Genomic DNA, 114,179 nt, shown 5'->3' with positions numbered 1-114,179 from the left:
CTGTTCCTGGTGGTCCTGCTGGCGTCCAGGGGCCTGACCGGCACCGACCATGTGGATGGCCGGGAGCCCAAGGAATGAACCTGATGCCGCACCTGATCGTCGCGCCCATCCTGCTGCCGCTGCTGACCGCCGCGGTGATGCTGATGCTCGGCGAGAAACATCGCCCGCTCAAAGCCAGGATCAACCTGTTCTCCAGCATGCTCGGCCTGGGCATCTCCGTGCTGTTGCTGGGCTGGACCCAGCAGACCGGCGTGCCCGGTTCCGTCGGCGTGTACCTGCCGGGCAACTGGCAGGTGCCGTTCGGCATCGTGCTGGTGGTCGATCGCCTGTCGGCGCTGATGCTGGTGCTCACCGGGATCATCGGCGTCAGCGCCCTGCTGTTCGCCATGGCTCGCTGGGACCGCGCCGGGGCCAGTTTCCACGCGTTGTTCCAGATCCAGCTGATGGGCCTGTACGGTGCCTTCCTGACCGCCGACCTGTTCAACCTGTTCGTGTTCTTCGAAGTGCTGCTGGCCGCCTCCTACGGCCTGATGCTGCACGGCTCGGGGCGGGCGCGGGTGTCCGCCGGCCTGCACTATGTGGCGATCAACCTGCTGGCCTCGTCGCTGTTCCTGATCGGCGCGGCGCTGATCTACGGCGTCACCGGCACCCTGAACATGGCCGACCTGGCGCTGAAGATCCCGCTGGTGCCGGAAGCCGACCGGGGCCTGCTGCACGCCGGCGCGGCGATCCTCGCCACCGCGTTCCTGGCCAAGGCCGGCATCTGGCCGCTGAACTTCTGGCTGGTGCCGGCCTACTCCTCGGCCAGCGCGCCGGTAGCGGCGATGTTCGCGATCATGACCAAGGTCGGGGTCTACACCCTGCTGCGCCTGTGGACCCTGCTGTTCTCCGGCCAGGCCGGGGCCTCGGCTTACTTCGGCGGCGACTGGCTGATCTACGGCGGCATGGCGACCATCGTCGGCGCGGCCCTGGCGATCCTCGCCGCGCAACGCCTGGAACGCATGGCCAGCCTGAGCATCCTGGTCTCGGCCGGGATCCTCCTGGCGGCGATCGGTTTCGCCCAGCCCAGGCTGATTGCCGGCGCGCTGTTCTACCTGGTCAGCTCGACCCTGGCCCTGAGCGCGCTGTTTTTGCTGGCCGAGCTGATCGAGCGTTCGCGTTCGGCCAACGAGATCCCCCTGGAGGATGAAGTCGAAACCCTGCCCCGGCCCCAGGAGTCGCTGCAACCGCCACCGGGCACCAACCTCGACGACGAGCGCAAAGCCGTGGTCGGCCAGGTGATTCCCTGGACCATGGCCTTCCTCGGCCTGAGTTTCATCGCCTGCGCGCTGCTGATCATCGGCATGCCGCCGCTGTCGGGTTTCATCGGCAAGCTGAGCCTGATCGGCGCCCTGCTCAACCCGCTGGGGCTAGGCCAGGGCACGGATGCGCCGCTGTCCGGCGCCGCCTGGGGCCTGCTGGCCTTGCTGATCCTCTCCGGCCTGGCGTCGCTGATCGCCTTTTCGCGCCTGGGCATCCGGCGCTTCTGGGCCCCGGAAGAACGGCCCTCGCCGCTGCTGCGGCGCTTCGAGTGCGTACCGATCATCGCCCTGCTCGGGCTGTGCATGCTGCTGACCGTCAAGGCCGAGCCGCTGCTGCGCTTTACCCAGGCCGCCGCCGACAGCCTCAACGATCCGCAGCAGTATGTGATGGCCGTGCTCGGCACCCGGGCGGTCCCCAGCCCCGAGGCCCAGGCGGCGTTGCAGGAGGTACAGCCATGAAGCGCCTGTTCCCCGCTCCCTGGTTGTCGCTGGCGCTGTGGCTGCTGTGGCTGGTGCTGAACCTGTCCGTCAGCCCCGGCAACCTGCTGCTCGGCGCGCTGCTGGGGTTCTGCGCGCCCTTGATGATGCGGCCGTTGCGCCCGCTGCCGATCTGCATCCGCCGCCCCGCGACCATCCTGCGCCTGTTGCTGGTGGTCGGTCGCGACGTGCTGCTGTCGAACCTGGCCGTGGCCTGGGGCGTACTCAACGCCAGGCGCCGTCCGCCGCGCTCGCGCTTCGTCAAGATCCCCCTGGAGCTGCGCGATGCCAACGGCCTGGCCGCGCTCTCGACCATCACCACGGTGGTGCCGGGCACGGTGTGGTCCGAGCTGTCCCTGGACCGCAGCATCCTGCTGCTGCATGTGTTCGACCTGGACGACGAAGCGGCTTTCATCCAGCACTTCAAGACGACCTACGAGCGTCCGTTGATGGAGATCTTCGAATGAGTGCCTTGCTCACGAATGCGATCCTGTTCAGCCTGTTCCTGTTTTCCGTGGCCATGGTCCTGACCCTGGTCCGGCTGTTCAAGGGCCCCTCGGCCCAGGACCGGGTCCTGGCCCTGGACTACCTGTACATCCTGGCGATGCTGATGATGCTGGTGCTGGGCATCCGCTACGCCAGCGACACCTACTTCGAGGCGGCGCTGCTGATCGCCCTGTTCGGCTTCGTCGGCTCCTTCGCCCTGGCCAAATTCCTCCTGCGTGGCGAGGTGATCGAATGAATGCCGTCAGTGAACTGTCGTGGTGGATCGAGATACCGGTGGCGATCCTGCTGGTGCTCAGCAGCAGCTTCGCGCTGATCGGCGCCCTGGGCATGCTGCGCATGAAGGATTACTTCCAGCGCATGCACCCGCCGGCCCTGGCCTCGACCCTGGGCGCCTGGTGCGTGGCCCTGGCGTCGATCCTGTATTTCTCGGGGATGAAGTCGGGGCCGGTGCTGCACGCCTGGCTGATCCCGATCCTGCTGTCGATCACCGTGCCGGTGACCACCCTGCTGCTGGCGCGGGCCGCGCTGTTCCGCAAGCGCATGGCCGGCGACGATGTACCGGCGGAGGTCAGCAGCCGACGCAGTGAAAGCGGCAGTTGATCCACTGCCAGATCGCAATACATCTGTAGGAGCCAGCTTGCTGGCGATGCAGGCCCTGCGGAGTGTCAGGGGCGCCGCTATCGCGAGCAATCGAGCATCGACCGGCTGCTCCTACAGGGTACTCAGTTCCAGGCCACCACCAACAACCCCGCCCCCAGCACCACGCACAGCGGCGAATAGAACAGCGTGTCCAGCCGGGCGAACCTGGACCCGCTGGCCTCCTTGAAGAACCCCACCAGGTTCGAATCGCCGATGGCCCGGGCGAACATCAGCAAGGCCATCGCGCTGATCACCCATTGCAGCGCCGGGTGGCTCACCGTCGGCAGGTACAGGCCCACCCGCAGGCACACCAGCATCGCGATCAGCAGCAGGCCCACCGCCACCAGCAAGGTGGCGAATCCCGAGGGCTTGAACGCCGGCTCCAGCTTGCCCGGCGTCCTGCCCGGCACCTGGGGGATCACCGCGTCGCTGCCGCGCTTGCCGCCGGCGGCCCAGTACAGGTGGATCAGGCTGATCAGCAGGAAGGCTCCGGCCATCCCTTGCGCGATCAAAACATTCATATGCAAACGTCCATGGCAAAAAATGTCGCTGAAGAATGGACCCACCCGCACGTTTTTGTAAGTACGTTCGTCGCCTGCAATGGTAAAGTGCCGCCCCATGAAACTCGCCCGAACCGATCGCTCGCTCGTTGCCTGGATGCTCTATTGCTGCGTCCTGTTCAACGTGTTCGCCTGCAGCATCGGCCACGGGCAAATGGTCGGCCAGCAGCTCAACGGGATCGGCGGCCAGTTCTGTACGGTGGATCCGCGCACCCAGGCGCCGGCCTCCTCCAACCCGGTCGACGAATCGCTGCCGACCCTGTCCAAGGCTTTCGGTTGCCCGCTGTGCTCCACCGGCGGCATGGGCCCGGCGTTCAACTCCAGCCTGACCCTGGCGATCCTGCCGCAGCACCACAGCCCGCCGCTGGCGCCGCGCGCCACCGCCGACGTCCCCACCCGCTTCACCTGGCCCGCGGCCCACCCGCGCGCGCCGCCCGCCTTCGCCTGAGTCTTTCGCCCTTGTCATCAGCCCGCCCCGTGCCTTAACCCACGGTGTTTGTTCGTGGGCTGCTTCCTAGCCAAGCATTCAGGATCTACCGATGAAACACATTCCCCTGCTGGCCAGCCTGTGCGGCTGCCTGTCCGTCAGCGCCTGGGCGCAATCCAGCGTCGACCTGGCGCCGATCACCATCGACGGCGAGCAACCCGCCGAACCCGGCCTGGCCCTCGACCAGTCCAGCGGCATGGCCTCGCGCCTGGGCCTGAGCGTCCGCGAAACCCCGGCCTCGGTGGCCGTGGCCAACCGCAACGATATCGAGCGGCGCGGCGCGCAGAACTTCCAGGACGCCGCCAACACCCTGCCCGGGGTCAATGCCAGCGCCCCGCCGGGGTTCGGTGGTTTTGTCTCCTACCGTGGTTTCAGCAATAGCCAGATCACCCAGATGTTCAACGGCATCAACGTGTCCAGCGGTCTGGCGCGACCGGTGGACGCCTGGATCTATGACCGGGTCGAACTGCTCGGCGGCCCCTCCTCGCTGGTCAACGGTGCAGGCTCCGTGGGTGGTTCGCTGAACTACGTGACCAAGCTGGCCGACCGCCAGGAGCGGGCCATCGAGGGCCGGGTCAGCTACGGCAGCTACGACACCACGCAAACCGCCTTCGGCCTCAACCACGCCCTCAGCGAGGCCGGCGACGAGGTGCAGCACTACGCCCGCCTCGACGTCAGCCATAACACCGGCAACGGCTACATAGACCGCCAGCAGCGGGATGCCTGGAGCCTGGCGTTTTCCCTGCTCAGCGACCTGACGCCGAACCTGTCCCACACCCTGGCCGTGGAATACCAGGACGAACACGAGGACAGCCCGTACTGGGGCACCCCGGTGCTCAACCCCAAGGCCGGCGAGTTGAAGATCGACAAGCACAACCGTTTCAACAACTACAACGTCGAGGACGGCCGCTACGAGCAGCGCACGATCTGGGTGCGCTCGATCGTCGACTACCGGATCAACGACAGCACCCGCCTGCGCAACACCCTCTATCACCTGGACAGCCAGCGCGATTACCGCAACCTGGAAACCTACCAGTACAACGCCGACAACAGCGCGGTGAACCGCTCCACGGCCTATCAGGTGCGGCACCAGGGCGAGCAGAACGGCAACCAGTTCGAACTGCGCCACGACAGCTCGCTCTTCGGCCTCGACACAACCTGGTCCGGCGGCTTCGAGTACAAGGTCAACCGCACCACCAACTCGCCGCTGAACGTCAAGGCGGCCAACAGCGTCGACCCGAACAACTACCAGCCGGGGCATTTCTACGACCTGCCGGGCACCCGCCAGGGCTTTGTCGCCGACAAGACCAATGAGGTCACCACCCAGGCGCTGTTCGTCGAGAATCGCCTGGCCCTGACCGACCGGCTGACCCTGCTCAGCGGCCTGCGCTACGACCACATCGACCTGGACGTGACCAACCATCGCCAGGTGACGGCGAGCAACCCGCGGCACCTCAAGCGCAGCTGGGAGCCGGTCACCGGCCGGGTCGGCCTGACCTACCAGTTCCTGCCCGGCGCCAACGTCTACGTGCAATACAGCACTGCCGCCGAACAGCCCAACAACAGCACCCAGGACTTCGATGTCTCCACGGGCAAGCAATGGGAAGTGGGCAGCAAGTTCGATTACCTGGACGGCCGCGGCTCGGCGACCCTGGCGGCCTACCGCATCGAGCGCAAGGACTTCGCGGTGACCGACCCGCTGGACCCGACCCTGAGCATCCCGGTGGGCCAGCAGACCTCCAAGGGCATCGAAGTGGCCAGCTCGCTGCGGGTCACCCCGAAGCTGCTGCTCGAGGGCAACTTCGCCTGGGTCGATGCGCAGTACGATGCATTCACCGAGAAGAACGCCGCGGGCGTGGTGGTGTCTCGCAAGGGCAATACCCCGACCAACGTGCCGGACCGGGTCGGCAACCTGTGGCTGACCTATGACCTGGCGCCGCAGTGGCAGACCGGGGTCGATGCGCATTATGTGGCCTCGGTGTACGCCGACACGGCCAACACCCTGACTGTGCCCTCCTACACCCTGTACGGCACCTTCCTGACCTACCAGCTCGACAGCCACACCTCAATCACCGGGCGGGTGCGCAACCTGACCAACGAGGTCTACGCCGAGTTCGCCCATGTGTCGCCGGCTTACTACCTGGGCACGCCGCGGACCTTCGAGCTGGCGGTGCAGAGCCGCTTCTAAAGGCATCGCGAGCCAGCTTGCTCCTACAGTTCGCGTAACCCTGTAGGAGCGAGCTTGCTCGCGATAGCGATCTCCCCAGCCCCTCAATCCAGGCTGGCACTCACCTTGTCCGCCACATCCCCGGGCAACCAAGCCCGCCACACGTCCGGATGCGCCTTGAGGAATGCCCGCGCCGCCTCCCGGGGCGGCGTGTGCTTCTCGCTCATCTCGGCCAGGGCCTTGTTCAGCGCTTCGATCGGCAAATCGACCTTGCCGAAGAACTCGGCGATCTGCGGGTACTGCTTCTGGAACGGCGTGGACACGCCAATCGACAGCTTCGAGGCCAGCGAGCGCGTGGGGCGTGGGTTGGGGTGCTCGGCATCGGTCAGGGTTTTCCAGGCCTCGGCATCGAACGGCGGCTCTTCCAGCTGGATCAGCTTGAAACGGCCGAGCAACGGGGTCGGCGACCAGTAGTAGAACAGGACCGGCTGGCCGCGACGGATCGATGAAGTGATCTCGGCGTCCAGCGCCGCGCCGGAACCGCTGCGGAAATTCACATAGCTGTCGGTCAGGCCATAGGCCTTGAGCTTCTGCTTGTTCACCACTTCCGAGGTCCAGCCGATGGGGCTGTTGAGAAAGCGCCCCTTGCCCGGGCTTTCCGGGTCCTTGAACACGTCCTTGTAGCGTTTGAGGTCCGTGACGCTGCGCAGGCCCGGCGCCAGCGGCTTGATGCCCTTGGCCGGGTCGCCCTTGACCACGTATTCCGGCACCCACCAGCCTTCGGTCGCGCCCTTCACGGTGTCGCCCAGGGCCGCCACCTTGCCCTCGGCCTCGGCCTTGACCCACACCGGGCTGCGTCCGGCCCACTCTTCGCCGATGACCTGGATATCGTTATTGGCCAGCGCGGTTTCCAGGGTGATGGTGGTGCCCGGCAAGGTGTCGGTCGGCAGGCCGTAACCCTTCTCGACGATGGTGCGCAGGATATCGGTGATCAGGCTGCCGCTTTCCCAGTTCAGGTCGGCGAAGTGGATCGGCGCCTGTGCCGGCTGTACCGACGGTGCCGCCGAGGCGCCGGCGGGCGCCAGCAAAATACCCAAGCCAAGCAGCGCGCCGCCCAGCAGTGTCCGCAGTCCTTTCATGCCTGTGCCCCTTTGGCTGTTCACAGCGTTGCAGGATGGTCTCGCGGTTTGGGACCGCAAGCCTCTGACTAATTGAGTCATCTGACTGTAGTAGAGGTTCCTGCTTTCGACGGGGACTTCAGTTTTCGCCCTGCTCCTGCAGGCGCTGCAACTCGCGGCGCACCATGCTGGCGTATGCCGCCGGCTGCAGGACATACAGCTGCGAGGCCACCCAGGCCAGCCAGGCGCCTTGCAGCACGGCCTTGCGTTCGAACAGGCACTGGGCCTCGGCGCGGGCGCGCGCAAGATGCTGCTGGTGGAATTCGGCGCGGCTCACTCGCTGGCCTTGAAGCTCACCAGTTCACCCTTGCGCCATTTGGCGGCCTTGCCGGTCACGGCTTTCAGGGTCTTGGTCAGGCCTTCCTGCAACTGCTGGTTGGCGGCGAATACCGTCACCACGCTGTGGCCTTCCTTGAACAGGATGGCGTGGCCGTCGGCGGTGCTGACAAAGGCGTACTCGCCCAGGCCGTAGACGGCCAGCTTGATCTCGCGAAACCGGATTTCGAATTTGCCGCCCTCACGGCTGGGCAGGACCGCGGCGCGGAAATGGTCGCCGACCTTGAGTTCCAGGCGCGGCTTGTCGTCCACGACCAGCGCCGTCTCGGTGTCGATTTCGGCGACGTAAATGCCTTCCGGCGTCTGTTCGGTGATGTAGACGAAACGGGACTGGAACTGTTTGACCAACTTTGCGCGCAAGTCGCCCAGGACGAACAACGCGTGCATATCAAGATTACTTACTGCCAAGGAAAGATCCCCGAAACTGAAAATGACTCTGCCCGCGTAAACGACGGACAGCAGAAAAAGGCGGCCGAACCGGCGCCGTGACTCCACATGAAAACAATCCGAAAAAGCACCACTCGCCAACGCGTAGGCGCAAACACCGGAGCGCCCCTCCCCAGAAAAACCGGAAGGACTACCGGACCGTTTGGCCCGCATCAAGCGCAGAAGAAGTGGTTCCAGCCCGCCGAGAAAGCTGCGCACTCACTGTCGATCGGAAAACCTCACGATCCTTTCGTCACCCTTAATGGGACGGGAGTGCTGCAGGTAAACATCAATCTCTGACTGCCGGGGCAATTCTAGAGCAACTTTATGTATTCAGAGCAACCCATGCGTTAGCAAATCGCTGAAAAAACCTCTTTCACCCTGCCGGTCAGCCACTTGCGTGACTTAACTCAGCCATCGACCGGCAACAACTGCCATACTGCCGCGACCTTGAAGCCGGCCACCGGCCAGGCTTCACCAGCATAATTTCCAGGGGAAAGTCGGACGTGACGGAATTCGATATAGGCGAGTTTTTCATCCATGGCGAGGCCCGGGATGTCGAGGGCGAGTTCCAGGCCGTGATCGTGATGCGCGCCAAGCCACCGCTGCGCACCGTGCGCTGCCACCAGGTGGAAAAGGACCGCTGGTTCAAGACCGCGGAACTGGCCGAAGCCGCCGCCAAGGACGCCGCCCGCGCCCTCAAGCAGGCCGTCGACCAGGGTGCCCTGAACCTCTGACGCTGCGGGCGCGGTAAAGGAACGCCCCGCACGACCGATACCTTGGTGAGCCTTCATTTCAAGAGCACCATGATGATCGACCTCAACCCACCGGCCCGCCTGCCTTCCCTGGGCGAGTTCGCCCTGCCCGGCGCGGCGGCCAGCGAAAGCCCGGCGAGCGATCCGTTTGACTTGCGCACGGCGATCACCCGGGCGACCAATGCCGCGCCCGACGGCGTGCTCGAAGCGAAAAGGAAACGCATCAAGCTGCTGCGCAAACAGATCGAACAACTGCAGCAACGGCTGCGCAAGGCCAACGAGCGCCTGGCAATGGTGCAAAGCGCCGCCCGACATCGCACAACCGACGCGCACATGCAGGCATTGTCCGCCGCCCGGGCCCAGGCGCAGGCCGCCAGCAGCGCCTTGTCGATGGCCCAGGTGGCACTGTTCCAGGCCGAAAGCGCGGTGATCGGCAGCGAGGTCTGAAGGCGCGGGTGCCTGCGCCGTCAGGCCGAACGACTGAACAGCGGGTGTCCGACCCTGTCCCGCGCCAGCTGGGCCAGCCAGGACGCCTGGCACTCCACGGCCTCTTCCCGGCTGGCGAACGGCGCGCCGCGGCGCTCGCCATTGACCAGCACGACCCAGCACACATTCAGCCCGACCGCGCGAAAGGTGGCCGGTACACCGCTACCAATCATCACTGCGACATCGACTTTGCTTTGCATGAGGACTTCTCCTGGTAACTAGTTAGCTAGCTAACAATGTCGCTCATACTAATGAGTTCCAATGCTGGGAAAAAGCCATCCCTGGCACAGCTCCGTTGCAGGGCCGGTAACAATGGCCGGCCCCTGTCCAGGCTCAGCCACGCGCGGCCGCGGCGGTCTGCTCCGGTTTGTAGCCCAGGCGCAGGCCGCCCCAATGCCGGCCCTTGATCCTGATCGGCACCGACAAATCGTGCATCAGCTCGCCGGTATCGCGGGTGTAGGTTTGCAGCAACAGCGGCTGCTGGTGGCTGCCGCAGCGGATGCCGGTGCGGTCCTCGAACTTGCGCTTGGTGCGGTTGTGCAGGGTATCCACCTGCGGGTCGCCGGTCAGCGGCCGGGAAAACGCCTGGTTGTGGGTCGGCACATAGCCCTGGGGCGTGCAGGCGATGGCGAACACCAGGCCTTCGTGACGCGCCAGCAACGGTTCCTGGATCGCCGGCAGCACCTGATCGGCGTAACGGTCGAAGCGGGTCTGGTATTTCACCGGCTGGGTATTGGCGATCGGCTGGTAGCTGCGGTCGAACAGGTCGTCGAGGCTGATGCGGTTGGCCGCAAGATCCGCCTCGAACTGCTCGGCGATGCGCCGGGCGCCTTCCTGGGCCAGGTCGTAGATGCGCTGGTGGTAGTCATCCAGGCCGACCTCGGCCAGGCGTTCGCTGATGATCTCCGCCTGCCCTTCCATCTGCGCCGCCGCCTCAGCCAGGCGGCGGGTCTGCTGGTCGCTCACCGCCAGGTCGCCGCGCACCTGCTCGACGGCATGGAACAGGCTGTCCAGTTGCTGGCGGTTGGTCTCGGCGCCGCGGGCGATCTCGCCGACCTGGCTTTCCACCCCGGCCGCCAGCCGGGCGATGTTCTGCAGGTGCTGGCCGGTGGACTCGACCTGCTCGACCCCGGTGTTCAGGTCGCTGGACAGCTGACGGATCTGCTCCACCACCTGGGCCGTGCGCTGCTGGATATCGCCGACCATCACCCCGACCTCGTCGGTGGCGGTGGCCGTGCGCCCGGCCAGGCCGCGCACTTCATCGGCCACCACGGCGAACCCGCGGCCATGTTCACCGGCCCGCGCCGCCTCGATGGCGGCATTCAACGCCAGCAGGTTGGTCTGGCTGGCGATCGACTGGATCACCAGCGCCACCCGCTGGATGTCTTCGCTGCGCTGGCTCAGGGCTTCGATCAGTTGCCGGCTGTCGTTGGCGCTTTGGCTGAGGCGGTGCATGCGGGTGATGGATTCACCCAGCACTGTGCTGCCTTCGGCGCTGCTGCGGTGGGCTTCGCTGGCGGCGCTCAGGGCCTGCTGGCTGAGTTGCGCGGCCAGTTGCTCGGTGTGGATCATCGCCTCGGCGCTGCTGACGATGCGCGCCGCCGAGTCCAGCTGCGACTGCACCCGCCCGGCCAGTTGCCGGACCGAATAGGCCACGCCGGCGGCCGACAGCGCGTTATGGCTGGTGCTGCAGGACAGGTCGCGCGTCAGCGCGGCGATCTCGCTGTTATCGACGCTGCTCGCCGGCGCTGCTGCCTTGGACCTGCGCAAGAGCGGTAGCCAGACGATCAGCAGCATCAGCGGCACGGCGAGGTAGAAAGAAAGCAGCCCCTGGGACAGGACGTACAGCACTAGCAGCAAGGCGCTGCTTTGCAGGGTTGGAACCTGACTTTGGACTACTGACAGCGGTTGCGCCATGGCAGTCGGCGAAGATCCGTCTTGCGTCATCTGGATTACCCCACGCTTTTCTAATTATTTGGCCTGCATTGAACGCCACTAAAAAGCCATTATCCATGGTCCATTAGTCGCAGCTTTGCAGCAGATCAATAGAAATGCGCGGGCTTTAAAGACGCCCACAAACGACTCGCGGGCAAGCCTCCGATCCCAGGCGTCTCGACGACCTTGGGATGGGGCTTGCCCGCGAGGGGAGAAGTCTTGGCGATCAGGCCTGACGCTGGTGCTTGTCGATCTGCTCGTGACGTTCCTGAGCTTCGATGCAGTACTTGGTGGTCGGGCTGATCAGCAGGCGTTTCAGGCCGATCGGCTCGCCGCTGTCGTCGCACCAGCCGAAGCTGTCGTCGCCGATACGGCCCAGGGCCTGCTCCAGCTGCGGCAGCATGCGCTGGTCGCGGTCGATAGCGTTGACCAGCCAGGTCCGCTCTTCCTCTACGGAAGCCGCGTCGGCAGGGTCGGCCGGGGTGTCCAGGCTCTCAATGGCGATTCGGTTCTGTTCGATGCGCTCGTGGGTTTCGACCTTCATGGCCTGCAACAGCTCAGTGAAAAAAGCCAGCTGCTCGGCGTTCATGTAGTCATCCGCCGGCATGGCCAGCAACTTTTCCTTTGTCATTGATTTCTCTATAAAAAATACGTGCATTAAGGCGAATTAAAGCTGTTTTCCGTGCCCCCTTTCGGGGCATCGGAAAGGCGCCATACATTCCAAGCGCCACCCGGCACTCAATTTACGAGGGGCGGCAGTCTAAGGCCGGTTCGAGGCGTCAGCAACTGAAATGACATCAGATTTGTCTGATAAGCCCTGAAAGCCCGCCAGGGCTGGCTTTGGCGGCGGTTATCGGAGTGCGTTTATAACAAGAAATTCCATCGCCCGGGGTCTTTTAGAAGACAAACGGCAGCGGCAGGCCCGAAAAAGGCCTGCTGCTGCCGTGGAGTATGGCTCTTCTGTAGGAGCGAAGTCAGCGCTTGAGCTTGCGCTTGTTGCGGTACTGGTCGATGACCACCGCCACCACGATGATCAGGCCCTTGATGATGTCCTGGATATAGGCATCGACGCCGACGAAGGTGAACCCGCTGGCCATCACCCCTAGGATCAGCGCGCCGATCACGGTGCCGGTGATGCGCCCCACGCCGCCGGCCAGGCTGGTGCCGCCGATCACCGCCGCGGCGATGGCGTCCAGTTCATAGGACATGCCCATGCCCGCCTGCCCGGTCGCCGCCCGCGCCGAGGCCACCACCCCGGCCAGCCCCGCCAGCAGCCCGGCGATGCTGTAGACGATCACCAGGTGGCGCTTGACGTTGATCCCCGAGGTCCGCGCCGCCTGCATGTTGCCGCCGATGGCGTAGGTGTACTTGCCGTACTTGGTGTAGCGCAGGGCGATATGGAAGATCACCGCCACCACCAGGAAGATGATCACCGGCATCGCGCCGTGGCCGATGGCCGTGTAGGAGTCCGAGAGCATGCTGATCGGCTGGCCTTCGGTGTAATAACGTGCCAGGCCACGCGCCGAGACCATCATGCCGAGGGTGGCGATAAAGGGCGGGATGCCGGTGATGGCGATAATGCTGCCGTTGATCGCCCCCGCCAGCAGCCCTACCCCCAACCCGGCCACCACCGGGATCCACACCGGCAGGTCGGTCAGCGACGGGAACACCGCGCGGGTGAAGTCCGAGGTCTGCGCCAGGCTGGCGGCGATCATCGCCGACAGCGCCAGCACCGAGCCGGACGACAGGTCGATGCCGGTGGTGATGATCACCTGGGTCACGCCGATGGCCAGCAGGCCGATGATCGACACCTGCAGGATCATCAGCACCAGGCGCTGGGAGTTCATCAGGAAGCTCTGGTCGCGCACTATCCAGCCGAACAGTTCGAACACCAGGCCGATGCCGATCAGCACCAGGAAGATGCTCAGCTCGGTGGGCAGGCGCCGGCGCGTTCTGGCTGGCGCCGCCGCGGGTTTGTTTTCCAGTATCGCGTTCATAAGCCTTCACCTTCTTCTTGTATGGCCGGCGGCGAACACACCTCGCCGATGGCCTTGATACGTTTACCGGCTAGTGGACCAGGGACATCCCCGAAGCCAGTTGCATGACCTTCTCCTGGGTCGCTTCGCCGCGGTCGAGGGTGCCCATCAGCTCGCCCTCGTGCATGACCATCACCCGGTCGCTCATGCCCAGCACTTCCGGCAGTTCCGAAGAAATCATGATCACCGCCATGCCTTCGCCGGCGAGGTAGGCGATCAGCCGGTAGATCTCGGCCTTGGCGCCGACGTCGATGCCGCGGGTCGGTTCGTCGAGGATCAGCACCCGCGGGTTGGTCATCAGCCAGCGCGCGAGCAAGGCCTTCTGCTGGTTGCCGCCGGACAGGGTGTCGATGCACTGCTCCAGGGACGGGGTCTTGACCCGCAGCTTCTTGCACATGTCCTCGCACAGGGCGCGCAGGGCTTTCTGCTGGATGAAACCGTTGCCGGCATAGTGCGGCAGCACCGCCATCTCCATGTTTTCCAGGACCGACAGGCAGGGAAACAGGCCGCTGAGCTTGCGGTCCTCGGTCAACAGGGCAAACCCCTTCTCGATCGCCATGTGCGGATCGCTGATGCGCACCGGCTGGCCGTCGAGGCGGATCTCGCCGCCGTCGCTGGGGGTGATGCCGAAAATCGTCTCGGCCACATTGGTGCGGCCCGAGCCCATCAGCCCGGCGATGCCAAGGATCTCCCCGGCGTGCAGGTCGAAGGACACGCCCTCGAACACCCCGTCCAGGCGCAGGTCGCGCACCGACATCAGCAGATTGCCTATGGGTTTCTCGCGCACCGGGAACAATTGGCTCAGTTCGCGGCCGACCATCATCGAGATCAGGCTGTCGCCGTCCATGCTGTCGGCCCGTTGCAGGCCGATGTAGGCGCCGTCGCGGAACACCGCCACTTCATCGGCGATGGCGAACACTTCGTTCATCTTGTGGGTGATATAGATGATGCCCTTACCCTGGGCCTTGAGGTCGGCGATGATCGAGAACAGGTGCGCCACCTCTTTCTCGGTAATGGCCGAGGTCGGCTCGTCCATGATCAGGATGTCGGAGTCGTAGGACACCGCCTTGGCGATCTCCACCATCTGCCGCTCGGCGATGCTCAGGTTGCCCACCTGCTCCTCGGGGTCGAGGTTGATCCGCAGGCGCTCCAGCAGCAGCGCGGTGCAGCGGTGCATCTCGCGGTGATCGACCATGTGCAGGCCGTTGAGCTGCTCGCGGCCGATCCAGATGTTCTCGGCGATGCTCATGTGCGGCATCAGGTTGAGTTCCTGGTGGATCATCGCGATCCCCGCCTGCAAGGCCGCCAGCGGCGTCTCGAAACTCACCCGCTGGCCTTTGAGGCGCAGCTCGCCGGCGTCAGGCTGGTAGATCCCGGCGATGATTTTCATCAGGGTCGACTTGCCCGCGCCGTTCTCCCCCATCAGCGCCAGCACCGTGCCAGGGCGCACCCGCAGTTGCACATCGGACAGGGCGACAACCCCGGGAAAACCCTTGCTGACGTTGATGACTTCCAGCAGGTAAGGCTGCTGCTCGGACACAGACTGGGCAGACTGAGCGGCGGGCTGCATAGCCGCCGTCGGGATGCTCGAAGCAGTCGCTGAAGCGAACATGATCAGGTACTCCATCCGCGGGGCAGCTGGGCCACCCCGCCGGCTTATGGTTGTTGATGGAACGGACGGGCTGTTTGAACCGGGCTTATTTGAACTGGGCGACGTTTTCCGGGGTGATCAGGCGATACGGCACCCACACTGCCTGCTCCACCGGCTCGTGCTTGGCCATCTTCACCGCGGTGTCGATCGAGCCGTCGGCCTGGCCCTTGGCATCCTGGAACACCGAGACCGCCAGGTCGCCCTTCTGCACCGCGCGCAGGCCATCGGGCGTGCCGTCGACCCCGGCGATCAGCACGCTGCCCTTCTCCACCCCGGCCTGTTTCAGCGCCATGGCGGCGCCGATGGCCATTTCATCGTTGTTGGCCACCACCGCATCGAACTGGCGGCCCTGGGTCAGCCAGTCGTTGACCAGGGTCATGGCCTTGTCCCGCAGCCAGATCCCGGTCTGTTCCTGCTCGACCTTGATCCCCGGGTACTTGGCCAGCACTTCCTTGACGCCCTTGGTGCGGTTGGTGGTGGAGTTGTTCGCCAGGTCACCCAGCAGGATCACCACCTCGCCCTTGCCGCCCATCTTGTCGGCCAGGTACTGCATCTGCATCTGCCCGGCTTCCAGGTCGTTGGAGGCCACGGTGACCACGCCCTTGGGCAGGTTCAGGTCGTCCGGCCGGCGGTTGACGTAGACCAGGGGAATCCCGGCCTTGACCGCCGCCTCGGTGATCTTGCGGGTCGCCGCGGTGTCCACCGGGTTGACCACGATGGCGTCGACCTTCTGGCTGATAAAGCTTTCCACCTGGCTCAGCTGCTTGACCACATCGGCCCGGGCATCCTCGAACTGCAGCGTGACGCCGTCCGGCAGCGACTTGGCTTTGTGGTCCATGGATTCACGCAGGTAGGTCAGCCAGGTGTCGTCGAACTGCGACATGCTCACGCCGATCTTCAGGTCGGCGAACGCCGTGCCGCTGCCCAGCAGCAGGGACAGGGCAAGCGTGGCGAAACGGGTCTTGGTCTTCATGAAAGGTCTTTCTCCACATTCTTGTAGGTTTTATGGATAAGGCGCAGAAACCACTCAGTGAGGCAGACGCACGATCGGCGCGCCGGGCATGCAGCACACCAGCGCGCCCTTGCGTTCGACGCAAAGCAGGCGGACCAGGGACTGGACGACAAAGGCATGCCGGGATGTTTGGCGAGGTGTTCGACTGGACAATGGATGGCGGCGCGGCAATGCGCGGCGAAGCAGGTGCACAACGGAACTGAAGGTTTTCATCGACGGTACCTGTTTTGTTTTTGTTGGCGGGTTTCACTCGGTTCAAGGCGGATCTGAAATCGGCCTGTGACGCTGGCGAAACCCTGCTAGTCGGCAACCTGGAAATGACTTTATTGGAAAATAATTTCTATATCAACTCATTTTAGAATTTTATTCCAAATTCATTCTGCAGCCGGAAATCGGCCATTTCCACCACCTGGCGCTGGCGCCAGCTCAGGCGCGCGGCGTCCAGCACGCGGGTGGTGGCCAGGGCCTCGGCCGCTGTCACCGGCAGCAGCCCCTGCCCTTGCAGCGCCGCTTGCCACTGTTTATAGAACTGCAACCAGTCGCCCCGCTCGGAAGCCACCCGCTCGCGGATCTCGCCCTGCTCGAACCAGCCCCAGCGCCGGTGTTCCTCGACGCCCCAGCGCTCGCCCTCGGTCTGCGGCGACAGGCCGGCGACCAGCGCCTGCTCCTGGCCGTCCAGGCCCTCGACCGTATAACTGCCGGCCGAACCGCTGACCCGGAACCGTGGCCCCTGGCAATTCTGCAGACAACTACCGGACACGTGTGAAACCACGCCACTGGCGTGGCTCAGGGCGAGGAAAAAACCGTGGTCGCAGGTCGGCGCCTGGGGGGTGTACTGCAATTCGGCGTAGACCCGGGTCACCGGGCCGAACAGCTGCAAGGCCTGGTCCACCAGATGGCTGCCGAGGTCGCGCAGGAAACCGCCACCGCTGGTATTGCCCACGGCCTGCGGCACATAACGCTCGACCCGCGACTCGAAGCGGCTGACGCTGCCCAGGGCGCCGCTGGCGATCAGCTTGCGCAGGGTGAGGAAGTCCGAGTCCCAGCGCCGGTTCATGTACACACTCAGCGGCACCCGACGGGTTTGCGCGGCCTCGATCAGCGCCTTGGCCTGTTCGAGGTCGCTGGCGAAGGGTTTGTCGCTGACCACCGGGATACCGCGCTCGATGGCTTCCAGCACCAGCGCCGCACGGCCCTCCAGCGGGGTGGAAATCACCAGCCCGTCGATCCCGGCCGCGACCAGTTGCTCGATGCTGTCGAAGGCCCGCACCCCGGGGTGCTCCGCCGCCAGCAGCTGCCGGCGCTCGGCCGACAGGGTGACCACGCCGACGAAGGTCGCGCCGGGCAGGCTGGCAATCAGCGGCGCGTGAAAATGTCGGCCACCATGGCCGTAACCCACCAAACCAATGCGCATCGCAAAGCCCTCCTTATATAGAACCCGATGTAGCCCTGTAGCCCTGTAGCCCTGTAGCCCTGTAGCCCTGTAGCCCTGTAGCCCTGTAGCCCTGTAGCCGCTGGCGCAGCCTGCGCTCGACCACGCAGTGGTCGCAACCACGGCGCATGCGGTCTTTCAGTTCGATCCGTGCCGCCAGGTTTTGCGAGGACGTCGTCCTCGATCGCAGGCTGCGCCAGCGGCTACAGGCGGCTGCGTTTGTGTCAACGGCACAGCTCGCTGCTGACCCGCTCCAGCATCATCCGGTTGGATTCGTCCGGGCGGTCTTCCCAGGCGAACACCGAGACCGTGGCGATGCCGTCGAACTGGATCTCGCGCAGGGTATCGAAGAACGCCGTCCAGTCCACCTCGCCCTGGCCAATGTCCAGGTGCTGGTGCACGGTGGCGGTGACGCCCGGCGGGTTGACGATATAGCGCAGGCTCGACGACGCCTTGTGGTTGTAGGTGTCGGCGATGATCAGGTGGCTGAGCTTGCTGCCCGCATACTTGAGCATCGAAGCGATGTCGCCCTTGCCGTCGTCGTAGAAGAAGGTGTGCGGCGCCGCGTACAGGTAGTTGATCCAGTCCCGGTCAAAGCCGCGGATGATGTCCACCGACTCGTTGTTGCGCTCGCAGAAATCATAGGGGTGGGCCTGGATATCCAGCTTGATGCCCTCGCGCTCGAACTCCGGGATCAACTCGTCCATGGAGCGCATGAACTGGTTCTCGCACACCAGCGGGTTGTCCGACTGGCCGGTGAACTCGCTGTTGACCAGCTCGCAGTCCATTTCCACGGCAATCTGGATCGCCCGCTTCCAGTTGCGCACCGCCGCCACGCGCAAGCCTTCGTCGGCGGCGGCCCAGTGGTACATCGGCAACAGAGAAGAGAGCTGCACGCCGCTGTCGCCGAGGGCCTTGCGAAATTCCTTGATCCGCGCCCGGTCGACCCGTGGCGCCTTGTAGAACGGCAGGAAATCCTCGCGCGGCGACAGCTCGATGTACTGATAACCCAGTTCGGCGGCCTTGTCGGTCATCTGGCCCAGCGGCAGGTGGCGGTACATGTAGGGGTCCAGTGCGATGCGCATTTTAGTGTTCTCCCCGAATCTGAAGTGGTGACCTGTAGCCGCTGCCGCAGGCTGCGATCGCGACCGAAGGGCGCGTAGGACCTCAAGATCGCTGAAGGCCTGCGGCCTTATCGCAGCCTTCGGCAGCGGCTACAAAGTTGCTGTGTACCTTGTAGGAGCGAAGCTTGCTCGCGATGGAGTCGGATGCGCCGCGTTGTTCCAGACAGACCGCGTCATCGTTAACGTCCATCGCGGGCAACCGGCCGCTCCTACAGAATCAGCCATAGAACGCCGGGCGCGGCGGTTGTTCGACCTTGACGATCTGCCCGCTGTTCTGCGCCTCGATGCAGGCATCGGCGGCCACCGCCGCGGCATAGCCGTCCCAGGCCGAAGGGCCACCGACCTGCCCGGCCCGCACTCCGTCGATAAAGGCCTGCAGCTCGACGTCATAGGCGGCGATAAAGCGGTCCTTCCAGTCCATCAGGATCGTGTTGGACAGCTTGGCCTCGCTGCGCAGCTGCACCTGGGACGGCTCCGGCAACCTGGCGATGCCGGTTTCGCCCACCACTTCGCACTGGATGTCGTAGCCGTACTGGCAGTTGACGAACACCTCGACGTCGATGCGCGTGCCCTTGGCGGTTTCCAGCAGCACCACCTGCGGGTCGCGCAGGTGCGCCAACGCCTTGCTCGACTTGCGCGGGAACACCACCTGCACCGACACATAGTCGTCGGCCAGCAGCCAGCGCAGCACGTCCAGTTCATGAATCAGGGTGTCGGTGATCGCCATGTCGGTCTTGTAGTTCTCGCCGACCCGCGGGTTGCGGTGGGCGCAGTGCAGCATCAGCGGTTCGCCGATCCGGCCGCTGTCGATCACCGCCTTCAGCGCGCGGTAGCCAGAATCGTAGGGACGCATGAAGCCCACCTGGACCAGGCGCTTGCCGTGGGTCATCTCGGCCTCGACGATCTTGCGGCAGCCGGCGGCGGTCACCGCCAGCGGCTTCTCGCAGAACACCGGCTTGCCAGCGGCGATGGCGGCCAGCACGAACTCTTCATGGCTCGGCCCCCAGGAGGTAACCAGCACCGCCTCGACTTCCGGCGCCTTGATCAGCGCATGCCCGTCGGGATACACCTCGGCGGCGATCTTCAGCTCGGCCACCACCTTCGCCGCCTGCGCAAGATTGATATCGGTGACCGCCACCACCTGGCTGCCCAGCAGGGTCTGGCTGCAACGACGGATATGGTCCTGGCCGATGGCCCCGGTACCGATGACGCCCAGTTTCAAAGACATGAATGCACTCCTGTTTTTTGTTCGAGCAATAGGTTGTTCGAGCCTGTTGTTATTCGAGCGATCAGTACTGCCGGGCCTTGGCCAGGCGTTCGTTGAGTTGTTTGGCCACCGCGTCGGTACGGGCGCTGGTGGACACCTGCGCCACCCCGACCCGCCACCAGGACAGGTACTTGTGGATCATGGTCTTGGGCAGGACCTTGATATCGATCAGGGTCGACACCGTCTGGGTCCGCGCATCGGCCAGGGCCGCCTGCAGCTCTGCCACGGTCTTGACCTTGTAGGTCTTGCAGCCATAGGCCGCCGCGCTCATGGCGAAGTCCACCGGCACGAAGCCGCCGTCGAGCTTGCCAGTCTCGGGGTTTCGGAAACGGAACTCGGTGCCGAAGCTGTCCATGCCGTGTTCCATCTGCAGGTTGTTGATGCAGCCGAAGGTCATGTTGTCCAGCAGCACCACGTTGATCTTGCGCCGCTCCTGGATCGAGGTGGCCAGCTCCGAATGCAGCATCAGGTAGGAGCCGTCGCCCACCAGGGCGTAGACCTCGCGCTGGGGTTCGGCGAGCTTGACCCCCAGGGCCGCGTTGACCTCGTAGCCCATGCAGGAATAGCCGTACTCGACGTGGTAGGTATTGACCCCCTTGCTGCGCCAGCTGCGTTGCAGGTCGCCGGGCAGGCTGCCCGCGGCGGCGACTATCACCGCGTCGTCGGCCAGGGTCTGGTTGAGCACCCCCAGCACCCGGCTCTGGGTCAGGCAGGAACCGGTCAGCTCGATGAATTCGCGCAGCACCGCCGGGTCCATATGGTCGTTAATCTCCGGGACAAAGTCGTCAGCGTGGTATTCGACCTGATAGACCCGGTCCACCTCCGCGTCCAGCTGCGCCCGCGCCTGGCCGATCTGTTCGCCCCAGGCGGCCTGGTAGTCGCTGCGCGCCAGGGCTTCGGCCAACCCGTTCAGGCCTTCCCGGGCATCCGCCAGCAACTGCACGCCGTCGAGCTTCAGCGCATCGCAGGGGCTGATATTGAGGTTGAGAAACTGCGCATCGGCGCGGAACAGCGACTTCGAGGCGGTGGTGAAATCGCTGTAGCGGGTGCCGATGCCGATGATCAAGTCCGCCTCTTTCGCCAGCAGGTTGGCCGCCAGACAACCGGTCTCGCCGATGCCGCCGACATTCAGCGGGTGGCTGGAGACCACCGCGCTCTTGCCGGCCTGGGTTTCGGCGAAGGGAATGCCGAAGCTTTCGGCAAACGCCAGCAGCGCCTCGTTGGCGCCGGAGTATTTGACCCCGCCGCCACAGATGATCAGCGGCTTGCGCTTGCCGGCAAAGGCCGCCACGGCATCCTCGAGCATGGCCGTGGTGGCCGGCCGGCGCTCGATGCGGTGCACGCGTTTCTGCAGGAAGTAATCCGGGTAATCGTAGGCCTCGGCCTGCACATCCTGGGGCAAGGCCAGGGTCACCGCGCCGGTTTCCGCCGGGTCGGTGAGCACACGCATGGCGTGGATCGCCGCGGTCATCAACTGCTCGGGACGGTTGATGCGGTCCCAGTATTTGCTCACCGCCTTGAAGGCATCGTTGGTGCTGATGCTCAGGTCGTGGAACTGCTCGATCTGTTGCAGCACCGGGTCGGGCTGGCGGCTGGCGTAGACATCGCCGGGCAGCAGCAACAAGGGAATGCGGTTGGCGGTGGCGGTCGCCGCGGCAGTCAGCATGTTCGCCGCCCCCGGGCCCACCGACGAGGTGCAGGCGTAGATCTTGCGCCGCAGGTGCTGCTTGGCGAAACCGATGGCGGCGTGGGCCATGCCCTGCTCGTTGCGGCCCTGATGCACCAGCAGCTCGCCGCTGTCCTGCTCCAGGGCCTGGCCCAGGCCGAGCACGTTGCCGTGGCCGAAAATGGTGAAGATCCCGGCGACGAACTTGCTCTGCACCCCATCGATCTCGACGTACTGGTTGTCGAGGAATTTCACCAGGGCCTGGGCCATGGTCAGTCGTGTCGTAGTCATATCTGCACCTTTGAATAGGGTGAAGGTTGCTGCTCTGTAGCCGCTGCCGCAGGCTGCGATCGCGACCGAAGGGCGCGCAAGGCCTCAAGATCGCTGAAGGCCTGCGGCCTTATCGCAGCCCGCGGCAGCGGCTACAGGGAACGGTGTTATGCCAGGGCCTGCTTGAGGTGGTCGATGCTCGCGCCGATCGCCCGCTGGATATCCGCCAGCCCATGCACGCTGTCGGCGAACGGCTCGAACGACAGGTGGCCGCTGTAGCCGCGCTCGAGCAGGGCCTCGATCTGCGCCGCGTTGCCGAGGATATCGCCCTCGCCCACCAGCACCCGGTGGCCGTCGCGGATGCTCGCCAGGGGCGCCTCGCGGTCCTCGACCCCGGAGATATGCACCAGCCCGGTCAGCTCAGGGAAGAACTCCTGCTCGCCGGCCAGGTGATGGTGAAAGGTGTCGTGCACCAGGCGAAACACATCCAGCCCGCCGATGGCGCGGATCGCCTCCACCGCGGTGCGCTTGCGCCGCAGGGAGCACTCCTCGAAACCCAGGGGCTCGATAAAACCGAGAATCCCATGCTCGCGCAGGATCGGCGCCAACTCCGTCAAGGCGGTGCGCAAACCAGCGCCGCGCGAGGCTTCGCTGCGCGCATCGGCGCGGTCGTTCAGCGGGCACATCACCAGGCCGCGGGCGCCGCAGTCGCGGGCATAGGCGGCAAGCTTCAGGGCCTGGGCGCGACGCTCGGCGTTCCAGACATCGAAGGGGTACAGCGCATTGATCGACAGCACCTGGATGCCGTGGGCCGCGCACAACTGGCGCACCTGCTGCGGCGGCGTGCCATCTTCGATTTCCACGCCCGCAAGGTCATTGCGGATCTCGATGGCATCGGCTTTCAGGGTCACCGCCAGCTCGATGAACGCCGGCAGGCTCAAACGTGGGGCAACCATACGATTCAGGGCGAAACGCAGGGGCTGGCTCATTATTCTTATTCTCCAGAGCAACGGGTTGAATGGGGTTACTTGGCAGTCGGCATGCTGAACTCGGGGCCCTTGGCGATGCTGTCCGGCCAGCGCTGCATCACGCTCTTGTAGCGGCTGTAGAAGCGCAGGCCTTCCTCGCCGTAGGCATGGTGGTCGCCGAACAGCGAGCGCTTCCAGCCGCCGAAGGAATGCCAGGCCATGGGCACCGGAATCGGCACGTTGATGCCGACCATGCCGACCTTGATGCTGCGGGCGAAGGCCCGGGCCACGCCGCCGTCGCGGGTGAAGCAGGACACGCCGTTGCCGAACTCATGGGCGTTGATCAGCGCCACCGCGCTGGCGAAATCCGCCACCCGGACGATGCCCAGCACCGGGCCGAAAATTTCCTCCTGATAGATGTTCATCTCTGTGGTCACGCCGTCGAACAGGGTGGCACCGACAAAAAAGCCCTGCTCCGCCCCCGGCACCTTGAAGCCGCGGCCGTCCACCAGCAGTTGCGCGCCCTGGGCCACGCCCTGGTCGATGAAACCTTCGACCTTGGCCTTGTGCTCGGCGGTCACCAGCGGCCCCATGTCGCTGTCGCCCTGCATACCGTTGCCGATCTTCAGCTGGTCGATGCGCGGCCGCAGTTTCTCGATCAACCGGTCGCCCACCTCGCCCACCGCCACGGCGATGGAGATCGCCATGCAGCGCTCGCCGGCCGAGCCGTAGGCCGCGCCGATCAGCGCATCGGCGGCCTGGTCCAGATCGGCATCGGGCATCACGATCATATGGTTCTTCGCCCCGCCCAGGGCCTGCACGCGCTTGCCGCGGGACGTCGCCTGGCGGTGGATGTACTCGGCGATCGGCGTCGAGCCGACAAAGGAAATCGCTTCGATGTCCGGGTGCTGCAACAGCCCGTCCACCGCCGCCTTGTCGCCCTGGACCACGTTGAACACGCCATCGGGCAGCCCGGCTTGCGTCAGCAGGCGCGCCATCAGCAGGCTGGCGGACGGGTCGCGCTCCGACGGCTTGAGGATGAAGCAGTTACCGCTGACCAGGGCCAGCGGGATCATCCACAGCGGCACCATCACCGGGAAGTTGAACGGGGTGACCCCGGCGCACACGCCCAGGGGCTGGCGCAGGTTCCAGTTGTCGATGCCGCCGCCGATGTTGTCGCTGAAGTCGGTTTTCAGCAGGCTCGGCGCGCCACAGGCGAACTCGACGATCTCGATGCCGCGGGTCACTTCGCCATGGGCGTCGGACAGCACCTTGCCGTGCTCGCGGGTGATGATCTCGGCCAGCTCGTTGTGGTGTTGGTCCAGCAGTTCCTTGAACTTGAACATCACCCGCGAACGGCGCAGCGCCGACTGCTCGGACCAGGCCGGGAAGGCCTTCATCGCCGAAGCGACGGCCTCGTCCACGGTCTTCTGGCTGGCCAGGGCGACCTGGGCCTGCACGCGGCCGGTGGCCGGGTTGAACACGTTGGCGAAGCGCTCGCCGCTGTCCTGCACCTGACCGTCGATGTAATGGCCGATTACCGGGGCGTCACTCATTGTTCTTGTTCTCCGTTCGAATGTTGGAATTCAGAGGCTGGAAATCACAGATCCAGCAGCCAGCTGTGCCGCGGATCGTTATGGAACTGCCAGACCCGCTTGGGCCCGGCCATGACGTTCAGGTAATAGGACTCGTAGCCATAGGGCACGCTGACCGGGTGGTAACCCCTGGGCACCACCACCAGGTCGCCGTGCTCCACGGCCATGGCCTCGTCGAGGCTGCGGTCGTCGGTGTAGACCCGCTGGAACACGAAACCCTGGGGCGGGTTGACCTGGTGGTAATAGGTCTCTTCGAGAAAGCTCTGGTGCGGCAGGTCGTCGGTGTCGTGCTTGTGCGGCGGGTAGCTGGAGGAGTGCCCGGACGGCGTGCGCACCTCCACCACCAGCAGCGAATGGGCCGGCTCGCTGTCCGGCAGGATGTCGCAGACATAGCGGGTGTTGGCGCCCTTGCCACGCACGCTGCGCTTCATGCTCTCGGGAAGGATCAGCCGGGGGCCGAGGCCGTTGGAGCTTTTTGCAGTAGCGCCGGGCGCGGCGCAGACGGCGATCTGCACATCGCTCAGGGCCGTGACCTGGGCCTGGCTGCCGGGCGGCAGGTAGACGGCGAAGGGCGACTTGTCCTCGAACACCGATTGCCGGTCGCCGAGGTTGTCCCAGCCGAACGCGCCCTGCCCCGGCGCCTCGCCCTGGATGCCGATACGCCCGCTGAGCAGTACCAGGCACAACTCCCGGTCGCCGGCATTGACCGGCAGGCTTTCGCCGAGGCTCAGGCGGTAGGCGGCGAACCCGACGTACTGCAACCGGCCCTCGGCCAACTGCACCATGGTCCGGCCCTTGGCCGCGCTTTTTACCAGCAGGCTCATTGTCCCGTCCTCTCATTAAGCAGCGCGCGCAAGGTGTCATAACCCTTCTTCGCGTAGACATAACTCGGCGCCACCGCCGGGTCCTGCTCGGCCTCCACCACCAGCCAGCCCTGGTAATCGGCGGTCAGCAGCTCGTCCAGCAGCGAGGCGAAATCGATGTCGCCATCCCCCGGCACGGTGAAGGTGCCGTTGATGATGCAGTCGGGAAAACTCCACAGGTGGTTGCGCGCCAGCTGCACCACCGGCTTGCGCACATCCTTGAAGTGCACGTGGCAGATGCGTCCGATGTGCTTGCGCAGCACTTGCAGTGGTTCGCCGCCGCCCATGTAGCAGTGGCCCGAGTCGAACAGCAGGCCGACTTCGCTGCCGGTCAGGCTCATCAACTGGTCGATGTCCGCCGGCGATTCGACGTAGGCGCCCATATGGTGGTGGTACGCCAGGCGTACGCCCTGGGACAGGGTGAAACGCGCAAGCTCGGTGAGCTTGTCGGCGTATTCCTGCCAGGCCTGCTGGCTGTGAAAACGCGGACGCTCCACCAAGGGAATGCGCTGGCCCTGGATCGAGTCGGCGACCTCGCCGTAGACCAGCACCGTGGCGCCGTTCTGCGCCAGCAACTGCACATGGCTGGCGATGGCGTCGATCTCCTCGGCCACCGAGCGTCGGGCCAGGCGGCTGGAATACCAGCCCGAGACCAGCGCCAGGTCATAAGGCCGCAGCACATCGCCGACGCCCTTGGCATCCTTGGGGAACTTGCCGTTGAGCTCGAAACCTTCGTAGCCGATCTCCTTGCCTTCGCTCAGCGCGGTGCTCAACGGCGTTTCGCCGCCAAGGGACGGCAGGTCGTCGTTGCTCCAGGAAATCGGGTTGATGCCAATTCGGATTGCGGGCATGGCTGCACCTTTTATTGTTTTCTAAAGCAGTTCTGAAAAATCCCACCCGTAGCCGCTGTAGCCGCTGCCGAGCCTGCGAGGCTGCGATCGAGCTGGGCGGCATCCCGACGCAGCGCTCGCAAAACCTGACAACGCGTAGTGTCAGGTACAACGCTTGCGGTGGCTGCGCCACCGATCGCAGCCTCGCTACGCTCGGCAGCGGCTACAGGGATTTGTGCCAGGTTTACGTTCGGGTTTGCGTTTGGGGTCGGGCCGTGCGCCAGGCGTCGATCAGCTCGACGAAGGTCGCCTGCACTCGGCGGATCAGGGTTTCGTCGTCGATCTCGCTGGCCAGCCAGGCCCGGCTCGGTTCATGGAAAATCGTCCGGCCCACGGCGAAGCCGCGGCAGGTGCGGCTGTTGCCAGCCTGACGGAAACCCTCGGCCAGGGTCGCCGCCGGGGCGTTGAGGCCCAGCAGCACCACGCCACGGCAATAGGGATCGCGCTCCTCGATCAACTCATCGAGCCGGGTCCAGTCTTCGGCGCTCTGCGCCTCGATCTTCCACCAGGCCGGGAAAATGCCCAGGTTGTACAGGCGCTTGAGGGCGCGGTAGAGCACGTCCGGGTGAGTCGAGGGATGGTCCTTGGGCGGAATGATTTCCAGCAGCAGCTCATGGCCGCTGACCTGGGACGCCTGGTACAGGCCCTTGATCTGCGCTTCCTGCTCCAGGCGCAGCAACGGCTCGTCGTCCGGGTGGTATTGCACCAGGCACTTGATGATCTGCTCCTGGGGCCAGGCGATCAGGTTGCTGCCGATCGAACGCCCGTGTTCGAAAGCCAGCGGCCGCGAGCCCTGGACTTCCACCGGCCGCGCCACCCACCAGCCTCGGCCGGTGGCGGCGTTCAGCGAATCCTGGCCGAAACGCTGGTCCGCCAGCAGGCCGACATCGGCTTCGACGCCCTGCTTGCGCAAGTCGGCCTCGACCCGCTCCACAGCCTGGATAAACAGCTGCTTGAGCTGACCGATGGCCTTGAGCTCGCGCCCGCCCTTCTGCGCCAGTTCCACCAACTGCCCGCGATGGTCGAAGGCAAAGATGAACAGCTGCTTCCAGGCCTTGCGCGGCACGCTGACCTGATGCAGGCGCTGCAGGGTGCTGTCCTGGTCCGGCCGGGTGATGGGCACCGGGCTGTTGAACAGGTAATCCAGCTCGGCGCGGGTCGGCATCGCCGGCGCGCAGGCGTGGCGCGACACCACCAGCCCGCCGCAGGCATTGGCCAGCTGGCAGCAGCGCTCGTCGCTGGCGTCCTCCAGCCAGCCACTGAGGAAGCCGGACATAAAGGCATCGCCCGCCCCCAGCACATTGAGCACTTCGACCCGCACCCCGGGGTAGATCGCGCCGTCTTCCAGGCGCGCCGGGATCGCCCCGTGGATCACCGTGCAGCCCTGGGGACCGAGCTTGACCACCAGGGTCGCGGCGGTCAGCGAACGCACGGTGCGCAAGGCGTCGAGCAGGTCGTCGCTGCCGCCGGCGATGAGGAACTCTTCTTCGGTGCCAACGATCAGGTCGAAGCGCGGCAGGATCTTCTGCACATGGGCGCTGACATTCTGGTCGGCGACAAACCGGGTCTCGCCGTCGGCCTTGCCCGCCAGGCCCCAGAGCACCGGGCGGTAGTCGATGTCGAGCACGCGCTTGACGTCGTGCCGCTCGGCGTACTCCAGAGCCTGGAGGCTGGCCTGGTACACGCCGTCGGTGGAGAAATGGGTGCCGGTGATCAGCAAGGCCTTGCTGGAGGCGATAAAGGCTTCATTGATGTCCTCGGCGCGCAGGGCCATGTCGGCGCAGTTCTCGCGGTAGAACACCAGGGGGAAGGTTTCGCGGTCCTTGAGCCCGAGCAGGACCAGGGCGGTCAGGCGCTGCGGGTCGACCTTGATCGCGCTGACGTCGCAGCCTTCGCGGGCCAGGGATTCCACCAGGAAGCGCCCCATGTGATCGTCGCCGACCCGGCTCAGCATCGCCGAGCGCAAGCCCAGGCGCGCGGTGCCGAAGGCGATGTTGGCGGAGGAGCCGCCGAGGTATTTGGCGAAGCTTGTGACATCCTCCAGCCGGGCCCCAACCTGCTGTGCGTAAAGGTCGACGCCCAGGCGTCCGAGGCAGATCAGATCCAATTGACGCCCACTGGCAAAACGAGTCTGGCCCATGCTGGCTCCTGTTATTTTTATCAGCCTGCGCGTGGCACCGAGGAAGGCGCCGAACGCTCTTGGTGGATGCAGACTAAAACGTTCACCGGCACCAATCAATATTTTTTCTATAAATTTTTTACGTGGAATATTTTTTCCAATAAACTTTTTCAAGGCCGCTCCAGGCAGCCTGCATCGTTTCAGCAAGCGCCCCGTGGCCGCGCGGCTCAAGATTTTCCCCGCGCCGACCCTGTAGACTGCGCACAGCCCACCTATTGTCAGGGAGTGGATCAACCAGCCCGCTCCCATTAAGTACAAGCCAGTAAGCACAGAAGGATTGCCTATGTCCCGCACCGATCAGCCGGCCACGACCGAGAGCCCGCAAGACAGCGACCTCGCCAGCCCCCCGATCAATGCCGAGCGCCTGCTGCAGCTGATCACCCAGGAATACGAAAGCCTGCCGCGCCAGCTCAAGCGCATCGCCAGCTACATGAGCCAGCAGAGCGACCGGATCATGGTCGACCGCATCAGCGACATCGCCGGCGAATGCGAGGTGCACCCCTCGGCCATCGTGCGCTTCTCCCAGCGCTTCGGCTTCAGCGGCTTCAGCGAAATGCAGGCGCTGTTTCGCGAGGCCTACACCCACAAGACCACCCCGGTACAGAACTACCAGCAGCGCATCCGCAGCATGATCGCCAACAAGTCGCAGAAGGCCAGCGGCGGCGACCTGGCGCGCGAGTGCATCAACGCCACCCTGTCGGGCATCGAGCGCCTGGGCCTGGAGCTGGACGACGCGGCCTTCGACAAGGCCGTGGACCTGGTGGTCAACGCTGACAACATCTACGTGGTCGGGGTGCGCCGCTCCTTCGCCGTGGCCGATTACCTGGTGTACAACCTGCAGCACACCAACAAGCGCATTCACCTGGTGTCGGGCCTGGGCGGCAGCTACCGCGAACAGATGCGCAGCATCCGCCCCAACGACCTGGTGATCGCCATCAGCTTCACCCCGTATGCCAAGGAAACCCAGCACTGCCTGCGCATCGCCCAGCACCACCAGGCCAAGACCCTGATCATCACCGACAGCAACCTGTCGCCCCTGGCCAAGCGCGCCAACACCGTGCTGCTGGTCAACGAAGGCAGCTCCTTCGCCTTCCGCTCCCTGAGCGCGACCTTGTGCCTGTGCCAGGCGCTGTTCATCGCCGTGGCCTACCGCCTGGAACTGAAGGTCGACGAGATTCACGAGCAGGCGGGGTTCGAGGACTGAGCCTCACCCCGCCGCGTGCGTATGCGCCCGCAACGCCCCCGGCACACCGGTACGCAGCAGGCCACCTTCTTCGACCCAGGCCAGGGTCTGCTGGTGGGCCCGTTGCAGCAGTTGCTCGGTCTGGCTGAAGTCGAACACCGAAATACCCAGCGGGCACAAGGGCGCGACCACATGGATCGCCGCCTGTGGCGAATACAGCTCAATGTCACGCACCAGCTGGCGCATGCTCATCAGGTTCAGGGTGTGCAAGGCCAGGGCGATCAACCCGCTCGGCGGCCGTGGGCAGGCGCAGCCAAATCCCGTCGGCACCACGATGACCCGGGTCGCGCCCAGCGACACCGCCGCGGCGATCGGGGTGTTGCTGGCGACACCACCGTCGACCAGCAGCTTGTCGCCGATCTGCACCCAGGGAAACACCAGCGGAATCGCGGCACTGGCCAGCAGGGCCTGCTCGACGCTGCCGCTGGACAACAGCTCCTCGGCGCCCGTGAGCAGGTTGGTGGTGACGATATGCAGGGGCAGTTCGGTGTCTTCGATCCGGGTCACCGGCAGCGCCCGGCGCACCAGGCTCGCCAGCGCCGACGAGGGCAACAGGCAGCCGCGACGCCTGAGCACGGACGACAGCGCGTCAATCAAGGAAAACGGAAACACATCGGCCTTGCGCAAGCCACGCCAGAAATCGGCCAGTTCGGCGACCCCGCGGGCATTGGGCCTGGCGGCAAAATAGGCGCCGTTGAGGGCACCGACCGACGCGCCGACCACCAGGTCGAACACCACATGCTTTTCCAGCAGCGCCCGCAGCATCCCCACCTGGACAGCCCCGAGGCTGCCGCCACCGGCAAGGACAAGGGCAGTTCGGGTGGGATGCATAGCGCTTCTCCTGCCAACACTCAGCCTTCCTACACAATAGCGCTGCCACACTCTGCTACGAGTCCGTTTGGCGGCTCCCGCGCCATGACCTGCTGTTCATCCGAAAGACCGGCACCGGGTACGTCGCTCACCTACGCTGGGTAACGGATGCTCCACAGCACAATCGTGCTTGCGCCGTTCAATCAAGTGCTGGTCATGGGCATCAGGACAAGTCCCTCGCAGTGCCAGGGAAGTTTGAGGTTCAAACTCACGCAAGGAGCGCATCATGACCGACAAAGCATACGCAATTCTTCTGTATTCCGAAGACGAGGATAATGGCTACCTCTACTTCCCCATTAAACGCGCCAATCTCGTGTATGGCGGCATGCCGCAGTTTTTCGGCGGCACCAAGAATGCGGGAGAAACGGATCACGACACTATCGCCCGGGAGATGAAAGAGGAAAGCGACGGTAAAATCACCTTGGGCGCCGGTGGCCTGACGTCGATATACAAGTCCAGGGTCGGCAACAACAACTACAGCTTTTATGTAGCCGAGAACTACCAGGGAAAGAACTTCCTGGGCAGCCTGACCAACAGCGAGATGAGCAGTATCCAGCAGTTCTTCGTTCAAATCGGGCAGGAAGACGATGTCGAGGACCTGCTGAAATCACTCAAGATCGTTCCGACTGCGGAGTTTATCGAGTCGGAAACCTATGAGGCGTTCAATCGGGCAATCGCCTGGAGTGAACAATAAACAAGCGGTTTGAAATGCACGGCAGTTTATTGAGCCGGCCAAACCGAAACAGTCGAACTGGCTCAATGCTGTTTCGGACACTTGAACCCGCAGCGCAATATCAGGCTGCGGGTTTCCAATCCATTATCAAGGCACATCGATAAAAGTGCCTGGCGGGACTTGTACAACATCCGAACTCATATAACCGGCCTCATGTTTTCATGATCCCCCTTGAACATTGCGCAACAGGCCACCCAAGCACATTCACCCTCGCCTCATTAAACCTGAACTACAGATCATCAACGATTGACAGCAATAACCCAGCCCCCGATAGCCAACCCCGGACATTTGTCGCTAAATTAGCCGCGGCCCTCCCCCTGTCTCGTTGTTCCGCACAAGGAAATGCTCAATGAAACTCATCGGTATGCTCGATTCCCCCTATGTTCGCCGTGTCGCCCTCACCCTCAAGCGCCTGGAGATCCCGTTCGAGCATGAGGCGTTGTCGGTGTTTCGCACCTTCGAGCAGTTCCAGCGCATCAACCCGGTAGTCAAGGCGCCGACCCTGATCTGCGACGACGGCACGGTGCTGATGGATTCGTGCCTGATCATCGACTACCTGGAAGCCGTGGCCGGCCGCAGCCTGTTGCCGGCGGCGCCCCAGGCGCGGGCCCATGACCTGCGGCTGATCGGCCTGGCGCTGGCGGCGTGCGAGAAGTCGGTGCAGATCTACTACGAGTACCAACTGCGCCCCGCCGAGAAGCGGCACGAACCGTGGTTGGAGCGGGTTCGCGGGCAGCTGGCGGCGGCTTATGGCGAGCTGGAAAAAGAACTGGAGAAACGCCCGCTGGCCACCGATGGCGATATCGATCAGGCCGGTATCAGCCTGGCCGTGGCCTGGAGCTTTACCCAACTGCTGGTGGCCGAGCATCTGGATGCCGCACGGTTTCCAAGGGTCAAGGCGTTTGCGGAATACGCCGAGGGGTTGGCGTTGTTTGTCAGTACGCCGATGCTTTGAAGCCACAAAACCGCGTCATCGTTAACCTCCATCGCGGGCGGCGATCCGACTTGCCCGCGATAGAGCGTAAAAGCAACGCGGTGCTTCTGAAGCACCGCGCCAGGCTCAGGCCAGCGCCACCTGCAACGGCGCCACCGCCTGCAAGCCGAAGCGCTCGGCAAGGAACGGCGTGATGTCCAGCGGCAACGCCTCCTCATTCACCAACCGATCCAGCAACACGCCGGTGATCGCCGAGGTCAGGATGCCGGTGCGGAAGTGCCCGCAGGCATTGAGGTAACCCTCTACCCCGCACATCGGCCCGAGGATCGGCAGTTCATCCGGCGAGCCCGGGCGCAGGCCGGCCCAGCAGCGCTTGAGGTTGACCTGTTCGAGCTGCGGCACGCAGCGCACCGCGCCCTGCACCAGGCCCTGGATTTCCCGGTAGGTGGTGCTGATGTCGAAGCCCTTGTCCTCGGTGGTGCTGCCGATCAGGATCTCGCCGTTGTCCTTCTGCGCCATGTAGCAGTCGCTGGTGGTCAGGCAACCGTTGAGCAGTTGCGGCATGCGTTCGGTGAGCAGGATCTGGCCCTTGACCGGTTTCACCGGAATGCTCGCGCCGGTGGCTTGCAGGCTCAGCTCGGCGGCCCAGGCGCCGGCGGCGTTGATCAGGGTGTCGCAATGGAACAGCCCCGCCTCCGCCGTCTGCACGCCGCTGATCCGGCTGCCCTGGTGCAGCACCCCGGTGACGTTGGTGTTGAAGTACATGTCCACGCCGTTCTGCCGCGCGCCTTCGGTGTAGGCGTCGGCCAGGCGGAACGGGTTGACCTGATGGTCGCAGAGGAATTCCAGGGCACCCTGGGCGTGATGGCTGACGTTCGGCTCCGCCTGGCGCAGCGCCGCCTGGTCGAGCCAGCGCACCTGATGGGACAGGTGCGGGATGCAGGCCACGATGTGCTCGGCGTAGAGCCGGTCCTCGTCGTCGTAGATCACGAACTTCAGCCCGGTGCGCTCGAACTTGAAGTCCATGCCGTGACGCTCGCGCAGCTCTTCATGCAACTGCGGGTACAAGCCGTTGGATTGCAGGGCGAAGTCGAAGAACGACTGCGGCAGGATATGCGGCGTGCTGGAGTCCACCAGCACCGCCGAACCCTGGGCCTGGCGCTTGTTGCGCGCCGACATCATGCGAAAGAAGATCACCCCGCAGCCCAGCCCCACCGACTCGCCGATGGCCCACAGGCCGCCGGCCGAGGCGCGGGTGGCATTGCCCGGACGCTTGGCGTCGATCAACGCCACCCGCAGGTTCTTGCGCTTGGACAACTGGTACGCGCAGGAAGCGCCGATCACACCGCCGCCGGCGATGACCACGTCGTAGAACTTACTCATGATTCACAGCATCCTTGCTCGGTTGAGGGAAGGCGGAAAAAGGAATCGGGTCCAGGGGGAAACGCGGGCGCAGCCAGCCCACGTCCTGGCGCCCGGTGGCCTGGCGCAAACGGTCGCTGCAATAGCCCACGCACATGCGGCCCTGGCAGTCGCCCATGCTCACCCGGGTGCGCATCTTCAGGCTGGCCATGTCCTGCACGCCCTGCTCCAGGGCGCGGTCGATATCGCCACGGGTGGCGTGTTCGCAACGGCAGATCAGGGTGTCGGCGGCCGGCAGTTCGATCTGCCCGGTGCCGCGTTCGGTGTAGCGGTCCACCGCGGCGCGGAAACGGGTGATGGAGGCCAGTTTGTTCTGGTACTTCTGGCGCCGCGCCAGGGCCTCCTCGTTGCTCAGCACATCGCGCTGCATCAGGATCGACAGCGCGGCGATGCGTCCGGTGAGCATCGCTGCCTCGCCGCCGCGAATCCCACCCATGTCGCCGGCCAGGTGAATGTGCGGCTCGCTGCTTTGCTGCCAGACGTTGGCCGTGGCCCGCAGGTAGCCGTCATGGCTGAAGCCGTGGTTGAGGCCCATCTGCTGGCTGAGCTGGGTGCGCGGGATAAAGCCGTAGCCTACCGCCAGGGTCTGCGCGGCGACCTGTTGCAGGCGGCTCAGGTCCGGCTCCCAGCGCGCCGAGTATGGCGCCACGCTGACGCTTTCCAGCCCGTCCGCGCCCTGGGCCTCGACCACGCCCCAGCCGTAATGCACAGGAATGCGGTGCAGCTTGAGGTAGGCGAGCATGCTCAGGCCGTCGAGGAACAACTGCGGCTTGTTCAGCAGCGCCAGGCTTTCCTTGGCGATCCGGCCAAAGGTGCAGGCCTCGTAGACCGCCGCCACGTTCGCGCCGCTGGCGTGCAGCTGGCAGGCCACCAGCGGCAGCAACGGCCCGCTGCCGGCGATCACCACCGGCCCGCGCGGCTTGACCACGCCGCTCTTGATCTGCAACTGCAAGCCGCCCAGCAGCATCACCCCGGGCAAGGTCCAGCCGGGAAACGGCACGCTGCGTTCATGGCAACCGGCGGCCAGCAGCAACTGCGGATAGGCCACTTCCTGCAACTGCTCGTCGGCATCCAGCAGGACTAGGCTGCCCTTGCCTTCGGCCCCCACCACCCGGTGGTTGAGGCGCACATCGATCATCTGTTCGCAGTCGGAAAAGGCCCCGTGCAGTTTCGCCAGGGCCTCGCAATAACGCGGCCCCAGATAGTCCAGCTGCACGCCGTCGCGCAGCGGTCCGCGATAGACCACGCCGCCCAGGCGCGAGGCCTCGTCGATCAGGATACTGCGCACCCCGTGCTCGGCCAGTTCGATGGCCGCGGCCATGCCCGCGGGGCCGCCGCCGACGATCAGTGGGTTGAGGCTCATAGCACCTCCTGCGCAGCAATGATGCGGTTGACTTCGGTCTGTACCTGCATGCCTGGCCGCACCTGGGTCTGGCAGGCCCGGCGCTTGTGCCGGCCGTCGATCTGCACCAGGCAGCAATGGCACACGCCCATGCCGCAATAGGCGCCGGCCAGCTGGCCGTGGTCGTTGCGCGCCACCTGACGCAGTCCGAGGGACTGGATGACGCTGAGTACGGTTTCACCAATCGCCGCCGTCACCGGCTGGCCATTGAGGCTGATGGTCATATCCGCCTGTTGCAGCGGCTGGATATCGAAGGTTCGTTCGGTATGGCGCATCAGGAAATTCGTCCTTGAGTGAAGAGGAATGCCAGCGTCCTGCTGTGCATCGCCGTGAACCTGGTCATCGACCCTGATCACGGTTGCGCGACGCCAGCTCCTCGGGGCTGAACACCGGGCCAATCTAGTAGGTTTGTCGAACAACAACATTGATCTGGGCCAAGCAAAGCGCAAGGCTCTGGAATGCGCCTTGCGCCGCCCTGCCCTAACTGGAAAACACGTAGCGGCCCTTGACCTTGCGCGGCCCGATGAAAGCGAAATCCGGAAAGATCAGGCTACGCACGTACATCGCAAAAAACACCACCCCCAAGGTCATGGCCGCGCCGATCAGGGTCCCCAACGGGTCCTCGGCATAACCTTCGAACAACCGCGGGAATTGTGACAGGGTCAGAAGGGCATAGAAGGTGTAGGCGTTCGCCGAAGGTTTATGGAAGCCCCAGGCAAACAGCAGCGGCACCAGCCCCCCCAAGAGCGCGAATACCCAGGCAGCCTTGGGGCCGATGACCGAGCCGAGGAAGAACCCGGCCACCGCACCGACCACCGCCTGCAGCAACATCACCGCCAGCAGGAGCTGGATCTTGCGCCGGTGCCGGGCATAGAGCGCGGGGTCGGAATAGGCCGCGATCCAGAACGCCAGCAGCCGCTCCTTGATCCCGCTGCCGGCGAACGCGGCAAAGGTTTCGCCCTTGGAGCGCCCGGCCTCGAGGCTGGCGATGACTTGGCGCTTGGCTTGCTGTTTGTCCATCCGTGTTGTCCCCGCTAGTGGCCCCCGGCGGCGCCGTGCCGGCAACGCTAGTAGAGGCACCCGGGCCTGTCCAATCGGCGTCTGCGCGGGTTATTTGCGCTTGTAGCTTTTGCTGCCGCTCGGGGTCAGGCAATAGACCCCGCCCCGTGGCCCGGTGCAGAAACTGCCACTGCCACAGGAGCAGCCGTCGCTGCTGCGCAACAGGCTTTGCGGGCGCGCGGCCTGGCCCGAGTCGCCGTAGCGCGCCGCACAGTTTTGCTTGGAGCCGCTGATGGAGCCGTCGTTGCACAAAAACAGCTCGCCGTCGCAACCGGCGATCCCGCCCTTCTTGCCGGAGCAGGGTTGATTGGCGGCGAACGCCGGGGCCGCCGCCAGCAGCAACAGGCAAATGCCCAAGGCTTTCCAGTCGAGGTCATGAGGTCGGTGCATTGCGTAGCGTCCCTGCCAGCCAGTAATAGCTGGATGATATCAACGATCGGCCGACCCGGCCCGCCTGCTACCCTGCGTTGGCCAGGGCACGGGCGCGAAGATGAAAGATTTTTTAGAAAGCCCGCGGCCATTTCTTGGCAAAATGCCGGCCTGTGTCATGAAATCCCAATCAGGTAAGCCCCTATGACCCGCATTCTGACCATCGAAGACGATGCCGTAACAGCCCGCGAAATCGTGGCCGAACTGAGCAGCCACGGGCTGGACGTGGATTGGGTCGACAACGGTCGCGAAGGCCTGGTGCGCGCCGTCAGCGGCGACTACGACCTGATCACCCTCGACCGCATGCTGCCGGAGCTGGACGGCCTGGCGATCGTCACCACCCTGCGCACCATCGGCGTGTCGACGCCGATCCTGATGATCAGCGCCCTGTCCGACGTCGACGAGCGCGTGCGCGGCCTGCGCGCCGGCGGCGACGACTACCTGACCAAACCCTTCGCCTCCGACGAAATGGCGGCCCGGGTCGAGGTGCTGTTGCGGCGCAAAAGCACGGTGCAGGAATTCGAGACCAGCCTGCGGGTCGCCGACCTGGAGCTGAACCTGATCAGCCGCGAAGCGACCCGCGCCGACCAGTTGCTGAACCTGTTGCCCACCGAATACAAGCTCCTGGAATTCCTCATGCGCAACACCGGCCAGATCCTCTCGCGGATGATGATTTTCGAGGAGGTCTGGGGCTATCACTTCGACCCGGGCACCAACCTGATCGACGTGCATATCGGCCGTCTGCGTAAAAAAATCGATCCGCCAGGCATGACCCCGCTGATCCGCACCGTGCGAGGCTCGGGTTATGTCATTGCTGAACCCCTCTAAGGGCTGGCGCTCCTCCAGCAGCCGCCTGCTGGCGCTCTACAGCTCACTGTTCGTGGCCTGGAGCTGCATCCTCATGGGCGTCATGTACTACGAGGTGTCCGGGTATCTGGAAAGCCTGGCCAAGCACTCGCTGATGCAGCGCCAGCACCTGTTCGCGCGCTTCCAGGGCGAGCAGCTGGAAGAGGCCCTGACCACCAGCATGACCTTCGACATGCGCGCCATCGACGCCTATGGCCTGTTCGACGAGCGGCGGCGCTACCTCAGCGGGCCGATCCGCGAGATCCCCGACGACCTGCCGCTGGACGGGCAGATCCACGAGCTCAAGAGCTGCATCGACTCCGACGACCCCAACCTGCCCCGCGACAGTTGCGATGCGGTGGCCACCTACACCCGTGATGGCCGCTGGCTGATCCTGGTGCGCGACAACGGCTCGCTGTTCGCGGTCACGCGGATCATCCTCCACGCGCTGCTGTGGGGCGTGTCGCTGACCATCATTCCCGGGGCCGCCGGCTGGCACCTGCTCCGGCGCCGACCGCTGCGGCGCATTCGCGCCCTGCAGGCCAGCGCCGAGGCGATAGTCGCCGGCGACATGACCCACCGCCTGCCGCTGTCCAACCGCCGCGACGAGCTGGACATGCTGGCGGCCATCGTCAACGCCATGCTCGACCGCATCGAGCGGCTGATGAACGAGGTCAAGGGCGTGTGCGACAACATCGCCCACGACCTGCGCACCCCGCTGACCCGCCTGCGCGCCCAGCTGTACCGCATGCAGCAACAGGCGGTCGAGGGCACGCCCGAAGCCTTGCAGCTGGACCAGGTGCTGGCCGAGGCCGACCGGTTGATGGCGCGTTTTCGCGGCTTGCTGCGGATTTCCGAAATCGAGGATCACCAGCGCCGCTCGGGCTTTGTCGAACTCGATCCGCTGCCGTTGCTGCGCGAGCTGTATGACTTTTATTTGCCGCTGGCCGAGGAAGGCCAGCTGACCCTGACCCTGGATGTGCCCGCCACGCTGCCGAGCCTGACCGGCGACCGCGCCCTGCTGTTCGAGGCCCTGGCCAACCTGTTGAGCAACTCGATCAAGTTCACCCCGCCGGGCGGCGAGGTGATTCTGCGCGGTGTCGAGGACGGCGGCTGTACGCGCCTGGAAGTCCTCGACTCCGGCCCCGGCATTCCCGAGGCCGAGCGCAAGGCGGTGTTCCAGCGCTTCTACCGGGTCGACGACAGCAACTCCCACGGCGGCTTCGGCCTGGGCCTGTCCATCGTCGCCGCCATCGTCAGCCTGCACGGCTTCAAGCTCGACGTCGGCAGCAGCGACCGCGGCGGCGCGCGCCTGAGCCTCGATTGCCGGCCGAGCCTGATCGCCAAGACCTGAAACGCGGGCCCTGCTCCGTTGAACGCAACCTCCTGTAGGAGCGAGCTTGCTCGCGATGGAGGCCAACGATAACGCAGCATGTCTGAAGCACCGCAGTGTCTTGAGCTTTTTCGCGAGCAAGCTCGCTCCTACAGGGGGCCGGGTAAGGTTCCGGACAGGTGCACCAGGCTGATGGAGTTGCTGCGCAACTCGTACCGCAGCTCCTCGATCATCGCCAGCACGTCCGCCTCAGTCTCAAGCAGCCGCGGGTCGATGCCGGTGACCACCAGGTCGACCCGGCCGCTTTGCGGTTCGTAGATCCGCAGGGTGAAGGTGGAGTCGGAGCCGGTGCTGAAGGCACAGGCCAGGGGCGCGAAACCCTGTTCGATGTAGCGGCGCAACTGCGCCCGGGAAATCACCCAGGCCTTCCTCAGCGGCGACGCCATAACAGGCCGGCCAGCAGGCCGATCCCGGCGAGGATGGCGACGCTGGCCATGGGTTTGTCACGGACAAAGCGGGAGACGCTGTCCAGGGCATCGCCATAGGTTTCCTGCAATTGCCCGGCGGCCTGGCGGGCCGCCCCCTCCAGGCGCATCTGCTGATCGTCCAGCAGCTCGCCTACTGCACCCTGGGCCTTGCCGGCCACCGTGCCCACCGCACCTTTGATCTGTTCGCTACGCATCGTGCATTCCTTCAGCTGATGATGTTCGGTGCACGGCCCGTGTCCGCCACGGCACCGCACCTCACCCAGCCTAAGAAACCCTGTGACGCCGCAGAAGCGCCATTTGTACTGGTGGCACTGGTGCATTTGCACCGGTCAGCGCTGCACCTTTCAGCGCTGAGCCTTGCCGCGACGGTCTCCGCTGAACAGCCCGCGTTCGCGAGCCCAGACGATGGCCTCGGCGCGGCTGTGCACCGCCAGCTTGGAATACACCGTGGCCACGTGATTGCGCACCGTGCTGGGCGCCAGTTGCAGGCGCGCGGCGATCTCCTTGTCGGCCAGGCCCTCGCAGATCAGCCCCAGCACATCGCGCTCGCGGGCGGTCAGGTCGGTAAAGGACGCACTGGGCTGCTCGGCCTGGTTGGCGCTGCGCACATTGGCCAGCTTTTCGATCAGGGTCTGGCTGAACCACGAGGCATCGCGCATCACCTCCTCGATCGCCGACACCAGCTCCAGCTCGGAGCGCTTGCGCTCGGTGATGTCCATCAGCACCAGCAGGTAGCTGGGCTTGCCCTGGATATCCACGGTGTCGGCCGAGGCCACGCAGTCGAGCAGTTCGCCGCCCTTCTTCGCCACCCGAAGGTCGACGTTGCGCACATCGGCGCTTTTCTCCAGGGCGCCGAACAGGCTGGCGCAGGCCTGCGGGCTGGCGATAAAACCGACTTCTTCCACGGTCTTGCCCAGCAGCTCCTCGGCGGCATAACCGGTGCTGTCGAGAAAGGCCTCGTTGACGTCGACGATCTGCTGGCTGTCGGCGCCGCAGACCAGGGTCGGCACCGGCGTCAGGCGAAACGCCTTGGCAAAGCGCTCCTCGCTCTGGCGCAGGGCGGTCTCGGCCTTGCGCCGCGGCTCCAGGTCCATGAAGGAAAACAGCATGCAGTCTTCTTCGTTGATATCCAGCGGCTGGCCGGCAACGATCACCAGCTTGCTGCCGCCTTCGGGCAGGCGCAGTTCGGCCTGCATCTGCGGAATGGTCGCGCCCTGGTTCAGGCGTTCGATGGCCAGGTCCTTGCGCTCGGCGCCCTCCAACACATCCACTTCGTACACCGAGCGGCCGATCACCTGGTCGCGGGCATAACCGGTCATTTCCAGGAAGCCCTGGTTGACCTTGATGTAGCGCAGGTCGCTGAGGCGGCAGATCACCGCCGGCGCCGGGTTGGAATTGAAGGTCTTCTCGAAGCGCTGTTCGGCGCTGGCCCACTCGGTGGCGTCGCTGAGGATCAGCACCAGGGATTCCACCTCGCCGGCGCGGTCGGTGAGGATCATGCTGCGCACCCGATGCACCCAGGTGCGTTCTTCCTCGCCCTCGCCGCTGCGCACCTCCACCACCACATCGCTGAAAGTCTCCCCAGCGGCGACCCTATTGATGGGGTAGCTGTCCAGGGCCAGCGGGTGGTTGTTGCGATAACGCAAGGCGAAACGCTCGGCGTATTGCTGGTCGTCGGCGCCCAGCTCGGCGATCTCCTCGACCCCGTGCATGGCCAGCGCCGCCTCGTTGGCCCAGACGATGCGCCGGTCCGCCTCGAGCAGGATGACCCCGTCGGACAGTCCGGAAATGATCTGCTGCAACTGCCGGCGATTGGTTTCGGTGGCGAGTAGATCCTGGCTCATGGCAACTCCTCAAAGGCCCGGCGCCACTGGCGTGACGTCGAAAAAAGGCGGGCAGAAACTACGACCACGGCGCTTCGCCATCGTGCCCTGGGCTAATACCCCCTTACCGCCGAAGCGCAACCCTGTAGCCGCTGGCGCAGCCTGCGATAGACCCGAAGGGTCTCCGGCGCCAGCAAGATCGCCGCGAGCGTGCCGCTCGATCGCAGCCTTCGGCAGCGGCTACACAGGCATTGCGCGGGGCCGGAATGTCGAGGGGGGCGCATATCCCTGTAGCCGCTGGCGCAGCCTGCGATAGACCCGCAGGGTCTCTGGCGCCAGCAAGATCGCCGCGAGCGTGCCGCTCGATCGCAGCCTTCGGCAGCGGCTACACAGGCATTGCGCGGGGCCGGAATGTCGAGGGGGGCGCATATCCCTGTAGCCGCTGGCGCAGCCTGCGATAGACCCGCAGGGTCTCTGGCGCTAGCAAGACCGCCGCGAGCGTTCCGCTCGATCGCAGCCTTCGGCAGCGGCTACACAGGCATTGCGCGGGGCCGGAATATCGAGGGGATCACAGAATCCCTATAGCCGCTGGCGAAGCCTGCGATAGACCCGCAGGGTCTCTGGCGCTAGCAAGACCGCCGCGAGCGTGCCGCTCGATCGCAGCCTGCGGCAGCGGCTACACAGGCATTGCGCGGGGCCGGAATGTCGAGGGGGGCGATAGGCGTGGCTCAGGAAATGCCCAGGGCCTTCAGGCGTCGGTACAGGGTGCGCTCGCTCAGGCCCAGGGCCTTGGCCAGTTCGCTGCGCGAGCCTTCGAACACTTCCAGGGCGTGGGCCAGTTGTTCCAGGTCCTTGCCCGCGCGGCGCCGGCTCGGCGGCGTTGTGGCGGCGGCGCTGCCCGCGCGCAATTCCTCGGGCAGGTCCTCGACGCGGATCACCCCGTCGTCGCTGAACAACCGCGCCCGTTCGAGGATATTGCGCAGCTCGCGGATATTGCCCGGGTAGGCATACAGGCCCAGGCGTTCCAGGGCCTGCGGCGCAACCCGCGGCACCGCGCCCGGCGCCAGGCGTTGCAGCAGGCTGTCGATCAGCAGCGGCAGGTCGTCGCTGCGCTCGCGCAGGGCCGGCAGGCGGATCGGGAAGGCGCTGATGCGGTAGTACAGGTCCTGGCGGAAGGTGCCGGCGGCGACCATTTCCTTGAGCGGCTTGTGGGTCGCCGAGACCAGGCGAAAGTCCGAATGCACGGTGCGCAGGCTGCCCACCGGGCGAAAGCTGCCGGACTCGATCAGCCGCAGCAGCTTGACCTGCATCGCCAGCGGCACTTCACCGATCTCGTCGAGAAACAGGGTGCCGCCATGGGCCGCCTCGGCCAGGCCGATCTTGCGTTGCAGGGCGCCGGTGAAGGCGCCCTTCTCGTAACCGAACAGTTCGCTCTCCAGCAGCGACTCGGTCAGGCCAGTGCAATCGACCACCACCAGCGGCCCGCCGGCACGCGGGCTGCCGTCATGCAGGGCGCGAGCGAACAGCTCCTTGCCGGTGCCGGACTCGCCCTGCAGCAGCACCGGGATCTGCGACGGCGCCGCCCGCTGCAAGGCGCTCAAGGCCGCATTGAAGGCCGGCGAGCGCCCCACCAGCCCCTTCTGCTGCGGCTGCACCGAGGCCACCGCCACCGAACTCAGACGCTCGACATAGGCCACCACCTGCCCCGTGTCGCCGAGGATCGGCCGCAACTCGACGTCCACATGCTCCGGCCCGCGCGGGGTGTGATGGATATGCAGCAGGCGCTCCGGCAGGCGGGTCTCGAAGGCCTTGCGCATCGGGCAATGTTCGCCGGCCTGGTCGCACGGCACCGCGAACTGGTGGGACACCCGATAGCACTTGGCGCCGACATGGGGCTTGCCCTCGACGCCGAACTGGCGCTGGTAGGCGGTGTTGGCGGCGAGGATGTTGTAGTCGGTGTCTAACAGGATCGTCGGCTGCGCGTCATGCTCCAGATAGGACATCAGGGCTAACATTTCAGGATTGGCGAGGGCATTCGGGGACTGGGGCATGGCAACTCCTGGGCGTTGCGCGGCAGCTTAAACCATGGGCCCGGGTTCTGCCATTTCCTGCCAGAAACTGCCAATCGACTGCCACCTACAATTGACAGTGACAGCCAGAACGCCCACCCCAGGCCTTTGAATTCAATGAATGGGCGGTAAAAGCAGCGCGCGCCGGTTGGCACGCTTATTGACAGTCCAAGGGACGACTGCCCGCCTTGGCCGGCGTCACCCTATTGCTCGGAGAACCCCATGATCATCGGCGCATCGCTGTGCGTAGAAGCCTTTTTTGACCACCAGACGTGGACCATCAGCTACCTGGTGATGGACCTCGACACCCGGCGCTGCGCGCTGATCGACAGCGTGCTGGACTACGACCCCAAGTCCGGCCGCACCCGCACCGAGTCCGCCGACAAACTGATCGCCCGGGTACGCGAACTGGACGCCCAGGTCGACTGGATCCTCGAGACCCACGTGCACGCCGATCACCTGTCCGCCGCGGCGTACCTCAAGGCGCAGCTTGGCGCCCGGGTGGCGATCGGCAACCAGATCACCGTGGTGCAGCAGGTGTTCGGCCAGCTGTTCAACGAAGGCCAGGGCTTTGCCCGCGACGGCAGCCAGTTCGACGTGCTGCTCGAAGACGACAGCCGCTTCGCCATCGGCAACCTCCAGGCCCGCGCCCTGCACACCCCCGGCCATACCCCGGCGTGCATGACCTATCTGGTACAGGTCGCTGAAGAGACCGTGGCCTTTGTCGGCGACACCCTGTTCATGCCCGACTACGGCACCGCCCGCTGCGATTTCCCCGGCGCCGACGCGCGCACCCTGTACCGCTCCATCGGCAAGATCCTCGCCCTGCCAGCGCAGACCCGGCTGTTCATGTGCCACGACTACCTGCCCAACGGCCGCGAACTGCAATACATGACCACGGTCGCCGAACAGCGCGCCCACAATATCCATATCCATGAAGGGATCGACGAAGACGCCTTTGTGCGCATGCGCGAAGCCCGCGACGCCACCCTGGAAATGCCGGTGCTGATCCTGCCGTCGGTGCAGGTCAACATGCGCAGCGGCCAGTTCCCCGAGCCCGACGACAACGGCGTGAGCTACCTGAAGATCCCGCTGAACGCCCTTTAAAACCTATAACGCCACTCCACCAGGAGACGCTGCCATGCGCCCCATTTCCCCCATCCCACGAGCCGTCAACGGCAGCCACCAGGTGCTGATCGTCGGCGGCGGCGCGGCCGGCATTGCCACCGCGTCCAGCCTGATCAGCCGCGAACCGCACCTGGACGTCGCCATCATCGACCCGGCCGACACCCACTATTACCAGCCCGGCTGGACCCTGGTCGGCGCCGGGGTGTTCCGCGCCGAAGACACCGCCCGCAGCATGGCCTCGCTGATCCCCAAGGGGGTGAAGTGGATTCAGGCGGCGGTGAGCAGCTTCGAGCCGGAGCACAACGCCCTGCTGCTCAACGACGGGCGCGTGCTGGGCTATGACCAGTTGGTCGTCTGCCCCGGCCTCAAGCTCGACTGGAACGCCATCGACGGCCTGAGCGAAACCCTGGGCAAGCACGGCGTGACCTCCAACTACCGCTACGACCTGGCGCCCTACACCTGGCAACTGGCGCAGAACCTCAAGCAGGGCCAGGCGCTGTTCAGCCAGCCACCGATGCCGATCAAATGCGCCGGCGCGCCGCAGAAGGCCATGTACCTGTCCTGCGATCACTGGCTGCGCAACGGCCGGCTGGGGCAGATCAACACGCGTTTCTTGAATGCCGGCGGCGTGCTGTTCGGCGTGCCGGGCTATGTGCCGGCGCTGATGGAGTACGTGAAGAAATACGCCATCGCCCTGGATTTCGGCCACAACCTGGTGGCGGTGGACGGCCCCGGTAAGCGGGCGACGTTCGTGCGCAACAACGCCGATGGCCAGCAGGAGCGCGTCGAGCTGCCCTTCGACATGCTGCACGTGGTGCCGCCGCAGACCGCCCCGGACTTTATCCGCAACAGCCCGCTGGCCGACGCCGCCGGCTGGATCGATGTCGACCCGCACAGCCTGCGGCACAAGCGCTACAGCAACATCCACGGCCTCGGTGACGGGACCAATACCAGCAACGCGAAAACCGCCGCGGCGGCGCGCAAGCAGGCGCCGGTGGTGGCCACCAACGTGCTGGTGAACCTCAAGCGCCTGCCGACCCGGGCCCAGTACGACGGCTACGGCTCCTGCCCACTGACCGTGGAGCGCGGCAAGATCGTCCTCGCCGAATTCACCTACGGCGGCAAAGTCGCGCCGAGCTTTCCGGCCTGGCTGCTGGACGGTCGCCAGCCGACCCGCCGCGCCTGGTGGCTGAAGGAACGCATCCTGCCGCCGCTGTACTGGCGCGGCATGCTCAAGGGCCATGAGTGGCTGGCGCGGCCGAGCCTGGTGACGGACCTGCCGGAATCATGAGTGAGTACAGCTTGCTGGGCGCCGGCCTCGGCGCACTGATTGGCGCGATCCTGGCATTGACCGGGGCCGGCGGCGGGATTCTCGCAGTGCCGCTGCTGGTGTTCGGCCTCGGCCTGAGCATGGTCGAGGCCGCGCCCATCGGCCTGCTCGCGGTGGGCCTGGCGGCCGCCGTGGGCGCGGTGCTGGGGCTGCGCGAAGGCATCGTGCGTTACCGCGCCGCCGGCTTTGTCGCCGCCATCGGCATCCTCATGGCGCCCGTGGGCCTGTGGCTGGCCCACCGCCTGCCGAACCTGCCGCTGGCCCTGCTGTTTTCCGCGGTGCTGCTGTACGCCTGCGGGCGCATCCTGCTCAAGGCCACCCGCGAACTGCGCCACGGCCAGCCGGCACCCCGCGCGGCCTTCCAGCCCTGCGTGCTCAACCCCTTGCAGGGCCGGCTGCGCTGGACCCTGCCCTGCGCCCGCGCGCTGACCGTCACCGGCCTGCTCTCGGGGCTGCTCTCCGGGCTGCTCGGGGTCGGTGGCGGCTTCGTGATCATCCCGGCGCTGACCCGCTACACCAACCTGGACAGCAAAAGCATCGTCGCCACCTCCCTGGCGGTGATCGCCCTGGTGTCCGCCGGCAGCGTGATCACCGCCAGCCTCAGCGGCGTGATGCACTGGGCGGTGGGCGCGCCCTTCGCCATTGGCGCAGTGCTGGGGTTGATCGCCGGCCGCCAGGTCGCCCGTTACCTGGCGGGGCCGCGGTTGCAGCAGTTGTTTGCCTTGGTGGGGATGCTGGCGGCGGTGATGCTCAGCCTCGGAGCACTCGGCGCCTGGCACTGAGCTCATGAACTCGCTCCCACTGCAGGAGCGAGCTTGCTCGCGATAGCGTCCACTCAAACGACAAAAACATCCCGCCAATAAACCATTCCTACAACCAAATCAGCCACTGCGTCGCCGCTTGCAGAATCCTCCTAAATCCCTGCCCCGCCATTCCCGGTACGGTTTCCAGCGCCCCTTTCGCTTGAACCAGGACCTGCCATGGCCAGCAACGGACCCGGGCCGATGCCCAATCTTCTACGGCCCGCCAATCCCAACCAAAGCCCCGCCGAACGCGCCGCAGAGACCGACCAACCCAGCTACGGCGAACAGCTCTGGGCCCAGTATGAGAAATACGCCAAAGAGCCCGCACCACCGCCCGACAAGGTCCAGGTGGCGCTGCGCATCGGTGTGTTCTTCGACGGCACCGGCAACAACGCCAGCAACTCGGCCATGGGCCAGATTTGCGGCGCGCAGCATGCCATTGAAGCCAGGGATATCGATGGCAGCTGCAAGCCGTATATGAGGGATCCGGAGAGTAGTTATGGGAATGATGTGAGCAACGTCAAAAGGCTGAGGGAGCTGTACTACTCCCCGCAGAAAGCCGAAGGCGAAGGTCTGCAAAGACGCGCCTATCGCTCAATCTATGTCGAGGGGATCGGAACGCGGACTGGCGAGAAGGACAGCCTGATTACCTCGGGCACGGGGCGTGGCGATACAGGAATATCAGGGTGTGTGCAGAGGGCATTCCGTGAAATCGAGGAACGTATTGTTTTCTTCTTCGAGCAAAATCCCGAATCCGAAATCTCATCTCTGATTTTTGACGCTTTCGGCTTTAGCCGAGGCGCCGCAGCAGCCCGGCACTTTGCCAATGAAGTCGTACGCTGGCTGGGTCCGCTCGAACTGATTCTGCACAGTCATTCCGACGCTTTTTGCCCTAGCTTCAATCGACAGTACGGTAACGATGTTGATATGGGATTTATCGGCCTGTTCGACACAGTGCCGTCGGTTGCCGGCTTGAGCAATCTGGGCAACGTGCGCAGCGCCATTGCCCCGGGCATCAAGCTGCACCTCGACCGCCGCTACTTTCGCTCAGTGGTCCAACTGGTCGCTCGCGACGAGTACCGGGCTAACTTTGCCCTGAGCCGGGTCAAGCCCGACCACCTCGAGATTGCCCTGCCCGGCGCGCACTCGGATATCGGCGGAGGCTATTTGGATGAGGCGCAGGAATGTGTGCTGGTCAGCCCGATGCAGGCACTGGAGGTGCCTATCAATACCGACGTGACCCAGACCTCAATTTACCGGGAAGCGGTCCAGGCGAGAAAACGCTGGCTGAGCGAGGGCTGGCCCGCACAATGGCTGGAGATCGTCACGCCGGAACCGCTGTTGCTACCGCAGGATTCACAGGACCGTCTCGGCTTACAAAAAAAACGGGTATATGCCGGCGTACAGCTCAAGAGACCGATAAGTAACAGACTATCGAGGGTGTATCTCCATGTGATGTATGAGTTGGCCAAGGAGAACGGTGTGCGCTTCAACGTTATTGACGAGCAGGATCCGGACTATGCCATTCCCCTAGAACTTCAGGCCCTTTGTGACAGATTCGTCGCCGGTGACTACAGTACGACTCCAACCGAGGAAACCATGCTCAAGCTGCGTTACATCCATCTCTCGGCCCACTGGAACCACCCGCTTGGCAAACAGGATGGAGGTAGCCTTAAAGTCGTCTATATCAATGCCCCCACGGTGGATGCCGTGCGCGTGCAACATCCTCACGTACCTGACTGGACGCTTTGGTAATGAGAGCATTCATCGCCCTGCTGGGCACACTGCTGTTAAGTGGCTGCCAAGCCGCAGACCCACTTTCCGGAAAAAATGATCCCAAGGCCCCCTGGTGGGATCTCGGATTTACCGAGCCCTACTACATGAAAGTCTGGGTAGAAGAAAGCGCAGTAGAGGATATCCGAGGAAAACTAGTTCGTCGTATAGGAGGGGGGACTGCAGCAGGCGGCGATCCTGGTTTCAAAAAAGAATGGGCCAGAGGCTGGGATGGCGTGGGAGGTGATGGCTATCCCGCAGTAGGCGCCGACCTACCCAAACGCATTTTCGTGCGCTGGCAGTCGGTCGTAGAACCACAAACCTATCGGGTATGGATCGATATCCCAGAAGAGGCCCGACAGCTGATGCGCACTGCAACCAACCGACGTTGCCCGGCGACTCCAAAGCGAACCGCAAGCTATATGGCCTCAGTTAATCTGGGGCTGGCCCCGGGAGGCATTGTTCAGGTTTGGGTCAGAGACGAATGCCGTCATCCGATCAAAATCGCCCGTGCCCAGGCGGAGGTTGAGCCACTGGGGCCGCACCTGGGTAAATCAAATGGGCACTATTACCCCCTGTCCGAAAACTCCAAACGCTACATAGAGAAATATGGCATTCCCTACGGCAGTTGGTAGGCAGGTCCCTTCTGATATCGAAGCGCGCCGTTCAATAATCACGTCCCCTCACGTACCAGACTGAACGCTTTGGTAATGAGAGCATTCATCGCCCTGCTGGGCGCACTGCTGTTGACTGGCTGCCTGGCCAGCGATCCACTTTCAGGTAAAAACGACCCAAAAAACCCTTGGTGGGAACTTGGATTTACCGAACCCTATTACATGAAAGTCTGGGTCGAGGACAGCGCGGTAGAGGACATCAACGGAAAACAGTTTCACCGCACGGGTGGGACTGCTGCGGGTGGCCGCCCTGGTTACAAAAAGGAATGGGCCAGAGGTTGGGACGGAGTTGGTATTGATGGCAAGTCCGTGGTCGGTGCCGACCTGCCCAAACGCATTTTCGTGCGCTGGCAATCGGTGGTTGAACCGCAAACCTATCGGGTATGGATCGACATCCCGGAAGAGGCCCGACAGATCATGCGCAAGACCACCGCCCGTCGGTGCCCAGAAACGCCACAGCAAACCGCCAGCTATATAGCCTCAGTCAATCTGGGATTGGCGCCAGGGGGCATTGTTCAGGTCTGGGTAAGAGATGAATGTCATCACCCGATCAAAGTCACCCGCGTCCAAGCCGAAGTTGAGCCTTTAGGGCCGAGCCAAGGCAAAACCAATGGCCGTTACGCCTACCAGATCAGTGAAGAGTCCAAACGCTACATAGAGAAGTACGGCATTCCCTATGGCAGTTGGTAAACAACCCCTAGCGAACAATCCCCACCAAGGCTAGTGTCCAGACCTACCCCTCAAAGGACGCCCCACATGGACTGTGAAATCCGCCCCGCCCACGCGCAGGACGTCGACGCCATCAGCCGCCTGATCGTCGCCGCCCTGCAGACCAGCAACGCCCAGGATTACCCCGCCGCGGTAATCGCCCAGGTGCAGGAAAACTTCAGCCCGCACGCCGTGCGCCAGCTATTGAGCAAACGCCAGGTCTGGGTGGCACAGATGGCCGGCGAAATCGTCGGCACCGCCAGCCTCGACGGCCCTGTAGTGCGCTCGGTCTTCGTCGCCCCCCAAAGACAAGGCCAGGGCGTGGGCCGCCAACTGATGGCCGAACTCGAACGCCAGGCCCTGGGCGCCGGCCTCACCCAGCTGACCGTGCCCGCCTCGATCACCGCCGAAGGCTTCTACGCCAACCTGGGCTTTCACACCCTGCGCGAACAACACCACGGCGAAGAACGCACCCTGATCATGCAACGCGAACTGAGCCCAGCGACGCACACCCCGTAGCCGCTGCCGAGCCCGCGAGGCTGCGATCGACTGCGCAGCAGTCGCAAAACCTGCAAGCACGGCCTATCTGAATAAACACCCAGGCCAACCTACAAAACCGAGCCCGACTCAAGGCAAAGCCTCAAACCGCCCACTCCCCTCATTCCACTGAAACCCCGGCAACTTGCAGTCGCTCAAACTGAGCCGCAGGCCCTGCCCCTCCGCCTGTACCTGCAACATATCCACCCCTTGATACAGACAACCCGGCGCCGCCAGCGTCAGGGTCTGCAGCGGTTTGCCGCTGGCCTTGTCCACCACCTCGATCGCCGTTATCCGCTGGTCATTGCCCTGCATCGGCACCTGGAAATACCAGCGCTTGGTCGACGCGCTCTGCAACAGCGTGGTGTTCGGCTGCGGCCACGAACGGTCCGAGTCCACCAGCGCCACCAGCTTCAGGCTGATGGGCAAGGTCTTGCCGGTGCGATAACTGGTCCAACTGCCGCGCACCTGCTCCTGCTGGCGGTAATTCATCAAGTCATTGAACTGCAGACGCGCCACCGGCAACCCCTGCTCGTCCAGCTCGTCCATGGCCAGCACCTTGTTGCTGAAGCTGAAGGTCGGCTTGAGGCGGATCGGCGTGCGATAGCGCTGGTAGGCATAGGTCCCCTGGTACAGCGCATTCTGGCTGCCCAGCGTCAGCACAATGGCCTGCTTGCCCAAGGTGCCCTGGTACACCCCGTGGGCCGCCTGCGCCGGCACTAGCCACGACACCAGCAACAACGCCGCCAGCCCGCGAAAAACATTAACCCGCGGCATCAGAAACGCCCCTCGAGAGACTGAATGAACTCCAGCCGGTCAGGGCTGATCACGTGGTAATAGTCCCTACGCTGGGTGCCCGCACTGAAGTTGATAAAGTCCTGCTTGCTGAACTCCATCTGCCCGCCGGCAAAGCGCACAGTGCCCTCGGCGGCCAACTGCTCCAGCTGCGGATGGCGCAGATACGCCTGGGTCTGTGGGTGGTACAGGTAATACTGGGTCGGCGCGCACAGCACACTGCCGTACGGGCCGTTCAAGCTGTAACCCTGCACCTGGAAATCAAGGGTGGAGTCGGCATCGAAATGCTCGAAGGCCAGGGTGCGGGTCCCGGTCGGAGCCAGGCACCACTGCCCGCCCACCTCCTGCACCACCTCGCCGGTGGCCCGGCTCAGCACCCGGATGTTGTCCACCCGCCCCGTGTCCTCCCCGGCATTGCGCACGGCATGCACACTGAAATAGAACTGCTGGTCGGCCGCCGGCTGCAACAACTCACCGTCAAAGGCCTCCCGCTGACTCCCGCCAAAACGCATCACCCGCTGCAACCGCAACGGCTGCTGCACCCCCGTGCGCAAATCGACCAAGGCCCCCTGCAACGCCTCGCCCCCCTCGGCAAAGGGCTGCAACGACACAGCCGCCGCCGGCAGCGTCGGGTTATCCATAATATTGATCAACAGCCCCCTGTCCGGCCAAAACGGCGTGAGCTCCAAAGGCATCGGCAAGCGCTCGGCCCCGCTAAACCAATAGCCGGACATCCCGCCGCCATATTGCGAGTCATACACCAGCGCCAGCTCCACCGGCGTATCGCCGAGCGTGCCGCGATAGGTGGTGACCGGGTTGGCGCTGGCCGTCGGCACACTCAGCGCCAAACCCACCAACAGCGCCGGCGCCAACCGGAAGAGAAAATGCCCCAGGCGAGACACACCACCCCACGTCCCTGCCCCTACTCGCCTCCCGCCACCAACGGACTGGGTCATGCCTGCGCTCCTTGCAATGGGTAAAAGGCGCGCAGGATAGCAAAGTTGTTTGGAGGAGCAGAGGGTTACGCCCTGTAGCCGCTGCCGAGCCCGCGAGGCTGCGATGGGGCGCGCAGCGCCCCCAAACCGGCACACCCCGATTATCCAGCTACACCTCAACGGCTGAATGGCGCCATGGCCTGGACCTGCGGTAACCGCTACGGAGTTATTGCAAGCATCCCGTTTGCAGCAGGATCAACGACTCAGCCTCGCCCTACCCACAATCGAGACCTTTCCTACAGCCCTGCCGTTGTTCCTAAAGCAGCCCAGACCTATAGTTTTCAGGTCTGCTGATTCCAGTCAGCGACAGGGTTTCGCAGCCCAACAGAAAAGTCGAACTACACCGCCAATGACAACTCAGGCACACTCCCGCCTGCGTTTCGCTTCATGGCGGCTGTGCGTGGGAGACCTTCGGGTCTGCCGGGTTTCTTCTTTTCCTCGGTCTGCGAACCCGCGTACAGCTGCCACCCAATTGATTCGCAGCAATCAGGTGGCAACTTTTTCATTCTTGAAAAGGAAGACACCATGAAAACTCAAGATGCATCTGAACGCTTTATTCCCCTGACGCCAATTTCCAGTGATAGCCCTGTTCTATTTATCGACAGCCATGCGCCATTGGTAGATTTACATGCTTGTGCTAGTGAGCGTTTGGTTACCGCGCTCGATTATCTGAATCTGATGGCCTGCACTACGTTGCGGGACTCCAGTGACAGGGATATTGGTACCGTGACCAACACTGCCCGGTTGTTGCTTCAGGATGTGCGAGATGTGTTGGCGGTGATTGAGACGCGGGCTTTTAGAGCCTGACTTCAAGCGATTAGAAAGCCGGCCCACAAGCCGGTTTTTTAATGAGCAATTGGCAGACGTTCGGGCATCGACTGTTATTACGACATCAGGTGACCAGAACAGGAAAGTCGGGCCAGGAGACATATTTTTGATTACAATCGGGCACAGCTTCCAGAAGCCAGTTCATTTCTGCTTCATGCCCACGGATGCCGCACTCCCAGAGCTCAAAGACACGCCACCCCTGCTGGAGCAGCTCATTTTTGTTCCTGAGGTCCCGCTTTACGTTCTGGTCAAATTTCAATTGCCAGAATTCTTCGCGAGTCCTAGGAGTTGTGGCGTATTTGCAGCCTGGGTGCCTATGCCAAAAGCAGCCATGAATGAAAATGCAGACGTTGTAGCGAGGGAGCACGACGTCTGGCCGACCTGGAAGCTTCCGAGAATGCAGCCGATACCTGAAGCCATGCCGATGCAGCAACTTCCGGACCTTCATCTCGGGAGATGTATTGCTGCTACGAATAGCAGCCATCATGCGAGACCTGACTTCCTTACTGACTATGTCCATGACTGAGCCCCAAATGAATTTGCCGTTAGGCCGAGATACAGCTATCGAATGCAACACTGTGCTTTCGAAGCCGATCCAGATCGTTGATCTCTTTGCAGGCCCCGGAGGGCTTGGCGAAGGTTTCGCATCCTCGGGCAACGGAACCCGGTTCGAGATTGTAGTCTCAGCCGAAATGGACCCGATTGCTCGAGAAACGCTCAAGCTGAGAGCGTTCTACAGACTCCTCAAGCTAAAGAACCCTGATCGGCTTTGCGATTACTACGATTTTTGCAATGGCCGTAGTCAAGAACCATTCAGCGATGCGAGCAAAGCCCAGTGGCTGGAAGCCGAAGAAGAGGCTAGGTGTATCACTTTAGGCTCAGAAAAAGGCGATCAAGAACTCGACGAGATTCTAGACGAACGACTCGAAGATCGACCTTGGGTACTTATTGGGGGCCCCCCCTGCCAAGCCTATTCAATCGTTGGTCGGGCACGCAATCAGGCGAAAGCCGATTACAACGCCGAACATGATCACCGTCATTTCCTCTATAAGGAATACTTGAGAATCATCAAGGAAAGGAAGCCCACCGTTTTCGTGATGGAAAACGTGAAAGGCATCCTATCCTCAAAGGTGGCTGGTAAAAGTATCTTCGCGCAGATCCTGCAAGACCTTACTGATCCTAACAAGGCGCTTGGAGATCCCTTACCCGGCAAGAAGTATCGCATCTGCTCGCTGGTAACAGGACAATCCTTCGGCCCAGGCGAAGATGTGACCAAGATAGATCCTCGCGGCTTCATCATAAAAGCAGAAGAACATGGCATACCTCAGGCTAGGCACCGAGTGATCCTCCTAGGCATTGCCCTAGACGATGAAGGGAATATACCGGAGCATGGAAGCATCCCTGAAATCACTGAACGTGTGACCACAAAGCAAGTTCTCGGTGACCTTCCAGAACTTCGTAGCCGATTGACCAAGAAACAAGATGACAATGAGACTTGGTATAAAGAGGTTGCAAACCAACTTGATGATCTGAGATCGGAAGTTGATAGTCACGCGGAGCCAAAACTTGATGCTGTAATGAAAATCACGCGTAACTCTCTTCTCTCAGCTTCCTTGGACATTGGTGCTCTTCGCGTAGCTCGCCGCCAAGGTGACGGCAAAACGGAAGATGAACACCTGGATAGTTGGTATCGTGATGACAACTTGGACTATTGGCTGAATCACGATGCCCGAGGGCATATGCCTTCTGACCTACGCAGATACATGTTTGCCAGCGTCTATGCTCGGGCCTACAAGACATCACCAAAAGGGCATCAACAATTTACCTTGTCAGGTCTTGCACCTGCTCACAAAAACTGGGAAAGCGGAAAGTTCAGTGATCGCTTTAGAGTTCAGCTAGAGAATCTTCCAGCAACGACAATCACTAGCCATATATCCAAGGATGGTCATTACTTCATCCACTACGACCCTAAACAATGCCGAAGCTTGACGGTCAGAGAGGCTGCTCGACTTCAGACTTTTCCTGACAACTATTTTTTTCAGGGTAATCGGACCCAGCAGTTTCACCAGGTTGGAAATGCCGTCCCGCCGTTACTTGCGAACAAGATAGCTTCAGTTGTGTATGGCGTAGCGAGTAAGAAAGTTCAAGAAAGGGACGCCAATAATCATATATCAATACAATTCCTGACTGACTAAACAACCCAGACTGGTAAAGGCCTCATGCGCGAGGCCTACCGGCAGTATCCCAATATTGGATATGAAAATTGCTGTATCAGAGAATAGTCAGACCACTACATGCATCAGAACGGCTGGCTGACGAGTCCAGCCAAATCAACTTGGTACTCAACACGCACTACCCCTGCTGGCAAGCTTCCACTTAAAAAGCTCTCCGGGACTATTCTGGGAAAATCGGAGCACACCGGAAACAATCGTGATTCCAGAACCACAAATGTTTCACGCAGAGCTGAGTTACCAGGATAGAAACCAACCAGCGCCAGTGACCGAGCCAATATTTCGGCATCGAAACCTGCCTTGATCAGCCGTTGCGCTGCAGCATCAATGGAGTCACCGGACACTGATGGCTCAAAACGATAGTGAATCAGATTAAGCAGCCTTGTAGAAGCCAACGCCAACTGGAATTGTCCGGCCACACGAATACACGAATCGTAGCGGCTGATGGTTGCTTTAACCTCATACCCCGCAGCCGGCGTCCAAACATCAACTACGCCACCAGAAGGGCCCTGCCATTGCACCTCTATTCCTTGTTTCATTAGTTTCTCAATGGTGAGCAATTCAGCTAGCGCCCCATAGCTACTCTTGGCAGACAACGCATTCCCCAGCAGGTGACGCCACTTTTTCCACCACGAGGAAGGCTCAATCAGCAACTCCTGACGCAAGCAGTCATTCTCCCCCGGCGTAACCATATGGGCACAAATTACCGCGAACTCGTTTCGCAATGATTGGATGTTGGACTCGAGGCGCAGTAAACGGCGTAACACCCCACCGACAATACGATCGACTGTTATCAGTTGGGCCCCCGTAAATGCTTCCGCTACCAGCCGGTCGTCAGTCAGCTCAACTGCCACCCCAAACACCGGCCCCTCCGTGAATATCCAAGCGGGTGCACTATCGGGCAGTTGATTGATTGGCAGCATCAAACCGCTTTTGCCCAGATTGGCAAAACCAAAACGGATTTCTTCAAGCAGGTTCATGAGGCGATTCACCACTTTTAGCTGTGCGCGGAAGATTTGGACAACCTGCATCATCGAACAGGCGACGGACATAACCAAGAGTTCCACCTTCGTGAAGCGAAGGCTCAAGAATAAGGATCCTAGCAGTGTTGAGTCTCATGATTGCTCGGAACTGCTTCTGCGATGGATTGCGCTGGCTACGTTCTTTGAACATCTGCCGGGTTAGATCAACCCTGAACCCACCTCTACCAGGCCGCTCCACCAGTTGCACTACAGTATCAGTAGTCGCCGTCGCCAAGACACCCCGCGTTCTCGCCTCCGAGCCTTGCCAAGTCAGGTGCACCATCCACCAGATAGCCCGCAACCATATACGACTACGACCGCTGAAAAAGCGACTTCCTGGTGCATGCTTCCATCGTTTTACTACCAGATCAGGCAAGAGCTTGACGGAAAAAAAGCGCCATACCCCGTTGTCGGCCGCTGCTCGCATATCAAACCCAGCTCGATCGAGTATTTGATACAGCACGAGACCGCACGCGACATCGAATGCACCTGCATTATGTTTCAACAACTCATCAAAGGGTGCTACTTCACACAGAATCGCTTCGCGGAATGTTTCCATCTCAGCAGTAAGCCCAGTAGCCTCAAATACACCATGGCCTACCATCTCATCAAAGCGCCGCTGCGCCATGGATACGCTCAGCGTGGGCCATTTCATTGTCCACTCTCCACAGTTTCTACGCGCCGGTCGAGCCAGCACTGTACTGACGCGAACAATTTCTCCGGCGACGTTGTGTCCAAGGACCCGACCCGAACAAAAGCTGCTGCAGCATCTGCTATGCTACCCAGCTCGTCTGTGAGGGCTGGACGCCCTACCAATACCTCGAGCTCGTCACCGATCTCATCCTTGACTTTGTAAACAAACAACGCAATCCAGGATGACAACACCTGCCTCATCAATGGTGTCTGGCCACCTGTTTCAGGTTTGCGTTCATAAAGCGCACTATATAGCTCATGGTCCCGGTTCAGTAGTAGGGCAATATACTCGCTTGAGAATGGCTCTTCGAATGCGTCAATCCAGTTGGCGCGCAACTCCCACAGTGCACCCGCGGAAGTCCGAGCCTCCTCAAGAACGGGGAACATTGAGCCGTCCCCATCAATCACTACTTCCACACGTTCAGCCAGCTCCCCCAGACGAGCCCCAGCCACTTGAGCGAAGGCAGGATTGGAACCCACGTTACCGGGCTGCCTCAGCATTAACATGAGCGCCAGAAACCCGGAGCCACGCATCGTACCGCGCTCAATTGGAAGCAAGAGCCTCCGCGCGACACCTGTTTGCTCGCACTGCTCCCGAGTCAGACAGAGCGGGGGACTTAGCTTCCGCCACCCTGAATCTGCCGAAGTCCACTCCAGAGCGATTGCCAGTTCGGCATCTTGCGCAGCAACACCCTCATCTCCAAACAGAATGGCCAACGGACAGACATGCTCCAACTGACACTGAATGACCAGATCATGATCATCTGCACTCCAGTCACTATCGGCTCCCAGTGAATACTGACCGACACTGATCAACTTTGCTTTAGGGTCTGGTCCATGCGAGGTGAACACAAATTGGGCTTTCACTTGAAAACCGGTAGGCAGGTTGGCCGGCAATATCCGGTAGGGAGTGATCAGTCTGCTCACTGCACTACCTCCGTCGCTTCAGCAAGACCTACATGCAGTGTAGGGCGCAGCGTCCCCCCTGAAAGTGTCGTGATATCGATACGAACCTGGCCTGCAACAACTACGGAAGGAGACACATCTGTCGCCTGAATCCGGACATTGAAGTCTGTCACTAGTTGCATCACAGCATCCGTTGATTCAGTCCGGCACTCCCCAATCCGAAACGGAAACGCACCCAAGTCGTCTTCCCCCCACTGATCTCTTGTTATAGGGCCGGCCTCGGAATCAATGCGCAGATCAATCACACGGTCGATGGACGTACTGATAGTCCCCCATGCTAACGACCAGTAAACCATGATGCTTCCGCCGACATGTTCAATATGCTCTATGTAGATAGCGGGATTTGAAGTTCTCGGGTACTCCCTCAACTCCTTAGTTCGCGATCGATCTTGCTGTGCAGAGCGCCCTGAGCGACCATCAAGCCCAAAACCCCGCTTGGGCAACACAAGATCAGCCAGATTTCGCGCCAGCCGCACGGCTGGCTTCACATCAGAACCTGTAACAGGCTTGCTGCCGAAGTCCTTTAGCGCACGGCCGGTGTTAGTGCGAATTTTTTCGATGATCCGCACTCCACTTTTATCCACCCATTCAGTGTGATCCGAACGCTCACAATTGCGCAGGTACGCCTCTAAAGTAAGTGTGCGGCCTTCTGAGACTGGCAGAAATTTCCTTTTGACCAGCACCTGGTCATGCTTAGGCACAAATACTGCGATCAGATGCGCTCCAGCCGCAGCAGTGGGTAGCCCACCTGACCACCCTCGACTTTCGGTGCTGTCGTCCCAGCATATATTCATACCCGGCTTTCGCACGTAAGTGACAATTGGACGATAAGGCGGGGGGACTGGATGTCCGAATACGCAGGTTCCAGGATCCAGGTGGTTATCCGGCGCCCCCATACCCAATTGGTCACTGCTTAGCATCACCGCAGAGAGCATGCCAGCATGGCTGTTACCTTCGAACTCGTTACGAACAGTCACGGGCTTGCACAGTAGATCCGTTTCAGCCACAGACTGGCTTTTCAGGTAGTCATCTTCGAGCACTTCGCCCACTGCTGCGCGATTATAAAGCGACTGCATAACCTGAAAAGCGACGAGCATCTCAGCCCGGACCACGGGCTGGCCATTCACCCGTGCATCCAACCACGGCCCACTAGGGAACAAAGGGTTATCCAACCGGGCAGCAAACCAACGCTGCAATGCAACTTCGGTGTAGGTATCGTAACTCTCACACCACCATGGCTGGCGTGGCGCCTGCCCATCCTCACCAGATTCTTCTTCAGCAATAAGGTCTTCTTTAAGAAACGGAATGACAATCGCTGTCCCGGTTTCTTCCCCTTGAAAACGCTTTACACCCAACGCGGCCAACACAGGCGCAATATGCAAAGGGTCCGTCACCGGGATCGGTTCCGGGCTGTGATCTGCCCCCCACCAAGCAATCCCTGTTTGCGTATCACTCTGAATTTTCTCTTGGCTAGCCTCGTCCTCTACGATGCTAGCCACAAGGCGCTCCTGATAATCTCCTTCGACACAGATACGTGAGTAATAAAGCACAAACCCCAGCCCCATTCGGAAGTAGCAGGTCTTGCCCAACCCCCAAGAGCCTCCAGCACTCTCATCATCCCTAGTACGGCCGATCTCAAACACTAGCTTGAGCAAATTGCCGTGCGGGCTGGCACCATCAACCTGAGAAAAGCTGAGCGGACCGCCCAAGCCTTCTGTGAGAGAATCACGAATTTCCAGCAGACGCCCCCCCTCAGGGAAGCGGTCATGCAACCTCGATACATCAATACCTTGGTAAAACCAGTCCGTTACTGCCGTAGTGGTGTGCTGACGGAAAAAGAAATCTATGCAAACACGACCACCCGGTAGTTTATCGAAGGCCGCATCCAGAGAGTTCTGAACCGACTCTCTGACTAAGAGATCAAGACGTGGCATGTCTTCATTTTGCATAGCGCGCAGCAGAAACGCGCCGGACTCCTGCATGGGACGCAACGATAGTCCGTAATATTTCATTCAGTTCCCTCGGAGCTTGTCCATGTCCAATCTGCATCATTAGTGGATGTGCTGGGAATTTTAACAGTGACGTGGGTAACAAAACTTTTCTGTTTGCCACTACTAGCACCGGGCAGCCAGATACTGATCCCAACAATATCTGACTGCGCTGCCAGTGGGTGACGCAACAATACGCCATCCTTTCCAACGTCCTTAACAGGCCATACTTTCGGCTTACTATCCTTATCAACGAGATAAAGTAGAAGTTGAGGAACATGACCCACGCCGTATTTTTTCCTCATATCCTCAATGAAGGTATTGGTAAATGGCTTACCTGACGGAATATCTAAGACTTCAGGACCAAGGTCGGCTAGCAAGTCCCGTGGATCCCTCAGCGCACCAATCGATACCGCACCGTCACTACGCTCTTGATTCAAGCGAGTTCGGGTCACGCGCCCAACATTTATACCTGATACCCCCCAACCACCTTCAGCCTTGTCCTCTGTGCCTGCAACCACAACGTTCCACGTATCAAAACCTGCTGTTTTAGCATGCTCCTCAAGCCACTTCAGAAACGGTGAAATGTCCGAAAAAAACTGGCTAGCAGGGTGAAAAATGAAACCGCGCAAGAACTCCGAAACATCGCTTACCTTCACGCCTTTCCACACCTGGCTGCCAAACCTTCCTGAGTCACCATCACCCCGGGCACGCAGGAAGTCCCTCGTCAGCTCAAGGTTGTCGCAGTGAATCTTTGCAGAGCCGGTACCGTCATGAAACAAGGTTGTTTGCCGATTAACGCCAGAAAAGTCATACATGCTCTCCTTGGCACATTGCATTCTATTTTTGGCCGTGGGGCGTAACCAGCTGATGCGAGGACTGACCCGCACCCGGGGGCCAAACTCTGACGGTTTCGTCCCCAATCGCTCACACCGCTCCAATTCATCGCGAAGGTCTTCTTCAACCTGTGCCATAAACTCGAACTTTTCGAGCGTCTCATTCGGCATCCAGATACGAGGAAGCAGTTCATAGTTCTTTCGGTAACCGAACCAGCGCCCCATCTGCATAAGCGAGTCTGCTTGGGCTGAGTCACGCAGAAAAAACGTACTGACCAAGTTCTCAATTGTCAGTCCACGGGACAAGGTACCTCCACCAATGACAATAAATGCGGAGGCAAAGGCCGGCCCGCCTTTCTCAGGCTGTGGAGGATAAAATAGCCGTCGCACTTCGTTTTCGTCACTGACCCCATTATTCGCGCAGTTGTCCACACAAATATGTACCCCTCGGTGATAACTCAACGCCCCCTCGTCATCTAACTGGATGGCGGTCACCTCAGCCAAGAGCGCATCAAACTCCGGATAAATTGTGTCAAAGCTCAGACAGTCCTTGATATTCTCCAACCGACCATAGCGGGGAAAACGAATAGTGAATTCTGCGACGCTCAGATCTGCCGTAACCCGCTCCCAGAACTGACGGCACTGACGCATGAACCCTTTGGGGTCAGCTCCTCGCTGCTTATCAAAACGCTTCAGTAACGTCTTGATTGCTTCCTCCATACCTGCATGGTACGCCTGCCTTGAACTGGTATGGACCAGCATGCTTATCGGCCTCGAAAAACCTCCTGCCCGCATGGCAGCAACACAACAGAGAAACCACAACACGCTATCTTCGAGACTTTCCGGGAGCTCACTGATATCGCCTTCATGTACAGCCTTGACCCGATCAAGATCGTCCTGACTGACAGTACGCACGATACCCAGTGCTTGTTGGCCCGTGTCTGAGTTTCCAAAAATCTGGACCGGACCAAAATGTTCGTCGGACTGTTTCAGGGCAACGATGAAGTTTTCCGGATACAACCCCTCCCCGGGTCCTTCATTGAGGAAGTTTGCTGCAGGGGTTGCCGTATAGGCGATGTAGTTCACGCTCTGTACGGGCAAACTCGCAAGCTCTACGATAAGACCATTGATTTTCGTGCGTTCCTCTGTGGAGACGTTAGCTGTATTGATACCAGCCTGATCAGCTTCGTCATCAATGACTACAATACGCATGTCGCCCATGCCGATTTCGTGTTCCCGAATCCAGGCAATCAACTTCTCGAGGCGTGCAGGGTTTTTCAAGCAAACAATCAGATGACGGTCACGACTATCTCTGGAGAAATCCATATTCTGGGCTTGATGCCCCGGTGGACTATCAGGACCAGGGTGGTTAATCGACCGCCAACTGAGATTACCGGGCCGAAAAAGGTCTCCCAGAAGCCGATCACGGGTTTGCACTCGGAGGTTCTCTAACGTCCCGGTCAAGACAATAAATAGATTCCATCCATGGTCAGCGGCCATCGCAAGAAGGCCAGCCATGCTCGCAGTTTTTCCTGATTGAACATGTCCGACAATAAGCCCTTTCACAGGGGATAGGCTCTTCAAACGCATATGCCGAAGCGTTTTGAGTGCAGAGGTTTCAATATTATCGACAGTTTCCTTTTTCCAGTCTTGGTCAAGCAGATGCTTCCGGTACAATTGCCAAACCGTTCTTGCTGAAACAGGTACTTTGATACTTGGTTCGCTCTCTTCAACCCCTACAATAACCAGTGGGCGGGTTGCTTCTATAGCCCACTGTTCCGCAGCCTTTTTAGCGGCTACGATTTCTCCCCAGCGCTGCAGTCGATCAGCCGGCGTCAGCCCAAGTGAGGGCCAGAAATTGAACTTCATCTGCATGACCAACCAAGCATCCAACTCTTCTTCGGTCATTCCGCGGTGCACTAGCGTCTCCCAGTCCAGACTCTCATGCCGGCATTGGTCGATATAAGCCCGACACAAGTCGTACTGCGGATCCGTGATGATATTTGACATTGGCTTCCCTACACAGTTGAGCGCAAACAACAATCAGCAAAAAATCTAATGGCATGCTGCCACACATGTATCAGATAGCAAATGACCTTTTACACATCAGTTCAGACTCTCAGTGAATTATGGGTGTAGAGCAAGAATGACAACCCTTGCCCTGCTCAGCTGCTGCATGCATTGGAATGAGGGATGGTAAAAACAAAAGGGGAATGAGTATATTTCTTGATCGAGATATTGCCCTAGGTCGATGGGACAAAGAGATCGTGTGAAATTTGTTTTTTGATCGATAGCTACCGTAGAGGGCTATACACCACCTTGCTAGGTGGCTTCAAAAAGCCGTCTACAACAAGACCACTCAGGTCTTATCCCTACCAAATAAGCCTCTAAAAATGCACCTGAAGAAAGTACTAGTATCACTACCGTCGTTAGCCTACCCCTGCCAATTTCCCAGGCTCAAACCCATGAGCATTCAGATGCCAGTCGAAATACCTCTGGCTCTTCGTGGCCCACTCCTTCACTTCTCTTCCGACCACACTTTCCACATAACTCGCCGTTGCAGCAGTCATTTCCCGAGAGGGATGCTTGATCACCTTGCCGTCCTTGACGGAAAGATAGCCATGCTCGAACAGAGGATCGCAGCCAAGTCGGCACATAGGAACAGCTATGTTCTTGATGTCGAGCTTCTCTTTTGTACTGCAGACCGAGCGTTTTTTGATATGCGCCGCTACTAGCAGATGGCGAGGATATTCATTAAGACAAATACAGCAGCGACCGGTGAGCTTGCCTTGGAACAGGTGACGGACGATGTACTTGTGCTCAAGGCGTGTAGGACGGTTGGCCATTCCATCGGTAGATTGGTTTTCGATGTCCTTTTGCGCCTCCTCCAAGCTCACGTCGTTGTCAGCGTAGTCGTGGTCGAGACTAGGGAAACGCTCAAGGATTGCCGCACTCTGAGCCTCGTCATAACGGTGGAAGGATCTGTCATGCCGGCTGTTGATATGCGCCTGGATAGCTTTGAAGCGGATGGTCTGATGACGGACATCAGTAACGAAGTAGATATTTTCCCAAGTACTTTCACTTGCTTCATCCGCCCACCCCCAGAGCCTCAAGGCCAAGTCGCGGTTGTGCGTACGGAGGATAAAACAGGCGCTGACTGTGACGACCGTCTTGGTGTTGAAGATCACCGTGTCTCCTGGCTGCGCGGCGAGCCAGGTATTTCTGGTTCGGGGTGAAGCAAGGCCCCAGATATATAGCTTGCCGTCCGGGTAAACCACACTGAGTTCCGCTTGCAGTTCAGGGCTCAGTAAATCTGCAATATCGCTGAGTAACACAGGGTTAAGGATTGTGGTCTGCAGGTTCTTACGGGCCACATCGTCCGAGCATGGTTGATAGATCACTCGGGCCGTCATTCGCCTCTCCTCGAGTACTTGACGGCATTCCCCTTGGCTTCGGCCACAGGGTACTTCTCGGCATTGAGTTGCAGCTTCGCCTGAGCAATGGCTCCAAGGTCAACGTTGAGTCGATCAGCCAGACGCACCAAATACAGCAGCACATCGGCCATCTCTTCCTCGATCGCTTGCAAGGCCTCGCTCGACAGCGAATCTCGTTCGCTTTGTTCAGGTGTCAGCCACTGGAAGCGCTCAAGCAACTCACCGGCTTCACCGGAGAGAGCCATGGCCAGGTTCTTAGGGGTGTGGAACTGGTCCCAGTCACGTTCGGCGGCGAAGGTGGCTAGTTCCGTCTGCAGGGATTTCAAGACGTCCATGAGGAGGAAATCGCGTGTATTGCTGTAGGAAACGCGAAATTAGCCTGTAGGACTTTTCCTGTCTAGGACAGTCAATGGCAGTCGTTCGCCAAAGGTTGCCATGAGAGGGGTTTTAGTAAGGGGAGATGGTGTCTTGCTTGGGAATGATGGCGGTTTTGAAGCCGCCATCGCTGACAAGCCCGCGTCTGCAGAGGATGCGGGCCAAGCTATCTGCACTCACTGGTTAATGGGGGTACATGGTCGCTTACTTGATCGCCTACTTGGTCGCTTTGGCAGAGACCGGTCGAGGCTCGATTGCCAGCGACGGGCTTGAAAGGCTGCGTTTATCCAATCAATGCACGGTTATCGTTGACGTTCATCGCGAGCAAGCTTCGCTCCTACAGTGGATCACCTTCGCCTAGCTGATCGGCAGTAGTGATCCAGGTTTGCTAATCCGCAGCTCTCAGGGCGGCGCGATACAAACATCACACCAACGAACCACTCCCCAACAACCCCACCCAACTTCTCCGGATTGCGCATGATAAAGACGCGGTTCACCCGCCCCCCTGCGTCATACCCAAAACTCACCACCGCCACCACCTCCCCGTCCCCCCGCAACACCACCCCACGCCCACCATTGATCTCCACCTCCTGCCACTGATACTCCCGCCAGTACCGGCTCAACGACTCCCCCACAAACCCCAACACCGCCTCCAGCCCATACAAGGTCTCGCGAATGGCGCTGGCTTTGCCGCCGCCGTCAGCGCAGAGCTCGACGTCTTCGGAGAGCATGGCGGCCAGGCTTTGGGTCGAGCCGCTGGTGATGGCGCTGTGGAAGGCGCTCAGCAGTTGTTGCTGGCGTGAGGGGTCTGGCTGGTAGCGCGCTTGGGTGTTGCCCAGGCTGGCTTTGGCGCGGGACACCAGTTTGCGGCAGGTGGCTTCCTGGACGCCGAGGGTTTGTGCGACTTGGGGGTAGTCCAGGTCGAAGATGTCGTACAGCAGGTAGGCGGCGCGTTCCTTGGGGGTCAGGCGTTCGAGCAGGAGCAGGAAGGCGGTGGACAGTGACGAGGCCAGTTCATGGCTGTGTTCCGGGGAGTGGTGATGCAGGGTATGGATCGGTTCCGGCAGCCAGGTGCCGACGTATTGCAGGCGCGAGCGCTGGGCCGAGCGCAGCAGGTCGATGCAGTGCCGGGTGCAGGCGGTGGTCAGCCAGGCGGCCGGGGTGACGATGGAGGCCTTGTCGGCCTCCAGCCATTTGATGAACAGGTCCTGCACCACGTCCTCGGCCTCGGCGCGCGAGCCAAGGAGGCGGTAGGCCAGGCCCAGCAGGAAGCTGCGACGGCTTTCGAACACCGTCGTGTCATCGATTCGATCCATCCTCAGTGCCTCGACACCTGCAAGCGATTCCACAGGTTGATCATGCCGATATCGGCCGTCAAGGCGGCGATCTGCGCTTCGCTGAAATGCTCGCGCAGGGCGGCGCGCAACGGGCCGAAGTCGGTATCTTCGCGCAGCACGGTGAGGGCTTCGGTCCAGGCCAGGGCGGCGCGTTCAGCGGCGTTGAAGTCGCTGACATGGCGCCAGACCACAAGACGGTCCAGGCGCTCGTTGCTTTCGCCGTCTTCACGGGCTTCGCGGGTGTGCATCTTCACGCAGAAGCCGCACTGGTTGATCTGCGAGGCGCGCAATACCACCAGGTGGTGCAGCTTGCGCGCCAGGCCGTGGGCGTCGATCAGGCCGTGGACCTGGCCCAGGCTTTCGAAGATCTCGGGGATGGTTTGCAGCAGGTTGACGGCTTGGGTCGGGTGGTTGGATGACATGGGTCGCTCCGTTAATTGAGGGATACACCGACATGACGGGCCAGGTGGGTGGTTTGTGACGGGGTAGCGGAAAAATAATTCGGGCTCCGATAAGGCGATTCAACCCGCGATGAAACAGCAGTAGATCCAGCACGAAATCGCGCCCGCCGACCTGCAACGGGTAGCGCGAAGCGACAAAACAGAAGTCCCGCCCCATTTCGATCAGAAAGTCTTTCAATGGATGGATGAATTCGAGTTCGTAGTGAAATACACAGCTGGCAAGCAGTGGCTGCAGATCAGGGCTGGACAACCCGTTGAGCAGATCGTCCATCAGCATGGGCACACGGCCAGGCGGCGGTGCCATATCGGACAACACCGCGCTCATGTTCATGGGGAGTTGATGAGTATGGCGATACGGACAAGATCTCCGCCAAGCCGAATATGAAGCAGACCGGGGACTATATTACCGGGCGGTTTGGATAGGTTGGCTGGCGGGGAGGGCCCAATCTTCGACACCCCATGAGCCTCCAAACGAAGTCAGCGTTGGCTTGGGGCTGATGGATGCCAGCCCCGCGCCAACGCAACGTCACAGTCGCCAGGTTACTTGGGGGCTGACTTGAAAACAAAACTGACCCGCAACGTGGGGCAAATCCTGCTGGGGGAACTCGCGCGGTGGAGAATACACCCTGGAAATATGACGATACGGCCTGGCAGAGGCGCCACGGACTTTATGATCTCCCTGCCCTCACCGTAAAACAGTAGCTCGGCGCCCCAGTCTTGTTGCCAGTCGTCGTGGGCAAAGTAGATTGAAGACAGATTGTCCTCTCGATTACTGTCCGTATGCGAATACCCTTCCGTGCCGTAGGTATGTCCATTGGCGTAGGCCCTGAGCAACTTTTGCGGCGAACCAATCATCGCCTCGATCTCTAGCCATAGTGAACTGACCGATTGCAAACCCTGCCTGTCGGATAAAACAGCGGCACTGTCTGTCTCGCTACTGGTATCACCACCGGCAAAATGTGAGTGCCAGAAAAAATAATTATCGTTTTGAACATTAGAACGCCAACCGTATTGCCAGATCGGCTTTTTGGCCAGTGAGCTCAACTGAGCGCCTAATTCGGTCGATATGGCTCCGTCGTAAATTTTTATATCTTCGGCACCGAGACTCATTTTTACCCCCTATCCAATCCACACGATATATTCAATATCAAGCGCGCCATGCGTTTGAGTACATGGGCGCTCGTAACCATGACTAGAAAAACTACCAAGCCCCGCATCAGCGGCAATAACACTCAGTTGCTGGGCCACGAACCCTGCGCTTAACCAGTCGATACGCCTGTCGGCGTTGGCTGCCGGTTTAGACAAAAACAAAAACAATAACGAATGCCGACCAATATCAACTTCTTCTACTAGAGATTGCTGTAGCAGCTGAAACACTTCGTCGTCTGACGACACCTGAACAATGTCCAGTTCGGGACTTGAGTAATTCTCTATGAGTGTCATGCAACGACGCTTCACTTCATCCAAACGCCAACCATTCACTTCACGCCCCAGCCCACTACGCGAGGTTTTACGTTGCAACCAGGCATCGTCAGAAACGCCCCGCATCCGTTGAGTCAACTGTACAAACTCCTGCACATTCAACGCGCGCTCATTTCGCCAGCAACTGTAAATAATCGAATACAGCGGCATATCAAACTCAACAAAGCCAAGCGTCGCTTCGTCCAGCTTTATCAGCGTGTACATAAGGAGACCTTATAGCGTAATGGTCGCTATGGATGAGCAGTAGTCACTCACGCCTCGGTTAAAACCGGTTAATGTCAGCGATAGCGGGATTATGTTTCTGAGCTGCAGCGCATGAAACAATACGGCTATCGCATGACCCGACTCAATGTAAAGTGCACTGAGACTTCGCACGTCTCGATAGCGCTCCGCCAGTCGTTCAAAATCGCATTGCACCACTAACGTGCCTGGACGTTCACCGGGCTCCGCGTCGTCGTGTATTACAAAGAACCGATCACAATACGAGTCGTATAGAAAACCATTGCCGTGTCGGTCTGTATAACAACACTCCAACGAGTGCACCGCGCCATTAGAAGGATAAACACGCCGAACACCTGGTCCCAGACCATTGATTGCCCAAGGCGTGAGCGCCGTGTTTCTGAAAGCAAACCTAATGGCCTCGAACACACTGCCCTCAACGGCTTGGCCTCTGGCCTCTATCAGGGATGGTGCATATCGGGGGCGGGGCTTGCCGAATAATACAGCCTGGGTTCGCATTCGTTGATTGATGACTGCTTTTCCACCACCTGTATAGCGGGTTCTGGAGCGTTCACTTTCATAAATCGCGTCGGCCACCCACTTCGCATCCTGTACCGTGCAATCGAATCCTTCAGCAGACAGCCTGTCCCACAAACGCTCACTCTGTGAAAACAGTAACTGTCCGGTGTCGGTGTTATACCTGAACAGTGACTTTTTTGACTTATACAAGGCATCTATTATCATTCAGAAAAATCCTTTTTCTGTGCAAGTGATACATCAGCAACAGTCTGACCATGTAACTGATGCCCACAAAATGGATAATAGACGCCGGCCCGACATACCCCAAATAGATCAACACACTCAAAGGCACAAAATACACAACTAACAGCCACTTGTTAGCGCCGGAGATAATGCTGTTCATCGTCGTCAGCCGAAACACCCCATTCAGCGAGATAACAATGGCCATGGCGGGATAGTAAGCCATCGCCAGGAGCGAATGAATGAATTGCCCTGGCGACAGTTGATTGGCCAGAATAGCGACAACCAATGCAAGCCCGACCGGAACAAACCAGGTGACCTTGAATGTATAAATAATCGCTCTATAAAACAGTGAAGAATCCTGCGCTGAATAGCGGCGGATGATCAATACAGCTGCGCGCGTACAAATCATCCAGCAGGCCATTTGAAACGCAAAGGGAATGCGAAAATCAGAAAAACTTTCCTGAGATATCTTGAATGCGGCAACGCTCAGTAGCAAACCTGACAATGAAATGCTGGCCACCGTGGACAGCTCAGGCAAGACAATTTTGCTGATTTTCAAACTGAACTTAAACGAGGGCCTTATTGATCTGAGGCGAATACTCCCCGACGCCTTGAGTATCGATACAACCACCACAAACAGCGCCAGGTCGATCGCTACCATCCCCAATCCCGCCAAGACGTAGGAAAACTCTATACCGCTCAGCCAGAGTGTCAAATAAAGTGCGACATTACACAACCACACTGCCATCTGCACCCAGAACACCGTCCGACCATAACCCAACAACATCAAATAGGCTTGATTGAGTGAAGCAAACACCAGAACGCAGACAGACACCATTCTAAGTAACAAAAACACCAACAGGCCGGTGTTATGGTGACTTTCCTCAATCATGTTAAGCGAAACAACTATATACAGAATCGAAATCACTGCCCCAACGACGATCAGCGCTGCCGCGCACTTACTGTAGGCGCGGTACCTTGACACCTTTGAAAGCTGTAGAAAGGCAATCACCCAGGGCGATGCGAACGGAATCAACGCGGACATCACGTCGATGTTCACGCTCAACACACTGAATTGATGAGGAAAAGCGACGCTGATCAACATCAGTATGCTGATACCCTTGATAACATCCACGCCGCCGGTGATGACAAAAAAGATGTCGCTGAGGGCGTCGTTACTCTTCAAGATTTCTGTTCCCCACTTTCCCCATCGTTGCCGTGTACATGGGAATCTCGTCGCTCGCCAAATCGATATGCAGAAGGGCTCGAAGTTCATCATCCCTTGTCGCTGGCGTTGTAACGCCCTGCACATTGAATTCGCTACAGGCGTTGACGTGCATGTGCATGATTCTTCCGGCCTCGATAAACAGGTTTCTCAAGGCTTTATCGTGCCGGTAGCGCCAGGCATAACAGCTGGGTGTGGCGGTTAACACCAAGGTATAGTTGGCTGTCTTGGGAGCCACCATACCCCAGATGATACGAGACATCGGCTCTCTGAAATCTCCCTCTTTTATCAGCCCGAAGCTCAGTTCTTCCAAATTGAGAAAGTAAACACCTGGCGTCAGGCCAACGATGTCATACACCACGATATACGAGGAAAATGCCGCACCGAAATTCTTGGTGTATCTTAAGCGGCTGCCATCCAGTCGTTGGCACACGTCCAGAGTTTCCAGCAATCGGGATGCCGAGTGCGACAGTATTTCCTGAAACTCAGCCACCTCAAGAGGAAGCCTTTTGAATTCTCGATGGCTCCTGCGTTTAAGTGCTTTTTCCGGAAAGCCCGGCATCCAGTCATTACTGGCCGAAGCAATTTTTCGTAGTGCAAAAGCAGGTTGAGCGTTTTCGATAAATACTGGAACCTTCGGCGTCGGGCACGTTGAAGCCATCTCATATTCACAGTATTTATTATCAAGAATCTTCGCTCGATCCTTGTCATCATCAACGTACTTGATGGTCCTGGACAACAAGTAAAAAGGAATACAGGCTTCCCAACCTCTCTCGGCCCAATGGGTTGTACTGGCCGGATTAATTAGGGTGTGGGTTGCCGGGGGACGTTCATTGCGTATCGCAGCCATCCGCTCAGCATAGTCGGGGCGAATAAAAAAAGACGGTGCGATATTGAAACTTCTACCACTGCTGAGCTCGCTGAACTCTAAAGTATTGTCACGATTATTCGCGAAGGATATATAAGCGTTTTTCAGGATTTCATGCTGCATTCGACTGTTCCCCGATCATGACGGCACTCATCACCCCTTCCACAAGCGGATCAAGCCCCAACAGACGTTCGAAGTTTATAACCTGAAGATTATATTGAGCCTGATTTCTATACTTCATCTTCAGCAGTGCCGTTTCAACTTGCATCGAGGCGTGCCCGGCATCCAAATGCACGGACCTGAAGGTTCTCGGCTCGCGATAGCGGAACATATTGCGCTCCCAGATGCAGGTAAAGACCACTGCAAAATTAACAGCAAAATCTATATACGAATCCCGAACGCCAAATATCGTGGTGTACAGGTCTGGGGACTCGACACGTTTGACAGTATCAAGGCTATACGTCACAGCATTAAAGTGATGGACAGTCTGGTTGGCGAAGTCCACCAGATAGGCTTCAACCGGATGTCGCCCGCCGCCGCTGGGCACTGTCTTCTTTAATATCCGACCGCCCGTATTGAGTTGCGCTTCCCTTTGTACGCCCAGGCTCAGGCTCAATGCGCTGAGGATATTCTCCAGGTCGCCCTGCGTGCCGCCATCACTAATGAGTGCCGCACTGCACTGCGGATTGACCCCCTGCGCCGCGACTGGGGCATCAACGTAAACTTTGGAACGCTCAATTTCTTGCTCAACAGCCAGATATTCTTGCATCCGGTTATTGTCTTTGCTACGACCATCCTTGTCGTATTCAAAGAACGGATAGTTGTGCGTAACGTTCAAATAGTCTGAAGCACTCTTCCAGTTGTAGCGCTCCAGGTCAGCGGTCCTTCGGTCGCATGGTGAGGCGCCAGCGCTTAGTTTTACAAATCCGCTGCTGATCAGTTTCCCGAGTAAACCGTCCTCTCCCGTCGAGTCTGTTTGAGACGCGGCCGGACGGGCGGAAAATCCAAGAAGGTATTCAACCACAGAAAAGGAAATTTGAATTTTCTTGCTTGAACCGACCAGATAAGCCAGCGCAGAGTGTTCAAACGTAATAATTCTAAGATCGGGGTTAACCGACAGACTGGCAACCATGCCTGCTTGCTCCTGAACAATGAAACAGGGCAATTTTACTTGCCCTGCTCCGAGACAACTTATGACGAAAACAGGGCTAACTTAGTGGTTAACGCCGCCATCGCCATGTTGCAGGCAAGCTTCGTTACGCTCAATTTCCACAAAATCGGCAACATCATACTGCTCGTTGATTTTCTGGGAGTTATCTACAGCCGCTTTGATCGAGGTTTCGTTAGATGCTACGCAAGCTTTTTCAATAGACATTGTTCACATTCCTCTGTTGATTATTTTTCGTCCGCGGATAACGAACGGGTTGAATCTAGGCAAACTAAAAAATAGTGTCAACATACAAGTCTCCGTCCTAGAAACACCAACCGAGTCAACTTGTTTTTTTAAATTTGACGAATCAGCGTACGACGACTACCGACCAAAATCCGATGATCTAATCACCCTATACATTAGGTGTAACTCTGTAAAAAACCGGCCACCTAATTAATAATTATCCGCATTAAAAGAATAGAAGCACAGACACGCGCCTGACTTTTAAGTCCGAAAGGAAATCAAATGACATTATGTTATTTCGTTTAAGTATCTAAAAAGTCAGCAATCCACGACGATTTCTAATTTTTTGAAGCGCTGAGGCCTCTACGCAAGCTGTTTCAGACGCTGAGAGGCCAAGAGACCGACGCTGCTCAAGCGGCGCCGCGGAGGATGGGGTTGGAAGACGTCAGCCACCAGCGCCTTCCCTGAAGGCTGACGCTGGTGTAACGGAGCAAGGAGCGAGCGGCCCTACTTCAGATGGTTACAGCACGATATTGACCAGACGACCCGGCACAATCACGATTTTTTTCGGAGTGCCCTCTATAAAGCGCGCTACCGCTTCATCCCCAAGTGCACAGGCCTCTATTTCCGCTCGGTCAGCCGTCGCAGATACCACAATTTCCCCGCGCAACTTACCGTTGACCTGCACCACCAGCTTCAACTCTGAGCGAGTCAGAACCTCAGGCGACGCCACAGGCCACTGCGATTCGAGAATGTCCTTGTCAAACCCCAGCTCGGTCCAGAGCACATGCGCGATGTGCGGCGTGATCGGGTAGAGGACTTTCAACAGGATCTCGACCCCTTCTCGAATGACGCTGCCTGAGGCGGCCTTCTCGTTTTCAAGCAGGTTGAGGATTTTCATCGCGCCGGAGACGATCGTGTTGTAGTGCAGCTTTTCATAGTCCCTGTTGATGCTCTCCAGCACGCTGTGAATCTCGAACTGAAGTTGTGCCGAACGCTCGTCCAGAGTGCTTCGCTGCGCGGCTGCCGTGAGGAGGGTGTCTTGGTGCTTGAAGGCGAAACTCCATAACCGTCGCAGATAGCGATAGGCGCCCTCCACGCCGCTGTCGCTCCAGACAATGCTTTGAGTGGGTGGCCCTGCGAAAATAGTAAACAGGCGAGCTGTGTCGGCACCGAATCTCTCGATGATTTCCCGTGGCTCGACAACGTTATTTTTAGACTTGGACATTTTTTCGATGCCGCCCATGATCACGGGCAAACCATCTTCCTTGGCAACCGCATCCACCGCCTGACCACCATCGCCGAGCCTGACGTCTACTTCCGCCGGGTAGAACCAGCGTTTGGCGCCGTCCTGCGCTTCTCTGTAGAAGCACTCACGCAGCAACATGCCCTGAGTGAACAGGTTCTTGAAGGGCTCATCGAGATCGATCAGGCCTTCGTCGCGCATCGCCTTGGTCCAGAACCGTGCGTACAGCAAATGCAGGACGGCATGTTCGACGCCACCGATATAGTGATCCATCGGCATCCAGTATTTCGCTGGCCCAGCGACCATCGCGTCCTGGTTACCCGGATCGCAGTAGCGCATGAAATACCAGCTGGAATCGACAAACGTGTCCATGGTGTCGGTTTCGCGCCGTGCGGGGCTACCGCAGGTCGGACAATCGACATGCAGGAAATCCGCTTGTTGGAGCAAAGGATTGCCGGAACCGTCTGGTATGCAGTCCAAAGGCAAAATGACAGGCAGGTCCTTGAGCGGCACGGGTACATCGCCACACTTGTCGCAATAAATCATCGGGATCGGCGTGCCCCAGTAACGCTGGCGGGATATACCCCAGTCCCGGAGTCGCCAATTTATTTTTTTCTCACCACCGTGGCTGGCAAGTCGGGCACTAATAGCTTCGCTCGCCTCTTTGAGTCCCAGGCCGTCAAATTCGCCAGAATTGATCAGCACGCCTTTATCCTTCGCGGCGTATGACGCATCCCATGAACGGTCGTCGTACTCCACCCCATCAATATGAATGACCTGCCGGATCGGCAGGCCTTTTTTGCGGGCCAACGAAAAATCACGCTCATCGTGTGCCGCCACCCCCATGACCGCACCCGTGCCGTACCCCGCAACCAGGTAATTCACCACCCAAACCGGGATAGAAACGCCGCTGATTGGATGCTCCACCGTGAAGCCGGTGAATACGCCATCCTGATCAATGCCAGACAATTGTGCTTCGCTGGTGCCGCCACCTTTGAATTGTTCGATCACCTGAGACAATTCAGCATTGAGCTCTACCGCCCGCAGGGCGATCGGATGTTCCGGGGGAATCGCGCAGAAAGTCACGCCCATCACGGTTTCGGCGCGAGTGGTGAACACCGACAGCCATCCGTCCTCGATAAGTGTTCCATTCTTGTCTTTTATCTGGTGAGGGAACCCGAAACTCACCCCTTCACTTTTACCAATCCAGTTGCGCTGCATGGTCTTGACCATTTCCGGCCACCCATCCAGGCTATCGATATCCCTCAACAACTCTTCAGCATATTGAGTGATAGCCAAGTAATAACCAGGAACTTCTTTCTTTTCGACCAGCGCGCCAGACCTCCAGCCCCGACCATTAATAACCTGTTCATTCGCCAGCACGGTCTTATCGAGAGGGTCCCAATTAACAATCTGGGTATGTTTGTAAGCAATACCCTTTTCAAGCATTTTCAGAAAGAACCATTGGTTCCACTTGTAGTAATCAGGATCACACGTTGCAACTTCACGGCTCCAGTCAATACTCAGCCCAAGGGGACTCAACTGCGCCTTCATGTCTTGTATGTTTTGACGTGTCCAGGCGGAAGGTGACTGATTAGAAGCCAATGCGGCGTTCTCTGCGGGCAATCCGAAGGCGTCCCAGCCCATTGGCATCAGAACGTTGAAGCCTTTCATGCGCTTCTGCCGTGCCAGTACATCATTGATGGTGTAGTTACGAACATGCCCCATATGCAACTTACCCGACGGGTACGGCAACATGGAACATGCATAATATTTGGGGCGCGAAGGATCCTCGAAAACTTCAAATGTCTTTCTGGCAGCCCAATCAGCCTGAGCGCTTGCCTCGACGTCGGCCGGATTGTAGTGTTCCTGCATAAATTTCTCTCTTTACTTATCGATAAGTAGAAAGATCTCATGACCTTCCATTAGTCAACCAACCCGTATTTCGTTAACGCCTTACCATACAATACAAATCCAAAGGCTTTCTAGTCGCGCTCCTACGCTATGCATCTATATAGACGTGGGCATGTGCGGTGCGGATGACGTCACACGTCGGCACCTGGTCGGCGTTCAGTCTGCTCTGAGCGAAGTCCGCCGGCACGCCCAGTCGTTGCGCGACCGACACTTTCTTCCCCCGCGATAGATCCCCAGCCGCGTCAACATCACCCCGGCATACACTCAAAATCCCGCACCCTCGCCACCTGCTTGCCCTCCCCGTCATACAACCTCGCCCTCACCTCAGTCCCCAAGGTCGACTCCACCAGTTTGTAATGCTCCCCCGCCTTGAAGTTCGGGTAGCTCACCTGCCCGCGGCAATCGACCTGGTTGGAGTCGCCGCCGACCTCCTCGAACAGGGTCACGTCCAGGCGGTGGGCGCCGGGTTGGACTTCGAAGTAGCGGCCGTCGTCGACGTTCTTGCCGTCGACGCGTTCGGCCATCAGGTCGCTGGGGCCCTCTTCTTCGAGGCTGATCCAGGCTTCGTTGGGATCGGCCTTGGGCATCGGGCCGGCGCAGGCGGAGAGCAGCAGCACCAGGCTCAGGGTGGGAATCAGCAGCAGCGGTTTGGCGTTCATGGCAGGTACCTCGGCAGTAAAAAAATCGACACAGGGCGGAGCGAAAAAAGCGCTCGCGCCGATTGCCATCCAGAGTGTCGAGGCACCCGCCACAGGACAAATGAATCCCCGTGAAAGGAAATTCAGGCCCAACCTAAAACTTCCTTCACCTGGCTGAAAGCCGCGTGTTAGGTGGGTCGCGGCAGGCTGCCGAGGTTCGTTTTCCCTCGGAGGTCCACCGCATGCTCGGGCTGGTCAAGACCGCTCTGCTCAAGCCCTACACGTTTATCGTGCTGGCGATTTTTATCTGCATCATCGGGCCGCTGGCGGCCCTGCGTACGCCCACCGATGTGTTCCCCGATATCGGCATTCCGGTGGTGGCGGTGGTCTGGCAGTACACCGGCCTGTCGCCGGACGCCATGGCCGGCCGGGTGATCTACACCTACGAGCGCTCCCTGAGCACCACGGTCAACGACATCGAGCACATCGAGTCGCAATCCTTGCCGGGCATGGGCATCGTCAAGATCTTCTTCCAGCCGGGGGTGGATATCCGCACCGCCAACGCCCAGGTCACGGCGGTGTCGCAAACCGTGCTCAAGCAGATGCCGCCGGGCATCACGCCGCCGCTGATCCTCAACTACAGCGCCTCGACGGTGCCGATCCTGCAGATGGCCTTTTCCAGCCCGACCCTGTCGGAAGCCAGAATCCGCGACCTGGTGCAGAACAATATCCGCCTGCCCCTGAGCTCGGTACCGGGGCTGGCGATGCCGACGCCCATGGGCGGCAAGCAGCGGCAGATCACCCTCGACCTGGACCCGCAGGCCCTGGCCGCCAAGGGCCTGTCGGCGCAGGACGTGGGCAATGCCCTGGCGGCGCAGAACCAGATCATCCCGGTGGGCACCGCCAAGCTCGGCGCCAGCGAGTACACGGTGCTGCTGAACAACAGCCCGACGGCCATCGACGAACTCAACGACCTGCCGATCAAGACCGTCGACGGCGCGCTGATCACCATCGGCCAGGTGGCCCATGTGCGCGACGGTTCGCCGCCGCAGAGCAATATCGTGCGGGTCGACGGCCACCGCGCGGTGCTGATGCCGGCGCTGAAGAACGGCAATATCTCCACCCTGTCGATCGTCGATGGCATCCGCCAGATGCTGCCGCGCATCGACGAAACCCTGCCGCCGGCGCTGAAGACTTCGCTCTTGGGCGACGCCTCGGTGTTCGTCAAGCAGTCGGTGGGCAGCGTGGCCCGGGAAGGCATCATCGCCGCGCTGCTGACCAGCGCGATGATCCTGCTGTTCCTCGGCAGTTGGCGCTCGACCCTGATCATCGCCGCCTCGATCCCCCTGGCGGTGCTCGCGGCCATCGCCCTGCTCGCCGCCAGCGGCCAGACCCTGAATGTCATGACCCTCGGCGGGCTGGCGCTGGCGGTAGGGATTTTGGTGGACGACGCCACGGTGACCATCGAGAACATCAACTGGCACCTGGAACAGGGCAAGGCGGTGAAGGACGCAATCCTCGACGGCGCCCGGCAGATCGTCGGCCCGGCGTTCGTCTCGCTGCTGTGCATCTGCATTGTCTTCGTGCCGATGTTCCTGTTGCAGGGCATCGCCGGTTACCTGTTCCGCCCCATGGCCCTGGCGGTGATCTTCGCCATGGCCAGCTCGTTCATCCTCTCACGCACCCTGGTGCCCACACTGGCCATGTACCTGCTCAAGCCCCATGTGCCGGAGCCGGGCCCGGGGCATCACCCGGAAGACGCATTCATCAACCACCACGAGGGCGAACAGCACGCCCCGCCGCGACATGCCCTGGTGCGCGGGCTGCTGGGCTTCCAGCAGGGGTTCGAGCGGCGCTTCTCCAACGTGCGCGACACCTACCACGGCCTGCTGACCCTGGCCCTGGCCCACCGCAAGCGCTTCCTGCTGGGTTTTCTCGCCTGCGTGCTGGCCTCCTTCGCCCTGCTGCCGAGCCTGGGCCAGGACTTCTTCCCGGCCACCGACGCCGGTGCGCTGGCCCTGCATGTGCGCCTGCCCCTGGGCACGCGGATAGAGGAAAGCGCGGCGGCCTTCGACCGCATCGAGGCGCGGATTCGCGAGGTGATTCCGCCGGAGCAGCTGGACAGCGTGATCGACAATATCGGCATTCCCCTGAGCGGCATCGACATGGCCTACAGCAGCAGCGGCACCATCGGCCCGCAGGATGGTGATATCCAGGTGACCCTCAAGCCCGGCCATGCGCCGACCGCCGACTACGTGAAGCGATTGCGCGAAGCCCTGCCGGAGAGTTTCCCCGGCAGCCAGTTCGCCTTCCTGCCGGCGGACATCAGCAGCCAGATCCTCAACTTCGGCGCGCCGGCGCCGCTGGACGTGAAAATCTCCGGGCCCGACAGCGCCGCCAACCGCGCCTATGCCCTGGAACTGCAACGGCGCCTGCAACATGTGCCGGGCATCGCCGACCTGCGCATCCAGCAGTCCACCGGTTACCCGTCGCTGGCGGTCAAGGTCGACCGCCTGCGGGCCAATGGCCTGGGGATCACCGAGCGCGACGTGACCAACAGCATGGTGGCCTCCTTGGCCGGTAGCTCCCAGGTGGCGCCGACCTTCTGGCTCAACCCGCAGAACGGCGTGTCCTATTCCATCGTCGCCGCCACCCCGCAGTACCGCCTGGACAGCCTGCCATCGCTGGAGGCGCTGCCGGTGACCGGCAGCAACGGCCAGTCGCAGATCCTCGGCGGCCTGGCCAGCATCTCGCGGGTGGACAGCCCGGCGGTGGTCACCCACTACAACATCCAGCCGACCCTGGACCTCTACGCCAACGTCCAGGGCCGCGACCTGGGCGGCGTGGCCCGGGATATCCAGCACGTCCTCGACGACAGCCAGGCGCTGCGGCCCAAGGGCGCGACCATCAGCCTGCACGGGCAGATCGATGCCCTGCACGAAGCCTTCAGCGGCCTGAGCCTGGGCCTGCTGGGCGCGGTGGTGCTGATCTACCTGCTGATCGTGGTCAACTTCCAGTCCTGGCTCGACCCGTTCGTGATCATCACCGCGCTACCGGCGGCCCTGGCCGGCATCGTCTGGATGCTGTTCTTGAGTGGCACCTCGCTGTCGGTGCCGGCGCTGACCGGGGCCATCCTCTGCATGGGGGTGGCCACGGCCAACTCGATCCTGGTGGTGAGCTTCTGCCGCGAACGCCTGGCGGAACACGGCGATGCCCTGAAGGCCGCGCTGGAAGCCGGCTACACGCGCTTTCGCCCGGTGTGCATGACCGCCCTGGCGATGATTATCGGCATGCTGCCCCTGGCCCTGTCCGAGGAGCAGAACGCGCCCCTGGGCCGCGCCGTGATCGGCGGCCTGATCCTCGCCACCACCGCCACCCTGTTGTTCGTTCCCGTGGTGTTCAGCCTGGTCCACGGGCGTCACCCCACTCGCGCTGTCGCTGGAGAAAGTACCCATGTCGCCTGAACACACCCCCTCGCGCAAACGCCTGCTGTGGCTCGGCATCGGCGGCCTGACCCTGGCCGCCCTGCTGGTGGCCAACGGCCTGGCCGCGCGCACCCGCCATGAACGCGCGGTGGCCGCCTGGACCGAAACCGCCGCCGTGCCCCAGGTGCTGGTGTTCCAGCCGCAGCAGAACCGCCAGGGCGACGTCCTGCGCCTGCCGGCGCACCTGGAAGCCTGGAGCAAGGCGCCGATCCACGCCCGAGTCAGCGGCTACCTGAAAAGCTGGAACAGCGACATCGGCGCCAAGGTTCAGGCCGGGCAAGTCCTCGCCGAAATCGACAGCCCCGACCTCGACCAGCAACTGGCGCAGGCCCATGCCCGGCTGGTGCAGGAACAGGCCAATGCGCGCCTGGCGCAGACCACCGCCGTGCGCTGGCAGAACCTCGTGGCCAGCCACTCGGTGTCGCGCCAGGAGGCCGATGAAAAAACCTCCAACGCCGCGGCCGCCAAGGCCAATGCCGAAGCGGCCGCTGCCGATTACGCGCGGCTCTCGGCCCTGGAGGACTACAAGACCATTCGCGCGCCCTTCGCCGGCACCATCACCGCGCGCCACACCGATATCGGCCAGTTGATCAAGGCCGACAACGACAGCGACCCGCAGCTGTTCGATCTGGCCGACACCCGCAAGCTGCGGCTCTACGTGCCGGTGCCGCAGAACTACGCCAGCGTGATCCGCCCCGGCCTCAGCGCCGAGCTGACGGTGCCGGAGCACCCCGGCCAGCACTTCAGCGCGCGGCTGATCGGCGACTCCACCGCCATCGATCAGCGCTCCGGCACCCTGCTCGCCCAGTTCGTCGCCGACAACCCCGACGGCGCGCTGCTGCCCGGCGACTATGCCGAGGCCGCCCTGGCCCTGCCCGCCGACACCCGGGGCGTGAGCATTCCGGCCAGCGCCTTGATCTTCCGCGCCCAGGGCACCCAGGTGGCGCTGCTCGACGAGCACAACCACGTGCACCTGCGGGACATCCATATCGGCCTCGACCTCGGCGCGCGGCTGGTGATCGACCAGGGCCTGCAGGCCGCCGACCGGGTCATCGACAACCCGCCCGATGCCCTGCGCGAAGGCGACCTGGTGCAACTGGCCGACGCCGGAGGTGAACATGCGCCCAAGGCTTGAGCCGCTTGCGGTGTTGCTGGTGCTGGCCCTGCAAGGCTGCTCCCTGGCGCCCGGCTATCAGGTGCCAACCGTGGAGCTGCCGGCCCACTACCGCGAACAGACCAGCGACGGCCCCTGGCATCCGGCGCAACCGGCGGATCAGCTGGCCAGCCAGTGGTGGCTGCTGTACCAGGACCCGCGCCTGGATGACCTGCAACAACGCCTGCTCAAGGCCAACCCGAACCTGGCGGCGGCGCTGGCGCACTTCGACGCGGCCCAGGCCTATGCCAGCCAGCTGCATGCCGGGTTGTTCCCGCAGATCAGCGCCAGCGGCCAGTCGCTACGCCAGCGTCAGTCGGACCACCGGCCGTTGCGCGGCGGCAGCCAGCCTTCGCTGTACAACAGCAACAGCGCCGGTTTCTCGCTGAGCTTCGACCCGGACCTGTGGGGGCGGATTCGTAACCAGGTGGCCGCCGGCGATGCCCAGGCCGAAGCCTCGGCCGACGACCTGGCGGTGGCGCGCCTGAGCCTGCAACAGCAGCTGGCGACGCTGTATGTGCAGCTCAATGGCCTGGATGCGCAGCGCACGATCCTCAGCCAGTCCCTGGACGACTACGCCCAGGCCCTGCAACTGACCCGCAGCCGCTACCAGGGGCAGATCGCCTCGGAACTGGACCTGACCCGCGCGCAAAGCCAGCTGGCCAGTGCCGAGGCCGAGCTGGACGAAGTACGCGGGCAACGCAACCTCACCGAACACGCGATCGGCGAACTGGTGGGCGAACCGGCCAGCCAGTTCCAGCTGCCCGCCACCCAGCAGACCCTGGCCGTGCCCAGCGTGCCGCAACAACTGCCGAGCGCCCTGCTGCAACGCCGCCCGGACATCGCCGCCGCCGAACGCCGGGTGTTCGCCGCCAACGCCAACATCGGCGTGGCCCGGGCCGCCTGGTACCCGGACTTCAGCCTCACCGGCCTGCTCGGCGGGCAGACCCAGGGCAGCGGCAACCTGCTGGCAGCGGGCAATCGCTACTGGGCGCTGGGGCCTCTGGTCAACCTGCCGATCTTCGACGGCGGCCGCCTGAGCGCCAACGAACGCCAGGCCCACGCCGAATTCGAGGAAGCCGCCGCCCATTACCGCGGCCAGGTGCTGCGGGCGGTACGTGAGGTGGAAGACAACCTGGGGCAACTGCGGGACTTGCAACAGGAGGCCCTGGACCAGCAGGCGGCGGTGAATGCCGCCGAGCATACGCAGGCCCTGGCGATGAACAGTTATCAGGCGGGGGCGGTCAGTTATCTGGAGGTGGTGACGGCGCAGACTGCGGCGTTGCAGGCGCAACGGGGGTTGCAGGCGGTGCAGACGCGGCGGTTGCAGGCGAGTGTGGGGTTGGTGGGGGCGTTGGGTGGGGGGTGGAACGCGGGGGGCTGATGCCAGAGGCAGGGCTATGGAAAGCTCGATCTGTGGCAAGGGGCTTGGAAGTCGTAAAACATTAATCCTCCTGTGTACATATCCGTTCCTGCGGTTACGGCCACTTAGGGTTCCGCCCTTACGGCGGGTCACTTTGGAAAGGCGCCAAAGTAACCAAAACGCCCTGCCCCTGGCGTCCGGTCCTGCTCCGTGGGCCGCCGCCACAGGCCATCCATGGCCTGGGGCGGCTAACTCGGCATCCCTGCCGAGTTGCCCACTGCGCAGAACCTCCACTCGGCCTCCCGATGGGGCAAACCATCAAAAACAACGCGAGGCGGCCTACCGGCCGGCCTGGCTGGGAATGCGGTCTCTGTAGCCGCTGCCGAGCGCAGCGAGGCTGCGATCGAGGCCGAAGGACTCGCCAGGCGGACACTGCGTTTCCCCAGATCCTGCGAGGCGTCAGGTTTAGCGGCCCTGCGGGCCGATCGCAGCCTCGCTGCGCTCGGCAGCGGCTACACAAAGCGTGTCAGACAGAAGAGTTGCAGCGTGGCAAAGGCAGCAAGCTTTGGCTTGGCTTGGCTTGGCTTGGCTTTGTTTTGGCTTTGGCTTGGCTTTGTTTTGGCTTTGGCTTTTGATCTATTGGCCCCGTTAACCACGCTGGCCGAACGCAGGCATTGAGCCGTGGGTAACCCGGCAGGACGCCGGGTTAGCCGCACTGGGCCATGGATGGCCCATTGCGGCGGCCCACGGATCAATGCCGGAGTGAGGGCATGCCGAGCCTAGGCGAGGCACCGAGTGGTGGGGCAAAGCGTTTTTGGTTCCTTTTTAGGCGTTTGTAAAAAGGGACTCGCCGTAAGGGCGAAACCATAAGCCGCCGTTACCGCAGGAACGGATATGTACCCCATCCAAAAAGTGCAACGCCAGAGCCAACGCCATCGCAAGCAATCGAACGTCGACCATCTGCTCCTACAGAAGCCGACCTGCAGCAAGAGCAAACAGCCTGTGGCCAGCGCCTCAGATATGGCAACTGCTCAAGCCATTCTTTTCCAGGTAGCGCTGGTGCGCTTCATCCGCCAGTTCAAACCGACCCAGGGGCACGATCACCGTGGCCACGGGTTTGTTGAGGCGGCCAGAGTCTTGCAGGGCCATCTTGGCCTGCCGTGCCTGTTCGGCCTGTAGGGCGTTGGTGTGGAAGATCGCCGAGCGATATTTCCCCCCAGCATGCTCCCCCTGCCGATCCACCGAAGTCGGATCATGCAGCCCCCAAAAGTGCTCGATCAGGCTCGGATAAGCCAACACCCGAGGATCGAAGTCCACCTGCACCACCTCGATCCGCAACGACTCGTCGCCCGCCTCCACGGCGTAGCCCACCCGTGTCTCCACCACCCCCGGCAACGCCCGAAACGCAGCTTCCGCGCCCCAGAAACAGCCCGCGCCGAAGGTCGCCTGTTTGATCCCGCTCATGTTCCGATACTCCTCGCTCACTGCACCGCTCCGACTTTCTCGCCGCTGGCGCCCAGCCATTGATCGACGATCGCCGGGTTGGCCTGGACCCAGGCCTTGGCCGCTTGCGCCGCCGGTTGTTGTTCCTTCTCGATCCTGAGGATCAGGTCGTTCAGCACCTGCGGGTCGATGCTGAAGTTCTCCAGGAAGGCAGCGATCCGTGGCGCGCGTTTCTGCAAGGCGCTGGAGGCCAGGACATAGACCCGGGCGTCCGGGTAGGCGCAGGTGATCTTGCTCTTGTTCAGCCAGTCGGCGTCCACCGTCGGGCTGATGAATTTCCAGCAGCCATCAGCCTTGTACAGCGGGTCGCCCTTCTTGTTGTCCTGGGCGTAGCCGTCGAACGCCGGTTCGTCCAGGCGGCGCAGGTCGAAGGCGGAGAAGATCCAGTCCGGGGTGTAGGCGTAGAACACCACGCCGCGCCGGGCCTTGTAGGCCGCGGCCAGCTTGGCGTAGGTCACCGAGGCTTCGGTGGACACCGATTCGAATTTGTCGGCAAAGCCGAAATCCTTGGCCTTGATCTGGCCGATATAGGTCGACTCCCAACCCGCCGGGCCCACCAGCAATTGCGCCTTGCCGCCGCCCAGGGGTTCGAAGAGCTTGGCCACTTCGGGTTTCTGCAGGTCGTAGACCGACTTCACGCCGTATTGGTCTTGCAGGTAGCCGGGTATATAGAAGCCCTGCACCCCCAGGTACGGCTGCTTGTTCGGCACCAGGGAGCGGGTGCCGCCGGTGACGTACTTGGCCCAGGCGGCGGATTGATTAGGCAGCCAGATATCGGTCAGCACATCCACCGAGCCGTCGCCCTTGGCCGCGGCGGCGAACAGCACCGGTATGTCACCGGCGAGATAAGACACGTCGCCGTCGAGGCGGCTTTTGATCACCTCGCCGAGGATGTTCTGGATGGCGATGGCGCCGGTCCAGTTCTGTTCGCCGATGACGATCTTGTCCTTGGCCAGGGCTGGCAGAGCCAGCCCCAGGAGCAGCGCGGCGGCGCCCAGGGTGCGGGAAAACGACTTGTTCAAGAGACACCTCATTGCTGATGGAAAGCGCGATCCCGCTGGCGCAGGGTCGCTTGAATGATGCGGTCGGGAATCAACGCGCAGAACACGATCGCCGCGCCGGCCAACATGCCCTCGCCGCCCTTGATATTGCGCAGCGCGGTCATCACGTCGTAGCCCAGGCCGCCGGCGCCGATCAGCGCCGCGACCACCACCATCGACAGGCTCATCACCAGGGTCTGGTTGATCCCCAGCAGCAGCGAGCCGGCGGCCAGGGGCAGCTCGACCTTGGTCAGGATCTGCCACGGCGTGGCGCCATGGGCCAGGGCCGCTTCGACGGCGGTCTTGGGTACTTCCCGGATCCCCAGGGCAGTGAGGCGGATCATCGGCGCCAGGGCGAAAATCACCGTGGCGATCACCGCCGGGGTCTTGCCCACCGAGAAGAACGCCACCGCCGGGATCAGGTACACGAAGGTCGGCAGGGTCTGCATCACGTCCAGCAAGGGCGTGATCAGGCGCCGCGCCAGGGCGCGCTTGGCCAGGAGGATGCCGGCGGGCACGCCGATCAGCAGCGACAGCAGCACCGAGGAACCCACCAGGGCCAGGGTGGCGATGGTCCGCTCCCAGAAACCGAACAGGCCGATATAGAGCAAGGCCGCCGCGCTGGTCAGGGCCAGGGCCGCGCCGGCACTGCGCCAGGCCAGCAGCACCAGGGCCAGCGCCGGCACCGGCCAGGGCAGCCAGCCCAACAGGCTTTCGATGCTTTCGATCACCGTGCGCACGGCGACAATCACCCCGACAAAGGTGCTTTCGAAGGTGACCTGGGACCAACCGATCAACTGGTCGATGGCCGCCGCGGTGCCCAGCAGCGCCTGGCGGTCGGCGGGAAATTGCAGCCAGGGGCCGCTGGCATCCACCGCCAGCACCCGCCACAACACCAGGCCCTGGCACAGCAGCAGGACCAGCCACGGCAGGCGCCAGTCGGAACGGCCCTGGCGGCTCGGGCGACGGGCCAGGGTCACACTGAGCAGGCGGCTGAGCGACAGGCCGAGCACCACCAACCCAGCCCAACCGAGGCTGGCGCTGGCCAACCACTGCCCCAGGGCACTGGCCGCCGCCAACTCCAGGGCGAACCCCAGCCAATACAGCGCGCCACAGCCGCTGGCAGCCAAGGCCGCCGGCCCCAGCAACAGCGCCTGCCAGAAGGAAAACCCCGGGGCCACGGGCGCCGGAGCCGCTGTTGTCTTAGCCGAAGCGACGGGCGCCACGGCCAGCGTGTCGCTGCGCGCGCCGTGCTCCTGAAAGAAGTCCGCCACCTCGGCGTCCGCCGGCTGCTCTAGCAACTCGCCGGGCGTGCCTAGCTGGATCAGCTGGCCCTGGCGCAGCACCGCGATGCGGTCGGCCAGGCGCAGGGCTTCCGCCGGGTCGTGGGTCACCAGCAAGGTGGTGATGCCACGCTCGCGCACCAGGTGCAGAAAGTGGCTTTGCAGGTCGCGGCGGATGGTCGGATCGAGGGCGCTGAAGGGTTCGTCCATCAGCAGGATGTCCGGCTCGCTGACCAGCGCGCGGGCCAGGCCGACCCGCTGCTGCATGCCGCCGGACAGCTCATGGGGATAATGGTCGCCCCAGCCCTCCAGGCCCATGGCCCGCAGCTGCACATCGGCCGCGGCCTGGCGCAGGGCCTCGGGTTCGCCGCGCAGTTCCAGGGGCAAGGCGACGTTGTCGCGCACGCTGCGATGGGGCAGCAGGCCGAAGTGCTGGAAGACCATGCCGATGCGCCGCGAACGCAGGGTGCGCAGGTCCTTGGCCGAAAGCTGGCTGATCGCCGCGCCATCGATCAGCACCTCGCCGCTGCTGGGCTCGATCAGCCGGTTGATGTGCCGCAGCAAGGTGGACTTGCCGCTGCCGGAGGTGCCCATCAGGCACAGCACTTCGCCACGGTGCACGCTGAGGCTGACCTGCTCCACCGCCGGCGCGGACGAGCCGCGGCCGTAGTGCTTGGTCAGGTTGCGCAGCTGGAGCACCACCTCGGCGCTGGCCGGTTGCGGGGCGGACGAGGCTGGGACGGCAAAGGCCTCTTGGGGGTAAACGGCAGACACGGGCACTCCTGATGCCGGACGCGCAGCCGCGTCACCGGCAGTGATAAAGAAGAAAAATGGCTGGGGCCGGCCAGGCGGCTACCCCGTGGGAAGGGGCTCGCCGACACAGGCGAGCCAAGGCTCAGTTACAAATGCTTGGGGTTCCACAGCTGCACCGCGCGGGCATCCACCGGCTTGGGCAGGAGCTTTTCCTGGTAGAAGGCATCGGCGATTTTCTGCTGCTCGCCCAGGGCGTCCGGCTGCACCGCTTCCACCTTGTAGGTGCGACGACTGTTGGCCAGTTCCACCGTGCTCACGTCCAGGTTGCCCCACAGCGGGCCGAGCAGCTTTGCCGCCTCCGTCGGGTGCGCCTTGACCCAGGTGCCAGTCTTCTGCAGCTCGGCGAACACTTGGTTCAGCACCTCGGGGTGGGCCTTGGCGTAATCGTTGGAGGCCAGGTAATAACGCCGGTAGCTGGCCAGGCCCTGGCCGTCATGCAGCACCCGCGCGCCCTGCTGGCGTTCGGCGCTGGCGACGAAGGGTTCCCAGGTGACCCAGGCATCGACCTTGGCGGTTTCCAGGGCGGCGCGGCCGTCGGCCGGGGTCAGGTACACCGGCTGGATGTCGGCGAAACCCAGGCCGGCCTCGCGCAACGCGGCGATCAGCAGGTAATGGCTGCCGGCGGCCTTGGTCACGGCGATACGCTTGCCCTTGAGGTCGGCCAGGGACTTGAGCGTGGAATCCTTGGGAATGACGATGGACTGGGCCGCAGGCGACGGGGTTTCCGTGGCGAAGTAGGTCAACTGGGCGCCGGCGGCCTGGGCGAACACCGGCACGGTGTCGGCGACGTCGGCGCTGATGTCGACGTTGCCCACGTTCAGCGATTCCGCCAGGGGCAGGCCGCTGGTGAATTCATGCCAGGAGATCTTCACGCCCTGCCCCGCCAGCTGTTTTTCCAGGGTGCCCTGGGCCTTGAGCACCGCCAGCAGGGTCGAGGATTTCTGGTAGCCGATACGCAGGTCGGTATCGGCCTGGGCATTGAGGACCATGCCCAGCGCCAGACCGGCCAGGGCGGTGATCGACAAGCTACGACGCAAAGCAAAGGGCAGGCGCATGGGGGCGGACCTTCTGGGAGACAGGAAAGTCGCTAAAAGCTAATCGATCTAAGAATTCAAATATAAATACTTTTTAAGCATTAGCTTAGGTTCGGCTGGCAGGCCCGAGGTGCATGTGCTGGCCGATCACCCATCCCCCTGTAGCCGCTGCCGAGCCCGCGAGGCTGCGATAAGGCCGAAGGCCTTCAGCGGTCTTGAGATCCCCGCGCCCCCTGCGGGGTCGATCGCAGCCTCGCAGGCTCGGCAGCGGCTACAGGCGCATGTCGTCAAGCAACGCGCTGTCCTTTGGCGACGGCCTGGGACGCCGCCAGCATTGCCCGCAGCAACACCGCGCAGCCGGCGGCGAGGTCGTCGGGGTCGGCGTTTTCGATTTCGTTGTGGCTGATGCCGCCTTCGCAAGGCACGAAGATCATCCCCGCCGGGCCCAGCTCGGCGACGAAGATCGCGTCGTGCCCGGCGCCGCTGACGATGTCCATATGGGACAGGCCCAGCCCCTGCGCCGCATCGCGCACCGCGTCGACGCAGATCTTGTCGAAATACAGCGGCGGAAAGTCCGCGGTCGGCTGCAGGTCGAAGGTCAGGCCATGTTCTTCGCAGGTGCTGTCGATCACCTGGCGCACCTCGGCGATCATCGAGTCCAGGCGCGCCGGTTCCAGGTGCCGGAAGTCCAGGGTCATGCGCACCTCACCGGGGATCACGTTGCGCGAACCGGGATAGGCCTGCAGGCAACCCACGGTGCCACAGGCATGAGGCTGATGGCCGAGGGCGGCGCGGTTGACCGCGGCCACCACCGCCGCCGCGCCGACCAGGGCGTCCTTGCGCAGGTGCATCGGGGTCGGGCCGGCGTGGGCTTCGACGCCGCGCAATTTCAGGTCGAACCACTTCTGGCCGAGGGCACCGAGCACCACGCCTATGGTTTTCTTCTCGTCCTCAAGGATCGGCCCCTGCTCGATATGGGCTTCGAAGTAGGCCCCCACCGCGTGCCCGCTGACCTGGCGGCTGCCGGCATAGCCGATGGCGTTCAGCGCATCGCCGACGCTCACGCCTTCGGCATCGGTCTTGGCCAGGGTTTCCTCGAGGGTGAATTTCTCGGCGAACACCCCGGAGCCCATCATGCACGGCGGGAAGCGCGAGCCTTCTTCGTTGGTCCACACCACCACTTCCAGCGGCGCCTCGGTTTCCACCCCGAGGTCGTTGAGGGTGCGCAGCACTTCGAGCCCGGCCAGCACGCCGAAGCAGCCGTCGAACTTGCCGCCGGTGGGCTGGGTGTCGATATGGCTGCCGGTCATCACCGGCGGCAGCTGCGGGTTACGCCCGGGGCGGCGGGCGAAGATATTGCCGATGCCATCCACCGTGACCGTGCAGCCGGCCGCCTCGCACCACTGCACGAACAGATCGCGGGCCTGGCGGTCGAGGTCGGTCAGGGCCAGGCGACAGACCCCGCCCTTGACCGTGGCCCCGAGCTTCGCCAGCTCCATGAGCGACTGCCACAGGCGGTCGCGGTTGATGTGCCGGTGGCTGGATTGCAGAACGTCGACGGCAGCGTTCATGGTGATCTCCTCAGGCTTTTCTGGTTGTCGTTGACGAGGGGCGCTCGTCTGGAATCTGGCGATGGGCGATGGACTTTTTCGCGAGCAAGCTCGCTCCTACAAAAAGCCACACGGACCCTGTAGGAGCGAGCTTGCTCGCGATTGGCCGGCCGCCATAACGCCATTCAAAGGTCATACCGGCGTCTTGACGCTCACGCTCTGCGGGCGGCCCATGCTGCACAGCCCGTAGTAGAGGATCCCGCCCAGGGCCGAGCCGGTGAACCAGCCGTAGCTGTAGAACCAGCTGAATACATCGCTGCCCAGGGACAGCACCGTCAGCGCCACCGGCACGCCAAAGGCGATAAAGCCGTAGCCGTTCCACGCCGGGTAGACGTCATCGCGGTACAGCCCGGCCAGGTCCAGGCGCTGTTTCTTGATGATGAAATAATCCACCACCATGATCCCGGCGATGGGCCCCAGCAGGCTGGAGTAACCCAGCAGCCAGTTGGAATACACGGTTTCCAGGCTCACGTCCGAGACCAGCAGGCCGAGCTTTTTCAGCAGCTCATGGGCCATCAGCGCCAGGCCGACGAGCCCGGTGAGGATCACCGCCTTGGTGCGGCCGATCAGCTTCGGTGCGATGTTCTGGAAGTCGTTGGTCGGCGAGACGATGTTCGCCGCGGTGTTGGTCGAGAGCGTGGCGATGATGATCAGCGCCATGGCCAGGGCCACCCAGCCGGGGCTCTGGATATGGCCGATCAGGCTCACCGGGTCGGAGACGGTGACGCCCACCAGTTTTACCGAGGCGGCGGTCATCACCACCCCCAACGCGGCGAACAGGAACATGGTCAGCGGCAGGCCGAAAATCTGCCCGAGGATCTGATCCTTCTGGCTTTTCGCGTAGCGGCTGAAGTCCGGGATGTTCAGCGACAAGGTGGCCCAGAACCCAACCATCGCCGTGAGCCCGGCGAAGAAATAGCTGTAGACGCTGGCGCCTTCCGGACGCTTGGGCGGAATCGCCAGCAACTCGCTCAGGGACACATTGGGCAAGGCCCACACCAGCAGCCCGACACCCACCGCCACCAGCAGTGGCGCCGACAGGGTCTCCAGCCACTTGATCGACTCGGCGCCGCGCAGCACCACCCACAGGTTGAGGATCCAGAAAATCATGAAGCCGATCACCTCGCCGGTGCCGCCCAGGGCCTTCCAGCCCTCGAAGATCGAGCCGAGGAACAGGTGGATCGCCAGGCCGCCGAACATGGTCTGGATGCCGAACCAGCCGCAGGCCACCAGGGCGCGGATCAGGCACGGCACATTGGAGCCGATGACGCCGAAGGACGAACGCAGCAGCACCGGGAACGGAATGCCGTACTTGGTGCCGGCGAAGGCGTTGAGGGTCAAAGGGACCAGCACCACGATATTGGCCAGCAGGATCGCCAGCAGCGCCTCGCCCACCGTCAGCCCGAAATAGGCGGTGAGCACACCGCCCAGGGTGTAGGTCGGCACGCAGATCGACATGCCGACCCACAGCGCGGTGATGTGCCATTTGTTCCAGGTGCGCTCATGGACCTTGGTCGGCGCGATATCGTGGTTGTAACGGGGGCTGTCGAGCACGTCGCTGCCGGCGTCCAGCTCGTACAGGCCGGCACGCTCGGTCACTTGGGATCTGTTCTGTTGCATGGCCGCTCCACTTTTTTCTGATTATTTTTGCTCATCAAACGGGCTGGCAGACGTGCTGCCAGCCCGGCGATGGCCGGAGAACTGACGACTTTTACCGACCGGCCATCCTGTCGACGGCGGCACTCAATAAGCGTGCCGGCTTGCCCGTCGACGGTGCTCCACAGTCGGTAAAATCCATGTAAACAACTGATGTTTCTTCAGTTTTATTCTGAACAACTTCCTGCTCTGGATAACTTGCCGGTTCACTCAGGCCGAATGCCGGGCAAGTTGTCCATCGGGTCAGGACTCAATCTGGTGCACGCAAACTTTTTTCAAACTTTTGTATGGACCACAGGCCTCCTTCAAGCGGCTGATTTCACATAGGAAATCTTGCTCATATTTCGATCCTGTCAAGTGCGTCAAAATGGTGAAAGGCTGCACCATTTTGCGGATTTACGATTTAAATCGTTATATTTCAATTACTTAGATTTGATATATGCTTATAAAAAATAATCTTGCCGATTGATTGAACACCAGCTAGTTTTTATTCCTGACACCGCTGACAGGAATAAACATTCCGCAGCCTGCGTATTACAAAAACACTAGAACCGGCATAAGCCGGTCATGCCTGCGAGGAACTCGGAATGTCTCTGTTGATCCGTGGCGCCACCGTTATTACCCATGATGAAAGTTATAAAGCCGATGTGTTGTGCGCCGACGGCGTGATCAAGGCCATCGGCCAGAATCTGGACCTCGCAGGCTGCGAAGTACTCGATGGCAGTGGCCAATACCTGATGCCCGGCGGCATCGATCCCCACACCCATATGCAACTGCCCTTCATGGGCACCGTGGCCAGCGAAGACTTCTTCAGCGGCACCGCGGCGGGCCTGGCCGGCGGCACCACCTCGATCATCGATTTCGTGATTCCCAACCCGCAGCAGTCCCTGCTGGAAGCCTTTCATCAGTGGCGCGGCTGGGCCGAGAAGTCGGCTTCGGACTATGGCTTCCACGTCGCCATCACCTGGTGGAGCGAGCAGGTGCGCGAGGAAATGGCCGAGCTGGTGAACCAGCACGGGGTCAACAGCTTCAAGCATTTCATGGCCTACAAGAACGCGATCATGGCCGCCGACGACACCCTGGTGGCGAGCTTCGAGCGTTGCCTGGAACTCGGCGCGGTGCCGACGGTGCACGCGGAGAACGGCGAGCTGGTCTACCACCTGCAACGCAAGCTGCTGGCCCAGGGCATCACCGGGCCGGAAGCCCACCCGCTGTCGCGCCCTTCCCAGGTCGAAGGCGAAGCCGCCAGCCGGGCGATCCGCATCGCCGAAACCCTGGGCACGCCGCTGTACCTGGTGCACGTCTCGACCCAAGAAGCGCTGGACGAAATCACCTACGCCCGCGGCAAGGGCCAGCCGGTGTACGGCGAAGTGCTGGCCGGGCACCTGCTGCTGGACGACAGCGTGTACCGCCACCCGGACTGGCAGACCGCCGCCGGCTACGTGATGAGCCCGCCCTTCCGCCCTCGCGGGCATCAGGACGCGCTGTGGCACGGCCTGCAATCGGGCAACCTGCACACCACCGCCACCGACCACTGTTGCTTCTGCGCCGAACAGAAAGCCGCCGGCCGCGACGATTTCAGCAAGATCCCCAACGGCACCGCCGGTATCGAAGACCGCATGGCCGTGCTCTGGGACGAAGGGGTGAACAGCGGGCGCCTGTCGATGCAGGACTTCGTCGCCCTGACCTCCACCAACGCCGCGAAGATCTTCAACCTCTACCCGCGCAAGGGCGCGATCCGCGTCGGCGCCGATGCCGACCTGGTGCTCTGGGACCCGCAAGGCAGCCGCACCATCTCCGCTGCGACCCACCACCAGCAGGTGGACTTCAACATCTTCGAAGGCAAGACCGTGCGCGGCGTGCCCAGCCACACCATCAGCCAGGGCAAGCTGGTCTGGGCCGACGGCGACCTGCGCGCCGAACGCGGGGCCGGCCGCTACATCGAGCGCCCGGCCTACCCGGCGGTGTTCGACCTGCTGAGCAAGCGCGCCGAGGCGCACAAGCCGACCGCCGTCAAACGCTGAGCCAAGCATATAAAACCGGATACCTGTAGCCGCTGCCGCAGGCTGCGATAAGGCCGAAGGCCTTCAGCGATCTCAAGATCTTGCGCCTGCTGCGCAGTCGATCGCAGCCTCGCTGCGCTCGGCAGCGGCTACAGGAAGCGTTGCAGCGAATCCAGCGGGGGTCCGTCCCGTTGGTGAAGAACAATGCCCGTCAGAGGCAATCGACAAAAAACCGTGAGGCCTGAACCGTGATCAAGACCCTGAACCACTTGCCCCATCCCCTGGAGGATGGCGCCACCCTCGCCGGCCACTTCAGCGACCTGGCGCCGCCGCTCAACGACCGTCAGGCGCACCTGGAAGCCTCGCGCTGCCTGTATTGCTACGACGCGCCGTGCGTCAACGCCTGTCCCAGCGAGATCGACATTCCCTCGTTCATCCGCCATATCCACACCGACAACGTCCAGGGCGCGGCGCAGAAGATTCTTTCGGCCAATATCCTCGGCGGCAGCTGCGCCCGGGTGTGCCCGACGGAGATCCTGTGCCAGCAGGCCTGCGTGCGTAACAACGCCCAGGAATGCGCGCCGGTGCTGATCGGCCTGTTGCAGCGCTACGCGGTGGACAACGCGCACTTCAGCCAGCACCCGTTCCAGCGCGCCGCCGCCAGCGGCAAGCGCATCGCCGTGGTCGGCGCCGGGCCGGCGGGGCTGTCGTGCGCCCACCGCTGCGCCATGCACGGGCATGAGGTGGTGATTTTCGAGGCCCGGGAAAAAGCCGGCGGCCTCAACGAATACGGGATCGCCAAGTACAAGCTGGTGGACGACTTCGCCCAGAAGGAGCTGGACTTCCTGCTGCAGATCGGCGGCATCGAGATCCGCCACGGGCACAGACTCGGCGACAACCTGAGCCTCACCGAGCTGCACCAGCAATTCGACGCGGTGTTCCTCGGCCTCGGCCTGGCTGCCAGCAAACAGCTGGGCCTGCCCTTTGAGGACGCCCCCGGCCTGCTGGCCGCCACCGACTATATCCGCGAACTGCGCCAGGCCGACGACCTCACGCAACTGCCCCTGGCCGAGCGCTGCATCGTCCTCGGCGCCGGCAACACCGCGATCGACATGGCGGTGCAGATGGCCCGCCTCGGCGCCCACGATGTCAACCTGGTGTACCGCCGCGGCATCGAGGACATGGGCGCGACTCGCCATGAACAGGACATCGCCAAGGCCAATCAGGTGCGCCTGCTGACCTGGGCTGCGCCCGAGCAAGTGCTGCTCGACGCCCATGGCCAGGTGCGCGGCATGCGCTTCGCCCGCACCCGGCTGGTGGAGGGCCGCCTGCAAACCACCGGGGAGACCTTCGAGCTGGCCGCCGACGCGATCTTCAAGGCCATCGGCCAGGCGTTCGACGGCGCCGCGCTGAGCGACCCGCTGGCCCGCGAGCTCAAGCGCGCCGGCGAGCGCATCGAAGTCGACGAACAGCTGCGCACCAGCATCCCCGGGGTGTATGCCGGCGGCGACTGCGTCAGCCTCGGCCAAGACCTCACCGTCCAGGCGGTGCAACACGGCAAGCGGGCCGCCGAAGCCATGCATGCCCAACTCATGCTCAACGTGGAGGCTGCGTAAATGGCCGATCTGTCGATTGTGTTCGCCGGTATCAAAGCCCCCAACCCGTTCTGGCTGGCCTCCGCGCCGCCGACCGACAAGGCCTACAACGTGGTCCGCGCCTTCGAGGCCGGCTGGGGTGGCGTGGTCTGGAAAACCCTGGGCGAGGACCCGGCGGCGGTCAACGTGTCGTCACGCTACTCGGCGCACTTCGGCGCCAACCGCGAAGTGCTGGGCATCAACAATATCGAACTGATCACCGACCGCTCCCTGGAGATCAACCTCAGGGAAATCACCCAGGTCAAGAAGGACTGGCCGGACCGTGCGCTGATCGTGTCGCTGATGGTGCCCTGCGTCGAGGAGTCATGGAAAAACATCCTGCCGCTGGTGGAAGCCACCGGCGCCGACGGCATCGAACTGAACTTCGGCTGCCCCCACGGCATGCCGGAACGCGGCATGGGCGCAGCGGTCGGCCAGGTGCCGGAGTACGTGGAACAGGTCACCCGCTGGTGCAAGACTTATTGCTCGCTGCCGGTGATCGTCAAGCTGACGCCGAACATCACCGACATCCGCATGGCCGCCCGCGCGGCCCATCGCGGCGGCGCCGACGCGGTGTCGCTGATCAACACCATCAACTCGATCACCAGCGTGGATCTGGAGCGCATGGTCGCCAACCCCATGGTCGGCAGCCAGAGCACCCACGGCGGCTACTGCGGTTCGGCGGTCAAGCCGATTGCCCTGAACATGGTCGCCGAGATCGCCCGTGACCCGCAGACCCACGGCCTGCCGATCTGCGGTATCGGCGGCATCGGCACCTGGCGCGACGCCGCGGAATTCGTCGCCCTGGGCTGCGGTGCGGTGCAGGTGTGCACAGCGGCGATGCTCCATGGTTTCCGCATCGTCGAGGAGATGAAGGACGGCCTGTCGCGGTGGATGGACAGCCAGGGTTATCACAGCCTGCAGGACTTCTCCGGGCGCGCGGTGGGCAACACCACCGACTGGAAGTACCTGGATATCAACTACCAGGTGATCGCCAGGATCGACCAGGACGCCTGCATCGGCTGCGGCCGCTGCCATATCGCCTGCGAAGACACCTCGCACCAGGCCATCGCCAGCCTCAAGCAGGCCGACGGCACCCATAAATACCAAGTGATCGATGCCGAATGCGTGGGCTGCAACCTGTGCCAGATCACCTGCCCGGTGCAGGACTGCATCGAGATGGTGCCCCAGGACACCGGCAAACCGTTCCTCGACTGGCAGCACGACCCGCGCAATCCGTATCGCGAGGCGGTGTGAGGTTCGCCGGGTAAATAGCATTGGCTGGACGTAAACGTTGACGCCTGCCTGTAGCCGCTGCCGAGCCCGCGAGGCTGCGATCGGGCGCGAAGCGGCCGCAACCCGGATAACGCGCAAGACCTGACACACCGCGAATTCAGGTTTTGCGGCAACTGCGTTGCCGTTCGCAGCCTCGCTGCGCTCGGCAGCGGCTACACGCCAACGCTCAGGGGGCTGCCGTATCAGGGCTCCAGCCCGATCCCGCGCAGGATCACGCTGGTCACCGTCTGCACGGCCTTTTCGAACTGCATGTCCGACAGCGGCTGGTGTTCGTTGATGATCATGATCTGGTGGTCGAAGTCGGCGTAGTGCTGGGTCGAGGCCCAGATCATGTACAGCAGGCTCGACGGTTCCACCGGCAGGATGCGCTGGTCTTCGACCCACTGGCGGATCTTCGCTTCCTTCATCTTCGCCCAGTCGTACAGGCTGGCGTCCAGCGCCTCGCCCAGGGTCGGCGCGCCGTGGATGATTTCGTTGGCCCAGACTTTCGAGCCATAGGGCCGGCTGCGCGAATGGTTCATCTTGGCGCGGATATAACTGCTGAGCACCACCCGCGGGTCGTCGAACATCTCGAAGCACAGCGCATCCTGCTTCCACAGCTCCAGCAGCTCCAGCAGCACCGCGCTGTACAGCTCGCTCTTGGTGCTGAAGTAGTAATGCAGGTTGGAGCGCGGTAACTGCACCTCGGCGGCGATATCGGCCATGGCCGTGCCGCTGAAGCCTTTTTCGGCGAACACCTTTTCCGCCGCCAGGAGGATTTTTTCGACGTTGCTGCGACGGATCTCGATCTTGTGATTGCCCATAAGGGCTCCCTGAAAACAGTCTGCTGCAAGACTACCATCGGCCTTCGTACAAAAACGAAACTTCCTGCGCCCGGCTTTCCCCGGCAAAACCGATTGGTTAGGATCCCTCCCGCCTTATTCCCGGGCACCTGAAGTGTTCCGTCCAGGCGTTGATTCGCGACACGGACATGCAGGCAGGACTTTCGCCGCCGAACCCAAAGGGTTTCGGCCATCCTGCAACGCCGCTATGGAGCTTATCCATGAACATTCGCAAACGCCGGGCCGCGGACGATCCGCGGCTCGCCGCCCTGTGGGAACGCTCGGTACGGGCCACCCACGACTTTATCGCCGAAGACGACATCCAGCTGCTCTACCCCCTGGTGCGCGACACCTACCTGCCAGCCCTCGAAGCCTGGTTGCTGGAGGATCCCGACGGCACCCCGGCCGGCTTTATCGCCACCGCCGGCGACAAGGTGGAAATGCTGTTTATCGAACCGGCCCGCCGTGGCCAGGGCGTCGGCCGGCAACTGCTCGACCATGTGCGCAGCCGGCATCCGCGGCTCAGCGTCGACGTCAACGAACAGAACCCCCAGGCCCATGGTTTTTATCGGCACTACGGTTTCGAAGACATCGGCCGCTCGGCAACCGACGGCCAGGGCCGGCCGTTCCCGATCATCCATATGCGCCTGAAAAGCGCTTGAAAACCGCGCCGATGTTTCATCCAGCGACCCGGCCGCGGTCCTTATACTCATCGGCGCAGCGACCACCCGACACTCATTGAACAGGTATTTCCCATGCTGAAAAAACTGCTGACCACCAGCGCCCTGCTGGCCTCTCTCGTCGCCGCTTCCTCGGCCTTCGCCCACGCCCACCTGCAAAGCCAGGTCCCGGCCGCCGACAGCACAGTGAGCGCGCCGAGCGAGTTGCGCCTGGTGTTCTCCGAAGGCGTCGAGGCGGCCTTCACTAAAGTCAGCCTGAGCAAGGATGGCGCGGCGGTCGCCGTCAAGGCCCTGGCCACCGAAGGCGCGGACAAGAAGACCCTGGTCGTGACCCCGGCGGCGCCGCTGGCGGCGGGCGCCTACAAGGTTGAGTGGCACGCGGTGTCGGTGGATACCCACACGAGCGAAGGCAGCTACAGTTTCAAGGTCGGCCAGTAACCGATGTCGACCCTGTTGGTGCTCTGCCGCTTCGTGCATTTCGCGGCCGTCCTGCTGCTGTTCGGGGCCTGGGTGTTCAGGCCCCTGCTGTTGGGGCGCGAGCCCGTTGCCGCCTTGGATCGCCGCCTGACCCAACTCGGCCGCGGGCTGGCCTGGACGGCCCTGGCCACCGGCATCTGCTGGTTGCTGCTGATCACCGCCAGCATGGCCGGCAACGGCGCCGCGGCCCTGGACCCGGCGACCTTGCGACTGGTATTGGGCAAGACCTTTTTCGGCCAGGTGTGGAGCTGGCATCTGCTGCTCAATGGCCTGCTGGTGGTCTTGCTGTTGACCCGCCTGGGTGAGCCGCTGGCGCTACGACTGGTCCTCGCCGCCCTGCTGCTGGCCACCCTCGCTCCGGTAGGCCACGGCGCCATGCTCGATGGCCTCAGCGGCCAGTTGCTGATCCTCAACCAGATCGTCCACCTGGGCTGCGTCAGCCTGTGGCTCGGCGGTTTGCTGGTGCTGCTGATGATTCTGCGCCAGCCCGACGGCCTGCCGCTGGGCCCGCTGTTGCGGCGTTTCAGCGGCGTGGGTTACGGGCTGGTAGGTGGGTTGCTGGTCACGGGTCTGATCAATGTACGAGTGCTGACCGGCCAGCTGTGGCCGACGCCGCTGCTGTCCGGCTTTGCCCTGATCCTGCTGATCAAGGTGCTGCTGGTGTGCGGCATGTTCGCCCTGGCCCTGTTCAACCGCTTGCGGATCGAGGACTGCCAGCAGCGCCTGGGTACCCTGCGCCGTAGCGTGCTGCTGGAATGGCTGCTGGGCATCGCCGCGGTGGCGGCCGTGTCGCTGCTCGGCACCCTGCCGCCTCTCACCGCTTAAGCCCTGTAGCCGCTGCCGCAGGCTGCGATCGGGGCGCAGCCCCGTAGACCTGGCGGCGTGGTGTAACTGACTGCGCGCGGTGCCTGGTTTGGCGTCTGCTTCGTCGGAGTGCCGCCCAAGCCGATCGCAGCCTCGCCAGGGCTCGGCAGCGGCTACAGAAGCGTCGGGTCATTCGACCCGGGTATCCCCTTCCGCGGCCGTATCGATACTCACCACCACCGACATCCCCGGACGCAGGCGTTCGCTTTCTGCCTGGTCGGGGTCGACGGTGATGCGCACCGGTATCCGCTGGGCGATCTTGACGAAGTTGCCGGTGGCGTTGTCGGCCTGCAACAAGGCGAACTCCGAACCGGTGGCCGGCGAAATGCGCTGCACATGGCCGTGGAATTTGCGGTGGTCGAGCGCATCGACGGTGAAGCTTGCGGGCTGGCCGACGCGGATATTGTCCATCTGGGTTTCCTTCATGTTGGCGATCACCCAGAGCTGGTTCGGCACCAGCGCCATCAGCTGCGCCCCGGAATTGACGTAGGCCCCCAGGCGCACGCCGATCTGCCCCAGCTGGCCGTCGCGCGGCGCGGTGACCCGGGTGTTGGACAGGTCGATCCGCGCCAGTTGCACCGCCGCCTCGGCATTGGCCACCGCGGCCTCCAGCGAGCCGCGATTGACGATCACCGTCTGCAGGTCCTGGCGGGCGATGTCCAGCTGCGCCTGGGCCTGGGCCACCGCGGCGAGGGTCTGGGCGTTGGCGGCGCGGGTCACGTCGAGGTCCCGCTGGGACACCGAACCGTCGGCGATCAGTTCCTGGTTACGGCGCAGGTCGGCGGCGCTCTTGCGCGCCTGGGCCTGGCTGTCGGCCAGCGCCGCCTGGCGCAGCTTGATGGTGGCTTCGGCGCTGTTGCGTTGCTGCACCACATTGGCCAGCGCCGCCTTCTGCGCCGCCAGCTGGGCCAGGGACTGCTCCAGGCGCTGCTTGTAGATGCGGTCGTCGAGGCGCACCAGCAGGTCGCCGGCCTTGACGAACTGGAAGTCCTGCACCGGCACCTCGAACACATAGCCGCTGAGCTGCGGCCCGATGATCGTCACCTGGCCGCGCACCAGGGCGTTCTCGGTGCTTTCGATGGGGCTGCTGAACGGCGGCAGCTGCCAGGCATAGAGCACGATCAATACCCCGGTGATGGCGATCGCGGCGAACCCCAGGGACGAGATGATCCGCACCCGCAGCGAACGCGGCTCGGTGATCGGCATCGAGGGCGGCGTGCTGCCTTCCGGGGTCGAGGCAATGGCGTTGGTGGTGGTGATGGTCGGTTCGGTCATGAAGAAATGGCACCGCTGGGTTGGACGGGAGTCGGGGCTGGGGTGGCTGGCGCGACCGCCTTGGTCGTGCTCATCAGCCACAGGCTGCGAATGAAGATCCAGATCATGGTCAGCACGGCGATCACCGCGATCAGCATGAACACATCGTTGTAGGCCAGTACGTTGGCCTCGCGGGTGGCGGCGCTGGCCAGGCTGCGGATGCCTTGCAGCTCGCGCGCCTGCGGGTCGGCGATGACCCGGCCGACGGCCGCCCCGCCGCTCTGCACCCGGCCCAGCACCCGTGGGTCCATCAGCACCAGTTGCTCGACGATATGGCTGGAATGGTATTTCTCGCGGACGATCTGGAAGGTCCCCAGCAGCGCCGCGCCGATCAGCCCGCCGAGGTTCTGGCAGATGCCGAACAGCACCGAGAAGCTCACCAGGTTGCGCGGGTTGGTCAGCACGTTGCGTGTGCCCAGGACCATGGTCGGGCCAAGAAAGAAGGTGCCGCCGAAGGCCAGCAGGAACTGGCTGAAATACATGTTGGCCGGGCGCGTGAGGTTATTGGAGAAGCTGTCCATCACCGAGCCCACGGCCATCAGCGCCAGGGAGATGATCAGCGGCATCAACAGGTGCGCCGGGTTGATGGTCAGGGCGCTGGTGGCCAGGCCCGCGATGCTGCCCAGCAGCATCACGCCATACAGCAGGCGCATCTGCTGGCTGCTCATGTTCAGCGCCTGGAGAAAACCCACGGCGCCGGTGGACTGCTCGGACAGCACCATGCGGATCAGGATTACCGCCAGGGCCAGGCGGATCATCGCCCCGCTGCCCAGCCAGCGGGTCATCAGCATCGGGTTGCTGCGGTTATGTTCGATGGCCAGGCCGGCGAGGATCAGCACGATCGAACCGGCGCTCGCGTAGCCGATCCACGGCGCCTCCAGCCACCAGTCGATGCGCCCCAGGGACAGCACGGCGCAGAGCAGCGCGACGCCGCTGGCGAGGATGGCGAAGGTCAGGAAATCCAGTTTCTCGAAGGTGCGGAAACGGTCGCCGGGCGGCAGCTTGAGCAGGAACACGCAGCCCAGGGACGCCAGCGCCAGGCCCAGTTCGAACAGGTACAGGCCGCGCCATTCGGCGATCTGCAGCAGGTCTTCGGAAAACAGCCGCGCCAGGGGCAAGGCCAGTTGCGAGGCGCCCAGCCCGAGCACCAGGGCTTTCATCCGCCACTTGGCCGGGAACGCCTGGACCATGTAGTACAGGCCCAGGGAGCTCAGGGCCGCGCCGACCATGCCGTGGGCCGCGCGCACGGCGATGGCCGAACTCAGGTCGTTGACGAACAGGTGGCCGAAGGTCACCAGCGCATAGAGCACCAGGAACACTTCGGTAAAGGCGCGCAGGCCGAACTGCTGGCGAAACTTCACCAGCAGCAGGTTCATCGACACGTTGGTCATCACGTAGGCGGCCGGCAGCCAGGCCATTTCCGCGGTGGTCGCGCCCAGGGCGCCTTGCAGATACGGCAGGTTGGCGATCACCAGGGAGTTGCCGAGGCCGCCGGTGATCGCCACCAGCAAACCGACCAGGGCATAGGCCAGGCGCTTGTGGGTGGGGTGCAGCGGCGTCGAGGGGGAACCGGGCAAGCTGGGCTTTTCGTGGGGTTGCCAGTTGCGCGGGGCGTAACTATCCATTCATTGACCTTGCCATTGCGTGAGCTTGTCCCATGTCCGCCCAAGTGGCGGACGATCCAGTGTTGTTCCGGGTTGCCCGGCAGTTTGCCGGAACCTGAGGCGTCTTTGTAGGAGCGAGCTTGCGCGCGATAGCGGTGTGCCTGGCTGGCCGCGGTACCCGTATCGCCGGCAAGCTGGCTCCTACGGACCATTTCTTGCGACGTCGCATTTACCATTGCCGCCCCTGCCCCTCTAGAATCAACCTCCCCTTGCGCTCCAGCCGCGGAGAACTCCATGCCCCTGCCTTTTCAGAAGCTGCATGCCAATGGCGACGACTTCATGCTGGTCGATGCCCGCGGGCGCGACAACCCGATCACCAGCGAGTTGGCCAGGGCCCTGGGCGACCGCCATCGCGGCGTGGGTTTCAATCAGCTGGTGGTGCTCAGCGATTGCCCCGAGACGGCGGCGCAACTGACTTTCTGGAATGCCGATGGTTCCAGCCTGAGCACCTGCGGCAGCGCCACCCGCGGCGCGGCCGACCTGCTGATGCGCGAAAGCGGCGCAGACTCGGTGCGGGTGAAAACCGTGCGCGGCATCCAGCATTGCACGCGCCTGGACGATCAGTCGGTAGCGGTAGAGATGGGCGTGGCGCAATTTGTCTGGCAGGACATTCCGTTGGCGACGGCCCTCGACAGCCTGGCCCTGCCCCTGCCCGGCGAGCCGGCGGCGTGCAGCATGGGCAACCCGCACTGCACATTCTTCGTCGAGGATGTGCAAGCCATCGATGTGGCCACACTCGGTCCGCGGGTCGAGGCGCACCCGCTGTTCCCGCGCAAGACCAATGTGCATTTCGTCCAGGTCATCGACCGCCAGACCATTCGCCTGCGCATCTGGGAACGCAACGGCGCCATCCCTCTGGGCTCCGGCTCATGCTCCTGCGGCGCGGCGGTCAACGGCATCCGCCGCGGCCTGCTGGACAGCCCAGTCCGGGTGCTGTGCGACGGCGGCCCGGTCACCGTCAGCTGGGACGGCCAGGGCAAGGTACGGCTGTCCGGCAATGTGGTGCAGGTGTTCAGTGGGACGCTCTGCGGCTGATGGTGCCTGGACGGAGCTGTCGCGATGACAGACGGTTTGCACCAGCACTTTACAAATAGTCCAGAACTGGATAATTTGTCTTAACCCTTTAGAGTGCCAGCCACGCAAGCGGAAATGGGTGACCTGCTGACGGGCAAGTCGAACTCATCCGCAGGGCGAATGACATCACTCTTTTCGTTATGACGGGGTTAGCGCTACAAGACCTGACAGGTGCTCAACTGCTGTTCAAGCAAGCCAATATCGAAGGTATTGGCCAGGATATTTCTTGGCCGTGGTAATTCTTTGAGGACATTTTGTTATGCAAATCACTCTGCCCACTTATCAAGATGTAGTCGATGCCTCGACGCGACTTGAGGGAGTAGCGAACGCTACGCCAGTCCTGACCTCGCGCACGATCGATGATGAAATCGGTGCCAAGGTTTTTTTCAAATGTGAAAACTACCAACGTACCGGCTCTTTCAAATTCAGGGGGGCATACAACTCCCTCGCGAAATTCAGCGAAGCGCAACGCCGAGGCGGTGTTGTGGCGTTCTCCTCTGGAAATCACGCGCAAGGCATCGCATTAGCAGCATCGCTGTTGAAAATTCCGGCCACTATTGTCATGCCCACCGATGCGCCTGCCGCCAAGGTCGCGGCGACCAAAGGCTATGGCGCCGAGGTGGTCTTCTATGACCGTTACACCGAAGACCGCGAGGCCATCGGCAAAGCCTTGGCCGCCAGGCACGGTATGACGTTGATCCCCTCCTACGATCATCCGGACGTGCTTTGCGGCCAGGGAACCGCCGCCAAGGAACTGTTCGAAAGCGTGGGCCAGCTGGATACGTTGTTTGTGGGCCTGGGGGGTGGAGGAATGCTGTCTGGAACAACCCTTGCCACACGCGCGCTGTCACCCGGCTGTACCTTGATCGGGGTCGAGCCTGAAGCCGGTAATGACGGCCAGCAATCGTTCAATTCAGGTGAGATTGTTCACATCGACACCCCCGACACCATCGCTGATGGGGCGCAAACCCAGCACCTTGGAAATTACACTTTCCCCATTATCCTGAATGGCGTTGACCGGATTGTCACCGTTACCGACGAAGAGCTTGTTTGTGCAATGAAGTTCTTTGCCCAGCGCATGAAAACGGTGGTTGAACCCACCGGATGCCTGGGGCTTGCCGCCGCAAGAAAGTTAAGGAATGAACTTCAAGGTCAACGTGTCGGCATCATCATTACCGGCGGCAACATTGATATCGACAAGTTTGGAAAGTTTCTCCAGCTTTAAGACAGCGCACTTTATCCATTGAAGAACATCAGGCGTTCAACAGCGCCTGACGGCATCGTCTTGCCGAAATCCAATGAACATATTCAGCCCGATAACATGGCTATAGATATAGCCACAATAAAAAAGAGGTGCACATGAAAAGCCGTCTTCTCGTTAAAGCAATTGTCATTGCGATGATTTCCGGCGTCGTCCTGGGGGGCATCCTTCATAGTCAACTCGATACGGCGACCGCCAAAGAAGTTGCCGGATACCTGAACCTGGTCACCGACGTGTTTTTACGCCTGATCAAAATGGTCATCGCCCCCCTGGTGCTCGCCACACTGGTTACCGGCGTGGCCAGCATGTCGGGAAACGGTTCGATGGGTCGCGTTGGCTTCAAAGCCATTACCTGGTTCATGATCGCTTCCCTGGTATCGCTGTCCATTGGCTTGCTCCTTGCCAACTTTTTCCAGCCTGGAACGGGTCTGAACCTGGCGGTTAGCGGTGACGCAGTGAATAGCGGCCTGAACACTTCCGCCTTTAGCCTGCCGCTCTTTCTCACCCATGTATTCCCTCGAAGCATCATTGAGGCAATGGGTAGCAACGAAGTGCTGCAGATCGTTGTGTTTTCCCTGTTCTTCGGATCCGCACTGGCGTTCGTCAAGGGCAAAGGCCAGTTCATCGTGGATATCCTCGAAGAGCTGGCCAATGTCATGTTCAGGGTCACTGACTACGTAATGTATGTGGCTCCCCTGGCCGTTTTTGCGGCCATCGCCGCCACTATCACCGTGCATGGCCTGGATATGGTCGTGACCTTTGGCAAGATGGTGGGACAGTATTTCCTCGGCTTGGCGCTACTCTGGACGCTGATCACGCTTGCTGGCTATCTGGCCCTCGGGCCCCGTATCAAGCACCTGTTCAAGCACCTGCGTGAACCGCTGCTGATCGCGTTCTCCACGGCTAGCAGCGAGGCCGCGTACCCGAAAACCATTGCCGCCCTGGACAAGTTCGGCGCCAACAAGCGCGTGAGCAGCTTCGTCCTGCCGCTAGGTTACTCATTCAACCTGGACGGCTCGATGATGTACCAATCCTTCATCGTGATGTTCATCGCCCAGGCGTACAACATCGAAATGACGTTCTCCCACCAGATCATGGTGCTGTTGACGCTGCTGGTTATCAGTAAAGGAACTGCGGGGGTGGCGCGTGGCTCGCTGGTCGTCCTGGCTGCGGGCCTGCCGATGATCGGCCTTCCGGAAGCGGGCCTGCTGCTCATCCTCGCCGTTGATCCAGTCCTGGACATGGGGCGCACCGCCACCAACGTCTTTGGCTGCGGCGTCGCTACCGCTGTCATCGGGCGACAGGGTAATGAGGACCCGATCGAGACAGCAAACGATACCGAGAAAAGCCTGCAAGCCGTTTAACCGCCCCTTACAAAAAACCATACCCCGCCATTCAATCGAACACCGGGAGCGGATGGGTTGCATCGCCTACCGCATCGGCTCCCCTCTACATAAGGTTACTCATGAAAATTGTAAGCACCGATACCGCTTCCCCTCCTGCCGGTCATTACTCGCAAGCGGTCATTCACCAAGACTCGCTGTACATTTCGGGTCAGCTTCCCGTCAGTCCCGATGGCACTCACAACATCGAGGCCTCGTTCACCGAACAAGCACACATAGCCCTCAGCAATCTGCTGGCGATTCTCAATGCCGCAGGCCGCACTGCCTCTGACTTGGTCAAGGTCACTGTGTATGTGGCGGGCATAAAGCATTGGCCAGCCTTCGACGAGATCTATTGCGAAATGTTGGGCAGCCATCGTCCGGCGCGCGCCGTAGTGCCGGTACCAGAACTGCACCATGGCTATCTGGTCGAGATTGAGGCTGTGGCCCGCATGTAACCCACCGGGGTCGAGGTGCGAAGGCACCTCGATGCCTGGCGCCAATCGCTGGATCGGGAAGCGTCGACTTTCCAAAGGATTGAGGAGGATACGTCTGACGCCGATCGCTTCAATCTACCGATCGGGTCAACGCTGCCCCGTGTGGCCAGGAGCGCATGAGGTGTCAATCACTTCGTATCGCTATACACCGTTGCGCGCGATACGCCGAGGTGTGAAGCCACCGTCTCCATGGCTTTTCTGATGTCCAGCAGACCGCACTCCTTCAGTTCCTGGAGCAGAGCCCTTCGATCGCCTGCCTTCAGGGCACGGGGAGTGGTGGCCATGCGTGCGGCAAACTGATCGATGCGCGCTCGAATCGACTCTGCCCCGCTCGACTCGAGCGACTCATGGGGACGTTCGCCGCTGAAGGCCCCGAACTGATCGAGCATGCCCTGCAGGCTTCTGAACAGGGTCAGGTCGATATTCATACAGAGCGCGGCCACATAACGCCCTGTGGAATCCTTGATGCCAATCGATGTGCTTTTGGCCTGGCGGCCATCTTTGAAATGATTGGGATAATTGGCAATTACCTGGGGATAAGCAGGGTCGGCAATTCGAGCAAGTCCCAACTCGGTAGCGGGATGTCCAACCATCCTGCCGGAAAGATTATTGTGAATAGCCAGAATGGCGTGCTCGGGATCTCGCAGGTCGTGCAGTACCACTTCGCAAAATGGGCTGAAGGTCTGGCTCAAGCCTTCTGCAATTTGCTCCAGCTGACTGATCAGCGCCTGTTGCTCGGGGGTCGTGTTTTTCTTCATAGCGAAGATGTCCAGCAAAGTAGAAGATTTCAATGAGAAGACAATAACAGCCTATGCAGGGCTTTTATCAGTGCCTTGGGCTTTGAATGATTCGCTCGAGAAACAGGCAAGCGCCTGTATTTTACGCGACCTGTTTTTCCTGGTCGGTAGCAGCAGAAGAATCGGAGCGCTCGCAAACGCCCAGTCCGCCAATACGCGGACCCGTGTTCCTTGCGCAATTGAGTCGACCACGGCCCATTGTGAACGGAGAACCAGACCTCGGCTATGGCTCGGTGTGCGACTCAACGGGCAAGCTCATCGCGCTTGAGCTTGAACACGCACAGCAAGACCCATCCCGGCTCGATTGGTAAATTTTCTTTAAAGGTGATCTGGCTTCGAGGGGATGTTTCAGGAAAAAGCCTGATGCCAGCCTATCGGCACTTTTTCCTCAAGGAGTGCCACCATGTCCCCCCACAAACACTCGCGCTGGCTCAAGCGCCTTCTCGCCTTCAGCCTGCTGGCGCCGGCCCTGGCATTCGCCCAGGAGCGCCCTTGGCCGGACGGCTCGCAGCTGGTGCTGTCGTTTTCCATGCAGTTCGAGACCGGTGGCCAGCCGGAGGGCGCCGAAAGCCCGTTTTCCGGGACCCCGCTGCCCAAGGGTTACCCCGACCTGCCGGCCAACACCTGGTTCGACTACGGCTACAAGGAAGGCCTGTGGCGCCTGCTCGATCTGTGGGACCGCACCGGCATCAAGGTCACCTCCCATGTGGTCGGCGAAGCCGCGCTGAAACACCCGGAGCTGGTCAAGGCCATCGCCGAGCGTGGCCACGAGGTGGCGGCCCATGGCATGCGTTGGGCCGACTCTTACAACATGAGCTACGCCCAGGAAAAACAGTTCATCGGCGATGGCGTGGACGCGGTGCAAAAGCTCACCGGCCAGCGCTCGGTCGGCTACAACGCCAACTGGCTGCGGCGCAGCCCCAACACCCTGAAGGTGTTGCAGGAGCTGAATTTCACCTACCACATCGACGATGTCAGCCGTGACGAACCTTTCGTTACCCTGGTGCGCGGCAAGAAATTCGCCGTGGTGCCTTACACCCTGCGCAATAACGACATCGTGCTGATAGAGGGCCGGCACTTCTCCGCCGAACAGTTCTATCAGCAGTTGGTGCTGGAGTTCGATCGCCTGTACGCCGAAGGCGCGAGCCGGCGGCGGATGATGTCGGTGAGCCTGCACGACCGGATCGGCGGCACGCCGGCGATGGTCGAAGCGGTGGAGCGTTTTATCCGCTACGCCCACTCCCATCCGAAGGTCAGCTTTATGCGCAAGGACCGGATCGCGCAGATCGTGCTGACGGAGAGCAACCCGCTGATCGACAACAGCGAGGCGGCGTATAACGATTGAGGCGTTATGTGTTGAACGAAAGTTCGGTGGGTCGCTCCAGGAGTGATGGCGACCTGTCGATTGCTATCGCGGGCAAGTCGGATCGCCGCCCGGCCGCTCCTACAGAAGATATGCGTGCTTCTGTAGGAGCGGCCGGTCGACGCTCGATTGCCCGCGATGAGGCCGGTCCCGCCCTGCCCGCCCTCAATAAAGCTCAATTCCCCAGGGTCAAGCCATTGGCCGGCAGCGGCAGCGCGGTCTTGTAGCGCACCTGCTTGAGGGCGAAGCTGGAGCGGATGTTGGCCACGCCGGGGACCTTGGTCAGGAAGTCCATCATGAAGCGCTCCAGGGCCTGGATGGTCGGCACCAGCACGCGGATCAGGTAGTCCGGATCGCCAGCCATCAGGTAGCACTCCATGACTTCCGGGCGGTCGGCGATGGCCTCTTCGAAATGCTGCAGCGCCTCTTCCACCTGCTTCTCCAGGCTGACGTGAATGAACACGTTGACGTGCAGCCCCAGCAGGTCGGCATCCAGCAGGGTCACCTGCTCGCGGATCAGCCCCAACTCCTCCATGGCGCGCACGCGGTTGAAGCACGGGGTGGGCGAAAGGTTCACCGAACGGGCGAGGTCGGCGTTGGTGATGCGGGCGTTCTCCTGGAGGCTGTTGAGAATGCCGATGTCGGTACGGTCCAGTTTGCGCATGAGATAAATCAACCTGTTTTTTATGTTTATGCAGATTTTTTATCTGCAAATCATCCTGAGCGCAACGAAACAGAGATAAATATTCTCCTTGGCCCGGCCTATGATTGTTGTAGGACAAGATTTCCCTTACCCAGGGAATGACTGTCAGCTAAGCGCGCCCACTACAAGAAATTCACAAGATCGAGCGTAGACAAGCCATGACCCAAGCGTACGAACCGCTGCGCCTGCACGTGCCTGAACCCTCAGGCCGTCCCGGTTGCAAAACCGACTTCTCCTACCTGCGTCTGACCGACGCCGGCACGGTGCGCAAACCCCCAATCGATGTAGAACCCGCCGACACCGCCGACCTGGCCCGTGGCCTGATTCGCGTGCTCGACGACCAGGGCAACGCCCTGGGCGAATGGGCCGAAGGCGTGCCGGCCGAGGTCCTGCGCCAGGGCATGCGCGCCATGCTCAAGACCCGGACCTTCGACAACCGCATGGTGGTCGCCCAGCGCCAGAAGAAGATGTCGTTCTACATGCAGAGCCTCGGCGAGGAAGCCATCGGCAGCGCCCAGGCCCTGGCGCTGAACATCGACGACATGTGCTTCCCCACCTACCGCCAGCAAAGCATCCTGATGGCCCGCGACGTGCCGCTGGTGGACATGATCTGCCAGCTGTTGTCCAACGAGCGCGATCCGCTCAAGGGCCGCCAGCTGCCGATCATGTACTCGGTCAAGGAAGCCGGTTTCTTCACCATCTCCGGCAACCTGGCCACCCAGTTCGTGCAGGGCGTGGGCTGGGGCATGGCCTCGGCGATCAAGGGCGATACCAAGATCGCCTCGGCCTGGATCGGCGACGGCGCCACCGCCGAGTCGGACTTCCACACCGCCCTGACCTTCGCCCACGTGTACCGCGCGCCGGTGATCCTCAATGTGGTCAACAACCAGTGGGCGATCTCCACCTTCCAGGCCATCGCCGGCGGTGAAGCCACCACCTTCGCCGGACGCGGCGTGGGTTGCGGCATCGCCTCGCTGCGGGTGGACGGCAACGATTTCATCGCGGTCTACGCCGCGTCCCGCTGGGCCGCCGAACGCGCCCGGCGCAACCTCGGCCCGACCCTGATCGAATGGGTCACCTACCGCGCCGGCCCGCACTCCACTTCCGACGACCCGTCCAAGTACCGCCCGGCCGACGACTGGAGCCACTTCCCCCTCGGCGACCCGATCGCCCGCCTCAAGCAGCACCTGATCAAGATCGGCCAGTGGTCCGAAGAGGAACACGCCGCGGTCAGCGCCGAACTGGAAGCCGAAGTCATCGCCGCGCAGAAACAGGCCGAGCAGTACGGCACCCTCGCCGGCGGGCAGATCCCCAGCGCCGCGACCATGTTCGAGGACGTGTACAAGGAAATGCCCGAGCACCTCAAGCGCCAACGCCAGCAACTGGGAATCTGACATGAACGACCACAACAACAATATCCAGTTGGAAACCGCCATGACCACGACCACCATGACCATGATCCAGGCCCTGCGCTCGGCCATGGATGTGATGCTAGAGCGTGACGACAACGTGGTGGTGTTCGGCCAGGACGTCGGTTATTTCGGCGGCGTGTTCCGTTGCACCGAGGGCCTGCAGACCAAGTACGGCACCTCGCGGGTGTTCGACGCACCGATCTCGGAAAGCGGCATCGTCGGCGTCGCCGTCGGCATGGGCGCCTACGGCCTGCGCCCGGTGGCGGAAATCCAGTTCGCCGACTACGTCTACCCGGCCTCGGACCAGATCATTTCCGAAGCCGCGCGCCTGCGGTATCGCTCCGCCGGCCAGTTCACCGCCCCCATGACCCTGCGTATGCCCTGCGGCGGCGGCATCTATGGCGGCCAGACCCACAGCCAGAGCATCGAGGCGATGTTCACCCAGGTCTGCGGCCTGCGCACCGTGATGCCGTCCAACCCCTACGACGCCAAGGGCCTGCTGATCGCCTCCATCGAAAACGATGACCCGGTGATCTTCCTCGAGCCCAAGCGCCTGTACAACGGCCCGTTCGACGGCCACCACGACCGCCCGGTAACCCCCTGGTCGAAACACCCCTCGGCCCAGGTGCCGGACGGCTACTACAAGGTGCCGCTGGACGTCGCCGCCATCGCCCGGCCGGGCAAGGACGTCACCGTGCTGACCTACGGCACCACGGTGTATGTCTCGCAAGTGGCCGCCGAGGAAACCGGGATCGACGCCGAAGTCATCGACCTGCGCAGCCTGTGGCCGCTGGACCTGGAAACCATCGTCAAGTCGGTGAAAAAGACCGGTCGCTGCGTGGTGGTCCACGAAGCCACCCGCACCTGCGGGTTCGGCGCCGAGCTGGTGTCGCTGGTGCAAGAACACTGCTTCCACCACCTGGAAGCGCCTATCGAGCGCGTGACCGGTTGGGACACCCCCTACCCGCACGCGCAGGAGTGGGCGTATTTCCCTGGCCCGTCCCGAGTGGGCGCGGCTTTGCAACGGGTCATGGAGGTCTGAATGGGCACGCACGTAATCAAGATGCCGGACATCGGCGAAGGCATCGCAGAAGTAGAACTGGCGCAGTGGCACGTCAAGGTCGGCGACCTGGTGGTCGAGGACCAGGTGCTGGCCGACGTCATGACTGACAAGGCCATGGTCGATATCCCCTCCCCGGTGCACGGCAAGGTCCTATCCCTGGGCGGCCAGCCCGGCGAAGTCATGGCAGTGGGCAGCATATTGATCAGCATCGAGGTCGAAGGCGCCGGCAACCTCAAGGCGTCCGATCAGCTGGTCAAGGAACCCGCGGCTATTAAAGAAGCAGCACCCGCGGTAGCAGCGCCCAAGGTCGAGGCCGCGCCAGTGCTGGAAAGCAAACCCGCCGCCGCTTGCCGCCCCGCGCCACAGGCGCCCCAAATGCCGGTAGCCCGCGACGCCGACGAGCGCCCGCTGGCCTCCCCGGCCGTGCGCAAGCATGCGCTGGACCTGGGCATCCAGCTGCGCCTGGTGCAGGGCAGCGGTCCGGCCGGCCGCATCCTCCACGAAGATCTGGACGCCTACCTAGCCCAGGGCAATCAGCGCGCCCAGAGTGGCTCGGCGCCGTCCGGCTATGCCCAGCGTCATGACGAGGAACAGATCCCGGTGATCGGCATGCGCCGCAAGATCGCCCAGCGCATGCAGGAAGCCACCCAGCGCGCCGCCCACTTCAGTTATGTCGAGGAAATCGACGTCACCGCCGTGGAAGAACTGCGCGCGCACCTCAATGAAAAACACGGCGCCACCCGCGGCAAGCTGACCCTGTTGCCATTCCTGGTGCGGGCCCTGGTCGTGGCCCTGCGCGACTTCCCACAGATCAACGCGCGTTACGACGACGAAGCCCAGGTCATCACCCGCCACGGCGCGGTGCATGTCGGGGTGGCCACGCAAAGCGACGTCGGCCTGATGGTGCCGGTGGTGTGCCACGCCGAAGCCCGCAGCCTGTGGGACAGCGCCGCGGAGATCGCGCGCCTGGCTACAGCCGCGCGCAGCGGCAAGGCGGCCCGCGACGAACTGTCCGGCTCGACCATCACCCTCACCAGCCTCGGCGCCCTGGGCGGCATCGTCAGCACGCCGGTACTGAACCTGCCGGAAGTGGCGATCGTCGGAGTGAACAAGATCGTCGAACGGCCAATGGTGATCAAAGGCCAGATCGTGGTCCGCAAGATGATGAACCTCTCCAGTTCCTTCGATCACCGGGTGGTCGACGGCATGGACGCGGCGCTCTTCATCCAGGCCATTCGCGGCCTGCTCGAACAACCCGCCAGCCTGTTTCTGGAGTAACTCATGCAACAGACTCTGAACACTACATTGCTGATCATCGGCGGTGGCCCTGGCGGCTATGTGGCGGCGATCCGCGCCGGCCAGCTGGGCATCTCGACCATCCTGGTGGAAGGCCAGGCGCTGGGTGGCACCTGCCTGAACATCGGCTGCATCCCGTCCAAGGCGCTGATCCATGTCGCCGAGCAGTTCCAGCAGACCCGCCATCACAGCCAGGGCTCGGCCCTGGGCATCAACGTCTCGGCGCCGACCCTGGACATCGGCAAGAGCGTGGAATGGAAGGACGGCATCGTCGACCGCCTGACCACTGGCGTCGCCGCTCTGCTGAAAAAGCACAAGGTCCAGGTGATCCATGGCTGGGCCAAGGTCGTCGATGGCAAGACCGTGGACATCGAAGGCGCCGACACCCGCATCCAGTGCGAGCACCTGCTGCTGGCCACCGGTTCGAAAAGCGTCAACCTGCCGATGCTGCCGCTTGGCGGGCCGATCATCTCCTCCACCGAAGCCCTGGCGCCCAAGGCCCTGCCCAAGCGCTTGATCGTGGTCGGCGGCGGCTATATCGGCCTGGAGCTGGGCATCGCCTACCGCAAGCTCGGCGCCGAGGTCAGCGTGGTCGAGGCCCAGGAACGCATCCTGCCGGCCTACGACGCCGAACTGACCCAGCCGGTGCTCGAATCGGTGAAGCAACTGGGGATCAAGCTCTACCTCAAGCACAGCGTCGAAGGCTTCGATGCCGGGACCCACACCTTGCAGGTGCGTGACCCGAACGGCGACAGCCTGCAGCTGGAAACCGACCAGGTGCTGGTGGCGGTCGGGCGCAAGCCGAACACCCAGGGCTGGAACCTCGAAGCGCTGAACCTGGAGATGAACGGCTCGGCCCTGCACATCGACAAGCGCTGCCAGACCAGCATGCGCAATGTCTGGGCGATCGGCGACCTCGCCGGCGAACCGATGCTCGCGCACCGGGCCATGGCCCAGGGCGAGATGGTCGCCGAGCTGATCGCCGGCCAGCACCGGGAATTCAACCCGACGGCCATTGCCGCGGTGTGCTTCACCGACCCGGAACTGGTGGTGGTCGGCAAGACCCCGAACGAGGCCAAGGCCGCCGGCCTGGACTGCATCGTGTCGAGCTTCCCGTTCGCCGCCAACGGCCGCGCCATGACCCTGGAATCGAAAAGCGGTTTCGTGCGGGTGGTGGCACGCCGTGACAATCACCTGATTGTCGGCTGGCAGGCGGTGGGCGTCGGCGTGTCCGAGCTGTCCACGGCCTTCGGCCAGTCCCTGGAAATGGGCGCGCGCCTGGAAGATATCGCCGGCACCATCCACGCCCACCCGACCCTGGGCGAGGCGGTGCAGGAAGCGGCATTGCGGGCCCTGGGCCACGCCTTGCATCTGTAAACGCCACACCGGGAGGCAACACCCTGTAGCCGCTGCCGCAGGCTGCGATAAGGCCCGCAGGGCCTTCAAGGATCTCAAGAGCACGTCCTCTTCGAGGCCGATCGCAGCCTTCGGCAGCGGCTACAGGGCGCTCCACAGGACGACAGGAGGGTTCATGAGCAGCTGGTTTTTTTGCTGCCCCTCCCATCGCCCGGGATGCGGTTCCCCCCCGGAATGCAGTATTGTTGTGCCCATCCAAAAAACGTCAGAAGCCTTGAGCCGTTGCGACGGTTGTTAAGCGATAGAGGGTGTCATGGGTAACGAAAGCATCAATTGGGACAAGCTGGGTTTTGACTACATCAAGACAGACAAGCGCTATCTGTCGCACTGGCGGAACGGCGAGTGGGACACAGGCACCCTGACCGAAGATAACGTGCTGCACATCAGCGAAGGCTCCACCGCCCTTCACTATGGCCAGCAGTGCTTCGAAGGCCTGAAGGCCTACCGCTGCAAGGACGGTTCGATCAACCTGTTCCGCCCGGACCAGAACGCCGCCCGCATGCAGCGCAGCTGCGCGCGCCTGCTGATGCCGCAGGTGTCCACCGAGCAGTTTGTCGAAGCGTGCAAGCAAGTGGTACGCGCCAACGAACGCTTCATCCCGCCTTACGGCACCGGCGGCGCGCTGTACCTGCGCCCGTTCGTGATCGGCGTGGGTGACAACATCGGCGTGCGCACCGCCCCCGAGTTCATCTTCTCGATCTTC

At 62.1% G+C, this 114,179-nt stretch carries 104 protein-coding genes and 2 pseudogenes (2 of these 106 running past the window's edge); 43 read left to right on the top strand and 63 right to left on the bottom strand.

Annotated features, from left to right (window positions below; translation table 11 throughout):
- The 5 genes in view from AC3RCP_RS13330 to AC3RCP_RS13310 are tightly spaced (each overlapping or abutting the next) and all read left to right on the top strand, a layout consistent with a single transcriptional unit that may run on beyond the window.
- Positions 1-78 carry the 3' end of a Na+/H+ antiporter subunit C gene (locus AC3RCP_RS13330; RefSeq protein ID WP_003202835.1) on the top strand. 267 nt of this gene lie to the left of the window's left edge, so the window shows 78 of its 345 coding nt (coding positions 268-345); its start codon lies beyond the left edge, outside the window; it ends in the stop codon at positions 76-78.
- On the top strand, positions 75-1,760 hold the full coding sequence (locus AC3RCP_RS13325; RefSeq protein ID WP_492569925.1) for a monovalent cation/H+ antiporter subunit D: 1,686 nt from the start codon (positions 75-77) through the stop codon (positions 1,758-1,760). The genes AC3RCP_RS13330 and AC3RCP_RS13325 overlap by 4 nt, the downstream gene beginning before the upstream one ends.
- Positions 1,757-2,245, top strand: coding sequence for a Na+/H+ antiporter subunit E (locus AC3RCP_RS13320; RefSeq protein WP_492569923.1), 489 nt, complete (start codon positions 1,757-1,759; stop codon positions 2,243-2,245). Before AC3RCP_RS13325 ends, AC3RCP_RS13320 begins: the two co-directional genes overlap by 4 nt.
- Positions 2,242-2,520: a K+/H+ antiporter subunit F gene (locus tag AC3RCP_RS13315; RefSeq protein ID WP_007932799.1), complete on the top strand. Its 279-nt coding sequence runs from the start codon at positions 2,242-2,244 to the stop codon at positions 2,518-2,520. The genes AC3RCP_RS13320 and AC3RCP_RS13315 overlap by 4 nt, the downstream gene beginning before the upstream one ends.
- Entirely contained in the window at positions 2,517-2,885 is a 369-nt protein-coding gene (locus AC3RCP_RS13310; protein WP_007932797.1) for a Na+/H+ antiporter subunit G, read from the top strand. Before AC3RCP_RS13315 ends, AC3RCP_RS13310 begins: the two co-directional genes overlap by 4 nt.
- A 122-nt stretch (positions 2,886-3,007) precedes the next feature.
- Here the strand turns inward: AC3RCP_RS13310 and AC3RCP_RS13305 are convergent, their stop codons facing one another.
- On the bottom strand, positions 3,008-3,445 hold the full coding sequence (locus tag AC3RCP_RS13305; RefSeq protein WP_101337617.1) for a DUF3995 domain-containing protein: 438 nt from the start codon (positions 3,443-3,445) through the stop codon (positions 3,008-3,010).
- A gap of 97 nt (positions 3,446-3,542) precedes the next feature.
- Here AC3RCP_RS13305 and AC3RCP_RS13300 point away from each other — a divergent pair, with 97 nt between their 5' ends.
- Together AC3RCP_RS13300 and AC3RCP_RS13295 are read left to right on the top strand one after the other, a co-directional pair.
- The gene (locus tag AC3RCP_RS13300; protein WP_062825508.1) at positions 3,543-3,932 is read left to right on the top strand and encodes a DUF2946 domain-containing protein; all 390 of its coding nucleotides are present in this window, start codon (positions 3,543-3,545) and stop codon (positions 3,930-3,932) included.
- 91 nt (positions 3,933-4,023) lie between these two features.
- On the top strand, positions 4,024-6,159 hold the full coding sequence (locus tag AC3RCP_RS13295) for a TonB-dependent receptor (RefSeq protein ID WP_492569920.1): 2,136 nt from the start codon (positions 4,024-4,026) through the stop codon (positions 6,157-6,159).
- Between the two features lie 83 nt (positions 6,160-6,242).
- Here the strand turns inward: AC3RCP_RS13295 and AC3RCP_RS13290 are convergent, their stop codons facing one another.
- The 3 genes from AC3RCP_RS13290 to AC3RCP_RS13280 all read right to left on the bottom strand — a co-directional run bounded on the left by AC3RCP_RS13290 (position 6,243) and on the right by AC3RCP_RS13280 (position 8,039).
- Positions 6,243-7,277: an ABC transporter substrate-binding protein gene (locus AC3RCP_RS13290; protein ID WP_492569919.1), complete on the bottom strand. Its 1,035-nt coding sequence runs from the start codon at positions 7,275-7,277 to the stop codon at positions 6,243-6,245.
- A 118-nt stretch (positions 7,278-7,395) separates the two neighbouring features.
- Complete coding sequence (locus tag AC3RCP_RS13285) at positions 7,396-7,593, bottom strand: hypothetical protein (RefSeq protein WP_101337615.1); 198 nt, start codon at positions 7,591-7,593, stop codon at positions 7,396-7,398.
- Positions 7,590-8,039 carry a hypothetical protein gene (locus tag AC3RCP_RS13280; RefSeq protein ID WP_007923648.1) on the bottom strand — a complete coding sequence of 150 codons (450 nt, stop codon included), beginning with the start codon at positions 8,037-8,039 and terminating at the stop codon, positions 7,590-7,592. The genes AC3RCP_RS13285 and AC3RCP_RS13280 overlap by 4 nt, the downstream gene beginning before the upstream one ends.
- A 545-nt stretch (positions 8,040-8,584) precedes the next feature.
- Between AC3RCP_RS13280 and AC3RCP_RS13275 the strand changes: the two genes are divergently transcribed.
- Together AC3RCP_RS13275 and AC3RCP_RS13270 are read left to right on the top strand one after the other, a co-directional pair.
- Entirely contained in the window at positions 8,585-8,815 is a 231-nt protein-coding gene (locus AC3RCP_RS13275) for a hypothetical protein (RefSeq protein ID WP_007923647.1), read from the top strand.
- A 72-nt stretch (positions 8,816-8,887) separates the two neighbouring features.
- Positions 8,888-9,280 (top strand): hypothetical protein, encoded by a 393-nt coding sequence (locus tag AC3RCP_RS13270; protein WP_178081058.1) that lies wholly within the window; start codon positions 8,888-8,890, stop codon positions 9,278-9,280.
- A 20-nt stretch (positions 9,281-9,300) separates the two neighbouring features.
- Here the strand turns inward: AC3RCP_RS13270 and AC3RCP_RS13265 are convergent, their stop codons facing one another.
- The 16 genes from AC3RCP_RS13265 to AC3RCP_RS13190 all read right to left on the bottom strand — a co-directional run bounded on the left by AC3RCP_RS13265 (position 9,301) and on the right by AC3RCP_RS13190 (position 28,168).
- Entirely contained in the window at positions 9,301-9,519 is a 219-nt protein-coding gene (locus tag AC3RCP_RS13265) for a hypothetical protein (RefSeq protein WP_096373880.1), read from the bottom strand.
- A 133-nt stretch (positions 9,520-9,652) separates the two neighbouring features.
- Entirely contained in the window at positions 9,653-11,266 is a 1,614-nt protein-coding gene (locus tag AC3RCP_RS13260) for a methyl-accepting chemotaxis protein (protein WP_492569916.1), read from the bottom strand.
- 214 nt (positions 11,267-11,480) lie between these two features.
- Positions 11,481-11,885 carry a TraR/DksA family transcriptional regulator gene (locus AC3RCP_RS13255; protein WP_007923643.1) on the bottom strand — a complete coding sequence of 135 codons (405 nt, stop codon included), beginning with the start codon at positions 11,883-11,885 and terminating at the stop codon, positions 11,481-11,483.
- Between the two features lie 343 nt (positions 11,886-12,228).
- Entirely contained in the window at positions 12,229-13,251 is a 1,023-nt protein-coding gene (locus AC3RCP_RS13250; RefSeq protein WP_007923642.1) for an ABC transporter permease, read from the bottom strand.
- Positions 13,252-13,321: 70 nt separating this feature from the next.
- Positions 13,322-14,902: a sugar ABC transporter ATP-binding protein gene (locus tag AC3RCP_RS13245; protein ID WP_492569914.1), complete on the bottom strand. Its 1,581-nt coding sequence runs from the start codon at positions 14,900-14,902 to the stop codon at positions 13,322-13,324.
- A gap of 85 nt (positions 14,903-14,987) precedes the next feature.
- Entirely contained in the window at positions 14,988-15,914 is a 927-nt protein-coding gene (locus tag AC3RCP_RS13240) for a sugar ABC transporter substrate-binding protein (RefSeq protein WP_007923640.1), read from the bottom strand.
- Between the two features lie 54 nt (positions 15,915-15,968).
- Positions 15,969-16,166 (bottom strand): hypothetical protein, encoded by a 198-nt coding sequence (locus AC3RCP_RS13235; RefSeq protein WP_101337613.1) that lies wholly within the window; start codon positions 16,164-16,166, stop codon positions 15,969-15,971.
- Positions 16,167-16,308: 142 nt separating this feature from the next.
- Positions 16,309-17,367, bottom strand: coding sequence for a Gfo/Idh/MocA family protein (locus AC3RCP_RS13230; protein ID WP_492569912.1), 1,059 nt, complete (start codon positions 17,365-17,367; stop codon positions 16,309-16,311).
- Positions 17,368-17,609: 242 nt separating this feature from the next.
- Entirely contained in the window at positions 17,610-18,470 is an 861-nt protein-coding gene (locus AC3RCP_RS13225) for a sugar phosphate isomerase/epimerase family protein (RefSeq protein ID WP_007920489.1), read from the bottom strand.
- Between the two features lie 256 nt (positions 18,471-18,726).
- On the bottom strand, positions 18,727-19,737 hold the full coding sequence (gene iolG / locus AC3RCP_RS13220; protein WP_492569911.1) for a bifunctional inositol 2-dehydrogenase/D-chiro-inositol 1-dehydrogenase: 1,011 nt from the start codon (positions 19,735-19,737) through the stop codon (positions 18,727-18,729).
- Positions 19,738-19,798: 61 nt separating this feature from the next.
- Positions 19,799-21,733, bottom strand: a complete 1,935-nt coding sequence (gene iolD / locus AC3RCP_RS13215; protein ID WP_492569909.1) for a 3D-(3,5/4)-trihydroxycyclohexane-1,2-dione acylhydrolase (decyclizing) — start codon at positions 21,731-21,733, stop codon at positions 19,799-19,801.
- Positions 21,734-21,879: 146 nt separating this feature from the next.
- Positions 21,880-22,701 (bottom strand): TIM barrel protein, encoded by an 822-nt coding sequence (locus AC3RCP_RS13210; RefSeq protein WP_274306478.1) that lies wholly within the window; start codon positions 22,699-22,701, stop codon positions 21,880-21,882.
- 35 nt (positions 22,702-22,736) lie between these two features.
- Positions 22,737-24,236 (bottom strand): CoA-acylating methylmalonate-semialdehyde dehydrogenase, encoded by a 1,500-nt coding sequence (locus AC3RCP_RS13205; RefSeq protein WP_492569907.1) that lies wholly within the window; start codon positions 24,234-24,236, stop codon positions 22,737-22,739.
- Between the two features lie 44 nt (positions 24,237-24,280).
- Positions 24,281-25,099, bottom strand: coding sequence for a 5-deoxy-glucuronate isomerase (iolB, locus tag AC3RCP_RS13200; RefSeq protein WP_492569905.1), 819 nt, complete (start codon positions 25,097-25,099; stop codon positions 24,281-24,283).
- A complete protein-coding gene (iolE, locus tag AC3RCP_RS13195; RefSeq protein ID WP_492569903.1) occupies positions 25,096-25,989 on the bottom strand; it encodes a myo-inosose-2 dehydratase in 894 nt (297 codons plus the stop codon). Before iolE ends, iolB begins: the two co-directional genes overlap by 4 nt.
- A 223-nt stretch (positions 25,990-26,212) precedes the next feature.
- Entirely contained in the window at positions 26,213-28,168 is a 1,956-nt protein-coding gene (locus AC3RCP_RS13190) for a bifunctional 5-dehydro-2-deoxygluconokinase/5-dehydro-2-deoxyphosphogluconate aldolase (RefSeq protein WP_492569901.1), read from the bottom strand.
- On the opposite strand from AC3RCP_RS13190, the gene AC3RCP_RS13185 reads away from it, so the two are divergent.
- Positions 28,167-28,403, top strand: coding sequence for a hypothetical protein (locus AC3RCP_RS13185; protein WP_148050834.1), 237 nt, complete (start codon positions 28,167-28,169; stop codon positions 28,401-28,403). The genes AC3RCP_RS13190 and AC3RCP_RS13185 overlap by 2 nt on opposite strands.
- Positions 28,404-28,490: 87 nt before the next feature.
- On the top strand, positions 28,491-29,411 hold the full coding sequence (locus tag AC3RCP_RS13180) for a MurR/RpiR family transcriptional regulator (RefSeq protein WP_007930727.1): 921 nt from the start codon (positions 28,491-28,493) through the stop codon (positions 29,409-29,411).
- Between the two features lie 3 nt (positions 29,412-29,414).
- Here AC3RCP_RS13180 and AC3RCP_RS13175 read toward each other — a convergent pair whose 3' ends face one another.
- Entirely contained in the window at positions 29,415-30,281 is an 867-nt protein-coding gene (locus AC3RCP_RS13175) for a patatin-like phospholipase family protein (protein ID WP_492569899.1), read from the bottom strand.
- A 265-nt stretch (positions 30,282-30,546) separates the two neighbouring features.
- On the opposite strand from AC3RCP_RS13175, the gene AC3RCP_RS13170 reads away from it, so the two are divergent.
- Both AC3RCP_RS13170 and AC3RCP_RS13165 read left to right on the top strand, forming a co-directional pair.
- Positions 30,547-31,014 (top strand): NUDIX hydrolase, encoded by a 468-nt coding sequence (locus AC3RCP_RS13170; RefSeq protein ID WP_007930725.1) that lies wholly within the window; start codon positions 30,547-30,549, stop codon positions 31,012-31,014.
- Between the two features lie 388 nt (positions 31,015-31,402).
- Complete coding sequence (locus AC3RCP_RS13165) at positions 31,403-32,008, top strand: glutathione S-transferase (RefSeq protein WP_492569897.1); 606 nt, start codon at positions 31,403-31,405, stop codon at positions 32,006-32,008.
- A gap of 105 nt (positions 32,009-32,113) precedes the next feature.
- Here the strand turns inward: AC3RCP_RS13165 and hcnC are convergent, their stop codons facing one another.
- The 5 genes from hcnC to AC3RCP_RS13140 all read right to left on the bottom strand — a co-directional run bounded on the left by hcnC (position 32,114) and on the right by AC3RCP_RS13140 (position 36,260).
- A complete protein-coding gene (gene hcnC, locus AC3RCP_RS13160; RefSeq protein ID WP_007930723.1) occupies positions 32,114-33,370 on the bottom strand; it encodes a cyanide-forming glycine dehydrogenase subunit HcnC in 1,257 nt (418 codons plus the stop codon).
- Positions 33,363-34,772, bottom strand: coding sequence for a cyanide-forming glycine dehydrogenase subunit HcnB (hcnB, locus tag AC3RCP_RS13155; protein ID WP_101337602.1), 1,410 nt, complete (start codon positions 34,770-34,772; stop codon positions 33,363-33,365). Before hcnB ends, hcnC begins: the two co-directional genes overlap by 8 nt.
- Entirely contained in the window at positions 34,769-35,086 is a 318-nt protein-coding gene (gene hcnA / locus AC3RCP_RS13150; RefSeq protein ID WP_007930720.1) for a cyanide-forming glycine dehydrogenase subunit HcnA, read from the bottom strand. Before hcnA ends, hcnB begins: the two co-directional genes overlap by 4 nt.
- A gap of 205 nt (positions 35,087-35,291) precedes the next feature.
- Positions 35,292-35,831 (bottom strand): hypothetical protein, encoded by a 540-nt coding sequence (locus AC3RCP_RS13145; protein ID WP_492569895.1) that lies wholly within the window; start codon positions 35,829-35,831, stop codon positions 35,292-35,294.
- Between the two features lie 90 nt (positions 35,832-35,921).
- Entirely contained in the window at positions 35,922-36,260 is a 339-nt protein-coding gene (locus tag AC3RCP_RS13140) for a YdcA family protein (RefSeq protein ID WP_101337600.1), read from the bottom strand.
- A gap of 183 nt (positions 36,261-36,443) precedes the next feature.
- On the opposite strand from AC3RCP_RS13140, the gene AC3RCP_RS13135 reads away from it, so the two are divergent.
- Positions 36,444-37,127, top strand: a complete 684-nt coding sequence (locus AC3RCP_RS13135) for a response regulator transcription factor (RefSeq protein WP_492569893.1) — start codon at positions 36,444-36,446, stop codon at positions 37,125-37,127.
- On the top strand, positions 37,105-38,499 hold the full coding sequence (locus AC3RCP_RS13130; RefSeq protein WP_092418361.1) for a sensor histidine kinase: 1,395 nt from the start codon (positions 37,105-37,107) through the stop codon (positions 38,497-38,499). Before AC3RCP_RS13135 ends, AC3RCP_RS13130 begins: the two co-directional genes overlap by 23 nt.
- Positions 38,500-38,627: 128 nt before the next feature.
- Here AC3RCP_RS13130 and AC3RCP_RS13125 read toward each other — a convergent pair whose 3' ends face one another.
- The 4 genes from AC3RCP_RS13125 to AC3RCP_RS13110 form a co-directional block, all read right to left on the bottom strand.
- Entirely contained in the window at positions 38,628-38,924 is a 297-nt protein-coding gene (locus tag AC3RCP_RS13125) for a DUF1652 domain-containing protein (protein ID WP_492569891.1), read from the bottom strand.
- A complete protein-coding gene (locus AC3RCP_RS13120; protein ID WP_492569889.1) occupies positions 38,909-39,160 on the bottom strand; it encodes a CsbD family protein in 252 nt (83 codons plus the stop codon). Before AC3RCP_RS13120 ends, AC3RCP_RS13125 begins: the two co-directional genes overlap by 16 nt.
- A gap of 150 nt (positions 39,161-39,310) precedes the next feature.
- Complete coding sequence (locus AC3RCP_RS13115) at positions 39,311-40,810, bottom strand: helix-turn-helix transcriptional regulator (RefSeq protein ID WP_101337597.1); 1,500 nt, start codon at positions 40,808-40,810, stop codon at positions 39,311-39,313.
- Between the two features lie 707 nt (positions 40,811-41,517).
- A complete protein-coding gene (locus AC3RCP_RS13110) occupies positions 41,518-42,840 on the bottom strand; it encodes a sigma-54 interaction domain-containing protein (RefSeq protein WP_492569887.1) in 1,323 nt (440 codons plus the stop codon).
- 240 nt (positions 42,841-43,080) lie between these two features.
- Here AC3RCP_RS13110 and AC3RCP_RS13105 point away from each other — a divergent pair, with 240 nt between their 5' ends.
- The 7 genes from AC3RCP_RS13105 (at position 43,081) to AC3RCP_RS13075 (ending at position 49,793) form a co-directional block, all read left to right on the top strand.
- The gene (locus tag AC3RCP_RS13105) at positions 43,081-43,965 is read left to right on the top strand and encodes an MBL fold metallo-hydrolase (RefSeq protein ID WP_492569886.1); all 885 of its coding nucleotides are present in this window, start codon (positions 43,081-43,083) and stop codon (positions 43,963-43,965) included.
- A 34-nt stretch (positions 43,966-43,999) separates the two neighbouring features.
- The gene (locus AC3RCP_RS13100) at positions 44,000-45,277 is read left to right on the top strand and encodes an NAD(P)/FAD-dependent oxidoreductase (protein WP_492569884.1); all 1,278 of its coding nucleotides are present in this window, start codon (positions 44,000-44,002) and stop codon (positions 45,275-45,277) included.
- Positions 45,274-46,098, top strand: a complete 825-nt coding sequence (locus tag AC3RCP_RS13095) for a sulfite exporter TauE/SafE family protein (protein WP_009043357.1) — start codon at positions 45,274-45,276, stop codon at positions 46,096-46,098. Before AC3RCP_RS13100 ends, AC3RCP_RS13095 begins: the two co-directional genes overlap by 4 nt.
- Before the next feature lie 198 nt (positions 46,099-46,296).
- A complete protein-coding gene (locus tag AC3RCP_RS13090) occupies positions 46,297-47,874 on the top strand; it encodes a phospholipase effector Tle1 domain-containing protein (protein WP_492569882.1) in 1,578 nt (525 codons plus the stop codon).
- The gene (locus AC3RCP_RS13085; protein WP_092418367.1) at positions 47,874-48,527 is read left to right on the top strand and encodes a DUF2931 family protein; all 654 of its coding nucleotides are present in this window, start codon (positions 47,874-47,876) and stop codon (positions 48,525-48,527) included. Before AC3RCP_RS13090 ends, AC3RCP_RS13085 begins: the two co-directional genes overlap by 1 nt.
- A gap of 75 nt (positions 48,528-48,602) precedes the next feature.
- Entirely contained in the window at positions 48,603-49,256 is a 654-nt protein-coding gene (locus tag AC3RCP_RS13080) for a DUF2931 family protein (protein WP_492569880.1), read from the top strand.
- Between the two features lie 66 nt (positions 49,257-49,322).
- Positions 49,323-49,793, top strand: a complete 471-nt coding sequence (locus AC3RCP_RS13075; protein ID WP_492569878.1) for a GNAT family N-acetyltransferase — start codon at positions 49,323-49,325, stop codon at positions 49,791-49,793.
- A 108-nt stretch (positions 49,794-49,901) separates the two neighbouring features.
- Here AC3RCP_RS13075 and AC3RCP_RS13070 read toward each other — a convergent pair whose 3' ends face one another.
- Both AC3RCP_RS13070 and AC3RCP_RS13065 read right to left on the bottom strand, forming a co-directional pair.
- On the bottom strand, positions 49,902-50,588 hold the full coding sequence (locus tag AC3RCP_RS13070; RefSeq protein WP_492569876.1) for a hypothetical protein: 687 nt from the start codon (positions 50,586-50,588) through the stop codon (positions 49,902-49,904).
- A complete protein-coding gene (locus AC3RCP_RS13065) occupies positions 50,588-51,562 on the bottom strand; it encodes a hypothetical protein (RefSeq protein ID WP_492569874.1) in 975 nt (324 codons plus the stop codon). The genes AC3RCP_RS13070 and AC3RCP_RS13065 overlap by 1 nt, the downstream gene beginning before the upstream one ends.
- Positions 51,563-52,126: 564 nt before the next feature.
- On the opposite strand from AC3RCP_RS13065, the gene AC3RCP_RS13060 reads away from it, so the two are divergent.
- Positions 52,127-52,408: a fructose-bisphosphate aldolase gene (locus tag AC3RCP_RS13060; protein WP_492569872.1), complete on the top strand. Its 282-nt coding sequence runs from the start codon at positions 52,127-52,129 to the stop codon at positions 52,406-52,408.
- Positions 52,409-52,493: 85 nt separating this feature from the next.
- Here AC3RCP_RS13060 and AC3RCP_RS13055 read toward each other — a convergent pair whose 3' ends face one another.
- On the bottom strand, positions 52,494-52,913 hold the full coding sequence (locus tag AC3RCP_RS13055) for a very short patch repair endonuclease (protein WP_234044327.1): 420 nt from the start codon (positions 52,911-52,913) through the stop codon (positions 52,494-52,496).
- Between the two features lie 34 nt (positions 52,914-52,947).
- Here AC3RCP_RS13055 and AC3RCP_RS13050 point away from each other — a divergent pair, with 34 nt between their 5' ends.
- A complete protein-coding gene (locus tag AC3RCP_RS13050; RefSeq protein ID WP_492569871.1) occupies positions 52,948-54,624 on the top strand; it encodes a DNA cytosine methyltransferase in 1,677 nt (558 codons plus the stop codon).
- Positions 54,625-54,728: 104 nt separating this feature from the next.
- Here AC3RCP_RS13050 and AC3RCP_RS13045 read toward each other — a convergent pair whose 3' ends face one another.
- The 18 genes and pseudogenes from AC3RCP_RS13045 to AC3RCP_RS12960 form a co-directional block, all read right to left on the bottom strand.
- Entirely contained in the window at positions 54,729-55,640 is a 912-nt protein-coding gene (locus AC3RCP_RS13045; RefSeq protein ID WP_492569869.1) for a PD-(D/E)XK motif protein, read from the bottom strand.
- Complete coding sequence (locus AC3RCP_RS13040; protein WP_492569867.1) at positions 55,627-56,337, bottom strand: DUF6339 family protein; 711 nt, start codon at positions 56,335-56,337, stop codon at positions 55,627-55,629. Before AC3RCP_RS13040 ends, AC3RCP_RS13045 begins: the two co-directional genes overlap by 14 nt.
- Positions 56,334-57,302, bottom strand: coding sequence for a hypothetical protein (locus tag AC3RCP_RS13035; RefSeq protein ID WP_492569866.1), 969 nt, complete (start codon positions 57,300-57,302; stop codon positions 56,334-56,336). The genes AC3RCP_RS13040 and AC3RCP_RS13035 overlap by 4 nt, the downstream gene beginning before the upstream one ends.
- Complete coding sequence (locus AC3RCP_RS13030; RefSeq protein WP_492569864.1) at positions 57,299-59,353, bottom strand: hypothetical protein; 2,055 nt, start codon at positions 59,351-59,353, stop codon at positions 57,299-57,301. Before AC3RCP_RS13030 ends, AC3RCP_RS13035 begins: the two co-directional genes overlap by 4 nt.
- A complete protein-coding gene (locus AC3RCP_RS13025) occupies positions 59,350-62,175 on the bottom strand; it encodes a Z1 domain-containing protein (RefSeq protein WP_492569862.1) in 2,826 nt (941 codons plus the stop codon). Before AC3RCP_RS13025 ends, AC3RCP_RS13030 begins: the two co-directional genes overlap by 4 nt.
- A gap of 419 nt (positions 62,176-62,594) precedes the next feature.
- Positions 62,595-63,578, bottom strand: a complete 984-nt coding sequence (locus tag AC3RCP_RS13020) for a hypothetical protein (RefSeq protein ID WP_492569860.1) — start codon at positions 63,576-63,578, stop codon at positions 62,595-62,597.
- Positions 63,575-63,934 carry a nucleotide pyrophosphohydrolase gene (locus AC3RCP_RS13015; protein ID WP_492569858.1) on the bottom strand — a complete coding sequence of 120 codons (360 nt, stop codon included), beginning with the start codon at positions 63,932-63,934 and terminating at the stop codon, positions 63,575-63,577. The genes AC3RCP_RS13020 and AC3RCP_RS13015 overlap by 4 nt, the downstream gene beginning before the upstream one ends.
- A 387-nt stretch (positions 63,935-64,321) precedes the next feature.
- Positions 64,322-65,290, bottom strand: coding sequence for an RNA polymerase sigma factor SigJ (gene sigJ, locus AC3RCP_RS13010; RefSeq protein ID WP_492569856.1), 969 nt, complete (start codon positions 65,288-65,290; stop codon positions 64,322-64,324).
- Positions 65,291-65,292: 2 nt separating this feature from the next.
- Complete coding sequence (locus tag AC3RCP_RS13005; RefSeq protein WP_492569854.1) at positions 65,293-65,733, bottom strand: carboxymuconolactone decarboxylase family protein; 441 nt, start codon at positions 65,731-65,733, stop codon at positions 65,293-65,295.
- Positions 65,734-65,809: 76 nt separating this feature from the next.
- Positions 65,810-65,959: pseudogene (locus tag AC3RCP_RS13000) on the bottom strand (PDDEXK nuclease domain-containing protein); the annotation flags it as partial.
- 353 nt (positions 65,960-66,312) lie between these two features.
- Positions 66,313-66,882 (bottom strand): 2OG-Fe(II) oxygenase, encoded by a 570-nt coding sequence (locus tag AC3RCP_RS12995; RefSeq protein ID WP_007920747.1) that lies wholly within the window; start codon positions 66,880-66,882, stop codon positions 66,313-66,315.
- Between the two features lie 9 nt (positions 66,883-66,891).
- On the bottom strand, positions 66,892-67,458 hold the full coding sequence (locus AC3RCP_RS12990) for a hypothetical protein (RefSeq protein ID WP_492569853.1): 567 nt from the start codon (positions 67,456-67,458) through the stop codon (positions 66,892-66,894).
- A 736-nt stretch (positions 67,459-68,194) separates the two neighbouring features.
- Positions 68,195-69,421, bottom strand: coding sequence for a hypothetical protein (locus AC3RCP_RS12985; protein ID WP_492569852.1), 1,227 nt, complete (start codon positions 69,419-69,421; stop codon positions 68,195-68,197).
- Complete coding sequence (locus tag AC3RCP_RS12980; protein WP_492569850.1) at positions 69,411-70,451, bottom strand: SagB/ThcOx family dehydrogenase; 1,041 nt, start codon at positions 70,449-70,451, stop codon at positions 69,411-69,413. Before AC3RCP_RS12980 ends, AC3RCP_RS12985 begins: the two co-directional genes overlap by 11 nt.
- Positions 70,441-71,460 carry a nitroreductase family protein gene (locus AC3RCP_RS12975; RefSeq protein WP_007920756.1) on the bottom strand — a complete coding sequence of 340 codons (1,020 nt, stop codon included), beginning with the start codon at positions 71,458-71,460 and terminating at the stop codon, positions 70,441-70,443. Before AC3RCP_RS12975 ends, AC3RCP_RS12980 begins: the two co-directional genes overlap by 11 nt.
- Positions 71,461-71,541: 81 nt before the next feature.
- A complete protein-coding gene (locus AC3RCP_RS12970; protein ID WP_007920763.1) occupies positions 71,542-71,703 on the bottom strand; it encodes a hypothetical protein in 162 nt (53 codons plus the stop codon).
- Between the two features lie 538 nt (positions 71,704-72,241).
- Complete coding sequence (gene leuS, locus AC3RCP_RS12965) at positions 72,242-74,842, bottom strand: leucine--tRNA ligase (RefSeq protein ID WP_492569848.1); 2,601 nt, start codon at positions 74,840-74,842, stop codon at positions 72,242-72,244.
- Positions 74,843-75,129: 287 nt separating this feature from the next.
- Entirely contained in the window at positions 75,130-75,540 is a 411-nt protein-coding gene (locus AC3RCP_RS12960) for a PA0061/PA0062 family lipoprotein (protein ID WP_492569847.1), read from the bottom strand.
- A gap of 221 nt (positions 75,541-75,761) precedes the next feature.
- Here AC3RCP_RS12960 and AC3RCP_RS12955 point away from each other — a divergent pair, with 221 nt between their 5' ends.
- From AC3RCP_RS12955 to AC3RCP_RS12945, 3 genes are read left to right on the top strand one after another with little or no spacing between them, the layout of a single operon-like run.
- Entirely contained in the window at positions 75,762-78,983 is a 3,222-nt protein-coding gene (locus tag AC3RCP_RS12955) for an efflux RND transporter permease subunit (protein ID WP_492569845.1), read from the top strand.
- On the top strand, positions 78,973-80,139 hold the full coding sequence (locus AC3RCP_RS12950; RefSeq protein WP_492569843.1) for an efflux RND transporter periplasmic adaptor subunit: 1,167 nt from the start codon (positions 78,973-78,975) through the stop codon (positions 80,137-80,139). The genes AC3RCP_RS12955 and AC3RCP_RS12950 overlap by 11 nt, the downstream gene beginning before the upstream one ends.
- Entirely contained in the window at positions 80,123-81,541 is a 1,419-nt protein-coding gene (locus AC3RCP_RS12945; RefSeq protein ID WP_492569842.1) for an efflux transporter outer membrane subunit, read from the top strand. Before AC3RCP_RS12950 ends, AC3RCP_RS12945 begins: the two co-directional genes overlap by 17 nt.
- 993 nt (positions 81,542-82,534) lie before the next feature.
- Here AC3RCP_RS12945 and msrA read toward each other — a convergent pair.
- The 6 genes from msrA to AC3RCP_RS12915 all read right to left on the bottom strand — a co-directional run bounded on the left by msrA (position 82,535) and on the right by AC3RCP_RS12915 (position 90,423).
- Entirely contained in the window at positions 82,535-82,984 is a 450-nt protein-coding gene (gene msrA, locus AC3RCP_RS12940; RefSeq protein WP_492569840.1) for a peptide-methionine (S)-S-oxide reductase MsrA, read from the bottom strand.
- A 17-nt stretch (positions 82,985-83,001) separates the two neighbouring features.
- Positions 83,002-84,057 carry an ABC transporter substrate-binding protein gene (locus AC3RCP_RS12935; RefSeq protein ID WP_492569838.1) on the bottom strand — a complete coding sequence of 352 codons (1,056 nt, stop codon included), beginning with the start codon at positions 84,055-84,057 and terminating at the stop codon, positions 83,002-83,004.
- Positions 84,054-86,120 (bottom strand): ATP-binding cassette domain-containing protein, encoded by a 2,067-nt coding sequence (locus AC3RCP_RS12930; protein WP_492569837.1) that lies wholly within the window; start codon positions 86,118-86,120, stop codon positions 84,054-84,056. Before AC3RCP_RS12930 ends, AC3RCP_RS12935 begins: the two co-directional genes overlap by 4 nt.
- Before the next feature lie 125 nt (positions 86,121-86,245).
- Positions 86,246-87,214 (bottom strand): aliphatic sulfonate ABC transporter substrate-binding protein, encoded by a 969-nt coding sequence (locus tag AC3RCP_RS12925; RefSeq protein ID WP_492569836.1) that lies wholly within the window; start codon positions 87,212-87,214, stop codon positions 86,246-86,248.
- Positions 87,215-87,480: 266 nt separating this feature from the next.
- Positions 87,481-88,764, bottom strand: coding sequence for a Zn-dependent hydrolase (locus AC3RCP_RS12920; protein ID WP_492569834.1), 1,284 nt, complete (start codon positions 88,762-88,764; stop codon positions 87,481-87,483).
- Between the two features lie 171 nt (positions 88,765-88,935).
- Entirely contained in the window at positions 88,936-90,423 is a 1,488-nt protein-coding gene (locus AC3RCP_RS12915) for an NCS1 family nucleobase:cation symporter-1 (RefSeq protein WP_492569833.1), read from the bottom strand.
- A 623-nt stretch (positions 90,424-91,046) separates the two neighbouring features.
- On the opposite strand from AC3RCP_RS12915, the gene hydA reads away from it, so the two are divergent.
- From hydA to preA, 3 genes are all read left to right on the top strand, one after another.
- Entirely contained in the window at positions 91,047-92,483 is a 1,437-nt protein-coding gene (gene hydA / locus AC3RCP_RS12910; RefSeq protein ID WP_492569831.1) for a dihydropyrimidinase, read from the top strand.
- 227 nt (positions 92,484-92,710) lie between these two features.
- Positions 92,711-94,078 carry an NAD(P)-dependent oxidoreductase gene (locus tag AC3RCP_RS12905; protein ID WP_492569829.1) on the top strand — a complete coding sequence of 456 codons (1,368 nt, stop codon included), beginning with the start codon at positions 92,711-92,713 and terminating at the stop codon, positions 94,076-94,078.
- Positions 94,079-95,353, top strand: coding sequence for an NAD-dependent dihydropyrimidine dehydrogenase subunit PreA (gene preA / locus AC3RCP_RS12900; RefSeq protein WP_124308257.1), 1,275 nt, complete (start codon positions 94,079-94,081; stop codon positions 95,351-95,353).
- Positions 95,354-95,574: 221 nt separating this feature from the next.
- Here the strand turns inward: preA and AC3RCP_RS12895 are convergent, their stop codons facing one another.
- Positions 95,575-96,195: a TetR/AcrR family transcriptional regulator gene (locus AC3RCP_RS12895; protein ID WP_007922198.1), complete on the bottom strand. Its 621-nt coding sequence runs from the start codon at positions 96,193-96,195 to the stop codon at positions 95,575-95,577.
- Between the two features lie 239 nt (positions 96,196-96,434).
- On the opposite strand from AC3RCP_RS12895, the gene AC3RCP_RS12890 reads away from it, so the two are divergent.
- The 3 genes from AC3RCP_RS12890 to copD all read left to right on the top strand — a co-directional run bounded on the left by AC3RCP_RS12890 (position 96,435) and on the right by copD (position 98,195).
- Positions 96,435-96,875, top strand: a complete 441-nt coding sequence (locus tag AC3RCP_RS12890) for an acetyltransferase (RefSeq protein WP_274306438.1) — start codon at positions 96,435-96,437, stop codon at positions 96,873-96,875.
- Between the two features lie 93 nt (positions 96,876-96,968).
- Entirely contained in the window at positions 96,969-97,331 is a 363-nt protein-coding gene (gene copC, locus AC3RCP_RS12885; protein WP_007922200.1) for a copper homeostasis periplasmic binding protein CopC, read from the top strand.
- A gap of 3 nt (positions 97,332-97,334) precedes the next feature.
- A complete protein-coding gene (gene copD / locus AC3RCP_RS12880) occupies positions 97,335-98,195 on the top strand; it encodes a copper homeostasis membrane protein CopD (protein ID WP_492569826.1) in 861 nt (286 codons plus the stop codon).
- 168 nt (positions 98,196-98,363) lie between these two features.
- On the opposite strand, the gene AC3RCP_RS12875 is transcribed toward copD, so the two are convergent.
- Together AC3RCP_RS12875 and AC3RCP_RS12870 are read right to left on the bottom strand one after the other, a co-directional pair.
- A complete protein-coding gene (locus AC3RCP_RS12875; RefSeq protein ID WP_492569824.1) occupies positions 98,364-99,509 on the bottom strand; it encodes an HlyD family secretion protein in 1,146 nt (381 codons plus the stop codon).
- Positions 99,506-101,173 carry an MFS transporter gene (locus AC3RCP_RS12870; protein WP_492569822.1) on the bottom strand — a complete coding sequence of 556 codons (1,668 nt, stop codon included), beginning with the start codon at positions 101,171-101,173 and terminating at the stop codon, positions 99,506-99,508. The genes AC3RCP_RS12875 and AC3RCP_RS12870 overlap by 4 nt, the downstream gene beginning before the upstream one ends.
- Positions 101,174-101,446: 273 nt before the next feature.
- On the opposite strand from AC3RCP_RS12870, the gene dapF reads away from it, so the two are divergent.
- The 4 genes from dapF (at position 101,447) to AC3RCP_RS12850 (ending at position 105,387) form a co-directional block, all read left to right on the top strand.
- Positions 101,447-102,247, top strand: a complete 801-nt coding sequence (gene dapF, locus AC3RCP_RS12865; protein ID WP_492569821.1) for a diaminopimelate epimerase — start codon at positions 101,447-101,449, stop codon at positions 102,245-102,247.
- Between the two features lie 298 nt (positions 102,248-102,545).
- Positions 102,546-103,511: a threo-3-hydroxy-L-aspartate ammonia-lyase gene (locus tag AC3RCP_RS12860; RefSeq protein WP_492569819.1), complete on the top strand. Its 966-nt coding sequence runs from the start codon at positions 102,546-102,548 to the stop codon at positions 103,509-103,511.
- A gap of 134 nt (positions 103,512-103,645) precedes the next feature.
- On the top strand, positions 103,646-104,911 hold the full coding sequence (locus AC3RCP_RS12855; protein WP_492569817.1) for a dicarboxylate/amino acid:cation symporter: 1,266 nt from the start codon (positions 103,646-103,648) through the stop codon (positions 104,909-104,911).
- 101 nt (positions 104,912-105,012) lie between these two features.
- Complete coding sequence (locus AC3RCP_RS12850; RefSeq protein WP_085531471.1) at positions 105,013-105,387, top strand: RidA family protein; 375 nt, start codon at positions 105,013-105,015, stop codon at positions 105,385-105,387.
- Positions 105,388-105,554: 167 nt separating this feature from the next.
- On the opposite strand, the gene AC3RCP_RS12845 is transcribed toward AC3RCP_RS12850, so the two are convergent.
- Together AC3RCP_RS12845 and AC3RCP_RS12840 are read right to left on the bottom strand one after the other, a co-directional pair.
- The gene (locus tag AC3RCP_RS12845) at positions 105,555-106,184 is read right to left on the bottom strand and encodes a helix-turn-helix transcriptional regulator (protein ID WP_053260966.1); all 630 of its coding nucleotides are present in this window, start codon (positions 106,182-106,184) and stop codon (positions 105,555-105,557) included.
- 51 nt (positions 106,185-106,235) lie between these two features.
- Positions 106,236-106,442 (bottom strand): annotated as a pseudogene (locus AC3RCP_RS12840) (LysR family transcriptional regulator); the annotation flags it as partial.
- A gap of 184 nt (positions 106,443-106,626) precedes the next feature.
- On the opposite strand from AC3RCP_RS12840, the gene AC3RCP_RS12835 reads away from it, so the two are divergent.
- Positions 106,627-107,568, top strand: a complete 942-nt coding sequence (locus AC3RCP_RS12835) for a polysaccharide deacetylase family protein (protein ID WP_492569815.1) — start codon at positions 106,627-106,629, stop codon at positions 107,566-107,568.
- Between the two features lie 193 nt (positions 107,569-107,761).
- On the opposite strand, the gene bkdR is transcribed toward AC3RCP_RS12835, so the two are convergent.
- Positions 107,762-108,250, bottom strand: coding sequence for a Bkd operon transcriptional regulator BkdR (gene bkdR / locus AC3RCP_RS12830; protein WP_009048410.1), 489 nt, complete (start codon positions 108,248-108,250; stop codon positions 107,762-107,764).
- 197 nt (positions 108,251-108,447) lie between these two features.
- Between bkdR and AC3RCP_RS12825 the strand changes: the two genes are divergently transcribed.
- The 5 genes from AC3RCP_RS12825 to AC3RCP_RS12805 all read left to right on the top strand — a co-directional run.
- Positions 108,448-109,683 carry a 3-methyl-2-oxobutanoate dehydrogenase (2-methylpropanoyl-transferring) subunit alpha gene (locus AC3RCP_RS12825; protein ID WP_007923100.1) on the top strand — a complete coding sequence of 412 codons (1,236 nt, stop codon included), beginning with the start codon at positions 108,448-108,450 and terminating at the stop codon, positions 109,681-109,683.
- A gap of 1 nt (position 109,684) precedes the next feature.
- Entirely contained in the window at positions 109,685-110,743 is a 1,059-nt protein-coding gene (locus tag AC3RCP_RS12820) for an alpha-ketoacid dehydrogenase subunit beta (protein WP_007923101.1), read from the top strand.
- A complete protein-coding gene (locus AC3RCP_RS12815) occupies positions 110,744-112,042 on the top strand; it encodes a dihydrolipoamide acetyltransferase family protein (protein ID WP_492569813.1) in 1,299 nt (432 codons plus the stop codon).
- A 3-nt stretch (positions 112,043-112,045) separates the two neighbouring features.
- The gene (gene lpdA / locus AC3RCP_RS12810; protein ID WP_492569811.1) at positions 112,046-113,437 is read left to right on the top strand and encodes a dihydrolipoyl dehydrogenase; all 1,392 of its coding nucleotides are present in this window, start codon (positions 112,046-112,048) and stop codon (positions 113,435-113,437) included.
- Positions 113,438-113,729: 292 nt separating this feature from the next.
- Positions 113,730-114,179 carry the beginning of a branched-chain amino acid aminotransferase gene (locus AC3RCP_RS12805; protein WP_062825447.1) on the top strand. It continues 570 nt past the right edge of the window, so only the first 450 of its 1,020 coding nucleotides appear in the window; its start codon is at positions 113,730-113,732; its stop codon lies beyond the right edge, outside the window.

This window comes from Pseudomonas sp. GW822-FHT05A08 (genome assembly GCF_058800485.1).
Note: the sequence above shows the minus strand (reverse complement) of the source record. Positions and strands in the feature narration are given on the sequence as shown.

Coding starts and splice junctions, on each gene's coding strand:
- AC3RCP_RS13325 (WP_492569925.1), top strand. CDS start 75: ATGAACCTGATGCCGCACCTGATCGTCGCGCCCATCCTGCTGCCGCTG.
- AC3RCP_RS13320 (WP_492569923.1), top strand. CDS start 1,757: ATGAAGCGCCTGTTCCCCGCTCCCTGGTTGTCGCTGGCGCTGTGGCTG.
- AC3RCP_RS13315 (WP_007932799.1), top strand. CDS start 2,242: ATGAGTGCCTTGCTCACGAATGCGATCCTGTTCAGCCTGTTCCTGTTT.
- AC3RCP_RS13310 (WP_007932797.1), top strand. CDS start 2,517: ATGAATGCCGTCAGTGAACTGTCGTGGTGGATCGAGATACCGGTGGCG.
- AC3RCP_RS13305 (WP_101337617.1), bottom strand. CDS start 3,445: ATGAATGTTTTGATCGCGCAAGGGATGGCCGGAGCCTTCCTGCTGATC.
- AC3RCP_RS13300 (WP_062825508.1), top strand. CDS start 3,543: ATGAAACTCGCCCGAACCGATCGCTCGCTCGTTGCCTGGATGCTCTAT.
- AC3RCP_RS13295 (WP_492569920.1), top strand. CDS start 4,024: ATGAAACACATTCCCCTGCTGGCCAGCCTGTGCGGCTGCCTGTCCGTC.
- AC3RCP_RS13290 (WP_492569919.1), bottom strand. CDS start 7,277: ATGAAAGGACTGCGGACACTGCTGGGCGGCGCGCTGCTTGGCTTGGGT.
- AC3RCP_RS13280 (WP_007923648.1), bottom strand. CDS start 8,039: ATGCACGCGTTGTTCGTCCTGGGCGACTTGCGCGCAAAGTTGGTCAAA.
- AC3RCP_RS13270 (WP_178081058.1), top strand. CDS start 8,888: ATGATCGACCTCAACCCACCGGCCCGCCTGCCTTCCCTGGGCGAGTTC.
- AC3RCP_RS13265 (WP_096373880.1), bottom strand. CDS start 9,519: ATGCAAAGCAAAGTCGATGTCGCAGTGATGATTGGTAGCGGTGTACCG.
- AC3RCP_RS13260 (WP_492569916.1), bottom strand. CDS start 11,266: ATGACGCAAGACGGATCTTCGCCGACTGCCATGGCGCAACCGCTGTCA.
- AC3RCP_RS13255 (WP_007923643.1), bottom strand. CDS start 11,885: ATGACAAAGGAAAAGTTGCTGGCCATGCCGGCGGATGACTACATGAAC.
- AC3RCP_RS13250 (WP_007923642.1), bottom strand. CDS start 13,251: ATGAACGCGATACTGGAAAACAAACCCGCGGCGGCGCCAGCCAGAACG.
- AC3RCP_RS13245 (WP_492569914.1), bottom strand. CDS start 14,902: ATGTTCGCTTCAGCGACTGCTTCGAGCATCCCGACGGCGGCTATGCAG.
- AC3RCP_RS13240 (WP_007923640.1), bottom strand. CDS start 15,914: ATGAAGACCAAGACCCGTTTCGCCACGCTTGCCCTGTCCCTGCTGCTG.
- AC3RCP_RS13235 (WP_101337613.1), bottom strand. CDS start 16,166: ATGAAAACCTTCAGTTCCGTTGTGCACCTGCTTCGCCGCGCATTGCCG.
- AC3RCP_RS13230 (WP_492569912.1), bottom strand. CDS start 17,367: ATGCGCATTGGTTTGGTGGGTTACGGCCATGGTGGCCGACATTTTCAC.
- AC3RCP_RS13225 (WP_007920489.1), bottom strand. CDS start 18,470: ATGCGCATCGCACTGGACCCCTACATGTACCGCCACCTGCCGCTGGGC.
- iolG (WP_492569911.1), bottom strand. CDS start 19,737: ATGTCTTTGAAACTGGGCGTCATCGGTACCGGGGCCATCGGCCAGGAC.
- iolD (WP_492569909.1), bottom strand. CDS start 21,733: ATGACTACGACACGACTGACCATGGCCCAGGCCCTGGTGAAATTCCTC.
- AC3RCP_RS13210 (WP_274306478.1), bottom strand. CDS start 22,701: ATGAGCCAGCCCCTGCGTTTCGCCCTGAATCGTATGGTTGCCCCACGT.
- AC3RCP_RS13205 (WP_492569907.1), bottom strand. CDS start 24,236: ATGAGTGACGCCCCGGTAATCGGCCATTACATCGACGGTCAGGTGCAG.
- iolB (WP_492569905.1), bottom strand. CDS start 25,099: ATGAGCCTGCTGGTAAAAAGCGCGGCCAAGGGCCGGACCATGGTGCAG.
- iolE (WP_492569903.1), bottom strand. CDS start 25,989: ATGCCCGCAATCCGAATTGGCATCAACCCGATTTCCTGGAGCAACGAC.
- AC3RCP_RS13185 (WP_148050834.1), top strand. CDS start 28,167: ATGCTGGCTCCTGTTATTTTTATCAGCCTGCGCGTGGCACCGAGGAAG.
- AC3RCP_RS13190 (WP_492569901.1), bottom strand. CDS start 28,168: ATGGGCCAGACTCGTTTTGCCAGTGGGCGTCAATTGGATCTGATCTGC.
- AC3RCP_RS13180 (WP_007930727.1), top strand. CDS start 28,491: ATGTCCCGCACCGATCAGCCGGCCACGACCGAGAGCCCGCAAGACAGC.
- AC3RCP_RS13175 (WP_492569899.1), bottom strand. CDS start 30,281: ATGCATCCCACCCGAACTGCCCTTGTCCTTGCCGGTGGCGGCAGCCTC.
- AC3RCP_RS13170 (WP_007930725.1), top strand. CDS start 30,547: ATGACCGACAAAGCATACGCAATTCTTCTGTATTCCGAAGACGAGGAT.
- AC3RCP_RS13165 (WP_492569897.1), top strand. CDS start 31,403: ATGAAACTCATCGGTATGCTCGATTCCCCCTATGTTCGCCGTGTCGCC.
- hcnC (WP_007930723.1), bottom strand. CDS start 33,370: ATGAGTAAGTTCTACGACGTGGTCATCGCCGGCGGCGGTGTGATCGGC.
- hcnB (WP_101337602.1), bottom strand. CDS start 34,772: ATGAGCCTCAACCCACTGATCGTCGGCGGCGGCCCCGCGGGCATGGCC.
- hcnA (WP_007930720.1), bottom strand. CDS start 35,086: ATGCGCCATACCGAACGAACCTTCGATATCCAGCCGCTGCAACAGGCG.
- AC3RCP_RS13145 (WP_492569895.1), bottom strand. CDS start 35,831: ATGGACAAACAGCAAGCCAAGCGCCAAGTCATCGCCAGCCTCGAGGCC.
- AC3RCP_RS13140 (WP_101337600.1), bottom strand. CDS start 36,260: ATGCACCGACCTCATGACCTCGACTGGAAAGCCTTGGGCATTTGCCTG.
- AC3RCP_RS13135 (WP_492569893.1), top strand. CDS start 36,444: ATGACCCGCATTCTGACCATCGAAGACGATGCCGTAACAGCCCGCGAA.
- AC3RCP_RS13130 (WP_092418361.1), top strand. CDS start 37,105: ATGTCATTGCTGAACCCCTCTAAGGGCTGGCGCTCCTCCAGCAGCCGC.
- AC3RCP_RS13125 (WP_492569891.1), bottom strand. CDS start 38,924: ATGGCGTCGCCGCTGAGGAAGGCCTGGGTGATTTCCCGGGCGCAGTTG.
- AC3RCP_RS13120 (WP_492569889.1), bottom strand. CDS start 39,160: ATGCGTAGCGAACAGATCAAAGGTGCGGTGGGCACGGTGGCCGGCAAG.
- AC3RCP_RS13115 (WP_101337597.1), bottom strand. CDS start 40,810: ATGAGCCAGGATCTACTCGCCACCGAAACCAATCGCCGGCAGTTGCAG.
- AC3RCP_RS13110 (WP_492569887.1), bottom strand. CDS start 42,840: ATGCCCCAGTCCCCGAATGCCCTCGCCAATCCTGAAATGTTAGCCCTG.
- AC3RCP_RS13105 (WP_492569886.1), top strand. CDS start 43,081: ATGATCATCGGCGCATCGCTGTGCGTAGAAGCCTTTTTTGACCACCAG.
- AC3RCP_RS13100 (WP_492569884.1), top strand. CDS start 44,000: ATGCGCCCCATTTCCCCCATCCCACGAGCCGTCAACGGCAGCCACCAG.
- AC3RCP_RS13095 (WP_009043357.1), top strand. CDS start 45,274: ATGAGTGAGTACAGCTTGCTGGGCGCCGGCCTCGGCGCACTGATTGGC.
- AC3RCP_RS13090 (WP_492569882.1), top strand. CDS start 46,297: ATGGCCAGCAACGGACCCGGGCCGATGCCCAATCTTCTACGGCCCGCC.
- AC3RCP_RS13085 (WP_092418367.1), top strand. CDS start 47,874: ATGAGAGCATTCATCGCCCTGCTGGGCACACTGCTGTTAAGTGGCTGC.
- AC3RCP_RS13080 (WP_492569880.1), top strand. CDS start 48,603: ATGAGAGCATTCATCGCCCTGCTGGGCGCACTGCTGTTGACTGGCTGC.
- AC3RCP_RS13075 (WP_492569878.1), top strand. CDS start 49,323: ATGGACTGTGAAATCCGCCCCGCCCACGCGCAGGACGTCGACGCCATC.
- AC3RCP_RS13070 (WP_492569876.1), bottom strand. CDS start 50,588: ATGCCGCGGGTTAATGTTTTTCGCGGGCTGGCGGCGTTGTTGCTGGTG.
- AC3RCP_RS13065 (WP_492569874.1), bottom strand. CDS start 51,562: ATGACCCAGTCCGTTGGTGGCGGGAGGCGAGTAGGGGCAGGGACGTGG.
- AC3RCP_RS13060 (WP_492569872.1), top strand. CDS start 52,127: ATGAAAACTCAAGATGCATCTGAACGCTTTATTCCCCTGACGCCAATT.
- AC3RCP_RS13055 (WP_234044327.1), bottom strand. CDS start 52,913: ATGGCTGCTATTCGTAGCAGCAATACATCTCCCGAGATGAAGGTCCGG.
- AC3RCP_RS13050 (WP_492569871.1), top strand. CDS start 52,948: ATGACTGAGCCCCAAATGAATTTGCCGTTAGGCCGAGATACAGCTATC.
- AC3RCP_RS13045 (WP_492569869.1), bottom strand. CDS start 55,640: ATGAACCTGCTTGAAGAAATCCGTTTTGGTTTTGCCAATCTGGGCAAA.
- AC3RCP_RS13040 (WP_492569867.1), bottom strand. CDS start 56,337: ATGAAATGGCCCACGCTGAGCGTATCCATGGCGCAGCGGCGCTTTGAT.
- AC3RCP_RS13030 (WP_492569864.1), bottom strand. CDS start 59,353: ATGAAATATTACGGACTATCGTTGCGTCCCATGCAGGAGTCCGGCGCG.
- AC3RCP_RS13025 (WP_492569862.1), bottom strand. CDS start 62,175: ATGTCAAATATCATCACGGATCCGCAGTACGACTTGTGTCGGGCTTAT.
- AC3RCP_RS13020 (WP_492569860.1), bottom strand. CDS start 63,578: ATGACGGCCCGAGTGATCTATCAACCATGCTCGGACGATGTGGCCCGT.
- AC3RCP_RS13015 (WP_492569858.1), bottom strand. CDS start 63,934: ATGGACGTCTTGAAATCCCTGCAGACGGAACTAGCCACCTTCGCCGCC.
- sigJ (WP_492569856.1), bottom strand. CDS start 65,290: ATGGATCGAATCGATGACACGACGGTGTTCGAAAGCCGTCGCAGCTTC.
- AC3RCP_RS13005 (WP_492569854.1), bottom strand. CDS start 65,733: ATGTCATCCAACCACCCGACCCAAGCCGTCAACCTGCTGCAAACCATC.
- AC3RCP_RS12995 (WP_007920747.1), bottom strand. CDS start 66,882: ATGAGTCTCGGTGCCGAAGATATAAAAATTTACGACGGAGCCATATCG.
- AC3RCP_RS12990 (WP_492569853.1), bottom strand. CDS start 67,458: ATGTACACGCTGATAAAGCTGGACGAAGCGACGCTTGGCTTTGTTGAG.
- AC3RCP_RS12980 (WP_492569850.1), bottom strand. CDS start 70,451: ATGCAGCATGAAATCCTGAAAAACGCTTATATATCCTTCGCGAATAAT.
- AC3RCP_RS12975 (WP_007920756.1), bottom strand. CDS start 71,460: ATGGTTGCCAGTCTGTCGGTTAACCCCGATCTTAGAATTATTACGTTT.
- AC3RCP_RS12970 (WP_007920763.1), bottom strand. CDS start 71,703: ATGTCTATTGAAAAAGCTTGCGTAGCATCTAACGAAACCTCGATCAAA.
- leuS (WP_492569848.1), bottom strand. CDS start 74,842: ATGCAGGAACACTACAATCCGGCCGACGTCGAGGCAAGCGCTCAGGCT.
- AC3RCP_RS12960 (WP_492569847.1), bottom strand. CDS start 75,540: ATGAACGCCAAACCGCTGCTGCTGATTCCCACCCTGAGCCTGGTGCTG.
- AC3RCP_RS12955 (WP_492569845.1), top strand. CDS start 75,762: ATGCTCGGGCTGGTCAAGACCGCTCTGCTCAAGCCCTACACGTTTATC.
- AC3RCP_RS12950 (WP_492569843.1), top strand. CDS start 78,973: ATGTCGCCTGAACACACCCCCTCGCGCAAACGCCTGCTGTGGCTCGGC.
- AC3RCP_RS12945 (WP_492569842.1), top strand. CDS start 80,123: ATGCGCCCAAGGCTTGAGCCGCTTGCGGTGTTGCTGGTGCTGGCCCTG.
- msrA (WP_492569840.1), bottom strand. CDS start 82,984: ATGAGCGGGATCAAACAGGCGACCTTCGGCGCGGGCTGTTTCTGGGGC.
- AC3RCP_RS12935 (WP_492569838.1), bottom strand. CDS start 84,057: ATGAGGTGTCTCTTGAACAAGTCGTTTTCCCGCACCCTGGGCGCCGCC.
- AC3RCP_RS12925 (WP_492569836.1), bottom strand. CDS start 87,214: ATGCGCCTGCCCTTTGCTTTGCGTCGTAGCTTGTCGATCACCGCCCTG.
- AC3RCP_RS12920 (WP_492569834.1), bottom strand. CDS start 88,764: ATGAACGCTGCCGTCGACGTTCTGCAATCCAGCCACCGGCACATCAAC.
- AC3RCP_RS12915 (WP_492569833.1), bottom strand. CDS start 90,423: ATGCAACAGAACAGATCCCAAGTGACCGAGCGTGCCGGCCTGTACGAG.
- hydA (WP_492569831.1), top strand. CDS start 91,047: ATGTCTCTGTTGATCCGTGGCGCCACCGTTATTACCCATGATGAAAGT.
- preA (WP_124308257.1), top strand. CDS start 94,079: ATGGCCGATCTGTCGATTGTGTTCGCCGGTATCAAAGCCCCCAACCCG.
- AC3RCP_RS12895 (WP_007922198.1), bottom strand. CDS start 96,195: ATGGGCAATCACAAGATCGAGATCCGTCGCAGCAACGTCGAAAAAATC.
- AC3RCP_RS12890 (WP_274306438.1), top strand. CDS start 96,435: ATGAACATTCGCAAACGCCGGGCCGCGGACGATCCGCGGCTCGCCGCC.
- copC (WP_007922200.1), top strand. CDS start 96,969: ATGCTGAAAAAACTGCTGACCACCAGCGCCCTGCTGGCCTCTCTCGTC.
- copD (WP_492569826.1), top strand. CDS start 97,335: ATGTCGACCCTGTTGGTGCTCTGCCGCTTCGTGCATTTCGCGGCCGTC.
- AC3RCP_RS12875 (WP_492569824.1), bottom strand. CDS start 99,509: ATGACCGAACCGACCATCACCACCACCAACGCCATTGCCTCGACCCCG.
- AC3RCP_RS12870 (WP_492569822.1), bottom strand. CDS start 101,173: ATGGATAGTTACGCCCCGCGCAACTGGCAACCCCACGAAAAGCCCAGC.
- dapF (WP_492569821.1), top strand. CDS start 101,447: ATGCCCCTGCCTTTTCAGAAGCTGCATGCCAATGGCGACGACTTCATG.
- AC3RCP_RS12860 (WP_492569819.1), top strand. CDS start 102,546: ATGCAAATCACTCTGCCCACTTATCAAGATGTAGTCGATGCCTCGACG.
- AC3RCP_RS12855 (WP_492569817.1), top strand. CDS start 103,646: ATGAAAAGCCGTCTTCTCGTTAAAGCAATTGTCATTGCGATGATTTCC.
- AC3RCP_RS12850 (WP_085531471.1), top strand. CDS start 105,013: ATGAAAATTGTAAGCACCGATACCGCTTCCCCTCCTGCCGGTCATTAC.
- AC3RCP_RS12845 (WP_053260966.1), bottom strand. CDS start 106,184: ATGAAGAAAAACACGACCCCCGAGCAACAGGCGCTGATCAGTCAGCTG.
- AC3RCP_RS12835 (WP_492569815.1), top strand. CDS start 106,627: ATGTCCCCCCACAAACACTCGCGCTGGCTCAAGCGCCTTCTCGCCTTC.
- bkdR (WP_009048410.1), bottom strand. CDS start 108,250: ATGCGCAAACTGGACCGTACCGACATCGGCATTCTCAACAGCCTCCAG.
- AC3RCP_RS12825 (WP_007923100.1), top strand. CDS start 108,448: ATGACCCAAGCGTACGAACCGCTGCGCCTGCACGTGCCTGAACCCTCA.
- AC3RCP_RS12820 (WP_007923101.1), top strand. CDS start 109,685: ATGAACGACCACAACAACAATATCCAGTTGGAAACCGCCATGACCACG.
- AC3RCP_RS12815 (WP_492569813.1), top strand. CDS start 110,744: ATGGGCACGCACGTAATCAAGATGCCGGACATCGGCGAAGGCATCGCA.
- lpdA (WP_492569811.1), top strand. CDS start 112,046: ATGCAACAGACTCTGAACACTACATTGCTGATCATCGGCGGTGGCCCT.